The following is a 115,343-nucleotide window of genomic DNA, read 5'->3' as shown; positions in this document are numbered from 1 at the left end:
AGTGGTGGGGTCAGCTGCCTTATCGGTCGAGATATTCACAAAAGCTTCAACATCTACTAGAGATGCAGCCTTTAGGACGTTCGCGGTACCCAGCGTATTAGTCTTGTAGGCCTCCTTGGGGTAGGCCTCCAGCGCGGACACATGTTTGAGGGCAGCGGCATGAAATACAACCTGAGGTTTACGTTCAAGAAATACTGCCTCGATAGCTTCAGCATCACGCACATCAGCCAGAATAACGCTCGGGTCATCAAGGCTAGAAAGACCGGTCATAGAGTATCGAGTATCCATCAGCAGGGATTCGTCGCGGTCCAGCATCATCAGTTCTGCAGGTTCATACCCGCTTAGCAGCCGGCACAGCTCAGAACCGATTGAACCACCGGCGCCAGTCACCAGCACCCGACGACCCTGGACATAGCTCCGGATCAGGGCATGGTCAATCTTGTAATCGATTTTCCCTCGGATTCCCTCTAAGAGTTCACGCTCATTGCCCTCGTGAGTTCGACGGCTAGCCCCCGAAAAATCAGGAACAACTGAGTTGATGCGAATTGTTTCTACGCCCAAATCTTTCATGGTCTGGGCAACGTGAACCAGACGCCGCTCGGGGATTTCTTCACCAATAGCTATGAGAACCTTACGCGCACCGTGCTTTTTGACCAGTGCAGGCAGTTCAGCGCTCGTACCCTCCACCTTAACCGAGTGGATTCTAGCGTTCTTGACCGATCGGTCATCATCCACGATGGAGACAGGCAGGTACTTTGCCTTGGGGTCCGTCATCAAGGAAGAGACGAGGTTACGCCCCAAAAATCCTGCACCATAAATAATGACGCGTTCGGAGCCCTCCCCCGTGGGACGGTTGGTGGTTTCCTCGTAAATCCGCTTAAGGTAGCGAAAACCCATCATCAGCAAAATAGCAATGGGGAAAGCGATCATAACCACAGACCGAGGCACCCCAAAAGTACGGGAGTACATCATCAACAAAAACTGCATGATAACCAGGTTGATCAGGAGCAAGGGGTAAAGCTTGCTCCCCTCCTGCAAGGTGCCATAACTGTGGCGGCCACGATAGAGACCCAACATCAGCCCGCCACCCACCTGAAGGGTAACCATCACAAGGGCCACAAGGGTAAGTCCCTGCGGGTCGATCTGATCGGTATCCATGCCGTAACGCAGCATGAAAGCAACGGGTAGCGCAAGCAGCCATGCCAGGGAGTCAAGCAGAACTTGAATGTACTTCCACCAATTCTTGCGCTCAGACGTTGAGGTGAGAGCGGGAATCGAGGTGGTCTGCAAGGAGGGTTCCTTAGACAATGTCGCCCTTTCTCTCAATCACTTGCGGGGTCCGACCGGTCATCCAGCGGAATGCTTTGGTTCGTATCTTTTCGGGGGCTAGACGGTAGAGACCGCGAATACCCATATTCTTTGCAAAACGCGCGGAACTCACCACGTTTCCGCTGTAGAGCCGGCGCTGAACATCAATGTCTTTGCGCAGGGCGCTTATTCCACCTCTACGGGTGTAGGCCGTACTAACCCGATATTTAACTAAGGGATCGGGAAGGTTACCCAGAATAAAACCTGCCTTATCCATACGCGCCCACAGCCAGTAATCCTCGGCCCCCGGCAGCTCGATATAGCTACCCACAGCTTGGACAGCACTCCTACGGAATACGACGGTCGGGTGGAGCATGGGGTTGCGTCGGGGAATAACTTCGCTAATACGCCGCGACCCTGTAGCTACACGGCGCAGGGCATCGGGGGTACTCGGGTCTAGAGAGAACTCGTACATGGCACTTCCCAGCACGTCAAACCGTCCGTCTGCTAGCAGGGGTATCTGGTGTTCGAACCGTTCCGGTACTGAGATATCGTCGGCATCAGCACGGGCAACGATATCGTAAGCGCAGGCGCTTAGACCTTCGCGCAGGGCAGCAGCCAGCCCGTGGTTTTCTGCCAGCTCAATATGCTCGACTGGCATGGGTGCCGATATCTTAAAGTCAGCAATGACCTCGGCTACCTCCTGAGTTACAGGACCGTCCTGAACCAAAACTACCTGGGTGGGAGGGAGCGTCTGCTCAACAGTATTAGAGTTCAGTGCCGCCTTCAGGTTCTGGGGAGTATCACCCCGGTAGACACTCATCAACAAAGAAAAATCGCTGGCACCGCGGTATTGTGCGCGCACTATCTCGGCTAAATTTGGGGTCTCTAACTGGTAGATATCTTTGAGTACCTCAGAGTTAGAGCGGTAGCCGGCAAGAGCATCTTTAAGGCCGTTCAAGAAATACCCGCTATAGACTTTCTTATCATCGGATCCTAAGAGGGTGCTAGCCCACAGTCGGGCGGTAGAACCGCCATAGAGTAGCTTTTCGTGCGGGGCGAGAGTACGCCGAGCACAAAAAACCCAGAGCTTGTTGCGCACATCATGATAGAAACGTGGCCCCGGGGCAGTATCGGTTGTACCGAAAGTCTTAGTGTTGTGGACAGCAACAGAACGCTCAGTGGCAATCCCCTGGCTATGCTGAATCAGCCTGGTGGTGTACTCGAAATCATCGTTCCAGATGAAGAAGTCAGCAAGCGGTAACTCTGTAGCACGCATGGCCGCCCCGTCCATCAAAATCGAGACAAAAGAAGCAGAGCGGATAGGGCGCGCACCCACAGCCGCGGCCTGCGCGGTTCGTTCTGCACCAGCGGCGAACATGGTTCGCATAGTGTTCATGGGGTGATCTTCGCCATTAGTCCAGACCACCTTGGAGGCAACCACCGCAGGGCGTTCAGCCTTAACAGGTGAGTAATTAGCCCAAGCCCGGTAAGCCTCGCTCAAAGTTCCCTCGGTTGGCTCGGTATCATCGTCCATAACCCAGACCAAATCGGCCCGATGACGGACCAGGGCACGGTCAATACCGACGGTAAACCCGCCAGCCCCACCCACGTTCTCGGGCAGGTGAACAATATCTGCTTCAAGCTCATAGTCCAGGCTCTCAAGATAGTCCGGAGTGGAATCCGTTGAAGCGTTGTTGACGATAATAACGACATCAGGGGTGAGCAGACCGCCAGCTATACCAGCCAGAGTACGCTCCAAGAGGGCACGCCGGTTGTAGGTGACAACAACGGCGGCGATACACTCAGCCGGTCGCTGCTGGTTACTCTGGTCAGAAACCATAAAGAACAGGTCCTTTCGTGGGCTTAAGGCCACCTATACGCGGCCCCTGCCCGGAAGAAAGGGCAGAATCCACACAACTACATAAAGTTTACCTAACCCGGCTGAGTATTACCCCCATGAGCACGGGCATCAAGGCTACCCTTGTTTTTTATCAGCCCCTTACGTGCAATGAGGCCCCGGCTGTGACAACCTTAAAAGGACAGGGGTTCACTGGCTCCATTTAGCTCACAAGGGAGAAAAGGCATGGCTCACGCCACATGGAAAGTTATTGGTGCAAGCGGCTTTGTGGGGTCATCAATCCTTGCCCGGCTAGCCTCAGAAGGTGTCACGCTCGAGGCGGTTGAGGCTCCACGCCTACTCACCCGAACTAGTGACCCCGACAAACTCATTGCCGAGGCTCGCTCCCTGGAGGGCATTATCGATACCCTGGCTGATTCCTTTGCCGGGTGCGACCTTATTATTAATGCTTCAGGTCTGGCTGCCCCCGACCAAGAAGACTTGGCTCCTCTAATCGGGGCAAATGCTCTGCTCCCCATCATCATTGCCATTGCCGCCCAGCGAACAGGTGTGCGCCGAGTCATCCATATCTCATCAGCCGCTGTTCTAGGCGCGGCCAGTGTACTAACCCCCACCGAAGAAACTGACCCGTTCTCCGCATACTCATTTTCCAAGGCCCTGGGCGAAGAAGCCCTACTAAAGATTCGCTCCTTCGTAGAAGAAACTGCTGCTCAAGGCCGTGCCCCAGGATCTGAACAATCCGAGTTCCCTGCCGCTCCCTCGTACGCGCCGGTTCAGGTTGCAAAAGATCACGCGGTAGAAATCTGTATTATTCGGGCCACTAGCGTCCAGGGACGCGGTCGCCGCACCACCCAGGCTTTCGCCAAAATTGCATCCTCACCGCTGGCATCGGTTGCTGGTTCAGCAAGCCGCCGGACCCCCGTGTCATCTAACTACGCTCTGGCTGAATTCGTGCATATGATTGCTGCCTTTGAAGGTGAGCTGCCCGCCATCGTAGTTCAGCCCTGGGAAGGCGCAACCACCGAGTCTGTTCTCGTCGATGCAGGGCGCCGGCAACCAATCCACCTGCCTGAAGCGCTCTGCCGCGCCGCAGTTTCTGCCGGTTATAAGGTCTCCGAACTCCTGGGCGATAGGCTGACCGGGCCGGTGCGTCGCGTAGAAGTCATGTGGTTTGGCCAGGATATTGACGACTCCTGGGCTAGGGCTCACGGGCTAATCCCCCAGGCACGGGTGCAAGAGGTCTTACGCACTGCCCATAGCTCTTTGGGTTCAAAACGGGACCGTAAGTTCAGCGATTAGTTTTATGCAAAATCAAGGGGAGGGCCGGTTCATTACCAACCGGCCCCCCTGCTCACAGCGGCTATAGCCTGCTAGGAGCCTTAGGCCTCTGGTAGCTCCTCAAGCTCGTCCAGTTCCGCCTGCCCAGCCGTGCTTTCAAGCGTGATGCCCGCTGAGGTGCTCGAGCTAGCACCAAAAACTAAGGCTCGGGCCTCAGCCACGGTAAAGGGCTTAGTCTTATCTTCCACCGTGCGAATGGGTGCCACATAGGCAGTAGCTGTTCGCTTCTGGTCCACCGCCTTCAGCCCGCTATGAGAGACCAGGTGAGCCGCCAGGGAACCTGCAACCGGTGCGGCAGCCTTTGGTCCAACACCATCGATTTCTTGCTGATCTGAGTCGTTCTCCAGGGTAGTCATAGCCTGCTGGGTCTGGGCCAGAGCAACCTCGGCCTCCCGCCGGGCTTTCTCTTGCTCGTCAAACTCTGCTCGGGTCACTACTGAGGGCACAACCTCGCGCAGCCGCTCAACCGGGATAGCGCCTTCTCGCACCACAATCAGTCGATCCGAGGTGCAGTCCACAATGGTCGAGGGTTGGGCATGTACCGACTCAAAATCATCGGAACGCTCGGCGGGACGAGGGCCGCCATCAAGAATAAGCTCAACGTCTGCGCCCAGCTGCTCCATGGCTTCATCAGCGGTGGTTGCCGCTACACGCCCCGTTTTATTAGCTGAGGATACGGCAAGAGGGCCCAGCTTTTTGAGCAGCTCGATCGCTACAGGGTCATGTGGAACACGCAGTGCTACCGTTCCCTGAGTCTCCCCCAGGTCCCAGTTCAGAGAAGGCTGAGAGTAGAAAATCAGGGTCAGCGCTCCAGGCCAAAAAGCATCGGCAAGGGCCCGCGCATCAGCTGACACCTCATCAGCCAGCCCCGCCAGTACGGCCTTATCGTAAATCAAAACAGGCGGGGGCATCTGACGGCTTCGCCCCTTAGCTGCCAGCAAAGCAGTAACGCCCTCAACAGAAAAAGCGTCTGCGGCAATACCGTAGACGGTATCGGTCGGAATGACGATGGGCTTGTGGTCTTTAATGACCGACTCAGCAGTAGCTATAGCCTGGTCAAAGGCTTCTTGATCTGTGGCACTAACAATGGTTGCTTTCACACTCTTTATTCTTTCACATTCCTAGCTCTTGGACACCGGTTTGTAGCCGCTGGTGTGACGGGGTTTACCCGCCAGATCGTCAATAGATTCAGTACGCTCAAAACCTGCCTTTTCAAAGGCTTGGCGCATGAGCTCCCGCTGGGTTTCCGCGTGCTCCATAATCAGGTACCCTCCAGGAGCCAGCAAATCGTAGGCACGGTAAGCTATCGCGGAGGGCAACTCCATGCCGTCTTCTCCCCCACCGTAAAGGGCAAGTGCCGGATCGTGGTCTCTGACTTCGGGATCCTTTGGAACAGCACCCTGCGGAATATAAGGTGGGTTCGAGGCAACCAGTGTCACCTGTCCCTTGAGCTCTTCCAGTGCGGTGAGGGCATCACCCCTGACCAGTCGAGCACCCGTACCATCAAGATTACGCTCAGCCCAAGCGGCCGCATCCTTGGACAGCTCGACCGCTAGCACCTCAGCCCCAGCCAGCTCAGTAGCTAGCGAAGCAGCAATCGCCCCGGAACCCGTACAGAGGTCAAGGACCAGGGGGCGATGCGGCAGGGTGCCCTTGGCCACGCGACGCTGATACTCTACGACAGCGTGTTCAACCAGTAGCTCAGTCTCAGGACGCGGAACAAAGACCCCCGGGCCAACAGAAAGGGTCAGCCCCCGGAAATGGGCCTGCCCGGTCAGGTGCTGGAGCGGGATCCGCTGACCGCGCAGAGTCACCAGCCGATCAAAATCAGCAGGCACCGGGGTACCCAGCAGAGCAAGAGTTTGAACCCTCCCCCGGCTGACCGGCTCACCGGTCTGCTTCTCCAACAGATAGGCCGCAAGCAGCTGGCTATCAGCCTGGGAGGATTCCACCCCTGCCTCAGCCAGGTAGACCGAGGCCCGGCCAAGAGCTGAATCCAGATCCTCACCGGGCAAGGCAGAAAAGTCAGCCACGATTATTTGTTGTCCTGGCCTAGTTTCTCAAGACGGGCGGCTTCATCCATCTCAATAGCAGACTGGATAACAGCGCCCAGGTCACCGTTGAGGACAGCGTCCAGGTTGTAAGACTTGTAGCCGGTGCGGTGATCCGCAATACGGTTTTCGGGATAGTTGTAGGTACGGATACGCTCTGACCGGTCCATGGTGCGCACCTGGGAGTGACGCTTCTCGGCGTTCTCCGCATCGATCTGCTCCTGCTGCCAAGCCAAGAGACGGGCGCGGAGCACGCGCATAGCAGCTTCGCGGTTCTGAATCTGCGACTTTTCGTTCTGCATAGCTACCACGATGCCGGTTGGCAGGTGGGTAATACGCACAGCGGAGTCAGTGGTGTTCACTGACTGTCCACCGGGGCCAGATGAACGGTAAACATCGATCTTCAGATCGTTTTGGTTAATGTCGATTTCCTCGGGTTCATCGACCTCGGGGAAAACCAGCACGCCGGCGGCAGAGGTGTGGATACGCCCCTGGGACTCTGTTGCGGGTACACGCTGAACACGGTGAACACCGCCCTCGTACTTGAGGTGAGCCCAGACGCCCTCAGCCGGATCAGTAGAGTTGCCCTTGATAGCAATCTGGGCATCCTTGTAGCCGCCCACATCGGTGCTCTGGGAGGAAATCATCTCAGTCTTCCAGCCCTTGGTTTCCGCGTAGCGGGTGTACATGCGCAAGAGGTCAGCGGCAAAGAGGGAAGCCTCGTCACCACCTTCACCACCCTTGACCTCCAGAATGACGTTGCGGCCATCGTCCGGGTCGCGGGGAATCAGCAAGCGGCGCAGTTTTTCCTCTGCGGCAGGGAGCTTGGCTTCAATTTCTTTGACCTCAGCGGCGAACTCGGCGTCCTCGGCTGCCATTTCGCTAGCAGCCTGGAGGTCATCACGCAGGGCAGTGACCTTCTTATAGGCTTCAACGATGCCGTTGAGCTCTGCGTAACGGCGACCGAGTTTGCGTGCCTTACCCTGGGCGGCGTGCACAGCGGGGTCAGCCAGCTGTTTTTGGAGGTCTGCGTGTTCATCGAGCAGACCCTGGATTGAATCAATCACTGTATGTGCCTCTTCTTCGCGGTGCCCGCTACAGGCACCTCAATCTTTTGTTTAAGGGGTGAAGCACCGCCTGCCCCGTGTGGAGCAGGCGGTGTACCGAGCCTTTATTCGCCGTGGCCGAGCCCGCTCTTAGAAACGGTCAGCAGGAATTCGACGTTGGACTGAGTCTCGCGGAGCTTGCTGAGCAGAACCGAGAGTGACTGCTCCTGATCCATGCCAGCTAGGACGCGGCGCAGACGCCACATAATCTTGATTTCCTCGGGTGAGAGGAGTGCCTCTTCGCGGCGGGTGCTGGAAGCGTTGAGGTCGATAGCAGGGAAGATACGCTTATCGGCCAGGTGGCGGGAAAGGCGCAGTTCCATGTTGCCGGTACCCTTGAATTCCTCAAAGATAACCTCGTCCATCTTGGAGCCGGTCTCAACCAGGGCGGTAGCCAAAATGGTCAGTGAGCCACCCTCCTCAATATTGCGAGCCGCACCGAAGAACTTCTTGGGCGGGTAGAGCGCAGCGGCATCGACACCACCGGAGAGGATACGGCCCGATGCGGGGGCGGCCAGGTTGTAGGCACGGCCCAGACGAGTCATGGAATCCAGCAGAACGACAACGTCGCGGCCCTGCTCTACCAGCCGCTTAGCGCGTTCAATGGCGAGTTCAGCGACAATGGTGTGGTCATCGGCGGGGCGGTCAAATGTGGAGGCAATGACCTCACCGTTGACGGTGCGCTGCATGTCGGTTACTTCTTCGGGGCGCTCATCGACCAGAACCATCATGAGGTGAACCTCAGGATTGTTAGTGGTGATAGCGTTCGCGATGGACTGAAGCATCAGGGTCTTACCGGCCTTGGGGGGTGCAACAATAAGACCGCGCTGGCCCTTACCGATGGGGGCAACCAGGTCAATGACGCGGGGGCCAACCTTCTTGGCTTCGGTCTCCAGGCGCAGGCGCTCCTTGGGGTAAAGCGGGGTTAGCTTGTTGAAGTCGCGGCGGCCTTTGGACTCTTCGGGGGTCAGACCGTTGATGGTGGTGACCTGAACCAGAGCGTTGAACTTCTGGCGGTTGTTGTTATCGCCTTCTCGAGGGGCACGGATTGTGCCTACGATTGCGTCGCCCTTGCGCAGGCCGTGACGCTTGACCTGGGCCAGCGAAACATAGACATCGTTGCTACCGGGCAGGTAGCCGGAGGTACGAACAAAAGCGTAGTTATCTAGAACGTCAAGAACACCGGCGACGGGGATCAGAACATCGTCTTCACGGATCTCGGGCTCGAAGTCGTCCCTGCGATTGCTACGGCGTTCACGGCGCTCCTGCTGGCGGTCGCGGCGGTTCTTACGACCGTTGCGGCGGTCCTCGTCGGGGCCGTTGTTCTGCTGGCGCTCAGAGCGGTTATCGCGGTCGTTGTTCTTAGAACGGTTATCGCGGTCCTGCTTCTCGGAGCGATCCTGCTTGTCACCGCGGTTGTCGCGGTCCCGGCGGTTCTTGCGCTCGAAGCGTTCGGTCTTTTCGTTACCGTTGCTTTCGGTGCTATCAGCCGATTCGGCTGTCTCGGTTTCGGCCTTGCGACGGCGGTCGTTGCGGGTACGAGTTCGGGTAGCGCGGGGAGCTTCCTCGCCCTCAGCATTTTCACCGCGGCCGGCTTTCTTGGACTCGACTGCATCCAGGGCAGCTTCTACTGCTTCGAGGGGGTTAGCCTCAGCAGCGGTAGCCGATGCGCTGGTAGCACGGCGGTTGGTGCGACGCTTAGTTGCGGGCTTCTCTGCCTTTTCCTCAGCTGCATCCTGGTCGCTCTGCGCAGGGGCTTGGGCCTCTGCAGTTTTTTCGGCGGCTTTTTCTGCGGCAGTCTTACGGGTGCGGGTACGCTTAGGCTTTTCAGCGGGAGCGGCCTCAGGAGCGGGTGTCTCTTCACGGTCGGCGATAGCGCCGCCACGCTGGTGGGAGCTAATAGCTTCAACCAGGTCTGACTTACGCATACGACGAGCGCCGGTGATGCCCAGCTGGGAGGCTAGGGACTGGAGCTGAGCGAGCTTGAGAGTGCTCAGGCTTGGGGACTTGGTTTCTACCGCTTGTGCGGTTTCCGTACCTGCGGTGAGGTCGGTGTTTTCTGCCACGAAGATTCCTTCTCTCGAAATGTCGTTGATTTCGCGGGTGGTAGTGACGCAACAGATGCGTCATGCCCAGAACGGGCGAGTGTTCATAAATTAGCTAACTAGCTATCAGCATCGGCTGATGCGCGGACTAGGTAACGGATGTGCGAAAGCACAACTGCTGATGAGCACGGCTATGCCTGGGACAGCAGAAAGGCTAGTGCCATAAGGCAGAACCTTGGTAAACGGCCAAATACCTGAGGCTTCTACAGGTTTCGAAACCGTGAAACGGAGAACATAAGTTCGGGTCTAGGGGTATGGCCCCTAAGGAACTAAGCGTTTTCCTCATAGGTAAGCATAACACCTTGCGTGTCAATATCGATATTCAGCACGCGCCAGGTGACCGGTTGACCTTCATAGGTGCCGGCTTCGGGGTGGGTTACGAACTCAGCAATAGCAGAGCCGATATGTTCCCGTTGCTCCTGCCCCTGTGCCAGAACCATGACGGTGGGGCCAGCCCCGGAGATCACTGCCGCATAGCCCAAGCCACGTAAGTGCTGAACCAGTGCGGCACTGGGTTTCATGGCAGCAGCCCGGTAGGACTGGTGGAGTAGATCGCTGGTGCCGGGGAGCAGGTACTCTGGGTAGGAGGTCAGTGCCTGGGCTAGCAGGGCAGCGCGCCCTGCATTGGTGGCGGCTTCGCGGTGAGGAACGGTTTCGGGAATCAGACCGCGGGCAACCCTGGTTGGCACCTGGTAGTCGGGTACCGCAATCACGGGGAGGACCTCAGGGTGAGCGGGGACGGGCAGGGAATGCCAACCCGAATCATCACCGTAGGAGATCACCACCTGGCCGAACAGTGAGGGGGCGACATTGTCGGGGTGCCCCTCCATACCCGAACAAATCTGGAGTACAGTATCAGCATCAAGCTGGAGCTCAGCAGGTAGCAGTCCGTTTGCGGCACTTACCCCGGCAACAATGGCAGAGGCAGATGATCCCATACCGCGCGAATGCGGAATGCGGTTATGAGCCTGAATGTGCAAGCTGGGTAGCTCAAGAAGCCCTGCGGCTTTCCAGGCGGTCTGCATAGCCTTGACTACCAGGTGGCTGGCATCGCGGGGCACCTGGTCGGCACCCTCGCCGGACAGGTCGAAAGTCAGCTCTCCCTCCCCCGCTAGCCTGGTCACAACCAAATCGTCGTAGTAGGCCAGGGATAGGCCCAGGGAATCAAAGCCGGGGCCAAGGTTGGCTGAGGAGGCCGGTACCCGCACCGTCACGCGGGCACCCACCGGGATAGCATGAGGCTCAAGCAGGGATTCGTCTGAACCGTCAGTCATCGACAAAACCATCAGTTTCTAGCCCTCCACCCGAATCACGGAGCAGATTTCGCGGACCGTATCCAGGGAATCAACAACGGCCATGGTCTTGCCAAGGTTGGCATCGGTCGCGCGGTGGGTCACAATACGGATGGTCGCGCTGCTACCGTCGCCGGTTCCCTTAACCTGACGCATGGTTTCGATTGAGACACCGTGCTCAGCAAAGATACGAGCAATGTTTGACAGAACGCCCAGCTTATCCTCTACCACAATGCCCACAGAGTAACGAGAAATGACCTGGCTCATGCTGGTTGCCTTGAGCTGAGCAAAGGAAGAATCCGGGATGCCGGGGCCGCCCAGAACCAGGCGGCGGGCCAGGGAGACAAAGTCGCCCAGCACAGCCGAAGCGGTAGGAGCACCACCAGCACCGGGGCCGTAGAACATGAGCTCGCCGGCGTTTTCAGCCTGGACAAAGACCGCGTTATAGGCACCGCGAACACTGGCCAGCGGGTGGGTTCGGGGAACCAGAGTGGGATTAACACGAATGTTCACGCCTTCCCCGTCCTTCTCGCACACTGCCAGGAGTTTGATGACGTAGCCATCGGCGGCAGCGGCCTGAACCTCTTCGGCACTGACGGAGGTAATACCCTCACAGTGCACATCGTCAATGGTGAAATCTGAGTGAAAAGCAAGAGAGGCAACGATAGCGGCCTTGGACGCGGCGTCGTGGCCCTCTATATCGGCGGTGGGGTCAGCCTCGGCGTAACCCAGGCGCTGGGCCTCAGCCAGTGCATCAGCAAACTGGGCACCGGTGGTATCCATCTGATCCAGGATGTAGTTGGTGGTGCCGTTCATGATACCCAGTACCCGGCTAATCTGATCACCAGCCAGGGAGTCACGCAGGGGGCGCAGAATGGGGATAGCGCCGGCAACAGCGGCCTCGTAGGAGAGCTGGGCGCCGCTCTGAGCGGCGGCAGCGGTAAGTTCGACACCGTGCTTAGCTAGCAGAGCCTTGTTACCCGAGACAACCGACTTGCCAGCGGCCAGTGCACGCAGAATACGAGTGCGGGCTGGCTCAATACCACCGGTCAGCTCAATAACCACATCGGCGGCATCAATCAGGCCTTCTGCATCGGTGGTGTAAAGGGATGGGTCAGCCGTATAGTGCCGGGTAGCCTTCGTATCGCGCACAGCGATACCGATGAGCTGAACATCGGCACCGATTCTGTCCCGGAGGGCGGTGGCGTCCTCGGTGAGCATACGAGCTACCTGAGAGCCGACGTTACCGGCACCTAGTAGCGCTACTTTGATGGTGGTGGTCTTACCCAATGGCATCTCCTGACGGTTTTGGGGTAAAGGGGGGGGGCAGCGCACCATGCTATCCAAGGCGCACTGTATTTATGCGGCGGGTCCAGCTTCCATTCTTTCAGTATGACTGAGCCTGCCATACCGTGTCGTCCATATTACGATCAGTGGCACAGCATGGCAGGCTCCTGCTGAGGGCTTAGACCAGGCCCAGGTCGCGGGCCAACATATCCTCTTCGGTTTCCCGGCGAACGATGGCTCGGGCAGGCTTACCCTGGCTAGTTGCCACCACCGGCGGGCGGGTGAGGTAGTTGTAGTTCGAGCTCATCACGTGGTTGTAGGCACCTGTTGCGGGGACCGCTAGAACATCACCAGCGGTGAGGTCGGCAGGCAGGTAACAATAACGAATTACGATGTCACCGGATTCGCAGTGCTTACCCACCACGCGGCTTAGTAGCTGCTCCCCTGCCGGAGCACGGTTAGCCAGGGTCACTGCGTAGTCCGACTCGTAAAGAACCGGGCGGGGGTTATCGCTCATACCACCGTCAACCGAGACGTAGCGGCGCACGCGGGTGTCACCGTTTTCGTCCTCGATAGAAACGTTTTTGATGGTGCCCACCGTGTAGAGGGTGATACCGGAGGGGCCGGAGATAGAGCGTCCGGGTTCAAAGGAGAGATGCGGGATATCCATACCAACAGCCCGGCAGGTTGAGGCAACCATAGCGGCCAGCTCCCGCGCAATTTCTGCCGAACCGCGCGGGGTGTCCTGCTCGGTGTAGCCAATGCCGTAGCCACCGCCCAGGTCGATTTCGGGTAGCACCACATCAAAGCGCTCGTTGAGCTGGTGCATGTAGGTCAGCACCTTCTCGGCGGCCTTTCCAAAGCCCTCGGCTTCAAAAATCTGGGAACCGATGTGGCAGTGCAGACCGCGCAGGTCAATGCTCTCACTGGCTAGAGCTAGAGCCGCCGCAAGAGTGGCGTAAGCGTCATCAGCGGTGACACCCAGCTGATCCAATTCTGCCTGGCTCAGCCCAGCCAGGGCGGCGGTGCCGGGTACCAGTGACTGGCCGAATTTCTGGTCCTCGTGTGCTGTGGCAATGAAATCATGGGTGGAGGCGTGAACACCGGGGGTTACCCGGAGCATGACCGGCGCGGTAACACCCAGTTCAGTGGCAACCCGTGCAATAAGCTGAACCTCCGGTACCGAGTCTGCTACTAGGCGGCCCACACCGTAGGTCAGAGCGCGAGCAATCTCGGCTTCTGACTTGTTGTTCCCGTGCAGGGCAATCTTGCCCCCGGCAACACCGGCGCGCATAGCCAAAGCCAGTTCGCCGCCGCTGGCGGTATCCAGGCACAGGCCCTCTTCCTCAGCCCACTTGGCCACGGCGGTTGTCAGGAAGGACTTGCCAGCGTAGTAGACCGACACTTCAGCGCCGTGAGCTTCAAAGGCCTGCTCAAAGGCGGCACGGAATTCGGCGGCACGGGCACGGAAGGTGCTCTCCGAAAAGACGTACTGGGGAGTTCCAAACTCCTCCACCAATGACGAGACAGCGGTGCCGTCTACGGTCAGCTGCCCCTGTGCGTCACGGGCAAAAGAGGGCATCCAGATGACAGGGCTGAGCTCAGCCGGGTTCTGCGGGTAGGTTAGCCATTCAGGCTTATAAAGCGCTACTTGGTGAGCCATGGTTACATCTTCTCCGGAGCGCTCACGCCCAGCAGTCCCAGACCATTGGCCAGAACCTGGCCAGTTGCCTGGTTCAGGAGCAGGCGGGTGCGGTGCAGGTCGGTTATCTCTTCGTCGCCCTTGGGGGCCACGTGGGAGAGGCCATACCAGCGGTGGTAGGTGCCAGCTAGAGCTTCAAGGTAGCGGGCCAGGCGGTGGGGCTCGCGGAACTCCGCGGCCTCTTTGACAGTACCGGCATACTGGCCCAGGGCGGCCAGCAGGGCAGAGTCTGCTTCGGAGTCCAGCAGGGCCAAGTCCACTGAGTCGGTGCTCACCCCGGCGGCCTCGGCATTACGGGTAATAGCGCAGGTGCGGGCGTGGGCGTACTGAACGTAGAACACAGGGTTCTCGTTGGACTGCTTTGTCAGCAGGTCCAGGTCGATATCGATGTTGGAGTCCACCGAGTAGCGGGTCAGCGAGTAGCGGGCCGCATCCACGCCCACAATCTCGACTAAGTCCTCCATGGTCACCACGTTGCCTGCGCGCTTGGACATACGCACAGGCTTGCCGTCCTTGACCAGGTTTACCATCTGGCCAATCATGACCTCGACCATGTCCGGGTTATCGCCCAGCGCGGCGGCGGCGGCCTTGAGACGGGCAACGTAGCCGTGGTGGTCAGCGCCCAGCATGTAAATAGCTAGGTCAGCCGGGTCAACAGGGCGCTTGGTTTTGTCCTGGAAGTAGGCGATATCCCCGGCAATGTAGGCGGCGTTGCCGTCGGATTTGATGACCACACGGTCCTTGTCGTCGCCAAAATCGGTGGACTTGAGCCACCAGGCGCCGTCCTTGAAGTAGAGGTTCTCGGACTCCTTAAGCTTTTCAAGGAGTTCATCGACCTTTCCCTCTTCAAAGAGTGAGTTCTCGTGGAAGAAAACGTCAAAATCTACGTGGAACTCGTGCAGGGACTTCTTGATGTCCTCGAACATAAACTCAACGCCGGTAGCGCGGAAGACTTCCTGAGGGTCCGCAGAGGTCAAAGCATCGGGGCGGGCTTCGAGCACGCGGTTGGCAATATCGGTGATGTACTCGCCACCGTAGCCGTCCTCGGGTGCGGCCTCTCCCCTGGCGCGGGCCAGCAGAGAGCGTGCAAAGCGGTCAATCTGGTTACCGTGGTCGTTGAAGTAGTATTCACGCACGACCTTGGCGCCCTGGGACTGGAAGATACGGGCCAGAGAATCGCCCACAGCGGCCCAGCGGGTACCGCCCAGGTGGATGGGGCCGGTGGGGTTAGCCGAAACGAACTCAAGGTTAATGGTCTTACCGGCCAGGGTCTGGTTGGTTCCGTAGGCTTGCCCCTGCTGGAGAATAGTCTGCGCCAGTTCACCGGCGGCGGCGGCATCGAGAATGATGTTTAGGAAGCCGGGGCCTGCGATATCAACAGAGGCAACACCGGGAAGCTGGGTGATTCTGCCCGCAAGGACCTGGGCTACTTCGCGCGGGTTCTTGCCGACCTTCTTAGAGATTTGGAGGGCGATGTTGGTGGCCCAGTCACCGTGGTCACGGTTCTTGGGGCGTTCAATGCGCACAGCGGGTGCGGTTTCACCATCGGTCAGGGTCAGTTCACCGGCAGCTAAGGCTGCTGCGAGCGCGCCGTCAATAGCAAGGGAGAGTTCTTCGGGTGTCATAGGTTCAAGTCTACCCAAAGGCACCACCTAGCCAACCCAGCAAGCAGGTTCTTAGGGTGTGGCCTAGCTCTTATTGGTGTGCTGGGTCAGCCAGTCTATGATGTGTGCCCAGAGGCTGGCGCTGGCGTAGATAGCCGGGTCTGAGTGTTCAGCACCGCCAACCAGGGTGAGTTCGGTGGGGATACCCGCCCCTGCAAGGGCCCGGTGGGCGCGGATTGATTGGTTGGGGGGCACGCAGGTGTCTGAGGTTCCGTGCAGGTAGTAGACCGGTGCGTGGGTTCTTGGCCCGCTCGGGCTGGCGGCGAGGGCATAGTCGATGGGGTGAGCTTTTGCCCAGTTGATAGCGGCCTGGCTACCTGCGGGGGCCGGGTAGGTGGATCCCAAAAGCCGCCATTCTGCGCCGTCGTCTTCGGGGTGGTCCCGGTCAAAGCCCCAGGCCACGCGGTCGTCAAAGATACTGCGCAGGTCGCTGACCCCGTAGATGCTCAGGGCACAGCGAACCCTTGAGTCCGGTTGCCCCTGTGCTTGTGCGGCGGCTAGCGCCGTTGCTGGGATACCTTCAAGGTAGGGTTCTGCCAGGTGGCCGGTTGCGGCGGCTAGCTGAACCAGGTGTCCACCGGCTGAGCCACCGGCTAGGGCGATACGGTCGGGGTCGATGGAAAATTCTGCGGCCTTCTCTTTGAAGTAGCGGATCGAGGTTTTAAGGTCGTTGATTTGGGCGGGAAAGAGTGCTTGGTGGCTGAGCCGGTAGTTGATGGAGGCTGTAGCGAACCCGGCTTCTGCCAGCCCTTGGCGCACTGTGTGCAGGCCCTTATCGGCTTGGGCAAAGCTGGCTTTGTCGCCAAAGCGCCAGGCTCCCCCGTGAACATAGATGAGTAAAGGTGCTGGCTGCCTGTTGGCCCCGGTGCTTGCAGGCGGGTAGAAGTCGTAGGTTTGGGCGGGGTCGCTGGTGCCTGCGTAGTTGCCGCTGGTGACGTTCACGGGTGCCTTTCATCTGCCGGTACTTACCCTCAATACTGTAGCGTTTGCACCTGTCTGCGGGCGTTTAGCCCAGCCCAAGTGTTTCTGATATAGTGGGTGTGGCTTGATGGCCTAACCGCATAAAGGTTTTGGCTGAGAGTTTGTTACCCTGGTAGCTCATGGTGAATGAGGTTTTCCGCCTACAGGCGGATAAGAAATCCGAATGAATCAGCCGAGCTTGCTAGGCTGGTAAACATGGCTTGGTCAAAGAGTCATCATAAGCCCTCGTAGCTCAGTGGATAGAGCACCAGTTTCCGGAGCTGGGTGTCGAAGGTTCGAATCCTTTCGAGGGCACAAAAAGAGAAGGCATGCCAGAATGCGCGAAGCGCTGGCATGCCTTCTCTTTTTGTGCCTGGCGTCAAAATCGTCACCGATGTGGCGATTTTAGCCAGCAATCAGTTCTGCCAGAATGCGCGAAGCGCTGGCAGGCCTTCTCTTTTTGTGCCTGGCGTCAAAATCGTCACCGATGTGGCGATTTTAGCCAGCAATCAGTTCTGCCAGAATGCGCGAAGCGCTGGCATGCTTTCTCTTTTTTGTGGTGGGCATTTATTGTGGCTGGGGCGCTACGATTTCAAGTTCGAAGCCCTGGGTGTTTTCCAGGTAGAGGGCGTAATGTTGTGGCCCACCTGCATGCGGGTAGTTCGGGGCGAAGAGCTCAGACCAGCCGTGCTCAGCCGCCTGATCTCGCAGGCTGTCTAGCTTGTGGGCGCTAGGGCAGGTGAGGGCAAGGTGATTGAGCCCGGCGCGGGTGCGCTGGTGGGCACCAGAAACCTGAGGGGACTGTTCCAGGACAATGTAAGAACCGTCCTGGGCCTGCCAGGACTGCCCTCCCTGCCACTGCTGGTAGGAGCTGAAACCCAGTTGGGTCAGTGCCCAGTCCCAGGAACCGCGCACCTGTTCTAGGTTCTGCGTCCACAGTTCAATGTGGTGAACTGCTACCCCTGTGCTGAAGTCCGGTGCCGGTAGCTGGCGGAGCCGGGCGGCAAGAACAGCATCATAGGTTTGCCCCAGGTACAGGAACTTCTGGCGTTCAATGCCTTCCACGGTAAAGCCTGCATAGCGGGCCACCGCACCAGAAGCTGGGTTGTTGGTCCGGTAACCCAGTTCCAGGCGGCGTAGGTTGGGCGATTCTAAAGTACCCAGCAGTTCAGTAGCTAGCCTTGGGTGCTTTTCTTCTGGCGGATTGTACTGCCCCAGGGCCCAGTCGCAGACCGCCCGCACCGCGCTTTTAAGGATTCCTTTACCTCGAGCCCGGTCGGCAATCCAGTAGTAGACCCAGCCCCTATCCCAGGAACCGTCCTCTTGCTGTGCGCTGTAGGTGATACCGACCAACCCGACGGCCTGCCCATCGTCCAGGCAAAAGACAGCCCGCCCCTGCGCAGGGAGCCACTGCCCTTCAATCAGGTGCTGAGCCTCCTGGAGGGTGCCAGGTAGGGGCATCTGCCTCTCTAAGTCCGTGCTAGTTTCAACCAGCTCAAGAAGGGCGGACGCATCGGTGCTTTGCCACAGTCGAAGTTTCATAGTGCAAGTCTAAACAGTGAAGTTCCGGCCCCGGTGGACTGGGTAGACTAGGTGAGGAAAGATTCTCCCCGCTTATTACGAAAAGAGACCCTGTGACCGAGAACGTCAATACCCCCCATATCGCCCCTCACGGCGCTGAAATTGCTGAAACCATTCTGCTCCCCGGCGACCCCCTGCGCGCCAAGTTCATTGCCGACACCTACCTGCAGAACGTCGTACAGTTCAACACCGTCCGCAACATGTTCGGTTTCACCGGCGACTACAAGGGCTCACGTATCAGCGTCATGGGCACCGGCATGGGTATCCCCTCAGCCAGCCTCTACGCCCACGAACTCATTCACAGCTTCGGGGTCAAGAACCTGATTCGCATCGGCACCTGTGGTGGCCTATCCACCAACCTGGACCTCTTTGACATCGTGGTCGCTTCGGCAGCTTCCACCGACTCCAACTTCCTGCACCACTACAAGCTACCCGGCACCTACGCCCCCACCGCGTCATGGCCCCTGCTCTCAGCCGTAGCTAAGGAAGCTGAAACCCAGAACCTGGCCCTGAACGTGGGCAACGTGCTCTCCTCGGATGTCTTCTACCGCGCAGACCCCAGCGACGCCCAAAAGTGGGCCGACATGGGCGTACTGGCTGTTGAGATGGAAACCGCAGGTATCTACTCGGTCGCCGCCGCTGCCGGGGTGCAGGCCCTCTCGGTTTTCACTGTCTCTGACCACCTCTTCAAGGGTGTAGAGACAACCGCTGATGAACGCCAGACCGCCTTCACCGGAATGATGGAACTGGTCCTGCCGGTGGCCGCCAGCCTCTAAAGATCTCTGCTGATAGGTGCGCCCCGCTCCCCTGCCAAGAAGCAGGAGGGCGGGGCGCTGCGTCTTTCACAGGGCTTCAGCTCTCCTGGGTGCAAAGACAGGCAGCCCCTAACAGGTATCTCTGGCTATTTTGAGCCAGAGAACTAGCTGGCTTCACGCGTCTAGAGAAACCCGCCCACGGGCACAGCTTCTAGCCCTAAAATGGTAGGCAGTATGTCTACTTCATCGCCCTCACCCCGTCCCCCCGCCCAGCCGCTCTCAGCCATTGCCGCCGCTATGCACGCCGCAAAGACGCGCACCGCACAGCCAGAAGCCACCGGCAATCAGCACACCCGCGGGTCAGAACAGCCTGGCCAGCCCGCACAGGGTAGGAGCCGCAACCAAGGCCGCACCCGCCGCCCGCAAGCTACCGGACAGCGTAAGAAGTCACCCAGAAACAAGACCACCGAACCACAGCAAGAGGGCAACCAGAAACAGAACCCCAGAAGCTCACGCTCTGGCAACCGGGATAGAGCTCAAGGCACCCGCCGCCCCTATACCCCACTCATTCCTGACACCATCAGCTACCCTGAAGCTCTACCCGTCTCTGCCCGCAGGGACGACATCATGGCCGCTATCCGCGAGAACCAGGTCACTATCGTGGCCGGTGAAACCGGCTCCGGTAAGACCACCCAGCTACCCAAAATGCTTCTGGAACTTGGGCTAGCCCAAAAGGGCATGATTGGTCATACCCAGCCCCGCCGTCTTGCCGCCCGTTCGGTTGCTGAACGTATTGCCCAAGAGCTGGGTCAAAAAATCGGGCAGACCGTGGGCTACCAGGTGCGCTTCACCTCCGAGGTCGGTGAGAGCTCAGCCATTAAACTCATGACCGACGGTATTCTGCTGGCTGAGATTCAGAACGACCCGCTCCTGAAAAACTACTCGGCAATCATCATTGACGAGGCGCACGAGCGCAGTCTCAATATCGACTTCATTCTGGGCTACCTCAAACGGATTATGTCCCAACGCCCAGACCTCAAAATTGTTATTACCTCAGCGACCATTGACCCCGAGCGTTTTGCCCGCCACTTCTCCCCCAGCTTTGTGCCCGGTGTGGGAATCATCGATGATTCGCCAACCGATAAGGAAGGGGAAATCGCCGAGGCAGCCCTACCCGATGACGCCCCGCCCATTATCGAAGTCTCTGGCCGTACTTTCCCGGTGGAGATTCGTTACCGCCCGCTGAGTGAACCCCGCACCGGTGACGGCGGCGAGGACGCCGACGATGCAGGCGACGGCCTGGAGGACGAGGACCGCGACCCTCTGGACGGCGTACTCGATGCTATCCGTGAACTTTCGGAGGAAGCACCCGGAGATATCCTGATTTTCTTCTCGGGTGAGCGAGAGATTAGGGACGCGGCAGAGGCCATTACCGAGATGGTTCGCACCACCCGCCGTCTGGCTGACTATGAGGTTCTGCCTCTCTTTGCCCGTCTTTCGATGGCTGAACAGCACCGGGTCTTCAAACCCGGTGGTAGGCCCCGCATTGTGCTGGCAACCAACGTCGCTGAAACCTCTCTGACGGTGCCGGGTATCAAGTATGTGATTGATACGGGGACAGCCCGTATTTCCCGTTATTCATCCCGGACCAAGGTTCAGCGCCTACCCATTGAGCGTATTTCTCAGGCCAGCGCCAACCAGCGGTCAGGTCGCTGTGGCCGTGTGTCGGACGGTATCGCTATCCGCCTCTATTCGGAGGAGGATTTTGCCTCACGCGCTGAATTCACTGACCCCGAGATTCTCCGTACTAATCTAGCCGCTGTTATCCTACAGATGACCGCCATCGGTGTGGTGCGTTCCCCGTCCGATATTGAGAAGTTCCCCTTTGTTCAGCCCCCGGAGACCCGGGCTATTAACGACGGTCTGAACCTGCTGCGGGAGCTAGGGGCGCTGAGCGCAGCCAAGCACCAGCCGCGTCAGCTCCGCAAGCCCACCAGCCCGCTCACAGCAGCAGGCCGTGCAATGGCGGCGCTACCGGTAGACCCGCGTCTGGCCCGCATGATTGTTGAGGGCGCCAAGCGCGGTGTTGCCAAGGAAATTATGGTTCTGGCGGCGGCGCTGACCATTCAGGACCCCCGCGAACGCCCGGCTGAGCACCGGGGCGAGGCCGATGCCTTGCACGCCCGTTTCAAGGACGATAAGTCTGACTTCACCAGCTTCTTGCTCCTGTGGCAGTTCATCCATGAGAAGCAGTCCGAGCTGTCTTCAAGCCAGTTCAGGAAGATGTGCCACCGGGAGTACCTGAATTTCTTGCGGATTCGTGAGTGGCAGGATCTTTTTACTCAGCTCCGCGAGATTGGCCGGTCTGCCGGTATCACGGTTGAGGGTGGGCGCCATATTGACCCTGCGGCCCACGAAACTGAGGTGCACAAGTCGCTCTTGACCGGCCTGCTCTCCCACATTGGTATGCAGGACGAAACTAACCGGCACGAGTACCGTGGTGCACGCGGTAGCCGGTTCGCTATTTTTCCTGGCTCTGCTCTCTTTAAGAAGAACCCCGTCTGGCTGGTGTCTGCTGAACTGGTAGAAACCTCACGCCTATGGGCGCGGGTGAACGCTCAGATTGAGCCGGAGTGGGTGGAAGAGCTGGGTGGTCCCCTGCTCAAACGCCAGTATTCTGACCCTCATTGGTCTTCGCGCCAGGGGTCCGTGCTGGCCCATGAGAAGGTCACTTTGCTGGGTCTGCCGGTTATTGCTGATCGCCGGGTGCAGTACTGGCGGGTTGATCCGGAGGCAGCTCGTGAAATTTTTATCCGTTCTGCCCTGGTGGAAGGGGACTGGTCTACCCGGCACCGCTTCTTTGCGCGCAACCAGAAGGCCCTGGCTGAGGTTGAAGAGCTGGAAGCCCGCCTGCGCAGGCGTGATTTGCGGGTTGATGACCAGGTTCTCTTTGACTTCTACGATGCCCGTATTCCTGACCATGTTGTCTCCGAACGGCACTTTGACCGTTGGTGGTCCCAGGAGCGCAAGGTCAATGAGCACCTGCTGGATTTCAGCCCAGAGAACCTGATTGATGAGCAGGCAGGTGACTATGATGAGTCGCTCTTCCCCCGCACCTGGGTTGCCCGCACCTCTGGTGGGGAGCTTGATCTGGACTTACGCTATGAGTATGCCCCCACCGTGTCTATTGGCGGGGTACGTTCTTCTGCCGCCCAGACGGACGGTATTGCGGTTCAGGTTCCGGTGCTTTTCTTGGGGCAGCTAGATCCGGCTCCTTTTGAGTGGCTGATTCCTGGCCTGCGCCAGGAGCTGGTAACCGCCCTGATTAAGTCCCTACCCAAGCAGATTCGTAAGAATTTTGTGCCTGCCCCCGATGTCGCCCGCCAGGCGGTAGAGAAGCTGACTGCTGATTTTTCGCCGGCTGAGGATTCGCTGACCGATTCGCTGGCCCTGGTTCTGCGCCGTCTGCGCGGACATGTGGTGGACCCGGCTGAGTTTAGCTGGGAGTCTGTTCCGGAGCACCTGCGTTTTTCCTTCCAGGTGCGCGATCACCGCAACAAGATTCTGGGTGAGAGCAAGGATCTCGCCAGCCTGCAGGCCAGTCTGCACGCCGAGATCCGTTCGGCTCTGGCGGCTTCTTTGGGAGCTTCCCCGGAGGCCATGAATCGGATGCAGGCTATGGCTCAGGGTGCTGTAGCTTCGGGCTCTAAGGCTTCGGGCAGGAGCGGTGGCTCCTGCCCGGGCCAGCCATCCCAGCTTGGTAAGGGCCCAGTTCAGGGCGCTGCACCCGCTGGCGGGCAGGCCGCTACCGCTCCAGCTGCCGGTGCTGTACGTGAGGTATCGGGCCTGACGGACTGGCCTGCCCAGGATTTGCCCCGTAAGGTAGAGCGCGTCATCGCCACCCAAAAGGTTGCTGGCTACCCGGCTCTGGTCGATGAGGGTTCCTCTGTTGCTGTGCGTATTTTCCCCTCCGAGGCCGAGGCCGTCCGTGCCCAGCGTTCCGGTGTTATCCGCCTGCTCAAACTCAATACTCCCTCCCCTGAGCGGTATGTATCTGAGCACCTGAATAATCGGGAGAAGATGGTCTTTACCCAGAACCCGCACGGCTCTGTTGATTCACTCATTAGCGACTGCACCGTAGCGGCCATTGACCAACTCACCCCGGAGATCCCGCCCTTCACCCGGGCCGAGTACACCGAGCTTTTTAACAGTGTGCGCGCTGATTTGATTGATACGGTTTTTACCATCACCAAGCTGGTGGCCGATATTCTTACCCAGGCAACCGCTGTTCAGAAGCTCATGAAAAAGAGCACCTCGCTGGCTGTTATTCACGCTATAGGCGATATGAAAGCCCAGTTGGAGAACCTGATTTACCCGGGTTTTGTGGCCGCTACCGGCGCGGCTCAACTGCACCACCTACCGCGCTACCTCAAAGCCATGATTAAACGTATGGAGAAGCTGGGGCCAAACATCAACCGGGATAATCAGCTCATGCTGGCTGTTCAGGAGCTAGAGGATTCCTACGATAAGGCTCTTGAGTCTCTGCCTGCCGGGGTTTCCCCTAGCCCCGAGTTGGAGGCTGTGAGCTGGATGATTGAGGAACTGCGGGTCAGCTTCTTTGCCCAGGAGTTGGGGACCGCCTACACGGTCAGTGAGAAGCGCATTGGCAAGGCCCTGCGCCAGGCAATTGAAGCCATGAAAGCATCTTAGCCTGCCTGATCGGGGGTGAAAATATCCTCGATTTGACAGCTAAAGGCAGCGGCCAGCTGGAAGGCTAGGGGCAGGGAAGGGTCAAAACGGCCCTTTTCGATGCTGATAATGGTCTGCCGGGAAACTCCCAGCCGGTCCGCTAGCTCCTGCTGGGAGTAGCCGCGTTCTGCCCGCAGTTCTTTGAGACGGTTCTGCACGGGCTAGACACCCCTGCGCTTATAGACCAAGTAGTTTGCCAGGAAGATGAGCATTGCTAAGACTGTGGTGGCAGTGAGCACTAGGGAGGCGGGCGCGTCCCAGCCGAAGGTTGAAAAGGCTCCGACACCCAGGCCCATGATGGCAATCATCCAGTAAAAGGTGTTTTCTGCCGCCTTGGCATACCAGTGACTTTCAACGCTGGCTTCTGGGTTACGGACCGCCCCTTTGAGGGTTGAACGGTCTACCAGTAGAGCCTGGGCTCAACACCTTACGCAAACCCCGCCGTGACCTACCTGCCACAGCTCGTGCCCTTAGCTGGTGACAAACTCCCCGTAGCCCAGCTCGGTCAGGGCCGCGCGCAGTTTCTCAGCCGCCTCGTCCATAAGTGCGGGGTCAGGGTTACGGTTGGCCTGTTCAAAGGTAAACTCACTCTGATCAAGAGCTGGCCACACGTGCAGGTGGGTATGAGGTACGTCGAAACCGGCAATCATCATGCCGACCCTAGTCGGGTCAAAGGCCTTTACCAAGCCGCGAGAAACCTTATGAGCCACAGCGAAGAGGTGGGCGCTCAGTTGCTCGGGTAAGTCAACCCAGTGGTCAATCTCCAGGCGGGGAACCACCAGGGTATGCCCGTACTGGAAAGGCTCAATGGTAAAGAAAGCAAGGCAGTGCTCGTCTTCCCAGATGAGACGGCCGGGAATCTCGCGGTTAATAATCTTAGTAAAAATGGTGCTCATAGCCACTCCCCTAGTTATTCTCTAGATCAACGGTGGTACCCGGTGCCAGGTACTCAAACTCTGTACCGTACTTCTTACCAAAGTTGGTTGCGTGCCCCACAATCATGTTCCTTCCCGTCTCTGCCAGCAGGGAGTCATGAATCTGATAAGCCTTCCGCGCCCGCACCGCAATAATAAAGTCGATGACTTCCTGGATTTTGTTCCAAGGGGCGTGAATGGGTACCAGCAGGGTTTTGACCTCGATACCGTCAGGGACCACAAAGGAATCGCCAGGGTGGAAGAGGTTATCATCAATCAGGTAGCCCACGTTGTCGATAGTCGGCAGGAGCGGGTGAATAACCGCGTGATTACCGCCAAAGGTTTTGATGTTAAAACCGGAGAGGGTCAGCTGTCCATCTGCTTCTACGGCCAGAGCCTGAGCCTGGGGTAGCTCTTTGAGGACCGCCTGAACCACAGCGGCAGGGGCGTGCAGGGTAGTCTGCGGGTTCTCTTTTAAGAAAGTCAGTACCCTACCCTCATCGAAGTGGTCGGGGTGTATATGGGTGATCAGAACATGGTCAGCGCCATCTAGGGCCTGCTCAACTTCCGAGAAGTTGCCGGGATCCAGCACCAGCACGGCGCCGTCTTTTTCTAAACGAAGGCAGGAGTGGGTGTATTTAGTAAGTTTCATACCTCCAACCCTAGTATCTCGGTCTACCCGATACCAGTACCAGGGAGCACACCGAGCAAGCGGCGACCTAAGCCCTGCCGGTTCGCTCTATCGTGTACAGTAAGGCAAAGAAAAACAGACCTGGACCCCACGAGGATGCTTTCATGGCGACCCAACCGGCATCGGCTACTACCAAACCTATAGAAATTAGAAACACCAAACAGCGTCGCGCTGTAACCGCAACCCTTGAAACGCTTGAGGATTTCATCTCGGCGCAGGATCTGCACCAGCTCATGCTCTCACGCGGCGAGAAGGTTTCCCTGGCGACGATTTACCGTCTCTTGCAGTCCATGGTGAACGCCGGTGAGGTCGAAACCCTCAAAACCGAAGAGGGCGAGGCCATTTACCGCCAGTGCGGCCTTGAGCACCACCATCACCATATTCTCTGCCGGTCCTGCGGGGCGGCCCAGGAGTTTGAGATTCCTGAGCTTGAAGAGCTAGTTCACGCTATTGCCGGTCAGCACGGCTACACCCAGGTCAGCCACGTCATTGAGATTACGGGCCTCTGCGCTACCTGCGCAGCTGAGGGCCGGTAAGCGACCCAGCGGCCAGGCTACCAACTGGCTCGGGTCTGGCGTTCGGCGAGATTGGCAAGCGCATCCACAGCCCGGCTTAGCACCCGGTGTGCCAACTGGCTCGGGTCTGGCGTTCGGGGAGGTTGGCACACCGGGTGCTAAGCGAACGTAATGGCTTATACAGCTATTTCTCCAGCCCAGGCTCACTGCGCTTGCGGCCCGATGCTGAGTAGCGCTGGCGTACTGCCCGAATACCGCGGCACATGACAAAGATAAGAAAAGACAGCGTGGTGACGTAGGGGCTGATAGGGAGTGAGCCTGCTAGTGCCAGCAGGATTCCGCCTACCATGGCGACCTCAGCAAAGAGTACCGATAGGATGAGCGCCCGCAGGGGTGAAGCTGTAACCTGAAGGGCTGAGGCAGCCGGGGTGATAAGCAGGGCTAGCACCAGGAGCGACCCCACCACCTGAACCGATAGCGCAGTGGCGATACCGAGCACCACCATAAAAGCGACAGAGAGCAAGCGTAGCGGCAGGCCTTTAGCCTGCGCAACCACCGGGTCCAATGAGGCAAACATCAGAGGCCGCCACATGAGCGCTAGAGCCGTAATGATAACTGCCCCACCAACTACCATAGAGGTAAGCTGGGCCGAATCAACCGCCACAATCTGACCGGTCAGCAGAGAGAACTTGTTGGCCGAGCGTCCCGAGTAGAGGGATAAGAAGAGAATACCCAGACCCAGCCCAAAGGGCATGAGCGCCCCAATGATGGAGTCGTTCTCATGCACCTTGGCACCCATCAGGGCAATTATGAGGGCCGAGAAGATCGACCCTATCAGCGAGCCGGTGACCACGTTGTAGCCCAGGAGCAAAAAGAGCGCCGCACCAGCGAAAGACATCTCAGCAATAGCGTGAACGGCAAAGGCATGGCGGCGGAGCATGACGAAGAGTCCAACGAACCCACCAATAAGGCCCAAAACTGCACCGGCGATAATGGACTGGCTCAGGAGCTCTAGGAGCTCACCGTAGCGGTCAAAGACAAAAACTTTGCTCCAAAAGTCAGCTAGGCTCATCCTTGTTCTCCCCGGGTGGCAGGTAGGTGTAGAAGCGGATCATCTGTTTCTAGGGCGCAGTGGTCCTCGCGGTACTCCCCGCCCACCACCACATAGCGCCCCTTGGTGTGAATAACGGAGACGGGGGTTTGGTAGAGATCAGTGAGCACCTCTGAGCGCATGACCTGGGGTACTGTACCGACAGTAAAGCGTCCACCGGCTAGGTAGAGCACCCGATCCACATGATCGATGATGGGGTTGATTTCGTGGGTTACGAAGACCACGGTAGCCCCATTTTCACGGTTGTAACGGTGGATCAAATCCGAAACCGCATACTGGTGGTTAAGGTCAAGGGAGAGCAGGGCCTCATCTGCCAGGATAATAGCTGGGTCGTTGGCTAGGGCCTGGGCGATGCGTAGGCGCTGCTGTTCCCCGCCGGAGAGTAAACCCACCGGAACATTGGCGTAGTCTTGTGCGCCGACGGCTTCTAGCAGACTATCAACCTTGGCCCGGTAGTCCCGGTTTTTGAAGCGAAAGCCCCAGCGGTGTCCGTCCACCCCTAAACCTACAAAGTCCCGAGCGCGCAGAGGCAATTCGGTCCCCAAGGCTTTTTGTTGGGGGATGTAGCCTAGGGCCGGGTTCCCCAGACCCGCTGCAGCGCCCAAGACGGCAATCTTACCTTGGCTAAGCTGGGTCAGGCCCAGAATAACCTTGATAAAGGTTGATTTACCTGAGCCGTTGGGGCCGAGTACCGCAAAGTATTCGCCGCGTTCTACAGAGAGGCTAAGGTCCTTCCAGAGGGTGCGGTGCCCAAAGGACAGCCCACCCCCGGTAATCTCTATAGCGGGGGCGAGCTGGGGGGAAGAATCTGACATAGCTCCTATGCAACTGCCTTTTCGAGGTTGTCGATATTCTGGTTCATCCACTCAATGTAACCGGTGTTTTCGGGAAGGGTCTCGGTGAACGAGACGCTGGGTACATCTTTGTTTTGGGCGTAACTAAAGATTTCAGCAGTTTGTGCGGTCTGGGTTTGTTCGTTGAAGGCAAGCAGGTCAATCTTCCCGGCGCCGAGAAGATCTTTGGCTTCCTGCAGGGTCAGCGGGGCGATGTCGCTTTCACTGTCTACCGCCGCTGTTAGGTCTGCCGGGGTGGCATCCGTGAAACCTGCGTCTTGGAGTAAGTAGCCGGAGACGGGCTCAGTGGCAAGATAGGTGCGTTTCTTGCTGTCTACGGCTTTGAGGCGGGTGATGAGCTCATCCAGGCGGGTCGAGAAGTCACGCGCGGCGCTGCGGTAGGTATCGGCCTGGTCGGGATCGAGTTCCGCCAGGTCAGCTGCCACCTGGTCGGCAACCTTTTTCATGGTGTCCAGGTCATACCAGACATGCTCGTTGTAGGCGTGGTGGTCGTGGCCCTCATGATCGTGACCCTCATGGTGATGATCCGTATCTGCCTCCCCGTGGTGCTCTTCTTGCATATGAGCCAGGTCATCTGCGCTAAAGAGCCCAGAAACTTCAACGGCATTGACGATCTTCTGGCCGGGGTTATCGTTTCCAGCCAGATCGGTTAGAAAGGCATCGTAGCCTCCCCCGTTAACAACTACTATATCCGCGTCCTTGACAGCCAGACGATCCTGGCTGGTTGCCTCGTAAGAGTGGGGATCTACAGCCGTTGAGGCGATCAGCGGGGTGGCTTCCACTCGTTCACCACCGATTTCTTTAACCAGGTCAGCATAAACATCGGTGGTAGCCACTACTTTGATTGCGCCTTGATCAGGTGCGGCGCTGTTGGAGCTTTGCTGGCCGCAAGCCGAAAGGCCAAGCACCGAGAGCATCAACAAGGAGGTAGCGGGGAGGATTTTTTTCACGATATATCTTTCTAGCCAGGTTCAGGTTTTCGTTTTATTAGCCTACCCCCTTTTGCGAACCGTTCGCAAATAATATCAATGTGCTTCCTCCCACCGACCAAACAGAGAACCGCCGCCCCTCCCCTAGACGGGAGGGGCGGCGGTTGACTCAATAACCCTGTAGGATGTCGGGGCTTGCCTTAGGGCTCAGAGGTAAAGCGGGCTGCGGCCTCCTGGCGGCGCCGCACATGCTCCTGGGTGGTGTCCTTAATTTCACCCACCAGCTCCTCCAAAATATCTTCCAGGAAGAGCACGCCCACGCTCTGACCCTTACCATCGACCACGTGCGAAACGTGGGCGCGGTTGCGCTGCATGACTGCGAGCGCGTCATCAATCTCAGTTTCGGGTTTGACAACAGACATCTGGCGGAGCTTGCCCCAGGCAATGGGCTGGTCCATTCGCTCAGCCTCGTAGACCAGAGCGTCTTTAATGTGCAGGTAGCCCATGTAGGTCCCGCCTTCACGGTCTTCCATGACGAAGCGGGAGTAGCCGGTATGGGCCACCGCCTTTTCTAGTTCCGCCGGAGTGCAGGGAAAGACCATGGTGATGAGCTTGTCACCGGGCACCATAATGTCAGCTACCGTTTTTGTACTGAATTCCAGTGCCCCTGAGAGTACTCCTGAGCCGTCGTCGACGGTGCCTTCAGCCGTGGACTGGGCCACGATGTTCTGTAGCTCATCCAGGGTAAAGGTGGAGGCGACTTCGGCTTTAGGCTCCACTTTCATCAGCCGCAGCGTGTGGTCGGCAATCCAATTGAGCAGACTGACGATTGGTTTGAGCAGTCGGGAGATCGTAACCAGCGGCGGAGCGATCCACAGGGCTACGCCCCGAGCCGCCAGAGAGACTGCCATATTCTTGGGCACCATTTCACCTAGAATAACGTGTAGGTAGGTGACCAGGATCAGGGCGAAGGCAAAGCCCACGGCGCTGGCTACGGAGTAGGGAATGCCCCAGCTTTCCAGGGGTGCCGATACCAGGTGGTGCAGGGCAGGTTCCGATACGTTCAGAATCAGCAGAGAGCAGATAGTGATGCCCAGCTGGCAGGTAGCCAGCATAAGCGAAACGTTCTCCAGGGCGTACAAGACCGTGATAGCTCGCTTATTGCCGGTTTCGGCCAGAGGCTCCACCTGCGAACGGCGGGTAGACATAACCGCAAACTCACCGGCCACGAAGAAAGCATTACCGGCCAGCAAAACAAACAGAAGCGAGATAGCGACCCAGTCACTCATCGGCGGGCCTCCTTAGCGGTAGCGGGCTGAACCTCAGGGGTGGCGGGGGTATCGTGCACATAGCGGATTCGGTCCACGCGGCGCTGTTCCATCTTCTCTACCCGCAGGTATCCGCCCTCAAGGGGCACCACGTCCCCGGTCTCAGGAACCCTGCCCAGGCGGTCCATCATAAAGCCACCCATGGTTTCGTAGGCGGGGTCGTCCTCGATTTCAAGGACCTGGATGTAGTCGTTGACCTCATCGGGGCGCAGAAGGCCGGGGAAGATGTAATCGCCGTTGCCTACGCGCAGGGGGCGTTCGTCCGGGGAATGGACGTCATGCTCATCGGAAACTTCGCCCACAATTTCTTCGACCAGGTCTTCCAAGGTGGTGATACCGGCGGTTCCGCCGTATTCATCGAGCACCACGGCCAGTTGAAGAGCGCCTTCGCGAAGCTGAATCAGCAGGGAGTCGAGGTGCACGGTTTCGGGCACCTGAAGCACATCTTCCATGAGAATACCGGCCTCAAGGGTTTCTCGCTTATCTAGGGGTAGGCCGACGGCTTTCTTGACGTGGACAACACCCACGATGTTGTCCTGATCTTCACGGTAGAGGGGGAAACGGGAGTGCCCGGTGGTACGAGCTAGCTCGATAACGTCGCTGACCGGGGAGGTGTCTTCGAGCATGATGACCTTGCGGCGAGGGGTCATGACGTCGGCGGCGGTCAGCTCCGCAAAGGAAAGAGTGCGGTCAAGGAAGCGCGCGGTGTCTGAGTCCAGGGTACCCAGGTCAGCGGAGCGGCGGACCATAGAGGATAACTCCTCGGGCGAGCGCGCGGCAGACAGTTCTTCCTTGGCTTCCATGCCGAAGCGGTGCAGAATCCAGTTGGCGGATCCGTTGGCGGTTCGGACGATGGGGCCCATGACCTTGGTAAACAGCAGCTGGAGCGGTGCCAGGGAACGGGCGACTCGGTAGGGTTCAGCAATTGCCAGATTCTTAGGGACCAGCTCACCAATGATCATGGAGAGCAGGGTGGCTATACCCATAGAGAAAATGAGGGTCAGGGCTGAAGCGACGCCGGTGCTCAGCCCCCAGGAGGCAATGGTGTCACCAGCCAGAGCGTTAATACTGCTATCGAGTGTGTAGCCGGTAAGCAGGGTGGTGATAGTGATACCTAGCTGGCAGCTTGAGAGCTGGGTGGAGAGGGATTTGAGACAAGACATGACTTGCCTGCCCCGCTTGTCCCCTCGGTCAATCTCTTGCTGGACCTTGGACTGGTCGAGAGCTACCAGAGAGAACTCCACGGCCACGAAGAAGCCGGTCCCCAGAATAAGGAGGAAGCCAACTATGAGCAGGAGCCATTCCATTTAGCTATTCACCGCCCCGTTAGCAAAGGTTGGCACTAGGGCAAGTGCGGGAGCATCATGTCGATATGTTACGGGGCTCTTGCCCAGGTGTATGTTAGAAAGCTGCTGAGTGCAGCGACAACTAGAAGGGTCTTCCATAGTCGCCCATTCTAGCGAAAACTCAAGAGAGGCGCGCGGTTGCTTTCACCGGGTGCGAAATTGTAAGGGGCAGCTGTCTCATTCTTTAGAAAGAAGCATAGGGCACTGGCCCATCACATGAACCAACATAGTCCCACACAAGACCATCTATTGACGCATGTTCCCCGTGGCTTAATGTCGCTTTATCAGCTAAGTACACAGCCCTAGCCAGTGGGGTATGAGCTTTACCCCCACCAGAGGTTGACCCTTTACTGGCTCTTTGCCCGGTGGGGCGTGTTGGACGTATGCCCTGAACACTCCTAAACTAGACAAAGATATGCAATACATCACGCGCCCAAGGGTGTGCGCGATGAACCATTCAGCCCGGCGCCCAAGAACCTTGCGGTGCCCAATGACCATACGAGATGGAAGAGGCGTTAGACAGTGCCAAACCAGCCAGAACATACTGTGCCTGAAGAATTTGCGGGCAACGAGTGGCTCGTTGAAGAACTCTTTGAGAAGTTTGAGGCAGACCGCAGTGCGGTCGATCAGAAGTGGTGGCCCCTCTTCGAACAGTGGGTAGGCAAAGGTGCCCCCACAGCTAATGCAACTCCCGCCAAGGCACCGGTCACCCAGCAGGCAACTTCGCCCCAGCGCTCTACTCAACAACCTGCAGCTCCCCAGCCCGCCGCGACTAGTCCTGCGCCCGCTGTTTCATCACCCCAGGTAACCACCCCAGCTCCTCAGAAAGAAGAACCTGTGAGCACTGCACCCGAAGAAGACCAGATTGTCACCCTCCGTGGCCCTGCCAAAGCAGTTGCCACCAACATGGATCAGTCTCTGAGCGTTCCCACCGCCACCACCGTGCGCGCGGTACCCGCTAAGCTGCTTATCGATAACCGCACAGAGATTAACAGCTACCTGGCTCGCACTCGCGGCGGTAAGGTCTCCTTCACTCACATCATTGGCTACGCCATCATTCGCGCACTGGCAAACTTCCCCTCCATGAACGTGAGCTACGGTGAGGACGCCAAGGGTAAGCCCGCCGCTATTCAGCACGCCCACGTCAATTTTGGTCTGGCTATCGACCTACCTCGCCCTGACGGCTCCCGCAACCTGGTAGTGCCTAATATCAAGGGTGCAGAGTCGCTGTCGTTCTCCGAGTTCTGGCATGCCTACAACGACATCGTTCAGCGCGGCCGCGAAGGCAAGCTCGGTGTAGAGGATTTCCAGGGAACCACCGTCTCACTGACCAACCCCGGCGGCATCGGGACCGTTCACTCCGTGCCACGCCTCTCCAAGGGGCAGGCTGCTATTATCGGTGCCGGTGCCCTTGACTACCCGGCCGAGTACCGTGGCACCTCCGATAAGGTCATTGCCCGCAACGGTGTCTCCAAGATCCTGACCCTGACCTCCACCTATGACCACCGCGTTATCCAGGGTGCCGGTTCTGGTGAGTTCCTCAAGCTGGTGGAGCACTACCTGTTAGGTGGCGACAACTTCTACGACCAGATTTTTGAGGACCTGCGCATCCCCTTTGAGCCCGTCCGCTGGGCCCGCGATAACCAGGTTAACCCCGAGGCTGAGGTCTCCAAGGTCGCGCGCATTCAGCAGCTCATTCACGCTTTCCGTGTACGCGGTCATCTGATTGCCCAGACCAACCCCATCGGCTACCAGATGCTCTCCCACCCGGACCTGCGGCTGGAAAACTACGGGCTCACCCTCTGGGATCTTGACCGCCACTGGCCCACCGGCGGGTTTGGCGATAAGGAATCCTTGCCCCTGCGCACCATTCTGGAACTCCTGCGCGAAGCCTACACCCGTACCCTGGGCGTGGAATACATGCACATTGAGAACCCCCAAGAGCGCCAGTGGTTCCAGGACCGCCTCGAACACGGCTACACCAAGCCTTCCCGTGATGAACAGTTCCGCGTCCTGGGTACTCTGAACGCCGCTGAGGCTTTTGAAACCTTCTTGCAGACCAAGTACCTGGGCCAGAAGCGCTTCTCCCTAGAGGGCGGCGAGTCGCTTATTCCGCTCCTGGACTCGGTCATTTCCGAAGCTGCCGACGCCGGACTTTCGGGCGTTGGCATCGGCATGGCCCACCGTGGCCGCCTGAACGTACTGACCAACATTGCCGGCAAGTCCTACGCACAGATTTTCCGTGAATTTGAGGGCCAGCTTGACCCGCGCCTCACCGGCGGTTCTGGTGACGTTAAATACCACCTGGGTACCGAGGGTGTCTTCACTTCCCACAACGGCAACCAGACCCAGGTCTACCTGGCCGCTAACCCCTCTCACCTTGAAGCGGTCAACACCGTACTTGAGGGAATCGTCCGCGCTAAGCAGGATACCCTCGCTGACCAGGGCATCATCAACTACCCGGTTCTGCCCATTCTGGTTCACGGCGATGCCGCCTTTGCTGGCCAGGGCATCGTTATGGAAACCCTGCAGATGTCCAAGCTGGAGGGTTACACCACCGGCGGTACCGTTCACATTGTGGTCAATAATCAGGTTGGCTTCACCACTACTCCGCGCGATGGTCGTACCGCTACCTACTCCACCGACGTTGCCCGCATGATTCAGGCACCTATCCTGCATGTCAACGCCGATGACCCCGAGGCCGTTGTACGCGCGGGCTCTATCGCTTTTGCCTACCGCCAGGCCTTTAACAAGGATGTCGTTATCGACCTGGTCTGCTACCGCCGCCGCGGCCACAACGAGGCCGATGATCCCTCAATGACTCAGCCCAAGATGTACCAGCAGATTGAGGAGCTCCCCTCAACCCGCAAGATTTACACCGAGGCGCTGGTAGGTCGTGGCGACATCACCCAGGATGAAGCCGAGCGCGCGCTCAAGGACTATCAGAGCCGCCTGGAGCAGATCTTCACCGAAACTCACGAGGCTCAGTCATCCTCTGCTCCCCTGGTCACTGCCGATGCAGCAGCAGTTTCCAACATTGAGCGCCCTGCCGCCCAGCAGAATGAGGACTCCGTTCGTGTTGCCGGTGAAACCGCTATCTCGCCCGAGACCCTGGCCCGTATTGGCCAGGCCTTTGCAGAGGTTCCCCAAGGCTTCACCGTTCACAAGAAGCTCAAGAAGCTCCTGGATCAGCGTGTGAAAATGTCCACCGAGGGCGAGATTAACTGGGGCTTTGGCGAACTTGCTGCCTTTGCCTCCCTGCTCCTTGAAGGCCGCAATGTCCGCCTCACCGGCCAGGATGTCCAGCGTGGCACCTTCGTCCAGCGTCACTCGGTTCTACACGACTCAAGGACCGACCAAGAGTGGAACCCGCTGGCCCACCTCTCCGAGACCCAGGGCAAGTACGCTATCTACAACTCCCTGCTCTCTGAGTACGGTGTCATGGGCTTTGAATACGGCTACTCCGTGGAAAGCCCCGATTCCCTAGTGCTCTGGGAGGCCCAGTTCGGTGACTTCGCCAACGGCGCCCAGACCATTGTGGACGAGTTCATCTCTTCCGCTGAGCAGAAGTGGGCTCAGCGTTCCTCGCTGGTTCTGCTCCTGCCCCACGGCTTTGAGGGCCAGGGCCCGGACCACTCATCAGCCCGTATGGAGCGCTACCTGCAGCTGTGCGCTGAGAACAATATGACTGTTGCGGTTCCCTCTACCCCGGCATCCTACTTCCACCTGCTACGCCGCCAGGCGCACTCACGCCCCCACAAGCCGATGATTGTGATTACCCCCAAGCAGCTCCTGCGTCTGAAGGCCGCAGCTTCGTCGGTAGAGGACTTCACCACCGGTAGCTTCAAGCCCGTGATTGAGGATCAGGCCAATCTGAGCCCGGCCGAGGTCACCCGCCTGGTCTTTGTCTCCGGCCGCCTCTACTACGACCTCGAGGCTGAGCGAGCTAAGCGCAATGACAGGACCACCGCGCTGGTGCGGGTAGAGCAGCTCTACCCGCTCCCTGCCCAGGAGATCAAGGAACAGATTGCGGCCTACCCCAATGCCGAGGTCATCTGGGCTCAGGACGAACCTGCCAACCAGGGCCAGTGGCCCTTCATGGCGGTCAACCTGCTCCCCCAGATTGGCTACAAGATGGCTCTGGTCTCCCGCCCAGCCGCTGCCTCGCCCGCTGCGGGTACCGGCAAGCGCCACCAGCGTGAGCTCGATAACCTCATTTCCGAGGTGTTTGACCGCTAACTCTCTTAGCCCCTGGCTCACCAAGCAGGTGCTCCACCGTTTTTGACAGTGGAGCACCTGTTTTTAGTCCCGGCTGACTGAAAAACAGGCGCTACCGGCCTTGCGAGCGTGCGTTGGCTGGCTCCCAGGGTTTAGACTAAGAAAGAATAAGACAACCGTTGCTGTGGGGCACTTCCCCCACGGCCTAGAGAAAGAAGCACGTGGATCAGCGAAAAATTCGGCTTGTAGCCGTTGGCGATGAACTGCTCGCAGGCGTTGGGGACCCCCGCACCCTGGGGTGGTTTGGTCGCGTTATGGCACGCACCCCCCAGAACTCAGCCTCCATCTCGGCCTATAACTTGGCCGCCCCCGGTGAAGGCAGTGAACAGCTCAACTCACGCTGGTTTGAAGAAGCCAGCCGCCGTTTTGCCCAGGGTCACGATAACCGCCTGGTGATCGCACCCTCCACTTTTGACATTGACCTGGGTATCACCAGCGCACGTTCACGCCTGAACCTAGCGAACATGGTTGATATGGCTTCTCAGAACAATGTCAAGGTTCTTGTAGTTGGCCCTCCCCCCACCCTGGACTCCGAGCGCAACCGCAAGATTGCTGACCTCTCCGCAGCTTACGCCGATGTGGTTACCCGCCGTAACCACGTCTACGTTGATACCTTCAACCCGCTCCTTCACCACGAGCAGTGGCGCAACGACCTTGCCGCTAACGACGGCCGCCCGGGCCAGTCCGGATACGGCTTGATTGCCTGGCTGGTTCTTCACCGCGGCTGGTACAACTGGCTCCAGATTTCTGAGCCGGTCTAAGCCAACAAACTGGCGTGATATTCAAAGCAGTATTGTGCAATCAGGGCTAAGGTATGCCAAAATGGTGAGAAGTGCCTGTTAACGGGTGCTATCGACCATTTTGTGCTCCGTTATCCTGGCGGGCACTCCACCTTGATCAAGGAGGCTCATATGAGCAAGCGCGGTCGCAAGCGTAAGGATCGCCGTAAGGGTGGCGCTAACCACGGTAAGCGCCCCAATTCATAAGGCAATCATCAAGGGCCCTCACTCTTCACAGAGTGAGGGCCCTTTCGTATGTCTGACGCACCTAGGCCTCGGTATGGGCCTGGCTGTGCAGGGTGTCGATGCAGTCCCGGATACGGCTCTTGAGATCCTGGGGCGCCCTTTCGGTGCAGGTTCTTCGCACCGCCTGCCGGATAATACATTCGAGGTCGTATTCCTGAGCACAATATTTGCACTCGGCCAGGTGGGCTTGGAGCTCTTCGAGATCCTGGCAGCTCAGTGGGTCATCCAGGTAGTCGTAAATTCTGGTGAGTCGTTCCTGGCAGGGGTTGGGGGCGCCGTCTGCGCCGTGTGCCGTGGGCATGATGGCTCCTTTCTTAAACCGAGGTCTTGATGCCGCGTTCAGCTGCATAGTCTGTAAGTTTGTCACGTAAAAGTTTGCGCCCACGGTGCAGGCGGGACATGACGGTGCCGATAGGGGTATCCATAATCTCGGAGATTTCTTTGTAGGAAAAACCCTCAACATCTGAGTAGTAGACCGCCATGCGGAAGTCCTCCGGGATTGCTTGGAGGGCTTCTTTGACGTCGCTGTCGGGAAGACGGGCCAGGGCCTCTGATTCGGCGGAGGGCAGGCCACGTGAGTCGTGGGCACCTGCCTGCGCCAGTTGCCAGTCCTCTACCGTATCGGTGTTGGCCTGGTAGGGTTCCCGCTGACGCTTGCGGTAGACATTGATGTAGGTGTTGGTCAGAATCCGGTAAAGCCAGGCTTTGAGGTTGGTGCCGGGCTTGTACTGGTGGAATGCAGCAAAAGCTTTCATGTAGGCTTCCTGCACCAGGTCCTCGGCGTCCTGAGGGTTGCGGGCCATGCGCAGAGCCGCCGCGTAGAGCTGGTCCACGTACTGGAGGGCTTCGCCTTCAAACCTGGCTTTTTGCTCAGCATTCAGCTCGGGGCCTTCCTTCTGGCTTTGCCCGGTGTCTCCTGCGGTTTCCATGGAGCCTGTGGTGGTCATGTCCCTCCCGTATCTGGGGTCTTATCGTCCTACTCTACCTGCCAGTAGCGGGTAACAGTACCCTGGGCGACACAGGGTATAACACTATCTCCTGCCCCTTTTATTCCCGTGAATTTTTTGATTCTTGTCGCCTGCCTCAGGGTGTACCGGCCCCCTGAACCTGTTCGGCTCTGTATGCTGGGAACTGAAAGAATCTATCGCGCTGCGGTGGGACCCCCCTCAAAGGAGAAAATCATGTCTTTGGTTCGTAAAGTTGCTCGCCCCCTCTTGGCTTCTAGCTTTATTGTCTCGGGTGTTGACCGCCTGCGTACCCCAGGTTCATCCAAGCACCTGACCAAGCTAGTCGATGTGGCAGCTAGCATCAGCCCCCAGCTCAAGGCCCTCAAGGGGCAGGAAGAACTGGTCGGTAAGGTTCTGGCGGGTTCTCAGGTTGCCGCTGGTACGCTTTTTGCTCTGGGAAAGTTCCCCCGTTTGGCCGCCACACAGCTTTTCATCACCGGGGCCATCAACTCCTACGTTGAGTACCGTGCCGCTGAGGCCAACACTAAGAACGAAAAAACAGCCCGCCGCAATGTTGCCCTTGCCAACGGCTCCTTGCTGGGTGCTATCGCAATTTCAGCAGTAGACACCAATGGCAACCCTTCACTGGTTTGGCGTGCATCTAAGCTCAGCGACAAGGTGGCCCACAAGTCTTCACGGCTTGCCTCTGAGGTGCAGGATGTAGCCCACGATGCCCAAAAGAAGGTCAGCGATTTGCTGTCTGCCTAAGACTTTAAGGGCGGCCAAAAAACTAGAAAACCCTGCACCAAACGGTGCGGGGTTTTCTTCTACCCCTTCTAGCAACCTAAAATAGGTAGCAGTATGCCCTTATAAGAAAAGGTAGGTAGGTTTTTCGTGGTTGATGTGCCCAGCACAGTGTCAGTAGCAGATGGTGACTGGCACGCCCCCACCGTATCGGTGCAACCAGGCGCTCGAGCCCGCCTTGAGATCCCGGGCTCCAAGTCGCTCACCAACCGCTACCTTGTGCTAGCGGCCCTTGCCGATAGCCCCTCGATTATCCATGCACCCCTGCATTCCCGCGATTCAGCTCTGATGATTGCCGCCCTCAGTGAGCTGGGTGCCCGGTTCGATGAGATTCCAACAGGCAGTCCCTTTGGGCCGGATCTGCGAGTTACTCCCCTGAATTTTTCTCACCCACAGCCTAAGGCAGCCTCCATCGATGTGGGCCTAGCGGGTACGGTCATGCGTTTTGTTCCCCCGGTGGCAGCTCTGCTCCCCGGTAGGTTTTCTTTTGACGGTGACCCCCACGCTCGAATTCGACCTATGGGCCCGGTCATCGATGCCCTGCGCAGTCTAGGTGCCACCCTTGAGGAGGGCGGAGATAGGGCTCTGCCTTTTACCCTGATTTCAGACGGCAGGCACCAGGTTGCTGAGCTTACCATTGACGCTTCTGAGTCTTCGCAGTTTGTTTCTGCCCTGCTTCTAGCCGCCTGTCGGCTCCCTCAGGGGCTGATTCTGCACCATGAGGGCGGGGCGCTGCCCTCCATGCCTCATATTGAGATGACTGTTGAGACTATGCGGGAGCTCGGTATCGCAGTCGAGTTCGATGGAGCCAACACCTGGACGGTAGCACCCGGCGGCTTCCCCGGTTTCGAAGTCACAGTAGAACCCGACCTCTCTAACGCTGGGCCCTTTTTGGCCGCAGCAGTGGTCACCGGCGCGCAGGTCACTATTGCAGGCTGGCCCGAACACACTACCCAGGGCGGTAATCACTGGCTCACTATTTTGCCCCAGCTCGGTGCTCAGGTTGAGCTACATGACGGGAACCTGACTGTCACCGGCCCAGCTGGCGGTGCCGTAGCGGGCCTACCCGGTCTTGACCTTGACCTGTCAGAAGCCGGCGAGCTGGCACCTACAGTTGCCGCGCTGATCGCGCTCTCACCGGCCACCAGCGTTCTCAGAGGTATTGCTCACCTGCGGGGGCACGAAACTGACCGGCTGGCGGCCCTTACCGCTGAAATCAACCGTTTGGGAGGCCAAGCGGAAGAAACAGAGGACGGCATCAAAGTTACAGCTCCGGTTCAGCACGGCGGGTTCTTCCTGACCTACGCCGACCACCGCATGGCAACAGCCGCCGCCATTATCGGCCTGCACCTTCCCCAGGTCATCGTGCAGGAGGTTGAAACCACTGCTAAAACCCTGCCCGGTTTCACCGGTCTGTGGATGAACATGCTGGATCAGTTCAAGGCTGGTGACCGCTAATGCGCCGCACCTGGGATGAAAGCGACGTGCGGGTTCGCCCCAATAAGAAGGGTTCCCGCCCACGCACCAAGGACCGCCCCTCCTATGCTGATGCTCACATCGGTCGTATCGTTACTGTTGACCGTGGCCGCTACACAGCGGTACTCGATGAGGGTCTCTCAACAGAGCGCCGGGTAACAGCCGTCCGTGCCCGGGAACTGCGCCGCTGCCCCATTGTGGTGGGCGATCGGGTTGCGCTGGTGGGTGACACCAGCGGTAAGCCTGATACGCTAGCCCGCCTGGTCCGTATTGAAGAGCGCACGAACCTGTTGCGCCGTAGCGCCGATGACACCGACCCCATCGAGCGGGCCGTTGTTGCCAACGCCGACAAGCTGGTTATTGTGGTGGCCGCAGAAAACCCCGAGCCCCGCACCGGCTTCATTGACCGTTCCTTGGCCGCTGCCTTTGATGCCGGCCTTGACCCGGTTCTCTGTATTACCAAGACCGACCTGAAATACCCCCAACGTCTGCTGGACTACTATAAAGACGTTGAGCTCACCCTTGTGCTTTCTAAGGCCCGGGACGGTCGAGCCCCCAGCGAAGAGGGCTCCGAGGGCCTTGATCTGTCCCTGATCGACCAGCTCAGCGACCTTCTCACCGGGTCAGTCTCGGTCCTCCTTGGCCATTCCGGTGTCGGCAAGTCCACTTTGGTCAATGCGCTCACCGGCGCCGAGAGAGCCACCGGCCACGTCAACTCTGTCACCGGGCGCGGCAGGCACACCTCATCGTCCGCCCTGGCACTGCAACCCAAAGACAAGCAGGCCGGAACCTGGATTATTGACACCCCCGGCATCCGTTCCTTTGGCCTAGCCCATGTTGAGCCAGAAACCCTGGTTGCTTCTTTTAGCGACCTAGCCCCCGGCTCAGCCAACTGCCCCAAAGGGTGCACCCACGCTTCTGCAAGCCCCAACTGTGGAATCCAGGCCTACGTTGAAGCAGGCCTAGCCGGTGCCGCAGGTGCAGAGCGTTTAGAATCCCTCCGCAAACTTCTTCGCGTCGATGAAGAAACCGGTGACTCCGAAAAAGAACTTGGCGTCGTAGCCTCCTAGCGACCACACACTCAAGGGTAAAGACACATGACCAACTACAACGATGACCTCCGTCTAGCTCACATCATGGCTGACTCCGTTGACCGGCTCACGCTGGCTCGTTTCAACGCGCAGGATTTCACCGTAGAGACCAAACCCGATCTCACCCCTGTCACCGAGGTAGACCGCGAAGCTGAACAGCATATCCGCTCCCAGCTCTCCCGCGTCCGCACCCGCGACTCCGTTCTGGGCGAGGAATTCGGGGAGACAGGTTCTTCCCCACGCCAGTGGGTGATTGACCCCATCGACGGCACCAAGAACTATGTGCGTGGTGTACCGGTATGGGCCACCCTCATTGCCCTGCTCGATCACGGTCAGCCCGTTGTTGGCGTGGTTTCTGCCCCCGCCCTACAAAGGCGCTGGTGGGCAGCTCTAGGCACCGGTGCCTATACCGGACGTTCCTTGGCTAAAGCCACCCGCATATCGGTTTCATCGGTGAGGTCTCTGAACGATGCTTCACTTTCCTACTCATCTCTTAGTGGCTGGAAGGAACTGGGCATCCGAGATCAGTTCATTGATATGACCGATAGGGTCTGGCGAACCCGTGCCTACGGCGACTTCTGGTCCTACATGATGGTGGCAGAGGGTGCTGTCGATATAGCCGCCGAACCGGAGCTTGGCCTCTACGACATGGCGGCCCTGGTCCCAATCGTCACCGAAGCTGGCGGTAAGTTTACCTCCCTGGCCGGTGAGGACGGCCCCCACGGCGGCAACGCCCTGGCAACCAACGGGCATCTGCATCGATCCGCGCTGGAGTACCTGGGCACAGACAAGACGCTCTAGGTGCTGCCTGTCTGCGATATTTATAGACAAGGCCTAGGGGCTCACGCTTGCTGTGGGCCTGCGCCTTAACTGAATCTTATGGATTCCCTACTTAAAAAGCCGGCTCCCCGAATATTCGGGGAGCCGGCTTCTTCTAGGGGGGCAGGGTTTCTACTTCTTTTTCTTGAGAAGAGAAATCTGCTCGTTGGTCCTGTCCTTGACAGCCTCGGTATGAACCTCGGTCTGGCCGCTCTCGGACGGTGCCGAGTACTGCAAGAACTTAGGCTGAGCAGGAATCTTCAGCTGAATGTTAGTCTGCTGAGTACGTTGCTTGGAAAGATCAATCTGATAGAGCATGGTAACGGTTTCCTCGCGGATAGCGTCCATCATGCCCTGGTACAGGGCGTAGCCTTCACGCTGGTACTCCACCAGGGGGTCCCGCTGAGCCATAGCTCGCAGGCCGATGCCCTCCTTGAGATAGTCCATCTCGTAGAGGTGCTCAGGCCAGCGCTTACCGATAACAGAGAGCACAACACGGCGTTCAATTTCGCGCATGGCGTCTTGCCCCACTGACTCTTCGCGTTCCTTGTACTGGAGCTCAGCATCAGCCAAGATTTCCTTGACGATCTGATTACGGGTGACCTTGGTGCGGTCCCCCGCTTCTTCGTCTAGGTCCTCGGGTGTAATGGTCACGGGGAAGATAGAGCGCAGGGCCTCCCAGAGCTTATCAAAGTCCCAGTCTTCGGCGTGGCCCTCAGCTACCTGAGCGTCAATGGTTGAGGTAATAACCTCGGTACGGAACTTGCTCATCTGCTCTTGCAGATCATCGCCATCAAGAATTTGGGCGCGGTCGGTGTACATGGCCTCACGCTGGCGGTTGAGAACATCGTCGTACTTGAGCACGTTCTTGCGCTGCTCAGCGTTACGGGCCTCGACCTGGCCCTGAGCGTTGGCAATGACACGGGAAACAATTTTGGCTTCTAGCGCGGTGTCATCGGGGGCGCCGGCCATCAGGCGGGCGGCAGCCTGACCGTTGAACAGGCGCATCAGGTCATCGGAAAGTGACAGGTAGAAGCGTGACTCACCGGGATCACCCTGACGGCCAGAACGGCCTCGGAGCTGGTTATCGATACGGCGGGACTCGTGGCGCTCGGTGCCCAGGACGTACAGGCCGCCCAGCTCGGTGACCTCATCGTGTTCAGCGGCTGACGCTTCCTCAGCGGCCTTGAGGACCTCGGGCCACTTGGCCTCGTAGTCTTCGGGGTTATCGTTGGGATCCAGGCCCAGACGCTTCATGGTTTCTACGGCCTCGAACTCAGGGTTACCACCGAGCATGATGTCAGTACCACGGCCTGCCATGTTGGTTGCCACGGTCACGGCGCCCTTACGACCAGCCTGAGCCACAATTACCGCTTCACGGGCATTGTTCTTAGCGTTCAGAACCTCATGACGGATACCAGCCTTGGACAGGAGCTTGGAAAGGTACTCAGACTTCTCAACGCTGGTTGTACCGACCAGAACGGGCTGGCCGGACTCGTGGCGGGCCTCAATGTCCTTCACAACGGCGTTGAACTTAGCGATTTCGTTCTTGTAGACCTTATCGGGCTGGTCGATACGCTGAACGTCCTTGTTGGTGGGAATCGGCACAACACCCAGCTCGTAGGTGTTCATGAACTCAGCGGCCTCGGTTTCGGCGGTACCGGTCATGCCCGAGAGCTTATCGTACATGCGGAAGTAGTTCTGCAAGGTCACGGTTGCCATGGTCTGGTTCTCAGGCTTAACCTCAACCTCTTCCTTGGCTTCGATTGCCTGGTGAATACCGTCATTGTAGCGGCGGCCAGCAAGGATACGGCCGGTGTGCTCATCAACAATCAGCACCTCACCGTTCATCACAACGTAGTCTTTGTTGCCCTTAAAGAGTTCTTTGGCCTTAATAGCATTGTTGAGGAAGCCGATGAGCGGGGTGTTCTCGGGTTCGTAGAGGTTATCGATACCCAGGTGATCTTCCACCTTGTCGATACCGCTTTCCAGGACGCCCACAGTGCGCTTCTTCTCGTCAACCTCATAGTCCTTGCCGGGTACCAGGGTGCGAGCGATCCGGGCGAACTCGCCGTACCAGCGGTTGGCCTCCCCCATTGCGGGGCCGGAGATAATCAGCGGGGTACGGGCCTCGTCAATCAGGATGGAGTCAACCTCATCGACAATGGCAAAGTTATGTCCACGCTGTACCTGCTCGTCCTTGGTCCAGGCCATATTATCGCGCAGGTAGTCAAAGCCGAACTCATTGTTTGTGCCGTAGGTGATGTCAGCTTCGTATTGCTTACGGCGGACCTCGGGGGTCTGGTTAGCCAAAATGACGCCGCATTCCATGCCCAAGAAACGGAAAACACGGCCCATGAGGTTAGCCTGGTACTCCGCCAGATAGTCATTCACCGTAACAATGTGCACACCCTTGCCAGAGAGGGCGTTCAGGTAGGCCGGTGCAGTAGCGACCAGGGTCTTACCTTCACCGGTCTTCATTTCGGCGATATTGCCCAGGTGCAGGGCGGCGCCGCCCATGAGCTGAACGTCGTAGTGCCGCTTGCCCAGCGTGCGCTTTGAGGCTTCACGGACTACTGCGAAGGCCTCGGGCAGCAAGAGATCCAGGGATTCGCCGTCTTCAACACGTTTGCGGAAGGAGTCGGTCTCAGCGCGAAGTTCAGCATCCGTCATAGAGACAAAGCTGTCTTCGAGTGTGTTCACTGCATCGGTGTAAGCACGCAGCTGTTTGAGGACTTTCTTGTCTCCGCTGCGGAGTAGCTTTTCCAAGAGAGATGCCACTGAAGTTTGCTCCTTGTAGATTTGAAATAGTCGTAAGGTGGGTAGGCCCACCATGCTCACTCTATTGTAGTTTAGTCCTTTAGCCCCTCAGACTCTTTCACCTGTGGGCGTGATACAAGCTTTTCTTAAGGTCATTGGGCGCTCCCAGGTAGCCCTGAGAGTAACCAGGGCCCCATACAATGGCTCCCTCCCCGTCATTGGGGAGGGAGCCATCATGGGGCGATTCAGAAGAGCTTAGCTCTCGGTATCTTCAAGCAGGATGACACCGTAGGACCAACCCTTACGCCGGTAGACGGCTGCCGGTGCACCTGTTTCGCGGTCAACGAAGAGGAAGAAATCGTGGCCAACCAGCTCCATACGGTCAACAGCTTCTTCTGCTGTCAGATGATCTGCGGGGAAGCTCTTCTTTCTGATTTCGATGGGGGAAGAAACCTCATCGTGCAGGTCATACTCACCAGCGAATGCGGCTTCTTCAACCGGTAGTTCATCGGTGCGAATCTCAGTGAGCGCAACCTCTTCGGTAATGATAGGCATTGAGCCGGTTGCCTCGGCTACAGAAACGGGGTGCTTGCCACCGGCGCGACGGGTCTTGCGACGATCTCGTGCGCGACGCAGGCGCTCAAGGAGCTTGCCGTAGGTTTCGTCAAAGACAGCGAACTTGTCCTGGCCAGTTGATTCTGCACGCAGGATAGGACCACGACCAATAACGGTTATTTCCGCTCGGATTGAGGCCGGGCCGCTTTCGCTTTCCCTGGTGAATTTGACCTCAATATCGGTGACATTATCACCCAAAACTTCAAACTTGGTGATTCTGCTTTCAATGTATTCCTGCAAACGCTGGCCCACTTTGACGTTGCGACCGACGATCTTGAATTCCACAATTCCCTCCATTCTCAGGGGGTGAATACGGGGCCTTGTGACTGCCTCGTATTGGGGAATCTGCCTTGTGGATTCCTTACTGCAACTTTACGCCTATTTGTGTTTCAAGTCATTGCCTTGGGAGCTTGTCGGGCAAATTCAGTCGTATTTTACGGGGCTAAAGTGCTCTAAACCTATCATGTGTTAGCAAGGTCTACACGAGGGACCCGAGCCACGGCGATCGCCCCTTCCACCAGCACCCCGGCCTGGCGCAAGAGACGCTGGGCTTCTGCTAACGATGCGCCCGTAGTGACCACATCATCGACCAGTATGCAGCGGGCACCAGCTAGCTTATATGAACGCCCCAGGCTGTGGAAGAGCGGCTGCCCTAAGCGTAGCTTTCCGTTCATCGCCCGCTGGCGGTCGTACTTGCTCAGGGTCTTTTGCGCACCGGTACGATGCCCCACCCCTGGCCTGCACCAGGTAGGGACCGGCTCAAGGACAGGCAGGACCCGTACATCCACTTGCCCTCGCACAGCACGCACCAGAGCCGAGGCAAGAAGAGGTGCAGGGGCATAACCCCGACGGCGGGTTGCGGCTCTACTGGACGGCAGCGGAACCAGGTGCAGAGGGCGGCCGCTAGACCGGCTTCCAGTTCCCGCAAGTAGCGCAAGCAGAGAACGGTTGAGCGCACTCACAAGGTAAGGGGCTAGATCGGTTCTGCCACCGTCTTTGAAAGCCAGAATACAGCGTGCCAGCTCGTACTCATACCGGCCAGCCGTATAAATCGGTAAGCGCGCATAGGCAACAGCGGTGGGCTCAACCGCCAGTGTTGCCAGGCGCAACAATCGGTCACAGAGCGGGCAAAGCGCCCCAGAGCCTTGCATAGTACTGCCAAAAGCCCAGCAACTAGCGCAGACCCTGGGGAAAAAGAGCTCAGCAGTCTGGCTCAGGTGCCCCAGAAGGCCTTTATCAGCAGGTCTCGTCTCATGTCTTTGGAAGAGGTAATGCACACCCTGAAGTATTCCTGGGTCTATGAAAACCAGCCAGGGGTGTGTACACCGGGAACACCTTTAGCCAGAGTAATTCACTTCACTCAAGCTAGTCTCGATCCTGGTCCAGCTCCTACCGGCAACAATATACAGACCGTTTTCATCAGTCATCGCTACAGCCTGATCAAGCCCGTTACCCGTCACAATACGCACAATTCCCTGAAGCGGATCGTACTGGGTACTATGCCCAGAAAGCGAAACAATTTCGGTTTGAGTGGTTTCGGTATTCCACAGGAAAACCTCTTCATCGGTATGCCATTCAGCGCCCCTTGGATTAATATCCGAGCCAATACGTACCGGGGCCATGAGCTCCTGCGGTGTACCATCAGATGCCCGGCGGATAGCAGAAACCCAAGCGGCGTAGTCATTCCCCCCAACGGAGGTCACCACAAGGGCACGGCTACCGTCACGAGCTATCGCAAGGCTGTGCACGGTTTCCTCCGTTAGCCATGTCTTGACCGTCAGAAGCTCACCATTTTCCTGGCCAGCCGGGTAAGCCCTCACCCTTCCACCTTGCTCACCCAGCCAGAGCCAATTCAGGTGATCAAAACTTGGTTGCAAGATGCCATTCCCCCGGTAAATAGAACCAGACCGGTTTGAATTGGCCAGCCATATCTCGTTGCGACCAGCATTTGTGTAGGCATAAAAGTTGCGGGTGTAGTTCATTGCTGGCTGTGTAATAGCGCCGTAGGCTACGCCCTCGACAATAGTCTGCTGGCTAGCTGTATCGACCAAAGCGCTCCGGCTTACCAGCCGATTGTTCTCAATCCCCACCACGGCTCCTGACACCACAGCATTAATGGTGGGTTCTTTATAGTTCTCGAGGTTCTGGGCAGCTACCACCTGATTATTGATACTCATCTGAACCGAGGCAACCGTAGCCAGGTTCGACAGAGCCTGAGTGAGCTGAGTCCTTAACCGCTCAGTCTCCAAAGCACTTGCCGTGACCAGGGCATTACCACCAGCCAGCTGAATATCAGCTACCCCGTTTTCCACAGGAACCGAGTTGATGGCCAGGCGAGTTTCCTGCGGCACAGCAGTCACCACCGCGCCCTCAAGGTAGGGAGCCGGTCCCTCTAACAAAACCCGAATGAGCGATGTAGCGATCGTCGAGCGTTCAGCAAACCATCGGATATCGGGCACCGCGTAGGTGAAAGTCGGGTCGTAAAAGTAGAGAGTAAAAGGATTGAACACCTCACCAAATTCAGTGCGGCTCAGAACCGTTCCGTCAGGCACCGCAGAAATTCGCCATTCCTGCTGCACTTTCTCCAAAGAGAACTCGATTTCGGTATCGGTAAAGGTCGTGTATGAGGTAGCCAGCCCCCTGTTATCAATCTCAGTGCTGGTGGGCACCGCAACCACATAGCTATTATCCCCGGTCGCCCTGGTTGTAAAGGATGAGTTATAGACCAGGGTCCTGCCATCGGGTCGCCACGACTGTGCCAGGTCTTTAGTCAGATACTGGCGGGCAACACTGTAATCGTCTTTAACACCGGTTCCAGCGTGTAAGAACCCCTCAATAATCTCTGAAGGACTGGCCCCCGGCTGAGGGCCTTGCGGACCGGCAGAGGCACCAGCAGTTGAGCCCGTCGCCTGCGGGTCAGCGTAATGGTTGACCTCACCGTCAGTTGGAATCGTAGCGCAGGCGCTTACAGATGCAACTAAGGAACTCAAAGTCATGCTAAGGGCGGTGCGGCGTGAGATCTTAGCCATCGGTGGCCTCCGGTCGGTCGTATTCGTCGATGCTTCCTTCTAGCGGTCGGGCCTCCAGAGCCAAAGGCTCAGGAGCAAGAGGCTCACCGCTCAGCAAGACAGGCGATGGACCCATCGGTAGGTCCTGGTCAACAGGAATGGTCATGCGGAAGCAGGCGCCCTCCCCCTTGATACCCCAGGCTTCTAGCAGGCCCTGGTGAAGACGTACATCTTCTGCCGCAATGGACAGCCCCAGCCCGGTACCTCCCAGGGTGCGCTTGCGCGAAGTATCAGCACGCCAAAAACGGTTAAAGACTTGCTCGGTTTCCTCGGGGCTCAAACCGATACCGTGGTCACGGACAGCAAGGCCCAGGGTGGTTTCGGTGGCATCCACATACACATCAATAGGTCTACCCTCTGAGTGCTCTACCGCGTTAAAGAGCAGATTCCGCAGAACACGCTCAATCCGTCGGTGGTCCATATCAACCATGATCTCGGTGTGGTCAGTATGAACTGTGAGTTCGGTATTGGTGCGCATCAGATGCGGTTCAACCGCTTTGAGCACCTCATCAAGCACAGCCATAAAATCCACCGACACGATTTCTAGGGTCTGGGATCCAGCGTCAAAACGCGAAATTTCAAGGAGATCTGCCAGCAGGGAATCGAAGCGGTCCACCTGGTTATAGAGCAACTCGGTAGAACGTTTGTAGAGTGGCTCCATATTCTCACGGTTATCGTGCAACATATCCGCTGCCATGCGAACCGTTGTCAATGGGGTCCGCAGCTCATGGGAAACATCCGAAACAAAACGTTGCTGCATGGTCGAAAGCTTTTCCAACCGGGAAATCTGATCCTGCAGGGAGTCAGCCATTCGGTTGAAGGAAAGCCCCAAACGGGCAGTCTCGTTCTGCCCCCGGACCAGAACACGCTGGTCGAGATCCCCCGCAGCCAGTTTCTCCGCTGTAATAGCGGTAGAACTAATGGGTCGAATAACCAAACGGGCAATCATCCACACGATAGTCAAAACTACTACCAGCAAGATACTGAACCCGACCCAGACCACCAAATTGATGTACTGCACGGTAGCCTGAGAAGCCGACAGGTCATAGACCAAGTAGATAGCGTAATCAGGGTTCTGCGGTATAGAGACCTTTGTGCCTACCACCAGCACCGGCGCTGTATGTCCATCATCCCAGGTGGCCTGTGAGGACTGCCAGTAGATACCTGACCCCTCACTCACACTCGTAGCCAGGTCAGCCGGAATGTCTTCCCCCGTCACCTCCTTGCTCTGCGACTGTTCGGTAATAAAACCATCTGTAGGAGCCTTAGGGTCTTTGAGAAGAACCCAATGGCGGTTACTATCAGCGCTGCTGGTCTCCAAGACCGTGATAAAGCGCCTCACATCTCGCTGGATCTCGGTACGGCCGGTTGCATCAGAACCGTTCATGAGGGTCTGCACACTACTGAAACCCGCAGCTGACTCTTCAAGAGCCTGGGCCAGATTTCCCCGGAAAAGTGAGTTCGCTATTTGGTGAGAAATAAACGAACCCACAAAGATGAAGGCCACCAGCAGGAGCGAGGCTGAAGCCACCACTGCACGGAACTGTAGCGACTGCTGCCACAACCTGCGAACAGTATGGAGAAGCCTCAAACGGTGTGAACGAGCGGGAGGCTCTACTGACTGCGGTTCAGAGGTAACAGACAAGGAAAGTCACTGCCTAGCGGTGCCCGTCGGAGGCAGCCTTATAGCCCACCCCACGCACAGTAAGAACAATTTCGGGATTCTCCGGGTCACGCTCAATCTTGGCTCGAAGACGCTGAATATGAACGTTCACCAGACGGGAGTCCACAGTCTTTTCGTAGCCCCATACATTGCCCAATAGGGCCTCACGGGTCATAACCTGGCCTGGCTGGCGGGCCAGGTTAGCCAGAAGCTCAAATTCCAGCGGTGTCAGCGGAATACCCTGCCCATCACGGGTCACTGTATGCCCTGCTAGGTCGATGACCAGGTTGCCAATACGCAAGGGTTCATTATGACGCTCCTCGCGGGGGCGCAGGCGGGCACGCACACGCGCCAGCAGTTCAGCTGGCTTAAAAGGCTTAGTCATGTAGTCATCGGCACCAGCCTCAAGACCCTTGACGACGTCCTCGGTGTCGCCCTTGGCGGTCAGCATAATGATAGGAACCTCAGACTCACTACGAATCTGGGTGCACACCTCGATACCGTCCATACCGGGGAGCATAAAATCGAGCAAAATCAGGTCGGGGTGATTGTTGACGAAAGCCTCAAAAGCCCGGTCACCGGAATCGCAGAAGACCGTCTCGTAGCCTTCTTGAGCAAGCACAATACCGACCATCTCTGAGAGGGCGTCATCGTCATCGACTACAAGGATGGTTTCTTTCACGGGTGTTCTCCTGGATAGAGGGGGTGTGATGCAGGCCTTTCCCTAGTGTAACCGGTTTGTCCCCCGGTGAGTGTGAGCTCAGGTTCAGGGGGAGGCTTAGGCTTCCTGGGCAATTTCGGAGAGAGCGCGGGCGGTATCGGTCAGATGCCCCAAAACGGTAGTGGCACGAGCAGGGTCGGTGGTCGCTAAATCACCGCGTTCAGTCAAAATCATCTGATTCAGAAGCGCCTTGTGAAGACCCAAATCACGCCAGGTTTTCCACAGGCTACGGGCCAGATCCCCACTGGCAGTGCGAGTGATTGGATCAGCGGTTTCAAGGTAAAGACCGCCACCGGCTTCAAGCCGCGCGGCAAGCGGCTCCCAGTCAGCTGTCTTACTCCCTGTCATATCGACGACAGGGGTGGCAATAACCCTTTGGACTTCGGGGTCAAGTGCCAACAGATCAGTACGTACAAGGGGCTGAGCTTCCAAGGCCGCTGTAGCCCCGTGAAGCTCGTTCAGAGTAGCAACCAGCTCATGCCGGGGCACCGACCGCAAGGTACGGTAGCCACTCGAGGTAGGGATAGTTCCAGCTGCCACAGGGGTGAGAAGCGGCTCATCAAACTGAATCACTAGCGGCGCGCCAGGAACAGCCTGCCGCAGTTGGCGGGTGAGATGATCCAGCCCCGCCATCAGCGACTGCGCTAGATCGGTGCGCGCACCTGGATCCGAGATCAGTCGCTCGCCATTGGTGAGGTAGGTGCTAGCGGCCAGGCTCAGTGGCCCCAACAAGCCTATCTTGAGCGGTGAGACCGACAGCCCAGATTCCCTTCCGACCACATCGGCAAGCACATTAATATCCGACTCCAGCAGGCTCCGGGCTGAGCTCCCCTCAGCGGCAAAACCGCTGGTTATCCGCCAGCCACTGGCTGTAGCATCGGCGCTCAACCCCTCAAGTACCGCGATGGTTCTGGCCAGCAGGCTGGCCCGGTAGCCCCTACCGGGTAGGTCAGGCAGATAGCTAATGTGAGGCTCTCCCAGCTCCCCTCGGATCCTGGTGACTGCGTCAAAGATGTTCTCCCCTGCCCAGCTACCCAGACCGCTCGCTCTGACCGTGAGATGTTTCTCGAAAGTGAGGGGTTTTTCGCTGTCCTTACGGATTGCGAGCATTTCTGCATCGGTTGGCAGGTAGAGGGCTGGTGCGGCACGATGCACGGACGGTTGACCTTTCTAGGGGTGAGTGGGGTGCTGAATTTCAGTCTCAGCCGCTATCTTTTCATGGTGGCGGATAACTTCGGAGATGATGAAGTTTAGGAACTTTTCTGCAAATTCCGGGTCCAGATCAGCAGCCTCGGCCAGGCCGCGCAAGCGCCTAATCTGGGCTTCTTCCCTCCCAGGGTCCCCTGCCGGCAGGCTATGGGCGGCTTTAAGGTGCCCTACTCGCTGGGTGGCGCGGAAACGCTCTGCCAGGATATGGACCAGGGCAGCATCCATATTGTCGATAGTCTGGCGCATAGTCAAAAGCTTGTCCAAGACGGCAGGATCAACCCCCTCCATGGATGTTGCTCGGGGATTAAAATCTGCGTGGGCTTGCACGTCATCAGAAGTTTCTCTTGGGCTCATGTCTTTAGTCTAGGGCGCGGGTGGGCCTTGGGTGCAGGAGTGAATCCCATCATTTCACGGTATGGAACGTGAATTTAGGGAGCAGTGATGTCCGCGCGGTCCAGGGAGTAGGCCCGAGCGATAGTGGACTGGCCCAATACCCGGGTGCCCTGGTAGAGCACCATGGTCTGCCCGGGGGCAACGCCGCGAAGCTTATCGTGCAGGCGCACCACGGTCTCTAGGCGCAGGGCACCAGGCTCAGCGGCTTCATCATCGGCAACCCATTCTAGGTGGGCGGTGGAGGGCACCGGATCTGCGTGTGCCCGCACCTGGGCGGTCACTTCAAAAGACCCACTCTGTGCGCCCTCCACAGGGTCAAGGGCCAAAAAGTGTGCGGCTTGTTGGACGGGTAGGCCTGCCCAGGTTTCGCGGATACCGCGAATCTCGTCAATTTCAAGCAGGTCCTTGCCCCCCACGATAACCTCATTAGTTTTGGGGCGGATTTCAAGCACGAAGCGGGGCTTACCGTCTGCAGCAGGGTGACCAATAGCCAGGCCCTTGCGCTGGCCCACGGTAAAGGCCTGAGCACCTCGGTGGGTGCCCAGTACTCGCCCCTCGGTGTCCTTAATAGCGCCCTCGGTCATTTCAATGTGCTCTTCGAGCCACTCGCGAGTATCGCCCTCGGGGATAAAACAAATATCGTAGGAGTCCGGCTTCTTGGCCACGGAGAACCCGCGTTCGGCGGCCTCAGCACGCACCAGATCCTTGGAGGGAGTATCGGCTAAGGGGAACCAGGCATGCTTGAGCTGTTCGTGGGTCAGCACACCCAGAACATAGGACTGGTCCTTGGCCCAGGTCGCAGCACGGTGCAGTTCGCGGTTGCCGCCCTCGGTAGTAATGACCTTGGCGTAGTGGCCGGTCACAACGGCATCAAAGCCCAGGGCCACAGCCTTCTCGAGCAGGGCAGCAAACTTAATCTTCTCGTTGCACCGCATGCAGGGGTTGGGGGTCCGCCCCTGTTCATATTCGCTGATGAAGTCATCGACAACATCTTCTTTGAAGCGCTCGGAGAAGTCCCAGACATAGAAGGGGATGCCGAGCTGGTCGCAGACCCGGCGGGCATCCATAGAGTCTTCAATAGTGCAGCAGCCGCGTGAGCCGGTGCGGAGGGTTCCGGGCATACGAGAAAGCGCCAGGTGTACGCCTACCACATCGTGGCCCGCTTCAACAGCGCGCGCGGCGGCTACGGCTGAGTCTACGCCGCCACTCATAGCAGCAAGTATTTTCATGGGGTCATTCCTTATAGGTTGTCAAAAAGTCTTTAGTTCCAGCGCTGGGAGTCAGGGGCCTGGGCGGCCATGCCTGCTTTTTTAGCCTGTTCCCAAGCCGCGGGCAGAGCCCCAAGCAGGGCTTGCACGTCGGCTTCTGAGCTGGTGTGCCCTAAGGTAAACCGCTGGGCCCCCCGTGCAATTCCCTCATCCACTCCCATAGCCAAAAGAACGTGGGAGGGTCGAGGCACACCGGCGTTACAGGCGGAACCTGTCGATGATTCAATACCGGCCATATCGAGCAAGAAGAGCAGAGAGTCGCCCTCACACCCGGGGAAAGTAAAGTGTGCATTTCCCGGGAGCCGGCGGAAAGCACCGTCAGCGATTTGCTCAGAATTTTCGGGTTCGGGGCCGTTGAGGGTGGCTTCGGGGATAGCATGACGCACACCCTCAATAAGCAGGTTCCGCAGATTCGCCAGTCGGCGGCTTTCTTCTGCGCGGTGGTTAGTCACAGACTGAGCGGCCACACCAAAACCTGCGATAGCGGGGGCATCGATGGTACCGGAGCGCACAGAGCGCTCCTGCCCGCCACCGTGAAGCAGAGGAGCCAGGGGCGCAGTGCGGGTAGCAATCAGGGCACCCACACCCATGGGGCCACCAATCTTGTGCCCGGAAATAGCCAGGGTCGTGGCACCGCAAGCCCGGAAGTCAATATCTAGGGCACCAAAAGCCTGGACCGCATCGGTATGGAAAGGAATACCGTGGCTTTCGGCCAGCTGGGCGATCTCAGCAATAGGCTGGACTGCTCCCATCTCGTTGTTAGCCCACATGACTGTGATCAGCGCAACCGTATCGGGGCTCTCCCCCACAGCCTGGGCAACAGCCTCGGGGGTAATGATGCCCTCTGAGTTGGGAGAAATCCACACGGGTTCAGCACCTTCGTGGGTCTCTAGCCACTCCACAGCATCACCTACCGCGTGATGTTCAATCGCCGAGACAATAATCCTGCAGGCGGCTCGGTTAGCCTTGGTCCTCGACCAGTAGAGGCCCTTGACCGCTAGGTTATCGGCTTCGGTCCCGCCCGAGGTAAAAATAACCTCCGCAGAGTCACAGTTGAGGGCACGGGCAACACGATCACGAGCCTGTTCCACTGCCGCACGGGCACGGCGGCCAGCTGAGTGGAGAGATGACGGATTACCGCCTGTGAACATTTGTTCGGTCACCGCTTGTACGGTTTCGGGAAGAACGGTGGTAGTGGCGGCGTGGTCCATGTAGACCCGGGGCATAGGCCTGCCTCTCAAAGCGTGGGCGAAAAGTATCAGCCCTCCATCATACTCCCCGCCGGGCTCTGACCTCTATGGGGTGGTTCACGGTGGAAGGTATTGGGGGCACGTACACTGGTGGGGTGTTTAAAATTCTTTTTTATGCCCCCGAAATTCCCGGCAATACCGGTAACGCTATCCGACTAGCTGCCATCACAGGCGCCGAACTGCACCTGGTCAAGCCCCTAGGCTTTAACTTTGAGGATGCCCATCTGCGCCGCGCGGGCCTGGACTACCACGATCTAGCGGTCATGACCGTCCACGAAACCCTTGAAGACGCCTGGGAAGTGCTGGCCCCCGCCCGAGTTTTTGCATTCACCACAACGGCATCAACAAACTACGCCGAGATAGACTATAAGCCCGGTGACGTGCTCATGTTCGGCCCTGAATCTGTGGGTCTCCCCCAGTATGTTCAGGACGATGAGCACATCACCGAGCGTGTCAAAATCCCTATGGTCCCGGGCCGCCGTTCACTGAACCTGGCTAACAGCGCATCTATCGCGGTGTTTGAGGCCTGGCGCCAGCACGGCTACGCCGGAGGAACCCTCTAGGAGGTAGCCTGCCCCAGGGTCACCTCAACCTGCTGGGAAGACCCCTTACGCTCAACGGTGAGGGTAACAGTCTGACCGGCAGCGGCCTCACGGACTGCGGCTGTCAGCTCGGTTGCTTCGCTAATGGTTCGTCCATCAACTGCAGTAACTACATCGCCCTTTTCCAGCCCGGCTTTCTCAGCGGCACCTCCGCTGGTAACCTCCTTGATCAGGGCACCATCGCCAAAGGACTCTGAAGCGTCCTTATTGGCCGGTGATGTAGTGACAGAAGCCCCCAGCATGCCGTGGCTAGCTGAGCCACTCTCAATAATTTCGTTGGCTACACGCTTGGCATAGTTAATAGGGATTGCGAAACCCACACCAATATTGCCGCTGCTAGAAGTAGTGCTGGTATCGGTTGAAGCGATAGCCACATTCACGCCAATAACCTCACCGGCAGAGTTAACCAGCGCACCACCAGAGTTGCCGGGATTAACTGCGGCATCGGTCTGGATGACATTAAGCGAGATACTGGAGGTATTTGAGCTGGAATAGCGTTGCTGGCCTGGCATTTCAAATTGGAAAGGGGATCCGCCAAAGGGGTCGCTACTGCCCGAGTCACTGTTGGAGTCTTTAGCGGCTGAGGATGCCACCTCGATGGTTCGCACCATGTTGGACACAATACCGGTGGTCACCGTGTTTGAAAGCCCTAGGGGCGCACCGATAGCAACGGTCGTATCACCCACGTTCAGTGCCCCCGAGTCCCCGAGGCTTGCAGGTGTCAGGTTCAGCCCGCTAGTATCACTTATCTTGATGACCGCTAGGTCACTGGTCGGGTCAGTTCCTACCACCGTGGCCGCACGAACGTTACCATCTGAGAGCTGGACTTCTAGGTTTGCCTTAGAAGTTGCCCCGTCCAGTGTGACCACGTGGGTGTTGGTGAGAATATGCCCCTGGTCATCCAGGATGATCCCGGAGCCTGATCCCGCTTCGCTCCTAGTGTTTGCGGAAATAGTCACCACCGAGGGGATAGCCTTTGCGGCAGCAGCGGTTACGGCGTTCACCGAGTCGGTGTTATTGACGATAGTGGTTCCGGCGCTGGTCCTGGTGATGCTTGCCGAACCCAGTGCTCCCAGAGTAGCCGCTACCCCGCCGCCCACGCCACCGCCAATCAGAGCCGCAATAGCGGCCGCAGAAATGAGAGCCGTAGTGGAGTGTTTCTTAGCAGGGGCCACCTGCGCATAGTAGTTCTGCGGGTAGGCCTGCGCGGAAGGGGGCTGTCCCTGCACTGCATGTGCATAGTTATAACTTCCGGCTGTTGATGCACCCTGATGATTATGTGCAGGTTGTGCGCCCCTAGCCGGTGCCGGCTGCTGGTAGGAAGCTCCCGAGCTCGGATCTACCTGGCCTTGAATCGGGTTCTGCGCATTATGGGGCTGTGCTTGCTGCGCACCCACCGCTTGAATGTGCTCGCTGTTAAGTGGCACAGTACGGTCATCAGCAGACTGCAAGTTTTCCTGTTCCCAAGGGTTATTCGACATGGCAGTTAACAACTTTCTTTAGTGCGAATTACTTACTCGCATATTTTTCAACTGCTTCTACTATGCTTCACAGTTCTGGGATAGAGATGTAACTAAGCTGTATGTTGACTGCAGGGTTCCATAGAGAAAACCCAAGAGCGGGGCCCTGTACCATCTGTGAGCCTCAGCCAGAACTCTGCCCAAGATGGCAGCCCCAAGGATAGAATATAGTCCATACCGTTTGCCTGTTCCCCGGAAAAGAGTTCCCATGCCCCGCAAGCACCTTGCCACAGCCCTGCTGGTTTCTTCCCTTGGGTTAGGTATTATGCCCGCCGCTTTCGCAGCCGCCCCCTACGATTTGGATGCGGGGGTAAGAGTCAGCGACACCACCTCATCCCTGGGGGACACCTCCGCCCTCAAAGAATCTATCCAGCAACTTGCCACCGATGACCAGGTCAACCTTTTCGTCGTAACAATTGATGCTTTTGAAAGCCCAACCTCATCGGGCCAGTGGGTTGAAAAATTTGCATCTCTCAACAACATGGGAACCAACGATGTTGTCCTGGTCATCGCTACTGAGGACCGCCAAGCCTACTTCCTAGCAGGCTCAACTTCGCTACTCTCCGCCAAAGAGCAAGAAAAAATTTATCAGGACTACATCTACCCTGAGCTAGCAAAATCTGATTACAAGGCCGCCGCCCAGGCCGCAGTCACCGGGATAAAGTCCCAGCTTGGATCCGGGGCCGCAGGCACCTCCACCGGGGCTGTAGCGGTGGGAGCAACCACACTGATTAGCGTTGGTGTTCTGGGCGGTGCAGGAGCACTGCTGTGGAGCAGAAAACGTTCGTCTAAAACCCCTCATGCAGGTCAGCCAAGTGGCACCGCGGCACCGCAGGCCCCCCTGCCCTCCCTAGCAGAGCTACGAACCCAGGCCGGTCAGCAACTTGTGAGCACCGATGACGCTATTGCCCACTCCTTACAAGAAGTTGAATTCGCGCGCCTCCAGTACGGGGAGGAGGAAGTAGCGCCCTTCCTGAACGCTATTAAGGCCGCCAAAGAGCATATGCAGCAGTCTTTCCAGCTCCAGAAACAGCTTGAAGACGATATCCCCGATACCGAGGCCGACCAGCGAGCCTGGTTGACAGAGATTATCAGCAGAACCCAGCAAGCCCAGGCCTCTCTCAACGAGCAGGTCGAGAACTTTACCAAGCTGCGAAAGCTCGAAGAAAATGCGCCCCAGGTGCTTACCACTCTCAAGGAGCAGATCAGGGCAGCTGACCCGCTCTTCGCCCCCGCTCAAGCAGCTCTGGGCAGGCTCAAAGGCCTCTACGCCCCCAGCGCTTACGGGGCTATAGCCGACAACATCGAAGAAGCACAGTCACGCCTTGAGTTTGCCCGTAGCTCAGCTCAGAAGGCCCAGGAGCTTTTGGCAACCGATAGGAGCCAAGCGATCTTGGAGCTCCGTGCTGGCGAAGAGGCCCTGGGCCAGGCCAAGGGGCTCCTTGAATCTGTGCACCACGCCGAAACTGACCTAGCTAAGATGGCAGCCTCCCTCGACGATGCCCTCATTCTGGCTGAGCGCGACGTTGCTCAGGCTCAAGAGTTAGCTCGTACAGGCGCGGGAAGCAGTAGCCAACTATCGGGTGCCGCCGCAGGTGTGCAGGCTGTGCTCGGTCAGATTCGTGCTGAGCGCGCGGGTGGCCTGATCGACCCCTACCTGCTCAATCAGCGCCTGCACGAGGTACGCTCAGAACTTGATGCGGCCCTAGCAGGTGTCCGTCAGGTTCACGAGCAGGAGCAAAACGCCCGTGAGAAGCTAGCTCATACGCTTCTCTCCGCCCAGGCTCGGGTATCTTCAGCCGGTGAATACGTGTGGGCTCGCCGGGGCGGGGTCAAGGCAGAAGCCCGGACCCGTCTACGGGAAGCTGAACGTCACCTGGCTGAAGCCCAAGAACTTCAGTCCTCAGACCCTGTCACAGCCCTCTCCCATGCCAATGATGCGATCCGCCTGGCAACAGATGCCCAGCGTATTGCTGAAAACGACGTTAATGTCTTTAGCCAAAACAATAGGGGCTACAGGGGCAACACGTCCAACTCAGCAATGCTGGGCGGTATTCTTCTGGGAACTCTGCTAGGCGGTGGAAGTAGCCAGGGTAGCTCCGGCAGTAGCTGGGGTGGCGGGTCATTCGGCGGCGGCTTCGGCGGCGGCGGCTTTAGCAGTGGCGGTGGCTTCGGTAGCGGTGGCGGTGCTGGCGGTAATTTCTAGCTCTCCTGCCACCGCCGGGCTCAGCCCGTTTTCGCTCAGGACGTAGCAAAACCCACACCCACCAGGGCCCAAATAGGCACCGTTATTGACACAATAGAAACTAGAGCGTAGCAAGCCTGCTCTCGCTTACCCCTCCACCGAAAGGTAGATACTCCATGGCCAAGCAAACCATTTTTAGCCGTATCGCCCAGCTCACCAAAGCAAACATCAACTCCCTCATTGATGCGGCTGAAGATCCCCAGAAGATGCTGGACCAGATGGTTCGTGACTACAGCAACAATATCGCTGAAGCCGAGCAGGCTGTCGCTCAGACCATCGGCAACCTGCGCCTGCTGGAAGAGGACCACGCCGAAGACCTCCGTGAAGCAGCCGAATGGGGCTCAAAGGCTCTGGCCGCTTCCAACAAGGCCGATGAGTTCCGCGCCGCAGGCGACACCGTTAACGCCGATAAGTTCGATAATCTGGCCAAGATGGCTCTGGGCCGCCAGCTCCAGGCAGAGAACACGGCCTCTTCTATCAAGCCGCAGATTGACTCTCAGACCCAGGTCGTGGAGCAGCTCAAGACCGGTCTGACCCAGATGAAGGAAAAGCTTAGCGAGATCACCCGTAAGCGTGATGAGCTCGCTGCCCGTCAGAAGTCTGCAGCCGCTCAAACCCAGGTCAATGACGCGCTCAAGTCTTTCAGCGTCATGGATCCTACCAGCGAGATTTCCCGCTTTGAAGAGAAAGTTCGCCGCGAAGAAGCTCGTGTACGCGGTGAGCAGGAACTGGCGGCTTCCTCACTTGATGCCCAGTTCAATGACCTTGAAGATTTGGGTAAGCAGACCGAACTAGAGGCTCGTCTGGCTGCCCTCAAGGCAGGCAAGTAGGCCTAAACAATAACAAGCTGTGAAGAGGGGCCCGGTGGGTTCGCGTGTGTGCGAGCCGCCGGGCCCCTCGGTGTTCGGGGCGGGTCAGGTACTGGGTTGCTCCTCCCCCGCTGGTTCTAGGGTGCAGATTCGATCTGGCCGGTAATCCGGTGGTAGAGCATATCGAGCGCTACCATGTTCACGCCCTCTGGAATGATCATGTCCACATGCTTCTTGGACGGCTCCACGTAGAGCTCATGCATAGGCTTGACCGTGGTGAGGTACTGGCTCTCGACCGATTCGATGGTGCGGCCACGCTCGATGACATCTCGGCGAAGCCTGCGCAGAATGCGAACATCGGCATCGGTGTCCACAAAAATCTTGATATCGCACAGTTCCCTGATTTCGGGCTCCACAAAAATCAGGATCCCTTCGAGAATAAGGATAGGCTGGGGAGCCACTTCCATGGTCTCATCGGAGCGGTTGTGGGTAGCAAAGTCATAGACCGGCGTCTCAATCCTCTGACCGGTCAGCAGTGTTTTGAGGTGCTGCACCAGCAGGTCGTTATCGAAAGCCTCCGGTGCATCGTAGTTCAGCAGGCATCGTTCATCGTAGGTGAGGTGGTCATTCCTCTTGTAGTAGTTATCGTGGTAGATTACCCCTACTTGGCCGTCAAAACGCTCTAGTAAGGAGTTGGTGAGGGTTGTTTTACCCGAACCGGTGCCACCAGCAATACCGATAATCAGTGGTTTCATGAATCTGCCCAGCCCTAGAAGTGAGAGGTTGCCATCGCCTTCTATTGTGGCATGGTTCCGCCTCTATCTACACACCGTACAGTCAAGCGCTTGATCATATTTTTACGCGACCTTTCATCAGGCCAAGAAGAGACATTTGCCGCTGGTTTAGCTGAATCTGACCAAGAATTCTGAATATATATCTCCTTGTCAGTAGCCACCCCCACCCTAAAACATATGGCACCCACCCCGGCTACCTACCCCACAAAATAACCCAGGACCTAGACCAAACTCTCGCTTTTGGGGACAAAAAATAAGAAAAACCCACCTTTTAGGGGACATAATGTGTGTATAGTGTCTAGAGGACTAACAACACGTACACCTCAGACAAGGAAGCCCGCTATGCATTTTGAAAGTTGGGTTACCGACAGGTACTCAAACGTCTCGCTCAGCTCCGCTGTCAAGCGTCATTCATCTCACGGTGGGCTCAAGAAATTCCACAAGGCCCTCCACATGGCGGACAGTATGGTTCGCGGTGAGACTGTTGTGGACTTTGTTGTCGGCAAATACAGTGGCTTGGGCGATACGCTGATGGTGATTACCAACGAACGTGTACTTCTGCTCCGCAACACTTTCCAGACCGGGCAGAGCCTTTCGTTTGATCTTCAAACGCTGGATCAGGCCAAGCTCAGCTATTTCCCGTTGCTAGGTCATACTCTCACCCTTAATGGTCACCGGCTCAGCCGTATCCCAGCACCCTTTGTCGCTGTTCTGCGCAACCTGCTGACTGCAAAGCTCTCAGAACACTGGGCAGTAGCTGCCTAACCAGGCTTCCCCACAGCAATTTTCAAACCGGCCCCGCCCTTTACCTGCGGGGCCGGTTGTGTGCCTACCGCATGTTTAGGTGATTTTGGCAGGGACTAACTCACCCCAGTGAGTTGTCCCGCGCGGTGAGAGCATGTCGCGCTTCATTTCCCAGCCTGCGGGTGCGGAAAATCCAGCTAGGCCCAGACCCACGGCAGCCTGGCCGCACCGCTCTCGTATGCGATTCATTAAGCCGGCGATATCCTGGGCCTCATGCTGATAGGCCAGCCCTTCAAGCGGCAGGTTAAGGCTCGCTGGCACGAGGTCACTGAGTACAATTCCCGCCCGGACATAGGAGGCATACCCTGTATCTACCTGTTCCAACAGGCGGAGGGCGGCGCGGGTAAGAACCAGCGGGTCAGCGGTTTTTCCCGGGAGCTTGACCTGCACTGAGGGGTAGTGAGCCTGACCCACCCTAAAGGGGCTTGTACCGCAGTAGGCCGTGAGTAGGCCTGCTAACTGGCTGTGGCCAACCAGGCGTTCAGCACCCCGCTGAGCGTAAATACTGAGTACCTGGTGCATCTGGTCACGGGTTGTTATGGGGGTGGAAAAGGAACGCGAATAAATCAGTTGCTCTTTGAAGGCTCGTTCCGGCTCAAGCTCGATAGCCTTGACCCCATTCAGTTCCAGGACCGTACGCATGAGCACCACACTAAACCGTTTGCGGATGAGTTCTGGGGGCGACTGTGCAAGATCTGCGATGGAAGCAACCCCCATCTTCTCGAGCCGCACCGTTGTGCGCCTACCCACCCCCCATACTTCGGAGACCGGCAGAGCAGCCAGAAGGGCCTGCCTGCGCGCAGCAGGCAGCAGACCCCAGACGCACACACCGTTGAGGGCAGGCACCTTTTTAGCGGTCTTATTGGCCAGCTTAGCCAGCGTTTTGGAGGGGGCTACCCCAACACACACGGGGACGCCCACCCGGCGGGTTAAATCCGCTTTGATAGCGTGTGCCAGATGGTGCGCCTGGTCTTGGGTCACGGGCGCGGTCAGGAAGGCCTCGTCAATGGAGTACTGCTCAAAGTCGGCTGCGTGCTCTTGGAGGACGGACATAACCCGTTGGGAGATATCGCCATAAAGCTCATAGTTTGAGGAGCGCACAGCGACCCCTTGGCTTTCTGCGCGTTCTTGCACCTGATACCAGGGAGTTCCCATAAGATAGCCCAGCGCCTTGGCCTCAGCCGAAAGAGAGATGACACAGCCGTCATTGTTGGAGAGCACCAGTACCGGCCGCCCCACCAAGGAAGGGTCGAGCAGGCGTTCGCAGGAGACGTAGCAGGTATTGATATCTATATGAAAGATCAGGTTAGACATGGTGCAGGCAGCGGGTCACAACCCCAAAAATCAGGAAGTCAGATTCTTGCGGGATAGGGATGGGTGGGTAGGCGGGGTTCTCGGGCAGCAACCAGCCGCGACCTGCCCGGTCGGTGTGGAAACGTTTGATGGTGAACTCACCATCGATAGCGGCTACGACGATGGAGCCTTCTGCCGGTTCGAGGGAGCGATCCACGATAATTTCGTCACCGTCTGCGATCCCCGCATCGACCATAGAGGAGCCGGTGACGCGCAAAATATAGGTGGCCGCGCGGTCCCTAATTAGGATGTCGTTGAGGTCGATGCTGGTGGCCCGGTAGTCCTGGGCGGGTGAGGGAAAGCCGGCTGGCACAGCGACATCGGGGCTGGGAACCAGCAGGGGGCTACTCGCGTAAAGCCGAGCAAGGAGGGTAACTTTCATACCCCTAGAATAGTACATATATTCTATATTTGTAGAATATATGTACTAATTATTGAGGTTGGGCTGGGTTGTTCAGGGAGCATTAAATAAGCCCTACAGGAACAGATCATTCCTGGAAGGTGGGTCGAGAGAGCATAACCAAACGGAGAGACAGCTAGAGAGAATATTCCAAGATTTACCTACCCTGTGTCATGCTGGGTGTGCGCTTACCTTTAGTCCGCCCCCAGCGCCCCCGGAGACACATCATGGCATCACTTGATCAAGTTACTTTCGACTACTCAATGAGAGCAAAAGAGTATGCTAAAGCCCTTGGAGACATGAGGGCTACCCAGGAGCCAGACAGGGACCTCATCACGGAATGGTGTGGATCTTTCTCAGGGAAAATTCTTGATTTAGGGTGCGACCCAGGACATTGGACGCACTATATTGCAGCTCAGGGTAAAACTGTACTAGGGGTAGACCCTACTCCCCTGTTTATAGAACTCGCTTCGGCAAAATATCCTCACGATAATTTTGAAGTAGGAACCATTGCCGACACTTGTTCAGGGGACTACCAGGGAATTCTCGCTTGGTACTCGTTGATTCATTGTTCCCCTGATGACCTCAAGAAGGAACTCAAGCTGATTCACTGGGCCCTCCCCAAGAAGGGTAGCTTACTCATTGGCTATTTCCGAGGAGAAGCCTTGGAGCCATTCGATCACGCAGTAACTCAAGCCTGGTACTGGCCGGATAGCTTCATCACCAACCTACTGACAGAAACCGAGTTCAGCACCCTCAAACAAGAGCACCGGGTAGACCCAGGCACAAGGGCGCACGGGGCAGTTATTGCAACTAAAGAATAACTGCATAGGGAGGGTGTTCATAACCCAAAAGGCCCTCTCCCGCTGGATTCCTGCGATAAAGGACAAAAAGAAAAGCGCCTCACTTCCGTGAGACGCTTTTCGTCTTGGTTGCGGGGACAGGATTTGAACCTGTGACCTCCGGGTTATGAGCCCGGCGAGCTACCGAACTGCTCCACCCCGCGGCGACTCATATAACTATACGCACCCCTACTCCTCAGTGCAAGTTGAAAAGACTATTTGTGAGTGAGAGTACATTTGTAGTTCCGCAAAAACTTAACTCACCTGCCCCTGGCTCTCTGATCTGCCCAGTCATACTGCTGGGCAACCAGCCCCCAGAAACCTAGCCAGCACAAAAGGCGCGGTGCCCTCCCCCGCAGGGGAGAGTACCGCGCCCTCAGGTGAAGCCAGGCTAGCTAGCCCAAGAAACCGGGCAGCTAGAGCGAGCTAGTTACCAGCTGATGTTGAGGGGCTAGCCGAAGGACTAGCGCCAGAAACCTGACCTTCGATACCCTCAGCCTCAATCGCGCGCTGGAGGGCATCGTTCAAACGTTTCTGAGCTTCACCGTAGGCAGTCCAGTCACCGGCCTTCATAGCGGCATCCGAATCCTGCATAGCCTTACGGGCATCCTGTAGCGCGCCCTGCAGGGTGCCACTGTCACCACTTGCGGTGCCGCCGGTGGCCTGAGTGGCCTCGGACTCATCGACACCGGCGTCGGCGGCTGTCTGAGCACCTGAGGAGCCACTAAAGAGCTCGTTCAGGGCCTCCTCCAGGGTGGGGGCAAAGCCAACCTGCTCACCAAAGCCCACCAGCACGCGGCGTAGCGACGGATAGGCCGCATCACCGGAGGACTGAACATAGACCGGCTGGACATAGAGAATACCGCCGCCCACGGGCAGGGTCAGCAGGTTGCCGTTGATAACGTCCGAAGCGCCCTGGCGGAGCAGGTTCAGCTCGGTCGAAACCGCAGTATCAGAGTTAAAGACGTTCTGCGCCTGGCCGGGGCCAGGAACCACCGATGAACGCGGCAGTTCCAGCAGGGTCAGTTTGCCGTAGCCTGCGGCCTTCTCGCCGTCCTTACCGGTCCCCGCGTCACCGTTAGCAGAGAGGAAGCCGTACATGACGTTACGGGTGTTGCTATCCGACTGCTGAGGGATAAAGGAGGTGGTCAGCGAGAACTTAGCGGAATCCTCGCCGGGCATCTGCAGGGACAGGTAATAGGGCGGGAGCGGCTTACCGCTATTGTTGGTGGGGTCGTTCGGGATTGACCACATATCATCCCGCGCGTACAGGCTTGAGGCATCGGTCACATGGTAGGCGTTGAGCACCTCACGCTGAACCTTGAAGAGGTCCTGCGGGTAGCGCACATGCCCAATCAGTGATGCGCTCATCTCGCTGTAGGGGCGCACCGTCCCGGGGTAGACCTTCTGCCAGGTCTTCAGAACCGGGTCCTGGTCATCCCAGGCGTAAAGGGTCACCGAACCGTCGTAGGCATTCACAGTAGCCTTGACGGAGTTACGAATGTAGTTGACCTGCTTGTTGGGCAGAGCCTGCGCGACACCGGTAGCTGTCTCTGAGTCAGCGGTAGCGCTCTCAAGGCTAGCTGCCTGCGAGTAGGGGTACTGATTACTGGTGGTATAGGCATCCACGACCCACTGGACCTGACCATCGATAATCGCCGGGTAGGGGTTCCCATCCACCGTCAGGTAGGGGGCGACCTTCTTAACCCGGGCTGACGGGTCACGGTCGTAGAGGATCTGGGACTCAGAACGTACCGCATCTGAAAGCAGAATGTCAGAAGACTGGAACTTAATAGCGTAGGACAGACGGTTAAAAGCGTTACCGATATTGGGGCCGCCCTTGCCAGTAAAGGTGTACTTGGCGTCATTCCCGCTGGCGTCGTCGGTGGTCTGTGGGCGGTCCAGTTCCAGTGGCTCGTCCTCAGCGCTACCTCCCACAATAGAGTATTCCGGGGAGCTCTGACCAAAGTAAATGCGCGGCTCATAGTCCTCGCTAATAGCACCGGTCGCGCGGATACCGGACTGAATAAACTTGGGCTTACCGTCAGCCTCAACCTGGTTGCCGTAGGCGGCAATCACACCGTAGCCGTGCGTGTAGACAACGTGCTGGTTCACCCAGGATGAGTTGGCGTTCTGCGCTGGGTTCAGCTCACGGGCCGCAATCACGGTATCGGTTTCTACCCCGTTAATGGAGTAGCGGTCCACCGAAAGATTCTTGCCGAACTGGTAGTAGGGGCGGAACTGCTGAAGCTGGGCGAAGGCACCCGAGACCACGTTGGGGTCAAGCAGGCGAATGTTAGAAATCGTTTCGCTCTCCCCCCGCAGGGCACCTGCGGCAGTGGAGGTCGTAGCATCGTAGTTCTTGACCTCGATAGCGTCAAGGCCATAGGCGGCGCGAGTGGCATCAATATTGCGCTGAATGTAAGGGGCCTCAGTCGCCTGCTCGTTGGGCACAACCTGGAAACGCTGAATAACCCAAGGGTAAATACTGCCTGCCACCAGAGAGGTCACAACCAGCACCACGGTGCCAATAAGGGGCAGGCGGAAATTGCCCTTAAGAATTGCCACGGCAAAGAGCGCAGCCACCAGAAGTGAGGCAACAGCCAAAATGGCGTTAACCGGGATGATTGCGTTCACGTCGGTGTACATGGCACCGGCCCACGAACCGCTCTGATCCTGGGTAGCGTTATAGCGGGCCAGCCACAGGCTCGCCGCCCGCACCAGAATGAAGACGGCACCCAGCAGAGCCAGATGACGGCGGAAGAAGACTGTGGTGGTGATGCCCTTTTCACCCACGATGATTCCACCGTAGAAGTAATGCACCACCAGGCCAGCCATGGCCGAGAACAGGATAAAGGTGCTCAACAGACCGGTCCCAAAATTAAGGAAAGGCAGAGTAAAAAGGAAGAACCCCAGATCAAGACCGAACTCGGGGTCGGTCTGGCCGAAGCTCTCACCGTTCATAAACAGGAGCACAGACTCCCACTGGCTGGTAGCACCCGCGCCCACAAAGGCACCCAGCACCAGGGGAACCACCAGGAGCATGAGCTTACGCATCTTATCGATGCTCTTACGGTAGCGCTCCATGTTCTGGTTGAACACTTCCTGGATATCTGCGTAAGGATCAGGAACAGGGTCACCGTTAGCGTCAATGCGCGGAGCCGATGCCCGCCGGGGGGCGGGGGTCTGCGGTACACCGTGTTTGTAGGCGTAGCGCATACTAGCCCAGATAGCCAGACCGGCAAGTAAGGTTGAGCCTAGGAAGACAGCACCCTTAGTCAGGTTCTGGGTAATGAACACCTGCAGGTAGCCCAACTGGTCATACCAGAGGACGTCGGTGTAAATCTGGGTGGCCCCAACAAAAGCAATGACGAGAACCGCCACGATTGCAACGGTCATGCCCAGGGGCTTGTTCTTACCTTGGGGCCTGCGTGATGGAGAACGGGGAGGGGTGTTTCCGGTACTCACGGATGTCCTTTAGTTGTCTTGTGTGTCTGCCGCGCGAACGGCTCGGTCCCACAGCGCCACAATCAATACGGGGACGCTGTGTAATAAGAAACCATTTTGCCAAAGAACAGGGTGACTTACGAGAGCTGGCTTACCTTTTCAGCTCTCAGCACCGACTTTAGGGGCAGTGCAGGTCGGGAAGCTAGCGGGGTCTTGGCCCTGACCAATACGCGTCACCGCCTCGACCGCTTCATCCAGAGTCTCCACCTTAACCACCGACAGGCGGCTGGGGACCTTGCCCACCACCTCATCGCAGTTACTGGCGGGGGCCAGGAAGACGGTGGCACCGGCATCGGCGGCACCCTTCATCTTCTGCTCAATGCCGCCGATAGGGCCTACCGTGCCGTCAGATTCAATGGTGCCGGTGCCAGCAAAGTGCTCGCCACCGGTCATATCGCCCTCGGTCAACTCGTCAATAATACCTAGCGCGAACATCATGCCCGCCGAGGGCCCGCCCACTTCTTCTAGTCCGTACTTGACGGTCAGCGGGAAATTAAAAGTGCGGGAAAGATAGAGGCCAAGAACATAGCGACCGCTCTTATCGTTATATACGGGGGTGACCGTTACCTGCTGGGTCTGAGCATCACGCTTCAGGGTTACGGTGACAGGTTGGCCGCCGGAGGCATTAACCCGGTCAGTCAAGTCGGAATATTTGGTGAGGGGTTCATCGTTGATGTCCGTGATGATATCGCCCTCCTGAACCAGGCCTTCACTCGGGCCACCCTCCACCGCGCCAGAAACATTCAGTGTCTCGGTGTAGTCGATACCCAGCTGAGTCAGAGCCGCTGCCTGAGCAACCTCCTGGGAGTTGGTCATATCGGCGCTATTGCGAGCGCTGACCTCTTCACTGGTGACGGTGGGGTCATAGACCAGGTCGCTGGGGAGCACCGTGGTTGATTCCTCCAGCCAGGTCGACAAGGCACCCAGGGAACCGAGGGTTGAGTTGGGTCCACCGGCTACTTGCACGGTGGTCATGTCCAGGTAGCCGGTTACAGGGTAGGTCTCTGCGCCCTCAATCTCAATCAGCGGCTTCTTATTGAATTCGCCGATGGTGTTGAAGGTAGGCCCCGGGGACTCCGTGACAAAGTTCACGGGGATAACTAAAGATAGTAGGGAGAGGCCCGTAAGGCCTGTTGCGCTCACCGTGTATAGATTTATGCGGGGCTTGCGCGCAAGGCGGCCCATCTGTTCCCTCGATAAAAAACCCATAGGAACAAGATTACAAGTAAAAAATTCGCTTCGTCCCTCAACCCAGCAAACTCCCACTTGGCTGTGGGCTAAAAGCCACTTTTTGCGGCAGGTAGACCAGTAGGCTAGAGGGAAAGCGGGGCGGCGCTCCTGTTGCCCCACCGCGTGTTCTGGAAATGAGGCAAGCAGTGTCGAATCACCCCTTTGATTCTTCAGGTCATGACCCCCTAGAAGAGTTCCTGAAAAAACTCCGTGAGCAGGGTTTTGACCCCAATGCCATGAACGGTGCCCAGGCTTTTGATGCCGATGCCCTGCGCAAGATGGGTCTTCCCCTTGACCCCGCCATGTTCTCGGGTATTTTTGCCCAGGTGAATTCTATGATGAACGCTCAGAGCAGTGATGAGCCGGTCAACTGGGATCTTGCCCAGCAGAACGCCCGCCAGGTACTGGCCCTGGGCAAGGACCCTTCGATAACTTCTAGCCAGACCGGTGCGGTACGAGATGCCGCAGCTCTGGCTGACTTGTGGCTTGACCCTGTCACCATTTTTGAGCGTCCGGCCTTTAGCGTCGAAGCCTGGTCTAAGGCTGAATGGGTGGAGAACTCGTTTGCTACTTGGAAAGAAATTGCTGGCCCGGTAGCTACTGAGGTCACTTCGGCTATGAACGCTTCGATACAGCAGCAGCTGCCCGAAGAACTTTCCGGCATGCTCGGTGGCGGCAATATTTTTGCGGGCCTGGGCGGCATGATGTTCGGTATGCAAATGGGGCAGGCTATCGGCAAGCTTGCTGAAGAGATTGTCTCGTCCACCGACATCGGGATCCCCCTGGCTCAAGGGCGTTCTGCTCTGCTCCCCGGCGGTGTTGCCGCTTTTAGTGAGGGCCTTGAAATCCCGGCCCAGGAGGTTATCCTCTACCTGGCAGTGCGTGAGGCCACTCTGATTCGCCTGCACAAGGCTAACCCCTGGTTACGCGAGGACATCATCGGCCTGATTCAGCGCTTCTCACGCGGTATTCGCGTTGATATTGAGCGTATGCAGGCATCAGCCCAAGAGATTGATTTTGATCCAGCTAACCCCGAGGCCATGATGGAGGTCTTTGCCGGGGACATGTTCGCTCCCCAGCACACCGAGGACCAGCAGCTGGCCCTGGACCGTTTGGAAACCCTGCTTGCTCTCATTGAGGGCTGGGTATCTCTCATTACCGAGCAGGCCACCAAGAATCTGCCGATGGCGCCCCAGCTTTCTGAGTCTATGGCCCGCCGTCGTGCAACCGGTGGCCCAGCCGAACACGCTTTCGCCCAGCTCGTCGGCCTGGAGCTGCGCCCCCGCAAGATGCGCGAAGCCCTGGCTTTCTGGCGGCATTACGAAGAGCAGCATGGCTTTGAAGCCCGTGATCAGCTCTGGCAGGGCCCTGAGACTCTGCCCACCAGTGAAGACCTCGATGATCCCGAAGGCTTTGCCTCCCGCCGTGCTCTGCTGACAGCTAGCCAAGATGAGTTCGATGCGGCTCTCGAAAAGCTCCTGGCCGGTGGCTACGACCAGCCCGATGAAGAACCCGGTGAAAGCTCAGAAGGTGGTGGCTCCCCCAAGGCTTAGGCCCTCAACCTTGGGGTTTATTTGATCCGAGGTAGGTAAGGCAGGCTCATAGCGAATTTGCTGGCCGGGGCTGGCCTACCTTATGAATAATCCTCCTTATTTATTCCTCTGATGGGGGTGGGGTGCCAGGCACGCGCTGACCGAAGGTCACTCCTTCCAGAAAGGCACGCGCCTTCTCCTGTTCCGGGTAGAGGGCTTCTAGTTCCCTAAATTGCGGGCTGTGGTTGGGTTCTAGAAAGTGGCAAAGCTCGTGAAAAATCACGGAATCAAGCACGTAGCCAGGAGCACCTTGCAAGGTGTGGGAGATGCGGATAGTGCGCTCAGCCGGTGTTGCTGACCCCCAGCGGTGCTGCTGGTTGGTGACCCAGCGGATAGATGAGGCAGACGGTGCCTGCGGGAGGTAGGCCCGGCGAAGTTTCTCAGCTCTTTGAGCCAAAAGCTCATCGGAAATAGCTCTGCGGTGGCTCTGTTTCTTTCGAGCCACGCGGCGCTGTATTTTGGGGAGCAGGTTCTCTATGTAAATCTCAAGGTCCTCTGGTGTGCTGGATGCAGGAACCATCAGGCGAATCCGCCCGCCCTCAAGTGGCTGAGCCTGGACGGTGCGCCTGCGGCGGGTGGAGCGCACCACCTCAATCTCCGGGCGGTGCGCGGTGGCCGGCAGTACCTCTCGGATGCTAGCCATTTAAACTCCCTGAGGGGCGATGTCGTCCAAGAATCGTGAGCGCTTACGCCCAGCCCTACCGCCGGGGGTACGCGAGCGCGACCAGGTGAGGGTTAGGTAGGAGCGGGCGCGGGTGATGCCCACATAGAGTAGGCGGCGTTCTTCGTCCACTTCGTCACTGCTCTGGGCAAAGGAGATAGGCATGAGACCCTCATTGAGGCCACAGAGGAAAACAGCCTCCCATTCCAAGCCCTTGGCTGAGTGCAGAGAGGCCAGGGTGACACCGTTGAGGGAGGGCGCGTCGCGGTGCTGGGAGCGTTGAATGAGGACAGCTACTAGCTCGTAGAGGGTGAGCTCCGGGGGCAGTTCGCCTGCACCGTTGACTTGGGCCTGTTCACGCGCCAAGGTGCGCTCAGCAACCAGCCGGTCGGCCAGGGAAACCAGTGTTTCCAAGGACTCCCAGCGGGCGCGTTCCTGGCCTGAGCGCTGGGGCGCTTTGGGTGACCAGCCTAAGTTTTTGAGGTTATCGCGTACCAGCTGGGGTATAGAGTCGGTCTCTTCTGCGCCCTTGGCGGCGCCCTGAAGCATGCTGATAGCGGCGCGCACCTCAGCCCGGTCAAAGAACTGTTCAGCACCGCGCAACTGGTAGTTGATGCCAAGGTCGTTAAGGGCCTGTTCCAGGGCGGCTGACTGGGAGTTGGTGCGGTAGAGCACAGCAATGTCAGCGGCGGGAATGCCGTCCTTTTCTATCAGGTCTTTAATGTCTTCGGCTATACCGATCGCTTCTTGCTCATCGTCAGCGTACTCGAACCACTGGGGCGCCGGCCCTTCCGCACGCTGGGAAATAAGTTGAAGGGGGGGCGCCCAGGAGTAGCGGGTGGAGTCAGGGCGCTGTTTGCGGGCGGCCAGCAGGCGGTTGGCTAGGCTGACCACCTGCGGGCTGGAACGGTAGTCGCGCACCAGTTTGACCACGGTGGCCTGCTCAAAACGGCTGCGGAATTCCAGCAGGTGGCGGCTGGTTGCACCAGCAAAGGAGTAGATGGTCTGGGAGGCATCGCCCACCACGCACAGGTCGTCGCGGGCACCCAGCCAGGCATCCAGAAGCCGCTGTTGGAGGGGCGAGACGTCCTGGTATTCATCAACCACAAAGTGCCGGTACTGCTGGTGAATCTGGGCGGCGATTTCGGGGTTCTCTTCGATAATTGCCACGGTCAGCAGAAGGATATCTTCAAAGTCGATGACGTTGCGTTCGTCTTTGAGTTCCTCGTAGGTGCGCAGCAGGCGGACCATGTCGATAGGGCTGATATCGGCGGGTAGTTCCCGGTGGGCCAGATGGGGCATGAGGGTCTCTGCGGTCAGCATGGAGACTTTGGCCCACTCAATTTCACTGGCAAGGTCGCGGACGATAGCGCGGTCAGTTGCCAGGCCCAGCCTGCGGGCCGACTCAATAATGTACTGGGCCTTGTTTTTGATGATTTCGGGCAGGCTCCCCCCAATGGCCTGGGGCCAGAAGTAGCGGAGCTGGCTTAGGGCGGCAGAGTGGAAGGTACGGGCCACCACTCCGGTAGCACCGAGCTGGCGCAGGCGCACCTTCATCTCTTCGGCGGCCCGGTTAGTAAAGGTTAGGGCCAGTACCGCGCGTGGGTTGTAGCGACCAATAGCGATGCCGTAGGCAATGCGGTGGGTAATAGCCCGGGTCTTACCAGTGCCAGCACCGGCCATAACGCACATGGGGCCAGACAACTCGGTCGCCACCCGGCGCTGTTCGGGGTCAAGGCCCTCCAGAATACTGTCAGCGGCGGGGGCGGTCAGGCTAATGGGGTGTGCCCGTAGTTTGTCCTGGTTCATGGTGCTACTCCCCTTGCCCTCGCTGTGTATCATTGGGCCCCGAGCAGGGCCGGTTATCTAGTCTACCGCTCTCCTTTAACCGGGAGCGGAGCGCCCAGCCAGTATTCTATGAGGTGGCGGGAGATTGAACCGGTGCCCGGGAGCTGAACCTCGCCCGAGCTATAGGCCCGGACCAGCTCCTGGCGGGTAAACCAGCGGATTCTTTCGATTTCCAGACCGTCGGGTTTGACTGCCTGCGGGTTAGAAATCTCAGCCATAAAACCGCACATGAGCGAGCGCGGAAAAGGCCAGGGCTGTGACCCCAGGTAGCGCATGGCGCTTACCTGACCGCCGCACTCTTCGTAGACTTCCCGCAGGACCGCGCTTTCGAGGGCTTCCCCGCCCTCCACAAACCCAGCGAAGGTTGAGTAGCGCCCCGGCCCCCAGGCGCGGGCCTGGCCCAGCAGAATTTTCTCTGCTCCCTCCCAGCGAGCGGTCACTGCGCTAATCACCGCCGGATCGGTGCGGGGGAAAATCTCGCGGCCCGATTCACTGACCCGCACCCAGCCGGCCCGGGTAGCGAATGTAGCCTGCCCGGTAGCCGGGTCAAAACCTGCCCAAGCGTGCCAGGCGGTCAAGGAGGCAGCCGAAGCTAGCACCCGACCCCAGGCATAGGCCAGGCTCGACCCGCCGTAACCGTAAGCCGCATAGTCACGGATGCCCACCCAGCGACCACCGGCACGGGCCGCAAGCACCTGGGCGATGCCTGCTTCTTGGTTCTCAAAGCCCTGGGCCACTATCGGGCCAAGGCACAAGAAATCTTCAAACCGATCAGTCAGCGCAAGAACGGGGGCCTGCCCTAGCTGGGGTTGACCCGGCCCCTGTGATGCGCTCGTGTTCTGCGCGCGGGAGCATAGACTGCCGGCGTAGAGCAGACTAACCTGCCGGTGCCTATCCACTGCCGTGTAATCCAGCAGGGCAGCAGTATTCAGCTCAAAAATCTCTGCTAGATTCAGGGGCACCGGACGTTCACCCTCCCCCACCAAAACGCGACCAGAATCCACGGCAACCAGGTAGGGCCGTTGCGCCCAGGGGTAAAGCTCCCGCCAGCAGGTAGGTAAAGCCGGGTCAAGCTCACCGGCCAGTGCCCGCCCCAAACCTGCGAAAAAGCCCTCGACCTCCCGCGCCCCTGCACAGGCAGACACCCCATCAGCCACCAGCGGTAGCGGCCCCAAAGGCCTCAGCACACCGGGAGCAAGGCCCCTACCCGCCCCATCGGCTAAGAGATTGGTCAAATTCTCAGCGTTCATCTCCAATTCATCCCGTCTTCTCTTGTACCCTTGGAAGTGTGACTTCAACTCCCCTTCAACTTGCCGCCATCGTATCAGCAGGCGTACCCGGGCTCTACCCCGTAGCCGCACTGCCCTCAGCCGACGATGCCCTCGACTTCGACTCAGCTATCATCATCGACTCAGCCGACAAACGCTGGCGCGTGCGTGCACCCAAACACCCCGAAGCCAGCGTGCGCCTTGAAGCCGAACACGTTATCCTCCAGTCTTTCTCGCCCGGTATCCGCGCCCGTCTGCCCTTTTTGGTACCCACCATCGTAGGAACCGTACCGCTCGATGGCCGCCAAGCCTTCATCTACACCCATATCCCGGGTAAGCACTGCGACATCGACGAGCTAGCCGATATCTCCTACTCCACCCGCGAGGGCAAAACCAACATTGCCGATGAGATCGCCCACTACATCGCCACCATTCACGTCTTCCCCACCACCATCGTTGAAGAAGCCGACCTGCCGGTCTACACCGGCGAACAGATCCGGGAACGCCGCCTAGCCGAGCTTGACCGCGCCGTAGCTACCGGCAAAGTCCCCTCAGGTCTGCTCACCCGCTGGGAACAGCAACTCAATAACTCCGCCATGTGGCAATTCCGCCCCCGCGTGATTCACGGCGACCTCAACGAAGACAACCTAGTACTCGACCAGAAAAAGGTCGTCGAAATTACCGGCTGGTCCGAGGTCTGTGTAGGCGACCCTGCCCAAGACTTTGCCTGGCTCTACGCCTGCGAAGACCCCCTCTTTAGGGAGCGGATCTTTGAAACCTACCGCAAAGAAATGCCCCAGGAGCCCGACCGCAACCTAGAAGCCCGCGCCAGCCTCTACGCAGAGTTCGGCCTGGCTCAGTGGCTTATTCGGGGCACCGAGCTTGAAGACCGCGTCATGATCTCTGAGGCGGTCTCCATGCTCAATCACCTTGAAGCCGAACTGCTTGCTGTCAAGGCGCTTGCCCCGGACCTGGACGAGGAAAAACCCCAGCCCCTGGACTAGCTCTAGCCTTCCCGCCCCAGCTTCTCGGCCCGGGCTAGGGCCTTCTCCAGCTCTTGCAGACTACTAAAACGGGTAATTTCTTTAGTTTGGCCCGTTGAGGCATAGAAGAAGTAGGCCCGGACCTGCTCCGGTGCAATCCCCTGCAGGCGAGCAAAACCCAGCCGGTAAAGCGAAAGCTGAACCGACCGCTTTTTAAGTTCCTTCTCCGTACGCGGGGGCCGACCGGTCTTCCAGTCCACCAGTTCCCAGACAGTCTGCCCCTGCTCATCGACGGTGGTAAAGACCGCGTCAATACGGCCACGCACCGTCACAGCACCCAGTGGAGTTTCTAGGGGATACTCCAGCGCCCAAGGGGTTCGGTCCGCCCACTCACTGCCCAAGAAGTTCTCTTGAAGCTGGGGCAGGTTCAGCTCTTGGTCAGCGGCATCATCGTCAAAATCTTCATCCACATCCAGCATGCCGGTCTGCCCAAAATGCTCCTCCACCCAGCTATGGAAGAGGGTACCCTGGCGGGCGGCAATACCCGGCCTCTGCGGCATGGGCCTGCGAATCTGGGCCAGCACCTGCTCGGGTGAAGCCACCAGGTTCACCAGCAGGGAGGCAGAAAGATGCCCCGGTAGTTCAAAGTCACTCTCGGCAGGTGGTGCAGCAAGCAGAGCCAGCAGAAGCTCGGTTTCCTCCTGCCAGTCCTCGAGGGTTTTAAGGGTCTGCGCTCTCTGCTCCGCACTCAGCTCAGCAAGGGCCTGCTCGGGACTGGGCCCCTCCTGCGGGTCAAGACCGCCACGCAGCACGTTCCGGGCCGCCCGCTCCACCACCTGCCGGGGGGTTAGCCCCGTAGCAGACCCGACTGCTACCGGCTCCACCTGCAGGGGAGCATCGGTGGCGGATTCAAGTTCTTCCAGGCTCTGCCAGGTGTGCACCTGCGGCCCGTCAAAGGGGTCAAAAGGCCAGGCGGCGGTGGTGATGCTAGCCGACTGCGGGTTGGCAACACCCACCTGGTCCTCATCCACCCTGGCGGTTACCTCCACCAGCGGGGTGGGGGCCTGGATAAGTTCTTCCACAAACTCCGAGAATGCACGGGGCTTAGTTGCGGTACCCTTCCAGGCCGAACTGGTCAGGGTAAGCAGGGAACGCGCACGGGTAAAACCCACATAGGCTAAACGGCGCTCTTCACCGATGCGGTGCTCCACAGCCTGCTCCGAGAGCAGGGCGGTAAACTCGCCCAGGTCACGCAGGTTTTCAAAGTCCTCGCGCCAACCGGGCAGATAGTTTGCGTCCCCGCGCAGGGGCCAGGGCAGGGTACTACTCTTCTTAGTCCACCGCTCATCCTTAGCATCGGGGAACTCTCCGACCGCCAAACCGGGCACATAGACATGATCCCATTCCAGGCCCTTAGAAGCGTGGACGGTCAGAAGCTGGACGGCATCGTGCCGGGGAGCCTCAGCGGCCATATCCAGCCCGGACTCTTCCTGAGCAGCGGCATCCAACCAAGCCAAAAAACCGCTGATGCCTGAGGCTGACGAAGCGCTAGAACTCAGCGAGAAGCGCACGGTGTTTTCGCCCTCCTCCGCCTCCAGACCCTTAGCTGCGGCCAGAAGCAGGGCGTTCACGCGGGGGGCGCTGGCCTCATAGGAGGCCGCGACCTCCTGGAAAGCGTCCAGGTGGCGGCGGGCAAGGGCCGAACGGGTGCCGGGGCGGGCGGCCAACTCAATATCAAGCAGCAGGGTGCGCTCAATTTCAGTCAGCAGGGTGCCCAGGTCATCGGCAGTGAACTGGCGCAGGTGCTCTAACTCCTGGGCAAGCAGGTGCAGGCGGTGCAGGCCCTCATCGGTGATACTCCGCCCGGTGCGCGGTGATACCCACCCCGGCTCGGGCAGATTCTCCAGGGCCTCAACCAGGGAGGAGCCATCGGTGACATCGGGGGCCGCCGCCTGCAGGAGCCTGCGGTAGGCCTCTTCCGGTGCTAGTTCTTCCTCCTTCCCCTGGGTAGCAGGGCTTGGGGCCCTATCCAGGCCGTCCAGGATTTCCTGTTCAGCCCGCACCTGGGCATACTCAGCGGCCATACCGTAGCGGATTTCCAGCTCACGCTGGCGTTTGAGAACCCCCGACCACTCAGCAAAAGCCAGCAGGTCAGAAACACCCAGTCGCCAGCGGGCACCGGCCAGTAGGCGCATGAGCGCATCCGACCGTCCCGGGTCACTGAGCACGCGCAGGACGGCTACCGTATCGACGATCTCGGGGGTATCGAGCAGACCGCCCAGGCCCACCACCTGGTAGGGAAGGCCCAGCTCGTCCAGGGCCTCACGGATAGGCTCCATCATGGCCCGCTTCTTGCAGAGCACCGCCATGGTGGGCATCTGGCTCAGCGGTTCATGGGCCCAGCGAGCACGTTCTGAGGCGATCTGCTGAGCCAGGGCACGAGCCTCGTGCTGGTCGGTCAGATAGTTGCCCACCAGCACACGGCCAGCGTCGGCCTGCTCACGGGGCTTTAGAGCGGGCACCTCGATGCGGTGGGCCGAACGTACCCACTCCGGCTGAGAACTCAGCGGGGCGGCGCTGTAGTTGGCTACATCCAAAATCGCCCGGTCGTTACGCCAAGCCACCGTCAGGTAGCTGGCGCTGCAGTCCTGGGCAGGGAAATAATCGTAGAAGCTAAAGAGCTGACCGTCCGATGCCCCACGGAAACCATAAATAGACTGTTTGGGGTCGCCCACCGCCATGACCGGGTGGGCCTCACGCCCCTTAGAAGCACTAAAAAGGTCAGAGAACAACTGCATCTGAGCGTGGGAGGTGTCCTGGAACTCATCAAGCAGAACCACCCGGTAGCGCTCGCGCTCAGTCTCAGCGGCCAGGGGAACCTCGCGGGCAATCCTGGCGGCGTAGGCAATGAGATCACCGTAGTCCATGACCTGCATACCTGCCTTGATGGCAGAGTAGCGTTTGACCAGGTCTGCGTAGAATATTCGCAGGTCAAGGTTCTGGACGATTTCTCTCTGCTCACCGGTAGCCCCTTTGACTGTGGGCTTGCCCAGGGGCGCAATGGAGGCCCGAGTCTTCAGGCACCACTCAATGACTTGGTCGGGGCTGACCAGGTGCTCGGCGCACTCGCCCGAAAGCTCAATGACAGCCTTCACCATAGTGGATTTAGCCACCTCTTTTTCGGGGAGCTTACCGTCATAGTGCTCCACAATTTGAGCCACTAGCTGCCAGGTCTGCGCCCCGCCGAGCATCTGGGCATCGTCCTCAATGCCCAGGCGCAAACCGTACTGGGAAACCAGCGTATTGGCGTAGGAATGGTAGGTGGAAATGGTGGGGTCGGAGGTCATGTTCTCGCCCCGCTCCCCCGGCACCTGGCGAACCAGCCCCTGTCTGCGCAGTTCTTCAAGGCGGGAGCGCATACGCTCGCGTAGCTCGCCGGCAGCCTTGCGGGTAAAGGTCACGCCCAGCACCTGGTCAGCCCGCACCAGGCCGTTGGCTACCAACCAGACCACGCGGTCTACCATGGTGGCCGTTTTGCCGGACCCGGCACCGGCCACCACTAGGCGGGGCACCAGCGGAGAAGAAATGATAGCGGATTGTTCAGGTGTGGGTTCTGGCCGCCCCAGGGCTTGGGCTATCTGCTCAGGGGTCAGGAAGGGCTGGGCAGCGGTGGGGTCGTAGCTGGTCATGATTCTCCTGAAACTTACTGGGCAGGGCGGTGGGTAATGGTGCGTCCCCGTGAACACAGCGGGCAGATATCGGGCAGGGCACAGCCGATGCCGAAGGGGCCACCGGCGGTATGGCGAGCTTGGAGCTCCCGACCCGCAATCAGGACGGCGGCCCGGTTGATGAGCTCTACGGCCCAGGTGCTCTCTGCGGTGAGAGGTGCCTGCTCCTGTTCGCTGTAGCTGGCGGTTGAGCCACCTAGCTGTAGCAGCAGGGCACCGCCGGAGAGCTCCTGCAGGCCGGTTAGCACCGGTACCTGGCGGCCCCCAACCTCCTGAGTGGGAAGATCCAAGCTAGCGGACTGGGCTTGTTCCCGGTCGGGGGCAAGGGCCTGGCGCATGAGGGCACCGGCACCGGCTTCGAGGGCGACCTGGTAGGCCGCCAGTTGAGGGTGGCGTTCCAGCTCGGCCCGGGTGGGCTTCTGCTTGCCGGTCTTTATATCAAGAATCAGGAAACGCCCCAGCTGGTCCACCTCAATACGGTCCACGCGGCCCGAGAGCAGGGCGTCCCGGGCAGGTCCGGGCACCAGCACGCTGAAGGAGCCTTCTACACCCACCAGGGAACGGCCCTTGGATTTGAGTTCACGCACGTAGTCGGCAAAGCGCTGAATCATTTTCTCTGCCCGCTCCACCAGTTTCTGACTCTCCCAGGTGTCGGGCAGGCCCAGCTGGGGTAGGCGGCGGTGCAGTTCATCGCGCAAATCGGTGCCGTTGGCATCGGGCATCTCTTCGCAGATGGCATGAATCAGGGTACCCAGGGAGCGGGATGTGTCGGTGGCCGCTTCAGCGCGGGAGGCGGCCACAAACCAGTCCAGGGGCGACCGGTGAATCTTCTCAATCTGTGAGGGCGACACTGGGACCGGCCCTGAACCATCAAAAGCCGGGCTGGTCGAGGACAGCGGGAGCATGCCCCACCAGGAGGCCGGTGAAGCACCGGGTAGGGTGAAGCCAGCGGTCTGGTCGGGGTCAGCCAGCCGGTGCAGGAGCCGGGCGGCGGCCTCAGCCTTGGCCGGTGAAAGATGCTGGGCCTCAGCCCACTGGCGGAGCTCAGCAATCAGCGAGCGCAGGGTCATGGGCCTGCGAACCTCGGTGAGTTCCCGTTCACCGCCGGGGGCCGGGGCGAAGATATCGAGCAGTTCGCTGGGTGCCTGGTCCGGGGACGAGACGGCGGTGCACACCACCCGGTCGCTGGCGCGGGAGATGGCGGTGGAGAACATGCGGATTTCGTCATAGCGGGTGGCGCGCAGGCGTTCGGTCAGGAGCTGGCCACGGCTGACGCCCTGCGCTGGCTGGGGGCCGCCGCTCTGCTGGTTACCTGCCAGGGAGCCGATGGCCGCATCGACCAGGTCAAGACTGCCCAGTAGTGAGCCGCGCACGGTGGTGTTGGGCCAGGTGCCGTCTTGGAGCCCAGCTACATAGACGGTGTCCCACTGGCGGCCAGCGGCCAGGGCGGGTGTCATGATTTCCAGTGCGTCCCGGTAGCTGGTGCGCTCGGCCAGGGTATCCATGGGCAGGTCTTGGGCATCGATGTAGGCCAGGAACTGTTCGGCGGTAGCGCCGGGCATCTGGTCGGTGTAGCGTTCGGCGGCTTCGAAGAGGCCGATCATGGCGTCGATGTCGCGGCTGGCTCGGTCGGCACCACTGCCCCCGGTGGTGGACTGCTCTTGCCACAGGGGCCCCAGCCCCGATGCCTCCCAGAGTGCCCACAGCACGGTCTCGGCGGTAGCACCGGCCTGGTCAAGAGCGCGGTCACCAGCGGTCAGCACGGCGGCCAGTCTGCGGGCGGCCGGCCCGGCCCCTGTGCTAGGAAGCAGGTGCGGATTGACCAGGGCTTCTACCAGTAGGGCATCGCTATCGCGGTTGCCACCGGCTCGCAGTTCATCGGCACGAAGCCGCTGGCGGAGCCTACGGATTTCCATGGTGGATGCCCCGCCCAGGCGGGAGGTCAGCAGGGCAACAGCAGTGTCAGCCCCCAGGCCCCAGCGGGCAAGAACATCTGTGGTCCCGGCTCCGGTGGGTTGTGCACCAGCCGGTAGGCCATCAGCCTGCGGTCTCTCGGTGTCAGAGTTTTCTGTGCTGGGAGTTTCCATGCTATCTGGGCTCTGCGGTTCGGTGCCCCCGCTGTTTTCCGCTTCGGCTTCTCGCAGGGAGCGGGTATGCAAAATCAGGCTCAGCGCGTCCAGGAAGGGGCGTACCGCCGGTTCGTCACGCACGGGAGTCAGCGAAGCGGCGGTCGCCACGGGAATACCAAGATTACTCAAAGCTCGTTTGAGGCGGGTGACGTCGGAGCCCTTACGCACAATAATGGCGCTCCGCTTGAAGGCTCTGCCCCTGAACAGGTGGTCTTCCAGAATCATTTGGGCAATCAGCTGGTTTTCCTGCTGCGGGTTCTCCACCACCAGGCCCATGACCGATGGACGGCTATCGCCCGCCTTTTCGGGGTTGAGCAGGGAGCCGTCATCGCCCAGGGGTAGCAGGGCCTGCTCACTGGGTGCTTGCGGTGCCGGGTCAAGCTGGCGGGTGTGGGCGGCATGAGCCAGCAGGGGAAGGCGCTGAGCCACGGCCTGCCAGCGCTGGGCAAGCTCGGGGGCCATGCGCCAGCTGGTGCTGAGGTGACAGGTTTCAAGCCGACCGGCAAAGACCCCTGGCAGGGTGCTGGCTAAGTGGGGGCTGGCCCCACGGAAGCCCTGCACCACGGTGTCCGTGCAAGAGGTGAGGGTGACGGCTGGTCGGTGGGCAAAGGCAGCGGTTATGTCGTCTGCCTGTTGGCGGGCTAGCTCAGCCGTGGCACCGGCGCTCTCTGCTAGGAAACCGGCGGCATCGTGCCCCACCAGCACCGTGAGCAGGCGGTAAATTGAGGGGGTCAGCTCCTGGATATCGTCGATGAGCACCAGGTCAAACCTCGCCCGCTCAGCGGTCAGCAGGGCCGGGTTGGCGACCAGGGCTTTGACTGCCTCGTGGATCAGCCCGGCAGGGTCGTAGGCGTGGGGTGCGCGCAGGGCACGGACCTGGCGGTATTCGGTGTAGAGAGCGGCAAGCGCCACCCATTCGGGCCGGTTCAGGCTCTCCCCGAGTTCCCGCACCCGCTCAGCGGTGAGGTCATATTCGGCCATGCGGTCAAAGAAGTCACGGATCTCGTGGCGGAAGCCCCGAGTATCCAGAGCCTCACGCAGGTCATGGGGCCAGGTGAGGGCGCTCCCCTGCCCCTGGCGGTGCCCCTCCAAAAGTTCTTTGAACAAGACATCTTGTTCCGGCCCGCTCAGGAGCTTGGGAGAAAACTCAACCCCGGGCAGGTAGCCCTGGATGTGGGCGCGGCGGAGTAGGTCAAAAGCGTAGGCCTGCCAGGCGCGTACCGGAGCACTGGAAACGGTGGCGGTGATACGGGCGGAAAGAGCCTCACGGAAGCGGGTTGCGCTCACACGGGTTGGGGTGAGAACGAGCAGGCGGGCGGGGTCAGCCCCCGACTCAATATGTTCAACAGCCTGGGCGAGCAAGCTATGGGTTTTGCCGGTGCCCGGGGCACCCAAAATCAGGGTCGCGGAGCCTGACGGGGGGAGGTTCTCACTCATAGGGGTCTTTCTGGGGCCGGGCGGGTTCTTGCTCTGTGAATATTCTTCTTCCATACCATCATAGGTGGCTGACACTTTAAGCATGCCGTCTATTGTGCCCTCCAATATTTAGCCGGAGCGGGCTGAGCGGCTACTATCGGTAGTATGACTTCTTGGACCGAGCTTCCCCGCGCCACCTTTGACCTTGAAACCACGGGCGTTGACCCGCAGACTGCCCGCATCGTCACCGCTTCCTTGGTGCTGGTTGACCCGGAGGGCGAGGTTCTGCACGCCGGTGAGTGGCTAGCTGACCCCGGGGTTGAGATCCCAGAGCAGGCGGCGGCGGTCCACGGCATCACCACCGAGTACGCCCGTGAGCACGGCCAACCCGCCCAAAAAGTAGCCTACGAGGTGGCTATGGCACTTGGTGGTCTCTTTGCCGATGGTGTCCCCGTGATTGCTTTTAACGCCTCCTACGATTTTTCGGTCCTTAACCAGGAGCTGGCCCGCTACGGCTACCCAGCTCTGACCTGCTACCCGGTTCTTGATCCCCTGGTTATTAATAAACGGGTTCACAAGTTTAAGAAGGGTAAGCGCACCCTGGAGGTGCTGGCCGGTGAGTACGGGGTGGACCTGGAAAACGCGCATACATCTAAGGACGACGCATTGGCTGCCGAGCGTCTCCTGACCGCTATGAGCCTTGAGTACCCGGAGATTGAGCAAGCCGCAACCGCCTTGCACGAGCTCCAGGTGACCTGGGCTGCTGAGCAGGCCGCTGAGCTTCAGGACTACTTCAACCGCATCGGCAAGCAGGCCGAGGTTTCCGGCCAATGGCCGGTGCGCACCTACGCCTAGCCCAAGTCCTCGTAGCGCCCCAGCCACAGGGTCAGTAGGCTCTGGAGTTGTTCCCGTTCCTCGTTTGAGAAATGAGATACCAGTCGTTTCTCATTCTCCATATGCGCTTCGAAGGCGCGATTAATTGTCTCAAGGCCACGCATGGTAAGACGGACCAGCTTTGACCTTCCATCAAGCTCCGGGCTACTAGTACGTTCTACGAGTCCTGCTTTTTCCAGCCGGTCTAATCGTTTACTGGTCCCCCCGGTAGTGACCATAGTTCCGTAGGCTATATCAGCTGGCCGCATTTCGTAGGGAGCTCCCTGTCGCCTGAGTGTACAGAGAATATCGAATTCCCCTTCGTTGAGCCCGTATTCTCGGTAGACAGCAGTGATGTCTTCGGTTAGGTAACGAGCTAGCCGGTGAAGTCGCCCGATGATGCTCTGCGGTGCTAAATCTATTTCTGGGCGTTCACGCCGCCATTGCTCTTGGATGTAATCTACCCGGTCCATATTTACCCTCCCATTGACAGATAGCTTCCATGGAAGTAAATTTTGCTTCCATGGAAGTTAATTCTAGGTCAAAGATTCTCATCACCGCTATTGCCCCGCTTATCTGGGGTTCCACCTACTATGTGACCCGGCATTTCCTGCCTATGGACTATCCGCTCACCGGCTCAGCAATTCGCGCCCTACCAGCAGGCCTGCTTCTCCTCCTTTTCACGCGTCAGCTCCCCCAAGGTATCTGGTGGGTCAAAACCCTGGTTATTAGCTCCCTCACCATCTCCGGTTTCTTCGTGCTGGTTTATCTTGCCGGTAGCCGCCTGCCCAGCAGTATCGCCGCACTCATTATGGCGCTCTCTCCCATCGCCACTATCCTCATGGCCCGACTCCTCCTCAATGAGCGCATCACCACCCCTAAGCTGATGGGTGGAATCTTGGGCATAATTGGTGTAGCTCTCCTCCTGGGTGGGTTCAGCGGGACACTCGATGTTCTGGGCCTAGTTGCATCGGCCTGTGCCATGCTGACCTCAGCGCTAGGCTTTGTGCTCACCCGCCGCTGGCAACCACCCGTAGGACCAGCCACTTTCACCGCCTGGCAACTCACTGCGGGCGGCTTGGTTTTGTTCCCGCTAGCTCTAGTACTAGAAGGGCCACTACCCCCACAGGAGCCCGTCACCTACGCCGGTTATGCCTACATCATCATCTTCGCAAGCGTGGTGGCCTACCTCTGCTGGTTCAGTGGCCTGGCACATCTACAGGCTTCAACGGTCAGCATCATTGGGCTACTCAACCCGCTCACCGGGCTCCTGCTAGGTATCCTGCTAGCGGGCGAATCACTCACCCTCTTCCAGGGGCTAGGTTGCCTGCTCATCCTTACCGGGATCATGTGGGGCACCGGCACCCTCCGTCTATCCCGCACAAGGGCATAAAATAAGCACCGTCACGCTGTTCGAGAGGCCACTTAGGGGGACGACTCAACTAGATTAGATAGAGGAGAAATACCCCACATAAAACTAGCCCAAAGGACGACCGTGAACGAGCCAGCACCCACCGGCGGCATCTATATGGGGGCTAACCCTACCGCCCACCAGCGCCTTGTTGCCCAATCGGCGGTAGTCATGCAGCTAGGTCTTCTCTTGATGAAATCGGGCGCTAGCGCTTACCGGGTTAAGGCCTCAATGGCCCGCCTGGCCAAAGCGGTGGGGCTGGATGAGCACCACGCCCACATCACCTTCACCGAAATCTCCACCACCGCCTACGCCGGTGAGCACTTCCGCACCGAAATCGCCGAAACCCGCACCAAGGGCATCAACGCCTACAAGATTGACCTACTCGGGGATTTTGTGTCCTCCCTACCCGAGCAGATTGACCCCGCCGTAGCCGCAGCCACACTGACCCGTATTGAGAAGAAAAAGCCCCTCTACGCGCCCTGGCTTCTCGCCCTGGCCGCTGGCCTGGCCTGTGCCGGCTTCGCCTTCCTTAACCGGGGTGGGCCCATTGAGTGCGCGGTGGTCTTACTTTCAGCCTTCGCGGGGCAGTTGCTACGCTCCAAACTCGTGCACAAGGGTATGAACCATATGGCGGTCTGGCTCCTGTGCGGCCTGCTCTCGGCTGGTCTGTATGTGGCAACCATGAACGCCCTGATTCTGCCGGGGCTGATAGCCGATAACCACCTGGTCGGCTTTATCTCCTCGGTCCTCTACCTGGTTCCGGGCTTCCCCCTGGTCACGGGCCTCTTGGATATAGCCCGCATGGATTTCGCCTCGGGCATCTCTAGGCTCACCTATGTCACTCTGCTACTCACCAGTGCCTCGGGTGCAGTCTGGCTGGTGGCTCTACTCTTTAGTCTGCCCCTGGAACAGGCTCCGCCGCCTCATCTGCCCCTGCCTGGGCTTATCATTTTGCAGGTACTGGCCAGTTTCACCGCCGCCTACGGCTTCGCCATGCTTTTCTCTGCCACTCCCCTGGCCTGTACTTGGGCGGGGCTGATAGCGGCCCTGGTGAACCCCGGCAGGATCTGGCTCACCGAGGCAGGCTGGGCACCGCACCTGGCTATTGCCCTGGCTGTCTTTACGGCGGGTGTGCTATCTGAGGTTATTACCCCGCTTTACCAGCGGCGATTCTCCCGTATCTCTCTGTCTGTCCCGGCGGCTGTCACCATGGTCCCGGGGGTCATGTTCTACATGTCCATGGCCCATTTCTCCAACGGAGATGTGGCTCAGGCTCTCAACAGTCTGGTGCGGGTTCTACTGATTTTCCTTGCCCTGGGAATGGGGCTGGCTTTCTCCCGCCTGCTCATGGACCGTGACTGGCTCTACGACCGGGACACCCAGAACCTGGGGGCGCTCTCCAAGGAGCACATGCGTTAAAACCCTGTACACATCTTTGAGAAACGAAGCCCCGCCCCGGTCTTTTACCGGTGCGGGGCTTCTAGGCTCTACGGCGGGGCCCTCTGGCCCCGTCCTGAGCTGGTCTAGCTAGTTCTTAGCCTTTAGGCCACAGCCTGTGCAGCGGCTTCCGCTGCAGCAGGCAGGGCCGAGATAATCCGATCCATGGCCGCATCGTCATGCGCGGCAGAGAGGAACCAGGCCTCATAGGCACTCGGGGGCAGGTAAACACCGGACTTGAGCATGGAATGGAAGAAAGCATTGTAACGGTAGGTCTGCGAGTTCTTAATATCCTCGTAGTTGTGCACACCGGTCTCAGCGGTACCAAAAGCAACCGAGAACAGGTTGCCCGCCCGCTGGAGCGAGTGGTTTACACCGGCGGCATTCAGAGCCTCGGTCAGGGCCTGCTGAAGCTGGGCCGAACGGGCATCAATGGTGGCGTAGACCGAGTCATCGGCGGCCCTAAGCGTTGCCAGGCCAGCGGCCATAGCAATCGGGTTACCCGAGAGAGTGCCCGCCTGGTAGACCGGGCCGGTCGGTGCCAGATACTCCATCACCTGGCGCTTACCGCCCAGAGCCGCAGTGGGCATGCCTCCACCAATAACCTTGCCAAAGGTGAAAATATCGGGGGCCCAGTTACCCTCGGAAGGAGCGGAGTAGCCCCAGTAGCCAGCAGAGGAGACGCGGAAACCGGTCAGCACCTCATCAAAAATCAGCAGAGCGCCGTTCTCGCTGGTGACCTGGCGCAGAAAAGCGTTAAATCCCTCGCCGGGAGTCACCACACCCATGTTGCAGGGGGCGGCCTCGGTGATGATGGCGGCAATCTGGCCGGGGTGGGCGGCAAAGGCCGCGCGCACAGCCTCTTCGTCGTTGTAGGGCAGGACGATAGTCTCAGCGGCGGTTGCGGCGGTAACACCTGCGGAGCCGGGCAGGGAGAGGGTGGCAACACCCGAGCCTGCCTCGGAGAGCAGAGCGTCCACGTGGCCGTGGTAGCAGCCAGCAAACTTGATGATCTTGTCGCGGCCGGTGTAGCCGCGTGCCAGGCGGATAGCGGTCATGGTGGCTTCGGTGCCGGTGGAAACCATGCGCACCTGGTCTATAGTGCCCGGTGCAACAGCGTTAATACGGTTGACCACCAGCTCGGCCAGTTCGGTTTCGGCGGCGGTCGAAGCGCCAAAAGATAGGCCGTGTTCCACAGCGGCGTGCACCGCCTCGATAACGGCGGAGTGTTTGTGCCCCAGCAGGGCTGGGCCCCAGGAGCAGACCAAATCGACATAGTTGTGGCCATCGGCATCGGTCAGGTAGGGGCCGGATGCCTCCACCATAAAAGCGGGGGTGCCACCCACCGAGTTAAAGGCACGAACCGGGGAGTTCACGCCACCGGGAATAACCTGGGTGGAGCGGGCAAAAAGTTCTTCAGAGACGGTCATTGACCGGGCTTCCTTTCGTGGGGACGGCGCGCTCGGTATGGCACGAGCGCCCCGGTGAGTCTGAGTCTAAGCTAACCCGCTAGGCCTTCTGGCGCAACCAGGTAGCGGCTTCTGTGGCGTAGTAGGTGAGGATAATGGAGGCACCGGCCCGGCGAATCCCCATAAGGGCTTCTAGGGCTACGGCCTTGCGGTCAATCCAGCCAGCGGCGGCGGCGGCCTCAATCATGGCGTACTCCCCCGAGACCTGGTAGGCGGCCACCGGCACGGGTGAGAAGTCAGCAACCTCCCGCACGATATCCAGGTAGGCGGTGGCCGGTTTAATCATGACCATATCGGCGCCCTGCTCAATATCAAGCTGAACCTCGTAGAGGGATTCGCGGCGGTTGGCGGGATCCTGCTGGTAGGTCTTGCGGTCCCCGGTGAAGGTGGAACCTACCGCCTCGCGGAAGGGACCAAAGAAGGCAGAGGCGTACTTGGCGGAGTAGGCCAGGATAGAGACATCGGTGAAGCCGGCCTGGTCTAGGGCGGTACGCATGGCGGCGATTTGGCCGTCCATCATGCCCGAGGGGCTGACCGTGTGAGCACCGGCTTGTGCCTGGGAAACAGCCATCTTGCAGTAGGCCTCTACCGCCGCATCGTTATCAACCACGGTATTACCCTGGGAGTCGGTGGTCAGCGGGCCGCAGTGGCCGTGGTCGGTGAACTCGTCCAGGCAGGTGTCGGCCATGACAACCACGGAGTCCCCGAAGTGCTGGCGCACAGTGGCGATAGCGCGGTTGAGAATGCCGTCCGGTGCCCAGGCGGCAGAGCCGATAGCGTCCTTATCTTGGTCGCGGGGAACACCAAAGAGGTCGATACAGCGCACACCGGCATCCACGGCCTTTTGGACCTCACCAATGACGGTGTCTAGAGTGTGCTGGTACTGACCGGGCATGGATTCAATCGCGACCGGGGCGTCGATGCCGTCGCGTACAAAGAGAACCTGGACCAGGTTGGCAGGGGTCAGGGCGGTTTCTGCGGTCAGCGCCCGCATGGGGGCAGTGGTGCGCAGGCGGCGGGGGCGGACGGGTAAGGATGAAGGCTGGAACACTGTTTTGTACTCTCTAGGATGCGGACTGGGAGGCTAAGAAGGCGGCTGTTGCCAGGTCTGCCGGGGCGGGGCTGGTGGCTACCGAAATCTTATGCGGGCGGGCAGGCTGGGTCAGGGCCTCCGCCGCAGCCCGGGTGCTGGCACCAATAGCGACGGTGGGCGGTAGGGCAAAACTAACCGACCGGGCTAGGGTTTTCAGGAGCAGGGGTGAAGTCGCTACCAGAACGTCCACTTCTGCCAGGGCTTCACGGGCCTGCTCCAGCGTGAGGGCCACAGCATCGTCCTGGGCCTGAGAATCCTGGGTATCTTCGGGTTCGGCTAGGGGCAGGTCAGCCGGGTAGGGCACCATGTCGTAGACGGCCAGCGGAGCAACAGTGTAGCCGTAATCGGTCAGGCCATCTTCAAGGACGGGGCTGGCGGTAGTACCCTGCACGGCCAGGACCTTTTCGGTGGTGGGGTCTTCCCACTCTTCGTCAATTAGCCATTCTTCAATCATGCCGGCGGCAGACTGGGTGTGGGGAACAAAATCAACCAGCAGGCCGCGTTCGGTCAGGGCGGCTTCGGTAGCCCGGCCTACCGCCGCGATCTGGGCTGCTCCCAGGAGCTGAACCAGGGGCTGACCAATCTCTTGGGCCAGTTTTTCAAGGCCCAGCACCCCGTTGGCAGAGGTGAAAGTGACCCAGGAAAACTCACCGCGCACCAGGGCAAAGGCGATTTCTTCCCAGTCCTCAGGTTGGCGGGCAACCGCCTGGAGGACGGGTGCGCACAGCACCCGAGCGGCGGGGTCGTGGGCCTGGACTTGACGGGTAAAAGCGGCGGCCTGGTGAGAGGTTCTGGTAATCAGGTAGGTGCTCATTTTTGTTCTCCTAACCCTGCCAGCTCAGCAGCGCCATCTGCCAGTAATTCCTCAGCCGCACGCACCCCCAGCTCGTAGGCGGTTTCTGGGCTGAGCGTGGCGGTAGCTACCCTATGTCGCATGACTTGGGTTCCTGCGGGGTTGGCAACGGCCACCGAAAGTTCGAGCTGACCGCTCTTGACCTGAGCGTAGGCCCCAATAGGCGCGGCGCACCCGGCTTCAAGACGACGGAGCAGAGCACGCTCAGCAGTCACAGCAAGCTGGGTCTTAGTGTGGTTAACCGCCAGCACAGCGGTACCCAAGGCAGTTTTTTCCGCCCCCTCAAGTTCCTTAGAACGAATTTCCAGGGCGAGGGCGCCCTGCCCGGGGGCCGGGAGCACCCGGTCGGTATCGAGGTACTCGGTAATGGTCTTTTCCAGGCCCAGTCGGCGCAGGCCAGCGGCGGCCAGTACCACAGCGTCGCAGTCACCGGTGATAGCGCCCAGTTTCTTCTCGCCGTGCAGGCCGTGAGCGCCCACCCCATAGGCTTCATTCCCGGCCACCCGGGCCAGGCGGGTGCCCACATTGCCGCGAATATCGACGATGGTTAGGTCGGGGCGCAGGGCCAAGAGCTGAGCGGCACGGCGCGGTGAGCCGGTCCCCACCCGGGCCCCGGCTGGCAGAGTATCTAGGGTCAGTCCGTCACGAGCGCACAGGGCATCCCGAGGGTCTTCACGCAGGGGTGTTGCGGCTACGGTTAGCCCTGGGCAGGGAGCACTCGGTAAATCTTTGAGGGAGTGCACGGCAAGATCAACCTCCCCCTCCAGCAGGCGGCAACGCAGGGTCGCGGCGAAGACACCGGTGCCACCCAGTTGCGATAGGGGGCCGGTCAAGACGTCCCCTTCCGTTTTCACCGTAACGGTGTCCAAAACTAGGCCGGTTGCTGAGCGTATCTGCTCCACGGCCCAGGCTGTCTGGGTGGTTGCCAGGGCTGAGCCTCGTGTGCCCACCCTGTAGTGCTGAGCTACCATCGCTGAATCCTCGTTGTTTTTTGGGTCCTCTAGACTACCCTGCCCCGGTCCCCTAGACGGGAACCGGGGCCAGTAGGGTAAGGAGCCAATCGGTGCCTGTGCTTTCTTAGCGGGTTCCGCCGGTGATGTCGCCGGTGTAGTTGGCAATCACGGGCTTCTCAGAGCCTGGGCGGGTAGATTTGCAACAGTTGGGATTGCAGAAGTCAAACCAACCCTTGCCACCGCAGACACTGTCTCTGGCTTCTTGCACGCCTTGGGCATCCTGAGCCGGAGCGGTGGAGGCAACACGCTCAGCAATCAGCTGGCGCAGGCCTTCCACATAGGCGGGGTGAGTGCCGGGGGTCGGGGTGCGCGTGGCTACAAATCCGAGGCGTTCGCAGGTATCCAAAGCCTCAGTATCAAGATCCCACATGACCTCCATATGGTCTGAGACGAATCCCAAGGGAACTAGAACCACGCCATCCACTGCACCTTCGAGAGCCTCAAGGGCATCGTTGACATCCGGTTCAAGCCAGGGCATGGTGGGCGGGCCAGAACGGGACTGGTAGACCAGCTCCCAATCCACCTTATCCAGCAGATCGGGGTCAATCTGCTGAACGCCGGACAAAACCGCGCGGGCGGCCTGCAGATGCTTTTCTACATAGGCACTACCGCCTTCATAGTCCACCCCGCGTGGGCCTGCTTCGTTTGCGGCGCTGGTAGGGACCGAGTGGGTACAGAACATCACACGAATTTTACCGTTACCGGCGGCAGGCTTCTGGGTCTGAGTCAGGCGAGCGCGTACGTCTTTGAGGCCCTCAACTAGTCCCTCAACAAAGGGTGTGATAAAGCCGGGGGTGTCAAAGAACTGCCTGACCTTGTCAATCTGTAACTTGCCTTCTAAGCCCAATTTTTCTAGGGCAAGGCCGTAGTCCTCCCGGTATTGGCGGCAGGATGAGTAGCCGGGGTAAGCACTGGTTGCTAAGACCAAGATTTTGCGTTTACCGCGCCGGTAGGCATCTTCAACGACATCTGGCACGTAGGGATCCCAGTTGCGGTTAGCCCAGGTAATTTCAATATCTGGGCCTTTTTCGGCCAGAGCTTCTTGGAGGGCCCCAAGCAGGGCACGGTTCTGGGCGTTGATGGGTGAGACTCCCCCATTGGCACGGTAGTGGGTTGCTACCTCTTCCAGACGTTCGTCAGGGATACCGCGCCCGGCGGTAACATTACGCAGGAAGGGAATCACATCCTCCTGGCCTTCGGGGCCGCCGAAGGAGGAAAGGATGACCAGGTCGTAGTCAACAGGGACCGAAGCGCGAGGGCGGGTCAGATTCTCTTCGCCGTGGTAAGAACCCAAAGTAGTCTGATCTAGTGTGGCGGGGCCGTTAGATGCAGTGTTGTTAGGGTCGGTCAGGTTGGGAATAATATCTTGAGGAATTTGAGTAGTCATTTAGGCAAGTACCTGCACAATCTCTGCCGCCGGGATACGGCGACCGGTGTAAAAGGGGGTCTCTTCGCGGACGTAGAGGCGGGCCTCGGTATTTCGGAAGTGACGCATCATATCGACCAAATCTACCAGTTCTGGGGCTTCAAGAGCCAGGACCCATTCGTAGTCGTTCAGGCCGAAAGTGGCGATAGTGTTGGCCAGGACCTGGGGGAAGTCCCGCCCCTTCATACCGTGGTTCTTAAGCATTTCGGCACGACGTTCGGCGTTCATGTAGTACCAGTCCCAGGAACGTACGAAGGGGTAGACGCAGACCCAGGCTTCGGGAGCGATCCCCTTGGCAAAGCAGGGGGCGTGCTGGCGGGTGAACTCGGCATCGCGGTGAACACCCATGGTGGACCAGACAATTTTGGTGCCGGAGAAAGCGGCGGTGCGGCGGATTTTACGGACAGCGGCTTGCAGGGCTTCTGGCTTCTCGCCGTGAATCCAGACCATGATGTCTGCGTTATCGCGCATAGCCGAGACATCGTAGAAGCCTCGCAGGGTTACGCCCTCTGCTTTAAGGGCTTCTTCGAGCTGTTCGAGTTCGGCGGTGGCGGCAGCACCGGTTACATCAGCTACAGGTGCGGTGTCGCGGGCGAAAACGGTGTAGAGGGCATAGTAGAGCTGGGAATCGCCCTCGGCGGGTGCACCGGGAACCTGCCCCTGAACCTTCTGGGGCTGGCCGGGGTGTGATCCGTGGCCTGTAGTGCCGTAGCCGTGGCCCTGCTGTGCGGTGGGGTGTGACATTGAGGGGACCTTTCTGTCCTGGGGTGTGATGGTTAGTCCTTGTGGGATGCAGTGGGCTTCTTGCGTTCTGCAAAGCTGCGGATATGAGCTTGTGTGTCTGCAGTCACGGCAGCTAAACCGGTGCCGGCGATCCAGGCTCCCACTGCGGTAGCTCCCGGTAGGTCTTCGAGAGCCGAGCGGAATCCGGCGACCCGTTGGCGGTGCCCGGGTGCGGTAGCCGGTAGGGCGCTTGGCCAGCGCACTACGTCGGCGGCTACCAGCTGGCTCTTACTGATGGGAACGCCCAGGAGCTGACCGGCATCGTGCAGGGCCAGGGTAACGAGTTGATCATCGTGCAAGGCTAGCTCTGAGAGGGGTGAGGTGTCGTGTTCCTTACCGCGCCCGTAGGAGAGACGGACCAGGTGGCGGCCCTCCCCCGCTTTTTCTGCGACCCAGTCCCATTTGGCGGTGGCGTGGGTCAGAGCCTTGGCACGGACCGTTGTGACGGCTTCGCTGACCAGCAGTCCGGTTCCGCGGGGGGCTGAGTCCAGTGCTGGTTGGTCAAGGACCAGGGAAACCAGTGCGACCTCGGGGCCGGGTGTGATGGGAGGTAAGGACGAGGCAGGCAGGTGAGGCCCAAGCAGGCGAATGCTGGTTTGGGCATCGGTTGCTACCACCAGGAGTTCACCGTGAATCATGGCCGATTTCTCGCCGTATTCGGGCTGGCGCTGGATAGCAGTCCAGGCGCCGGTGACGGGGTCACGGTCAACGGCGATGGTGTCAAAGCCGGTCACAATACGTACCCGGTGCCGTAGCAGTTCATCGACCAGTGCCTCGGAGAGCTGGTTCATGCCGCCCTCGATGCCTGCGATCTGGGATCCTGCCGGTGAGGCTGCCCGCATACGGGCCGACGCGGCAGCTAGGGATCCCAGTTCTTTAAGACCCTCAAGCAGGCCGGGGGCGATGGTTGCAATTTCTAGCTGATCAGGGTGCACAGCGTGAACGCCCGAAACGACGGGAGCAACGAGTCGGTCCAGAACCTGCTGGCCCATGCGGATACGGACCAGGTCGCCCAGCGTTTTGGCGTGGGTACCTGCGGAGCGGGGCAGAACCATGTCCAGTTTGGCTCGCCGGTAGCCGGATCGGTCCAGAATCTTTTTGAAGGCTGGGTCATCAAAGCTACCGGGGATACCCAGCACACCGGTGGACGGTGAGGGAAAAGCTCCCTGGGGCAGGTAGAGCCAGGAACCGCGTGGCTGAGGGGTGACGATACGGTCAGCTAGGCCCAGCTCGGTCAGCAAATCTTTGACCGCTGTGGTGCGAGTTGCAAAGGATTCAGCACCGGAGTCCAGCACCAGCCCTGCAAGCTGGTGGGCACCGACAGCGCCACCCAGGTGGCTTTCGCGTTCCACCAGAGTCACTTTTTTACCGGCTTGGGCGAGTTGGCGGGCGGCTAAGAGGCCCGAGACTCCACCGCCAATCACCAGGGCGGTGTTCTGCGGTCTGGTGCCGTGTAATTCCTGTGCCATTGCCTGCCTCAGCTAGCCTTGCGGGTCTGGGTGTGGATGTATTCGACGAGTCTGGTTAGTACGGTGGGATCGGTGGTGGGCGGTACGCCGTGTCCCAGGTTGACCACGTGGGCCGGTGCGCAACGACCTTCTTCAAGAACGCTGTCGGTGTGTGCGGCCAAGGCATCCCAACCTGAGGCTAGCAGGGCGGGGTCGATATTACCCTGCAGGACAATGCCGCCGCCGAGTCTGCGCTGGGCTTCAGACAGGGGAAGACGGTAGTCCACGCCGATAACGTCTGCGCCGGCCTCGAGCATGGCCGGTAGCAGTTCGGCGGTGCCGGTACCAAAGTGAATGCGGGGCACACCGTAGTGCTCAATGGCGGTCAGGGTGGCAGCTGAGTGGGGCTGGACGAAGCGGCGGTAGTCAGCTTGGCCTAGGGAGCCGGCCCAGGAGTCAAAGAGCTGGACGGCCGATGCGCCAGCCTCGATCTGGGCGGCAAGGAACTGGGCTGAGGTGCGGGCGGCCCACTGACCCAGAGCTTCCCAGGCTTCTGGGTTTGCATGCATCATGGTGCGCGGGCGCAGGTGATCGCGCGAGGGCCCGCCTTCGACCATGTAGGCGGCCACGGTGAAAGGGGCACCGGCAAACCCGATGAGCGGGGTGGACCCCAGCTGTTCAACGGTTAGGGCTACTGCTTGACGGATGGGATCAAGTGCTGAGTCTTCAAGCTCGGGCAGATTTTTGATGTCTTCAAGGGTGCGCACGGGGGCATCGAGGACGGGGCCGCGCCCGGGCACGATATCTACGCCGACACCCGCAAGCTTCATGGGGATAACGATGTCAGAGAAGAAGATAGCGGCATCGACACCGTGGCGGCGAACCGGCTGGAGAGTAATCTCAGCGGCTAACTCAGGGTTGAGGCAGGAATCAAGCATGGGGATTCCCTCGCGTATCTGGCGGTATTCGGGCAGGGAGCGCCCTGCCTGGCGCATGAACCAGACCGGTGAGTGATCTGCGGAGCGGCCGGTGAGGGTGCGAATCATGGCGGACTCACCGGTATGTGCGGTTTTGAGAGGGTGATGGGTGGGTAGATGGGCGAGCTGCTCATCGGTAAGTAGGGCGCGCTGACGCAGGGGGGCGGTATTGGTCTGACTCATATCTTCCATTCTGCCAAGTTTATGCCAAAACTTTAGAGACAAACTGTCGTTGAGTCGCCGGTGCAGGGGTGGATGCTTCTTTTCACAGGGGCTAGCCGAGGGAAACGCATAAATAATTGACAACTTTCGAAGAACCTTTTGCCCCATATTTGCACACTTCAGGCCACTTTTGAGAACCTTAGTGACAGACTGTCAGCGATAAAGCTCATTTACCCCCTTATGATAGAGACGTTGTGACCATTTTTAGCCTTGTAGCATCGCATCGCTCTGTTGACCTCACCACCGTGGCTTTTCTCAGCGAAGGAGTTGAGAAAATTCAGCGAAACCTTGAGAAAACCGGTGTTCGTGGTGAGGTTATTTTGTCTACCTGCAATCGGCTCGAACTCTACGCAGAAATCCCCAGCAAACCGGGCGCTACCGAGCAAAACATCAGCAACGATGTCATCACAGTTGCTGAGCGTATCTTTGAGCTGATTGCTAGAGGTTCCGGCCTCTCCTACGACATCGTTGAGAATAGCTTCGACATTCTGGTCAATGCCGATGCCGCCCACCACCTTTTCACTGTGGCTTCTGGCCTTGAGTCCGCTGTGGTTGGCGAGCGCGAAATTACCGGCCAGGTTCGCAGGGCCCTTACCTTAGCGCAAGATAAGGGGCGGGCTACAGGCAACCTGGTCAGGCTTTTTGACCACGGCGCGCAGACTGCTCGTAAGGTTGGCCAGCGCACATTACTGGGTTCGCGCGGTCGTTCTATTGTTTCTGTTGCCCTTGATATGGCAGATGAGGTGGCCGAGAAGTCCTGGCAGGATCGTCGGGTGCTGGTTTTTGGCACCGGAGCCTACGCTGGCGCGACTGTAGCGGCCTTGCACAGCAGGGGAACCAGCGATATCTGGATTTATTCGCGTTCTCATCGTGCAGCTACTTTTGCCGACAAACGAGGCGTTTTTGCCGTCCCCCACGGCCAGCTCCATGAGCAGATGCGAAAGGCAGACATCATTATTGGGTGCTCTGGTGGCGCTTCACCCATGCTTCCCATTGAGATTCCCGAAGGAAAGCGCGTTATCCTCGACCTGGCCCTGACCAGGGACTTTGCGCCGGAGGTAGCTGATCTTCCCCAGGTCGAGCTCATCACGCTGGAGTCGGTGCGCCTGGCCGCCCCCGAAGAAACCGTGGAGTCGGTTAATACTGCCCGCACAATTGTGGACGAAGAAGCTGCCGAGTTTTCCGTCAAAGAGAAGGCTCGCAGTGTAGACGCTGCTATTGTTGCTCTGAGGCAACACACCATGAGTGTGCTTGATGCCGAGGTAGCGAAGGTACATAACCAGTACGGTTGCACTGCCGCTACCGAGCAGCTTGAGCTGGCCATGCGTCGCATGGTCAAGTCGCTGTTACATACACCCACCGTTCGAGCCCGTGAGTTGGCACGTGACGGTAGGACCGATGAATATGTGGCAGCGCTAGAAGCTCTTTACGGCATCGAAGTTCAAGAGAACTCCGCTGACGAGGTATCGCCTCAAACCGATGCCTCCTAGCGAGCGGCCACGCCAAGGGCCGCTTTAGCCTTGTCCACATCCACCGTTCCAGAGGTCCGGCCACACACAATGTCCGCATACTTTCCCGACCAGCCAGCTCAGGGCGATTCTAACGGGATTAGTCGCCTACCCAAAGATTTACGTCGCCAACAGCTGATTAGCAATGCGGCCCGCGTTTTTGCTTCCCAGGGCTACCACTGCACCACCATGGATCATATTGCTTCGGCATCGCAGGTCACTAAGCCTGTGCTCTATCAGCATTTCACTGGTAAGAGGGATCTTTACCTAGCTGTTCTCGATGAACAGATTGAACTGCTCCTTACAAACCTTGTTAGCCCCTTGCACGGAACCAACGTCAATAAGGAACGCGTCAAAGGCGTTATCGAGGCTTTCTTTAATTTCGCGCGCACCAATGTGGTGGGTTACCGCATTATTTTTGAGTCTGATATCCAGACGGATTTTGCTGTTCAAGAACGTATCGAGAGCATGCACACCCGGATCGCTGAGCACATCGCACATGTTCTGGCACCCAATGCAGGCATGGACTTTAGCGAAGCTATGATGACTGCTCGCATGCTCACCGGCATGACGCAGGCCGCCGCTCACATGGTGGTAGGCACCGAAACTTCTGCTGAGCAGCTAGCGCTTGCCGAGAGAGCTGTTTTCCGGCTTGCCTGGGGTGGCATCTCAATTATTGACGAAGATTGGGAGTAGGCGGGCCTACCCCGCGTGCTTGTCAGCTCAGACCGAAACCTGCCACGAGCTGCCGCTCCCCTGCCGTAGACTGAGGAACACTGCCAGAGCCCGCGCCAGGTGGGCCCAAACCGAAGGAAGTATCCCGTGGAAATCAAAATTGGTGTACTGAACGTTCCCACCCAGGTCGTTATCGAATCTGATGAAAGCGCCGAGCAGGTTCGCGCTAAGGTGGCAGAAGCTCTGCAGACCGGAGGCCTGCTGGAACTGACCGACTCCAAGGGCGCCACAACCCTAGTTCCCGGGGCTCAAATTGGCTTTGTGGAGCTGGGTATTGAGTCCAAGCACCGGGTAGGTTTTGGCATCGGCTAAACACCCATGTTTCGGCATAGAGGGCCGGCCGCTGGTGACCAGCGGCCGGCCCTCTCTTCTTTTTTATGCCGGAGACGGTAGAATGGTGCATGTTATTGGTTGCCCGGTCGTACAATATAACTTTTCATTTGGCTTATTAGCTCTCCCACCGGTTCTCTTACGGGGTTCCTCATGTGGTCGATAGGGCTCACACCTGCACGATAAATCCGCGATCGGCTCCCCCGTTTGCCCATGACTGGGCCACATCAAAGGACAACGATTCGTGACAGACCACCAAACCCCATCAACATTTGCCGACTACGGTGTTCGTCAGGACATCTCCGATGCGCTCGCGGCCCAAGGCATCACCAGCCCCTTCCCCATTCAGGCCCTGACCCTGCCTATCGCATTGGCAGGCCAGGATATTATCGGCCAGGCTAAGACCGGTACCGGTAAGACCCTGGGCTTTGGGTTGCCCGCTCTACAGACCGTTATTGGCCCCAAGTCTGATGAGTGGGGGCAAGTCAAGGTGCCCGGCGCACCCCAGGCCCTGATTATTGTTCCCACCCGTGAACTCGCTATCCAGGTAGGTAGTGACCTGTCGGTAGCCGCCGATAAAACCGGTGTGCGAGTAGCGACCCTCTACGGCGGCCGCCCCTACGAATCCCAGATTAAGGAACTCACCGACGGCGTTGAGCTGGTCGTGGGCACACCCGGCCGTCTCATCGACTTGCACCGCCAGCACCACCTGAATCTGAGCCAGGTCAAGATAGTTGTGCTCGATGAGGCTGATGAGATGCTGGACTTAGGATTCCTGCCCGATGTGGAGCGCCTGCTCTCTGCTGTACCAGAGGTCCGCCAGACCATGCTCTTCTCGGCAACCATGCCCGGTCCCGTGCTGACTATGGCCCGGCGCTACATGCGCCAGCCCATGCACATTCGCGCCGAGTCCGGCGAAGAAGAGACCATGACCAAGGCATCTATCCGCCAGGTCATCTACCGTGCCCACCCTCTCGATAAGGACGAGCTGGTCAGCCGGGTCCTGCGCGCGGAAGGCCGTGGCCGTACCGTTATTTTCACCAAGACCAAGCGTTCTGCTGCCAAGCTCTCCGATGAGCTTCAGTCACGCGGTTTTGCCGCTGGAGCTATCCACGGTGACCTCAACCAGGGTGCCCGCGAGCAGGCTCTGCGTGCTTTTCGCAACGGTAAGGTCGATATCCTGGTCGCTACCGATGTTGCCGCCCGAGGTATCGACGTTGAAGATGTCACCCACGTCATTAACTACCAGTGCCCCGAGGACGAGAAGACCTACCTGCACCGTGTAGGCCGCACCGGTCGCGCAGAGAAGCTGGGTACCGCTATCACCCTGGTGGATTGGGAAGATATTCCCCGCTGGAAGCTTATTAACAAGGCTTTGGAGCTGGGTGTTGATGAGCCGGTAGAAACCTATTCTTCCTCTCCCCACCTCTTTGCAGATCTTGGTATCCCCAAAGGCACCAAGGGCCGTCTGCCCAAGGAAGAGCGCACCGCTGCCGGTCTTGAGGCTGAGGCGGCCGAGGATTTTGGTGGGCAGGAGCCAGGTCGTCGCCAGTCCGCTGGCTCACGCCCTGCTAGGGGCGGGCAGGACCGCCGTGGCCGCGGTGAGAACCGCAATGGGTCACGCTCGGCAGAGCGCCGGGGTGGCCGTAACGGTGAGCGCCGTTCATCCTCTCAGGGCGATAGCAAGCCTGCCTCTAGCCGTCGCCCTAGTTCTGAGGGTGGGCAGCCCGCTGAGGGCGCTAATGCGGCGACTAGGCCCCGTCGCCGCCGCCGTACCCGCCGGGTAGAGGGCGGCGAAGGCTAAGGTCGCGCTGGTTTACCCCTAGCGCTCCTCACAGGCAGAATGACCCCCTCCCTTGTGGAGGGGGTCATTCTTGTTGTTGGGCACCGGGCTTCAACTTGGGCAGGGGTTCATGACCTCCCGGTGGCTGTGCTTAGCGGGTAGAGCGGGCTTGACCCTCTGCGTAGCCTGCGGCTGACTGAATACCTACCACGGCCCGTTCGCTGAACTCTTCAATGCTGGAAGCCCCGGCGTAGGTGAAAGCTGAGCGCACACCGGAGATAATTGAATCAATCTGGTCCTCCACCCCGCCCCTGCCCTCAGGCAGGTAGATGCGAGCGGTAGAGATGCCCTCTTCGAACATTTCGCGGCGGGCTTTTTCAAAGGCTTCGGTCTTTGAGTTACGGTTGATGACCGCTCGGCGAGAGGCCATACCGAAGCTTTCCTTGTAGAGGCAGCCCTCGGAGTCCTGGAGGACATCCCCGGGCGATTCGTGGGTACCGGCAAACCAGGAGCCAATCATTACATTGGATGCGCCGGCAGCTAGGGCAAGGGCAACGTCACGGGGGTCTTTGATACCACCGTCGGCCCAGACATGCACACCCAGCTTCCTAGCCTCTTGGGCACACTCAAGCACGGCAGAGAATTGGGGTCGGCCCACGCCGGTTTGCATGCGGGTGGTGCACATGGCACCGGGGCCAACACCGACCTTGATAATATCTGCACCGGCTTCAGCCAGGTCACGCACCCCCTGCGCCGTGACCACGTTACCGGCGGCGATTGGGATAGAGGGGTTGAGGGAACGAACCTTTTTGAGGGCCTCAATCATGGTGTCCTGGTGGCCGTGGGCGGTATCAATCACCAGCACATCAGCACCGGCTTGAATCAGGCTTTCCGCGCGACCGGCGATGTCACCGTTAATACCGATAGCCACCCCAATACGCAGGCAGCCAGCTTGGTCGGTGGCCGGTGTGTAGAGGCTAGCACGCAGAGCCGCTGACCGGGTCAGCACACCAACCAGTAGACCGGCTTCATCAACCACGGGCGCGATCTTGCGGGAGTGCTCGTAGAGAATGTCAAAAGCTTCGCGGGGTGTGACGCTGTGGTTCAGGGTCAGTAGCTCGGTGCTCATCAGGTCTTGGACCTGGTCAAAATTATCGGCTCCGCGCATATCTTTAGGAGTAATGATGCCGACGGGTCGGTCATCCTCGACCACAATTGCAGCACCGTGAGCACGCTTGGGAATCAGGTGACGAACGTAACCTGCGGTGTGGTGGGGTTTGACTGTGATAGGAGTATCGAACACCAGGTGGGAGCTTTTGACCCGCCTGATGGTTTCGGCAACGATATCGGTCGGAACATCCTGCGGAATAATGGCGATACCCCCGCGCCGGGCAACAGTCTCAGCCATACGGCGGCCCGATACGGCGGTCATATTGGCGATGACCAGAGGGATGGTAGTGCCCGTTCCATCTGCTGTTCGCAGGTCAACTCCCATGCGGGAGCCAACCGAGGAAGGCGAGGGAACCATGAATACGTCGTTGTAGGTGAGGTCTGTGGTGGGCTTGGTGTCGTTGAGGAACTTCATGGTTCTAGTCTATGTGGTTGAGCACACAGACCGGCGGGAATTAGCTGGGGGCTTAGACCTGCTCCCCCAATTTCTGGTGAGAGCCAGCCTGGGCGCGCAGGGCGGCTACGGTTTGCGGGTCCGTGGTGTTTTCGCCCAAAAGGTTGGGTTTACCGGCACCGTGATAGTCCGATGAGCCGGTCACCAGCAGGTCGTGGCGGGAGGCTAGATCCAGTAGCCACTGACGACCTTCGGGTGGGTTGTCCCGGTGGTAGACCTCAACACCAGCTAAGCCAGCATCAATCATGGCGTAGATAGTCTCATCACTGGCTAAGCGGCCCCGTGAAGGTGCCCTGGGGTGGGCCATAACGGGGACCCCACCGGCCTGGCGTACCAGTTGGACGGCCTCTACCGGGTCTACCGCGTAGTGGGGAATGTAGTAGGGGGAACTTGGGGTGAGCACCCGCTGGAAGGCTTCGGTTCGTGTGGTGACCGCGCCGATAGCTACCAGCGCATCGGCAATATGGGGGCGGCCTACGGTAGCCCCCTGATGCACGTGTTCCTGTACGGTATCCCAGGTCAGCGGGTAGTCTTCGCTCAGGCGCTCCACCATGCGCTGAGCCCTGCTCCGGCGGGCGACCCTGGATCGTTCCATCTCCGCGCACAGGCCTTCGTGGTGGGGGTCGTGCAGGTAGCACAGCAGGTGGACGCTCACGCCCTGCGCTGAACAGGAGATTTCCATACCGGGCACAAAATCTAGGCCCCATTTGTCCGCTTCCGCCTGCGCCAGGCTCCACCCAGCGGTGGTGTCGTGGTCGGTCAGGGCAAAGCCGGTCAGACCGAGCGCGGCTACTTCAGCAACCAGCTCGGCTACGGGCTGGGTGCCATCGGAAGTGCAGGAATGGGTGTGCAGGTCATACATACCCCTAGATTACAGGGCCAACAGCTTGGTCAGGGTATGAGCTTGGCTAAGTCTGCAGGGAGCAGCGGGTTGCTACCTTTGTGTGCGGCCCCGCCCTGCTAGACGGTACTTGACCGCCCTCACTACACTGGTGTGTATGACAACACAGGATAAGACCCCCACCCCCGGTGATGACCAGCCCATCGAAGAGCGCGTCACCAACCGGTCAGCCGCTCCCCGTTCAAGAGCTTTTACCGAATTTATGGCCGCTCACTGGGCTCCGACCAACGGCGACCTGCCTGCTCGCGCCCGCGCTGCTGATTTTGCCGCTACCCGCCGCGCCGCTCTGTCCAAGCTCTTCCCCGGCGAGCGCCTGGTAATCCCCGCTGGCCCTCTTAAGGTCCGTTCAAACGACACCGACTACCGCTTCCGTCCGCACTCCGCTTTTGCCCACCAGACCGGCCTGGGTGTGGACCATGAGCCCGATGCTGTGCTGGTCTACGAGCCAGTTGAGGAAGGCAGCGGCGATCAGGGGTCGAATCACGAGGTTACCCTGTATTTTCGCCCCTTAGCTGGTCGGGACACCGAGATGTTTTACCGCGACCCCCGCTACGGTGAGTTCTGGATTGGCCCCCGCCCTACCCTGGAGTCTCTGGGCGCCGAGTACGGTATCCGCACCGCTGATCTGTCCGAGCTTGAAGTCGCTATTACCAAGAACGCCGGGCCGCAGGCTCTGGGCGGTATCAGGATCCGCCTAGTACGCGATGTTGACCTGAATGTTGATGCCCTGGTCGATACCTCCCGTTACAACACCGCCGTTGATTTAGAAGAGTCCGACAAGCTCGATGCGGCGCTGGCTGAGGCTCTCTCCCAGGCACGCCTGGTCAAGGATGAGCTTGAGGTAGAGAACCTGCGCCGTTCGGTCGATTTGACCATCGATGGTTTTGCTGAGGTTATCCGTTCGTTGCCTGCCGCTCTTGCCCACCGGCGCGGTGAACGGGTGGTTGAGACCGCCTTTTTCTCCCAGGCCAGGATTGAGGGCAATGACCTGGGCTATGACACTATCGCGGCCTGCGGTAACAATGCCACCATTTTGCACTGGATTTCTAACAACGGGCCGGTGGAAGAGGGCAAGCTCATGCTGGTCGATGCCGGGGTGGAAGACGATACCCTCTATACCGCCGACATCACCCGTACTTTCCCGGTCAACGGCAAGTTCAGTGAGGTACAGGCTAGGGCCTACAGGATTGTTCTTGAAGCCGCCGATGCGGCCTTTAAGGCGGCTGTTCCGGGCCGTAAGTTCCATGAAGTTCACGATGCCGCCATGCAGGTTCTGGCAACCCGCCTGCACGAATGGGGCCTGCTCCCGGTTTCTGCTGAGGTTTCTCTGTCTGATCAGGGTGGGCATCACCGCCGCTGGATGCCCCACGGTACCAGCCACCACCTCGGCCTTGACGTGCATGACTGTGCTCAGGCCAAGATGGAGCTCTACATGGATGGTGTGATTGAGCCGGGCATGGTCTTCACCATTGAGCCGGGCCTTTACTTCAAGGAAGAGGATCTGCTGATTCCCGAGGAACTACGCGGTATCGGTATCCGTATTGAGGATGATGTGCTCATTACCGAAGACGGTAACGAAAACCTCTCTGCCGCCCTGCCCCGCACCGTTGAGGGCATTGAGGCCTGGATGGCTGAGATTTCCCGCTAGGCACCCTCCGGGCTGCTTCTAAGAGTCCGCCAGGGCAAAAGCCCCTGCTAGCTCCATCTTGAGGATCTAGCAGGGGCTTTATTCTTTGCCTTCCGGTAGCAGACTCGGGGCTACTTAGTCTTGTGACGCCTTGCTGTCCTGCTCCGGTTCCCGGCGGATGGCGGCTTCGAACTCTTCGGGAGTTTCAACCCGCAGTCCGTAGCGCTGTTCACTCTGCTCGGCACGAATCTGCTCGATACGCTCGTTAACAGAGGTGTCTGCGGTGGGTGTCTTGCGGATAGCTGCCTCGAATTCTTCGGGGGTTTCAACCCGCAGGCCATACTTGCTGGCGGCTTTGGTGCCGTCCGACTTGGTCTGGGCCGGGGGTGTGAAGACCGGCTGAGCGGGTTGCTCGGGGGTAGCGGAGCCCTGCTGTGCCTGATCTGTAGGGTTGAAACCGGGCAAGAAAGGCTGGGGTTCTGTCTGGTGGGGTGGAAGAGGCTGGTGAGGATCAAACCATTGGGGGCCGGGCTGGTGCTGAGGCGCAGATGGTGCAGGGCTGGCGCTCTGCTGGGGGCTGGGGCCTTGCACAGGCTGGGAGGGCGGTAAGTTCTGTCCGGGTTGGTTCTGGTTCTGTCCGGGGGCCTCTGTGCGCGGCGCCTGGGGCTGGCCAGCAGACTGGGGGGCGGGCTGAACGGACACGCGAAGCAGGTTCCGGGCAGCCTGGGCTGTGGCCGGGATAGCCATCAGGTCAAGGCGGGCCGGTAGCATCTGAGTGCGGGTACGGATCCCGCGCCCCTTGGCTCGAGCCGCCACGACAACGGAGTAAATCATGCAAAAGGCAATAGCCAGAGGCACGATGCTGAGCAGGTTCGCCAGGATCGAGGTGTTGGTAACAAAAGCGTTGAAGAAGCCCACCAGCGCGCCCAGGCCCACGCCCTGAACGGCGCCGCCTAGAGCGGCACGGGGATAGGTAGCCTGCCCTGTAATGTAATCAACCTGACGGACCTCATGCCCCACCACGTAGAGAGAGTGAACGGGGAACTTCTGGCTGGCCAGGAATTCGAGAGCGCGGTTGAGTTCCTTGCGGTTATTGAAAGTGGCGACCAGTTCACCGGGAGGTAGGGAAGCGCCATCGGACAAAGCCAGTGCAGGAGGTACGTTGAGTTGATCCATAACCCCTATTTTTGACTAGTTTGTCGAGAGTTAGCTGGGAGAGCGCCCTGTTATCGCCACAGGTGAACTAGCTAGCCGGCCCAGGAACCTTGGGCAGTGTAAGTTTGCGCCTATTTTCCGGGTATATCCGCAGATAAGCATGGCAGCGCTCCTGCAAGGCGAGTACTCTGGAAAGAGTGAGTAGCGTACCAAACAAAATTTTTATTGCCCGCCTACTAGGTCTCGATGTCTTTGACCCCCACGGTGACCGGCTTGGCCGTTTGCGCGATGTTGTCGTGCTCAAAAGCGGCTTCACCCAGTTTTCAGCGGTTGCTTCACTTGCCAAGCTCAAGGAACCCGTTGTGGTGGGTATCGTCATTGAGATTCTGGGTAAGAAACGCATTTTTGTGCCTATGACCCGCGTAACCAGCATTGACTCCACTCAGATTATTCTGACGGGCCTGGTTAACCTGCGCCGTTTTGAACAGCGCGGCTCAGAGGCCCTGGTTGTGGGCGAAATTTTTGACCGTAAGGTTCAGTTGCGTGACGGCTCCGGCATGGCTCAGATTGAAGACGTTGCCATGGAACAGCGCCGCAATGGAGACTGGTTCATTTCCGAGCTTTTTATCTCACGCGGCAACAGCGGTCTGATGCGCCGCCGTAAAGAAACCCTGATTATTGACTGGCACGAGGCTATCCTCTCCACTGACTTTGAGCCCCAGGCGGCCACAGCCTTTGTGGCCAGCCACGAAGATTCTAACCCCGCTGACCTGGCAGACGCTATCCACGAAATGCCCGACAAACGCATGGTGGAGGTCGCCCAGGAACTCCAGGATGAGCGCCTGGCGGATGTCCTCCAGGAGCTCCCCGAAGAGGATCAGGTTCAGATTCTCTCGAACCTGGAAGTTGAGCGCGCCGTCAATGTGCTCGAAGAGATGGAGCCCGATGACGCGGCTGACCTGCTAGGAGAGCTCTCAGACACCCAGCGCGAAGAGCTCCTGACACTTATGGACCCCGATGATTCCGATGACGTGCGTCGCCTACTCGAATATGACGAAGGTACCGCCGGCTCACTCATGAACCCGGTCCCCATCATTCTCTCCCCCGAAGCGACCGTGGCCGAGGCTCTGGCTCATATCCGGCAGGAGGAGATCTCACCTGCTATGGCCGCTGCTGTTATGGTCGCTCGCCCACCCCTTGAAACCCCCACCGGTCGCTACCTGGGGATTGTGCACATGCAACGTTTACTGCGCCACTCTCCCAGCGAACAGGTGGGTAACATTATAGATACCTCTATTGAACCGGTTACCGATGCTGCCAGTATCGAAGAGGTAACCCGTATTCTTGCCACCTACGACCTCACCATCGTCCCAGTCATCAACGACCATGACCGGCTGGTGGGCGCTGTCACCGTCGATGACGTTCTCGATGAGATCTTGCCCGATGATTGGCGCACCTATGATGATGGCACCCCGATTAGAAAGGTAGGTCGCCGATTTGAGTGATGCCCGCGAACGCGATGAAAGAGCCCAGGCACTAGGAACCCCTCAGGACAAGAAACGCCGTCCGCTCTTTCAGTTCAACCCTGACCCCGATGCCTTTGGGCAGATGACAGAGAAAATTGCACGCTTTATGGGGACTCCGCAGTTTCTGCTGTGGATGACTGTATTCTGTGCCATCTGGTTAGGCTGGAACACCCTAGCTCCCGAAGAGATGCAGTTTGACCCACGTTCGCTTAACTTCACTCTCTTGACCCTTATGCTGTCCTTGCAGGCCTCCTACGCCGCTCCCCTGCTTCTGCTGGCACAGAACCGGCAGGATGACCGTGACCGCGTGGTAGCCCGCCAGGACCGCCAGCGTGATCAGCGCAACCTTGAAGAGACCGAGTACCTGACCCGCGAAATCGCTTCTTTGCGTATTACTCTGCGTGAGGTAGCCACCCGTGACTTTGTCCGCGGCGAAATACGCGACATCATGGAGGAGTTGCAGGAGGTTCAGCGCCGGCAGGAGGAACTCTTTACTCGGGCAGAGCATCTTGCCTCTCTCAGCAGCACCAGGGCAGATGACCCTCATAGCTCCAGCTTCACAACCTCCCCAGCCGGAGGCAGTGTGCTTGCGGTAGAAAGTGAAGATGACCCTAAGGTCCGAAAAAAGAAGATGGTAAAGGATATCGACCGTACCTTTGAGTAGGCGGTCTTCTCTCTCATGCAAAAAACTCCTGAAAATGAGCGGCTCGAAGCTGTCCTTGCCACCGTTATTGATCCCGAGTTACGGCTACCCATCACAGAGCTGGGTATGGTGGAGCGGGCGGAACTGGTAGGTTCGACCGCAAGCATCTCTATCCTGCTCACTATCGAGGGGTGCCCGCTGCGCGGCACCATTGAAAAGGACGTGCGAACAGCCGTCAGCGCCCTCGACGAGGTCCAAGATATTGACCTGACCGTTGGCTATATGACCCCAGAACAGCGGGCTGAACTGCGGCAGAAGCTGGGGCATACCCGGCAGAACCCTTTCACTCAGCCAGGTTCCCTCACCCGGGTCTACGCGATTGCCAGTGGTAAGGGCGGGGTGGGTAAGTCCTCGGTTACGGCCAACCTGGCCGCTGCCTGCGCGTCTGCCGGTATGACTGTAGGAATCATTGATGCCGATGTGCACGGCTTCTCTATACCCGGTTTGCTGGGGATTACCGAAGGCCCTACCCGTATGGACGATATGATTCTGCCACCCGTAGTGGAGGCCCCCAAGGGCAAGGGTGCCATAAAGGTCATCTCCATTGGTATGTTTGTGAAGCCTGACCAGCCGGTTGCCTGGCGTGGCCCCATGCTCCACCGCGCTCTTGAACAGTTTTTGACAGACGTGCATTTTGGGCAGATTGATGTGCTCTTGCTCGATTTGCCTCCCGGCACGGGCGACATTGCTATTTCCATGGCCCAGCTCCTGCCCCAGGCAGAGATTCTACTCGTTTCTACTCCCCAGCTAGCCGCCGTGGACGTTGCCCAGCGGGCAGGAACTTTGAGCATCCAAACCGAGCAGAAGCTGGTGGGTGTGCTTGAAAACATGGCGGCCATGCAGCTTCCGGACGGTACTACCCTGCCCCTCTTCGGTGAGGGTGGCGGTGCTCAGCTGACCCAGTCGCTCAGCCAGGCGCTGGGCTATGAAGTTCCCCTGCTGGGTTCTGTTCCTCTTGAGCTAGCCCTGCGCCAGGGTGGCGACGCTGGCACCCCCCTTGTCTGGGGCGCTCCCGAGACCTCAGCGGCACAGGTATTGACCCAGGTAGCTCACCATATTACCCACCGCCCACGCGGCCTAGCTGGGCAGTCTCTTCCCGTGAACCTCTAAAAGTTGCCCATCTGTCCTTACGCCCTTTAAAGGAATAGAGGGAACTGGCCCTATTGGCCGGTTCCCTCTACTTGTTTGCCCGCTCCCAGCTGCTCGCTAAGGCGCCTCTTTTTAGGTGGCTTCGGTATCAAAAGGTGCCCATGCCCCCCGTGGTAAGCGAGAGGTCACAGAAAGCGCGGGAGCCGCCTGAGCTTTTTCCTCTAGTTGCTGGCGGCGTTCTTCCTCATCTTCTGCGAAAGCCTCACGCACAATCACGCGAGGGTCATACTGGCGGGGGTCGTACTGACGCCAGTTGATGTCATCTAGGCCAGGGCCCAGGGTCTCTTTGAGGTCGTCTTTAGCCTCGAAGGCCATACGGCGCACGTACTTAATGAAATCTTTGAGCTGCTGGGCATATTCGGGCATGCGTTCTGGCCCGATGACAAAAAACACCAGGACTGCAAGAAAAATAAATTCAAGACCACTAATTCCAAACACACCTAGAGATTACCAGCTTAGGCTGGTCGAACGCCCATAAAACAGCTTCTATTGAATAAGATGTTCCCAGGATCATTATTGTTTTTGCAGGTCGAAGGCGGGTAGTTGTTTTTTATGAAGTCACATGATCTGGCCCGGAATTGGGTCTATACCGAAGAGTTCCCGCGTGAGGTGCCGGTCCTTGAGCTTGCCCGAGAGCAGGCCGAGCGGCTTGATGCTGCCCCCGTCGCGCCCTCTGTGGCGGCCCTCTTGACCATCCTGGCCGCTACGGGTAAAGCCCAGCACACCGTAGAAATTGGGTGCGGGGCTGGAGTTTCTACCGCAGCGCTCCTGAGCGGGTTACCCGCTGGGACTTCGCTGACCACTATCGATATTGATGCAACCCGCTCCCAGGCCGTCCGATCGTTACTTTCCGCGACTGGGCTGGAGCAGAGCCACCGTGTGCGGGTTATTACCGGTGATGCCCTCCAAGTACTCCCCAGGCTCTCCCCCGGCTCCTACGACCTGGCTCTGGTCGATGCCGGTCCTGAACTGGCAGATCAGCTGGTGCTCAACGCTCTAGCCCTCTTAGCGTCCGGTGGCCTGCTGATCTTGCACGACCCTTTGGCCGGGGGTGCTGTAGCTAGCCCCACTGACCGCGACGGGGTGACCGTTACCCTACGATCTGTCCTTCACGATATAGCGGCCTGCACCGAGGACGTCTTTGTCTCTTTACTGTATGTGGGCTCAGGCCTCTACTTGATCTACAAGAAATAGGGTAAAAGAAACCTCGGCTGATGGGGCCGAGGTATTCAAATTTTCAGGAAGTCTAGAAATTCTCTACGCACACCCGGAGAGCCTCTACCTCTTCTTCAGTGATATCAAGGACCAGGCGCCCGCCGCCTTCAACGGGGATGCGCATTACGATGCTACGGCCCTCACGTACGATTTCGAGCGGACCGTCTCCGGTGCGTGGTTTTTGAGCTGCCATGGGAGTCTTCTCCTTGGGGAAGGTTAGTCTATGAGTGGATGGCACCGGTGCAACCGGGCTCACTTTCTTTTAATAGTAGTGCTTACCGGAGCATTTAAGGTGGTTTTGCGAAGCAAACTTACAGGTTTAGGGTGGGTAGTCCCCTCCACCGGGTAGTTGCTTCCAGTGCCAGAGCCAGCCCACCCACCCAAATTGCAGGGTCGCCCCTGCACACATGAGCAACCAGCGGTAGGCCCGAGAGGCTGAAAGTGCCACCACAGGGAGCAGGAGCGGGAAAAGCGGTAGAAGCAGGCGGAAGGTCGAGGACTGCGGATTAAAGAAGGCCAGCATGTAGACCGCGTAGCAGGCACACCAGAGCACAAGCGCTGGGTGGAGCACCTTTCGGGTACTAGGAGCAATCAGGCACAGGGTAAAGCCCGCTATCAGCACCAAGAGAATAAGCGGCCCCAGAATACTGCCAAGGTAGAGCTGGCTTTGGGTCAGCCAGGGCAAGAACGGTAGCACGTCCTCACCCCCGGCCCGCCAGGCGGCCTCGGTTGCGGTGTAGGCATCTATGCGCCCGGTGACAGCCCAGGCGTAGGCAGGGTGGATAAAGGCAAAGGCACAGACTGCAAGGGCACACACAAGTTGTGTGGCTGTCTCTCGGAGTGTAGGCCACACCCTCTGACCGCTTCTGAGGCGGTGCAGGAAGGCCATAAGCCACCATAGGCCCACAGCTGCCCCCAAGGGTAGGCCGATGGGGCGGGCCAGGGCAGCGCAGAGCGCTGGAATCAGCATCAGGCGGTAGCGGCTTTCCACCAGGAGGTAGAGAGCCCAGGCTAAGAAGAGCAGACCCATAGCTTCGGCATAGCCTGTTTGCAGGATCGGTGCAACCGCGCTGAAATTTACCGCTGTGCTTGCCCACAGCGCGGTGCTGTGTTGGGTATCCAGGTTACTATGCTCAGCGGCGCTCTGCCCGTTGCCCAGGGAGACCATGCACAGTCGGTAGATAAACCAGGATGCGCCCAGACCGCAGATTAATGACAGGGTCGGAGCCACTAGAGCGTAGTCCAAGCCCGTCAGCCAGGTAAGAGTACCTGCGGTGAGGGGGTATAGCGGGTAGAAGGCCCACTCATTTTGAGCTACATGCCCGGTAGCATCAAGGGGTAGCTGTGAGGGGTAGCCGGTCGCGGCAATAGAGGAATACCAGTCAGCATCCCATATATTGACATACTCTAGGTAGGTCATGGCTGAGTTCTTCCAGGGGCTCACCGTCTGGTGTAAACCAACACGACTGAAAACAAACCAGCCCCACACCCGGCTAACAGCATAGAGCAAAGCCACCTGAGCCATAGCAGGTAACCGCACGAACCGGCTAACTGCCACAAACCATAGCTGGCTTATGCCAAGGCTGACCCTAGCCCCTATATCACGGTGAAGGGAACCATTAGTCATCGGCATCAACCGGGGCGCTCTCACCGTTCAGCTGAGCGAGCCGATCACGAAGCCGCCTGTTCTCCTCAATAGTTTTGGCCAGCACACCGTCCACCTCTTCACGGTTATAACCCAGGATGGAGGTCGCAAAACCTACACGCTCCAATTCAGCACTATCGGGTCGGTCCGAGAGAATGATCGGCGGCTCAGAGGCGGGAACAATATCAATTCCGTCTTGGCTGATGTGGTTAAGGGTTTTGCGGGCCGGAATCAGGCGGTCGCTACCCATCGCCGCACACCCGGCTAAGACAGCCATGATCACCACAAACGTTATTGCCACCAACAGATAATTCAAGATTTCCCCCGTCATTAGGCTGCCCCATACACCCCGCTCATGGGCAACTAGCGATACAGGGGCGACACAAAGTAGCCCAAAGTGTAACAAGCTGTTTACCTGCCAACGGGTAAGGTAAGGCACATACACCTATTTTGGTTGTGCTTTAGCACCTCAATGCTACCGGCACGCACACATATCCACCACAAGGGAGGAACCTCTGTGACTACTGATGCACTGGTTCAGCTCACCGGCGTTAATAAGTATTACGGTGAGAACCACGTCCTCAAGGACATTAATCTTTCTGTTGGAGCGGGTGAGGTGGTCATTCTTCTGGGCCCCTCAGGTTCGGGTAAATCAACCCTCTGCCGTACCATCAACCGCCTCGAAACCATTTCAAGCGGTACCATCACCATCGACGGCAAGAAACTACCTGAAGAAGGCAAAGAACTGGCTAACCTGCGGGCCGAGGTCGGCATGGTCTTCCAGTCCTTTAACCTCTTCGCCCACAAGACCATTCTTGAAAACGTCACCTTGGGCCCCCGCAAGGTTCGCGGCATGAGCAAGGCAGAAGCCGAAGAACTTGCCATGAGCCTGCTCAAAAAGGTAGGCGTCGATAACCAGGCCTCCAAGATGCCGGCCCAGCTCTCCGGCGGCCAGCAGCAGCGCGTCGCCATTGCCCGTGCATTGGCCATGCAACCCAAGGTCATGCTCTTTGACGAGCCCACCAGCGCACTCGACCCCGAAATGGTCAACGAAGTTCTTGACACCATGGTCTCCCTGGCCCGAGAAGGTATGACCATGATCGTGGTAACCCACGAAATGGGCTTTGCCCGCAAGGCCGCCGACCGAATCGTTTTCCTGGCCGACGGTGAAATCCTCGAAGAGGCAAGGCCTGACCAGTTCTTCACCAATCCCCAGACCGATCGTGCCAAGGACTTCCTGGGTAAGATCCTGGGCCACTAAGGAGAGCACCCATGAAGCTATCCACCCTCAAAGCCAAAGCAGTAGCCTGCGCGGCAGTCCTAGCTAGCGCAACCCTGGCTTTCTCCGGTTGCGGCTCAAGTAGTGCCAAGGACACCATCCGTATCGGCATTAAGTACGACCAGCCCGGCCTGGGCTACCAGGACGGCCGCGACTACACCGGCTTCGATACCGACGTAGCCCGCTACGTGGCCAAGGAGCTCGGCTACTCAGAGGACCAGATTGAGTGGGTTGAAGCCCCCTCGGCCAACCGCGAGAACATGCTCTCTAACAACCAGGTAGACATGATTTTTGCGACCTACTCCATCACCGAAAAGCGTATCAAGACCGTTGATTTCGCTGGACCCTACTTCGTAGCAGGCCAGGACCTGCTCGTGCAGGCCGATAGCACCGATATCACCGGGCCTGAGTCGCTCTCGGGCAAGAATCTTTGCTCTGTCACCGGGTCAACCTCGGCCAAGAAGATTCAGGACAAGTACTCCTCGGACGTTCAGCTGGTGCAGCAGAACTCCTACTCGGACTGCGTGGTAGCGCTCAACGCGGGTATGGTCGATGCGGTCACCACCGACGACATCATTCTGGCAGGTCTGGCCTCCACCAAGGCTAACCAGGGCGAACTCAAGCTGGTCGGCAACACTTTCTCCACCGAAAAGTACGGCGTTGGTCTGCCCAAGGGCTCAGATAAGTGCTCCGCAATCAATGCAGCCATCAACAAGATGGTCGAAACCGGTGCCTGGGAAGAAGCCCTCGAGAAGAATGTCGGCGCATCAGGCTACGCTTACGATACCGAGCTGAACCCTCCGGTTCTGGGCGACTCCTGCGCCACCGTTGAACCTAAGTAACCCACCGCTTATTCCATCTTTTACACACTAAACTTTCTTTATTTGGAGGCTTTCATGTCGTTCTCTGAACAGCTCTCCACGCTCTTTGCCACCTACGATGTCATCGGAGCTTTCTGGACCAACCTACAGCTGACCTTCTGGGCAGCGATCGGTTCGTTTGTCCTTGGATCGCTCCTGGCACTTATGCGTATCTCCCCAGTGCCTTCTTTGCGCTGGGCAGGTACCGCCTATGTGCACCTGGTCCGCAATACCCCGCTGACCATTCTGATGACCCTGGCAATCTTGGGCGTGTGGACTCAGTTCCAGCTCTCACTGGCAACATCGTTTGAGCTGAACTTCTTTATCTATGCCGTTATTGTGCTGGCAATCTACCATGCGGCTTTCGTCTGCGAGGCTATCCGCTCCGGCGTCAACACCGTACCAGTGGGGCAGGCAGAAGCCGCCCGCGCTATTGGCCTGGGTTTCTTGCCCACAGCCCGCTACATCATCTTCCCCCAGGCTCTTCGCGGGTCGATTACCCCTCTAGGTAACACCCTGATTGCTCTGGCTAAGAACACCACCGTGGCCACCGTGGCTTCGGTGGCTGAAGCCTCCGGCATGATGAAATCCATGATCGAGTTCAACTCTGACCTCATCTTCATGATCTTCTTTGTCTTTGCTATGGGCTTTGTGATTATTGTTGTCCCCATCGGCCTTCTCACCACCTGGGCCTCTCGTAGATTGGCGGTGAAGCGATGAGCAGTAAGCGTATGACCTCAACCTCGGTGCTCTTTGACGTACCCGGCCCCAAGGCCCGAGCCCGCACCAAGATTTTCAACCTTGTAGCCCTGCTCCTGCTGGCTGCAGGTTTGGCCTACGTCCTGGTTGTCATGAACCGCCAGGGCCAGTTGGAAGCCGACAAGTGGACTTCGCTCTTCTCAGGCAACCTCTGGGCCAACTACATTCTGCCCGCGCTCGGCAAAACCCTAGCCGCAGCCCTGCTCTCAGTGATCACTTCGGTGCTGTTCGGTCTTTTCTTCGGTCTGGCCCGCCTATCACCCAATAAACTGATTCGTGGCTTTGGCACCGTAGTGGTCGAGTTCTTCCGCGCGGTCCCGGTCCTGATGATGATGATTTTCTTCTGGCTCTTCCTGGGCAAGCTCAACATCCTAGCGCCTTCCCAGCTCCCCTTCGTTGCTGTTGTTCTGGGGCTTACCCTCTACAACGGCTCGGTGATTGCGGAGCTCCTGCGCTCGGGTGTGCACCAGCTCCCCAAGGGCCAGGGCGAAGCGGGGCTAGCTATCGGTATGACCCCCTGGAAGGTGCTAACCCTGATTCTAGTGCCCCAGGCACTGACCGCTATGATGCCCTCGCTGCTCTCGCAGTTCGTGGTCATTCTGAAAGATACCGCTCTGGGTTACATCATTTCCTACCCCGAGCTTCTAGCGGCTGCCCGCCGCTTCGGCTCTGGTGAGGGCAATATCCTGCAAATGCTGCTGCTGGCCGCCCTCATCTTCGTGGTCATCAACTTCGCCCTGACTCTGCTAGCTGAGTGGCTCTCAGGGTTCCTGAGTTCCCATTCGGATGTAGATATTAAGCATGCGGACGGTGTCCCGGGTGAGGTCGATGATCCTCGCCCCAAGACCGAGATGATGTTCAAGATCCCCAAGGCCTAGTCTTCTGCTAGCCCTAGGGCATTGAAGAGGCGGGGCGGCCCCGGGGCCTCCCCGCCTAGGCCCCCCCCCTTCCTCTTGGTCTGCTCGTTGGGG

94 protein-coding genes and 2 tRNA genes (1 of these 96 running past the window's edge) are annotated in these 115,343 nt (G+C 58.7%); 35 read left to right on the top strand and 61 right to left on the bottom strand.

The window, feature by feature from the left end:
- Positions 1–1,308, bottom strand: the 5' portion of a protein-coding gene (locus ACN08Y_RS05910) for a polysaccharide biosynthesis protein (protein WP_419112108.1). Its footprint begins 555 nt before the window's first position; the window shows 1,308 of its 1,863 coding nt (coding positions 1–1,308); the start codon lies at positions 1,306–1,308; its stop codon lies beyond the left edge, outside the window.
- Positions 1,301–3,151 carry a glycosyltransferase gene (locus ACN08Y_RS05905; RefSeq protein WP_419112107.1) on the bottom strand — a complete coding sequence of 617 codons (1,851 nt, stop codon included), beginning with the start codon at positions 3,149–3,151 and terminating at the stop codon, positions 1,301–1,303. The genes ACN08Y_RS05910 and ACN08Y_RS05905 overlap by 8 nt, the downstream gene beginning before the upstream one ends.
- 243 nt (positions 3,152–3,394) lie before the next feature.
- Between ACN08Y_RS05905 and ACN08Y_RS05900 the strand changes: the two genes are divergently transcribed.
- Complete coding sequence (locus tag ACN08Y_RS05900) at positions 3,395–4,468, top strand: NAD-dependent epimerase/dehydratase family protein (protein WP_419112106.1); 1,074 nt, start codon at positions 3,395–3,397, stop codon at positions 4,466–4,468.
- Positions 4,469–4,548: 80 nt separating this feature from the next.
- On the opposite strand, the gene ACN08Y_RS05895 is transcribed toward ACN08Y_RS05900, so the two are convergent.
- The 9 genes from ACN08Y_RS05895 to ACN08Y_RS05855 all read right to left on the bottom strand — a co-directional run bounded on the left by ACN08Y_RS05895 (position 4,549) and on the right by ACN08Y_RS05855 (position 16,656).
- Complete coding sequence (locus ACN08Y_RS05895; protein ID WP_419112105.1) at positions 4,549–5,607, bottom strand: L-threonylcarbamoyladenylate synthase; 1,059 nt, start codon at positions 5,605–5,607, stop codon at positions 4,549–4,551.
- Between the two features lie 21 nt (positions 5,608–5,628).
- Positions 5,629–6,540, bottom strand: coding sequence for a peptide chain release factor N(5)-glutamine methyltransferase (prmC, locus tag ACN08Y_RS05890; RefSeq protein WP_419112104.1), 912 nt, complete (start codon positions 6,538–6,540; stop codon positions 5,629–5,631).
- A gap of 2 nt (positions 6,541–6,542) precedes the next feature.
- Positions 6,543–7,625 carry a peptide chain release factor 1 gene (prfA, locus tag ACN08Y_RS05885; protein WP_419100642.1) on the bottom strand — a complete coding sequence of 361 codons (1,083 nt, stop codon included), beginning with the start codon at positions 7,623–7,625 and terminating at the stop codon, positions 6,543–6,545.
- Between the two features lie 104 nt (positions 7,626–7,729).
- Positions 7,730–9,730 carry a transcription termination factor Rho gene (gene rho, locus ACN08Y_RS05880; RefSeq protein ID WP_419112103.1) on the bottom strand — a complete coding sequence of 667 codons (2,001 nt, stop codon included), beginning with the start codon at positions 9,728–9,730 and terminating at the stop codon, positions 7,730–7,732.
- 308 nt (positions 9,731–10,038) lie between these two features.
- Positions 10,039–11,043 carry a homoserine kinase gene (gene thrB, locus ACN08Y_RS05875; RefSeq protein ID WP_419112102.1) on the bottom strand — a complete coding sequence of 335 codons (1,005 nt, stop codon included), beginning with the start codon at positions 11,041–11,043 and terminating at the stop codon, positions 10,039–10,041.
- Positions 11,044–11,061: 18 nt separating this feature from the next.
- Positions 11,062–12,357 carry a homoserine dehydrogenase gene (locus ACN08Y_RS05870; RefSeq protein ID WP_419104581.1) on the bottom strand — a complete coding sequence of 432 codons (1,296 nt, stop codon included), beginning with the start codon at positions 12,355–12,357 and terminating at the stop codon, positions 11,062–11,064.
- Between the two features lie 169 nt (positions 12,358–12,526).
- Positions 12,527–14,011, bottom strand: a complete 1,485-nt coding sequence (lysA, locus tag ACN08Y_RS05865) for a diaminopimelate decarboxylase (protein ID WP_419112101.1) — start codon at positions 14,009–14,011, stop codon at positions 12,527–12,529.
- Between the two features lie 2 nt (positions 14,012–14,013).
- On the bottom strand, positions 14,014–15,675 hold the full coding sequence (gene argS, locus ACN08Y_RS05860) for an arginine--tRNA ligase (protein WP_419112100.1): 1,662 nt from the start codon (positions 15,673–15,675) through the stop codon (positions 14,014–14,016).
- 63 nt (positions 15,676–15,738) lie between these two features.
- Positions 15,739–16,656 (bottom strand): alpha/beta hydrolase fold domain-containing protein, encoded by a 918-nt coding sequence (locus tag ACN08Y_RS05855; RefSeq protein ID WP_419112099.1) that lies wholly within the window; start codon positions 16,654–16,656, stop codon positions 15,739–15,741.
- 260 nt (positions 16,657–16,916) lie between these two features.
- On the opposite strand from ACN08Y_RS05855, the gene ACN08Y_RS05850 reads away from it, so the two are divergent.
- A tRNA-Arg gene (locus tag ACN08Y_RS05850) sits at positions 16,917–16,989 on the top strand.
- Positions 16,990–17,241: 252 nt separating this feature from the next.
- On the opposite strand, the gene ACN08Y_RS05845 is transcribed toward ACN08Y_RS05850, so the two are convergent.
- On the bottom strand, positions 17,242–18,216 hold the full coding sequence (locus ACN08Y_RS05845) for a GNAT family N-acetyltransferase (protein ID WP_419112098.1): 975 nt from the start codon (positions 18,214–18,216) through the stop codon (positions 17,242–17,244).
- Between the two features lie 92 nt (positions 18,217–18,308).
- Here ACN08Y_RS05845 and deoD point away from each other — a divergent pair, with 92 nt between their 5' ends.
- Together deoD and hrpA are read left to right on the top strand one after the other, a co-directional pair.
- Positions 18,309–19,031, top strand: a complete 723-nt coding sequence (deoD, locus tag ACN08Y_RS05840) for a purine-nucleoside phosphorylase (protein WP_419112097.1) — start codon at positions 18,309–18,311, stop codon at positions 19,029–19,031.
- A gap of 213 nt (positions 19,032–19,244) precedes the next feature.
- On the top strand, positions 19,245–23,720 hold the full coding sequence (hrpA, locus tag ACN08Y_RS05835) for an ATP-dependent RNA helicase HrpA (RefSeq protein WP_419112096.1): 4,476 nt from the start codon (positions 19,245–19,247) through the stop codon (positions 23,718–23,720).
- Here the strand turns inward: hrpA and ACN08Y_RS05830 are convergent.
- The 4 genes from ACN08Y_RS05830 to ACN08Y_RS05815 form a co-directional block, all read right to left on the bottom strand.
- Positions 23,717–23,917: a helix-turn-helix transcriptional regulator gene (locus ACN08Y_RS05830; protein WP_419110251.1), complete on the bottom strand. Its 201-nt coding sequence runs from the start codon at positions 23,915–23,917 to the stop codon at positions 23,717–23,719. The two genes, hrpA and ACN08Y_RS05830, sit on opposite strands and share 4 nt — an antisense overlap.
- 3 nt (positions 23,918–23,920) lie before the next feature.
- Positions 23,921–24,067, bottom strand: a complete 147-nt coding sequence (locus tag ACN08Y_RS05825) for a hypothetical protein (protein ID WP_419110250.1) — start codon at positions 24,065–24,067, stop codon at positions 23,921–23,923.
- A gap of 162 nt (positions 24,068–24,229) precedes the next feature.
- Entirely contained in the window at positions 24,230–24,655 is a 426-nt protein-coding gene (locus ACN08Y_RS05820) for an HIT family protein (protein ID WP_419112095.1), read from the bottom strand.
- A gap of 10 nt (positions 24,656–24,665) precedes the next feature.
- On the bottom strand, positions 24,666–25,325 hold the full coding sequence (locus ACN08Y_RS05815) for an MBL fold metallo-hydrolase (RefSeq protein ID WP_419112094.1): 660 nt from the start codon (positions 25,323–25,325) through the stop codon (positions 24,666–24,668).
- A 143-nt stretch (positions 25,326–25,468) separates the two neighbouring features.
- Between ACN08Y_RS05815 and ACN08Y_RS05810 the strand changes: the two genes are divergently transcribed.
- On the top strand, positions 25,469–25,900 hold the full coding sequence (locus tag ACN08Y_RS05810) for a Fur family transcriptional regulator (protein WP_419104597.1): 432 nt from the start codon (positions 25,469–25,471) through the stop codon (positions 25,898–25,900).
- Positions 25,901–26,063: 163 nt separating this feature from the next.
- Here the strand turns inward: ACN08Y_RS05810 and ACN08Y_RS05805 are convergent, their stop codons facing one another.
- From ACN08Y_RS05805 to ACN08Y_RS05785, 5 genes are all read right to left on the bottom strand, one after another.
- Positions 26,064–26,951 (bottom strand): metal ABC transporter permease, encoded by an 888-nt coding sequence (locus tag ACN08Y_RS05805; protein WP_419100532.1) that lies wholly within the window; start codon positions 26,949–26,951, stop codon positions 26,064–26,066.
- A complete protein-coding gene (locus tag ACN08Y_RS05800; protein ID WP_419110247.1) occupies positions 26,948–27,805 on the bottom strand; it encodes a metal ABC transporter ATP-binding protein in 858 nt (285 codons plus the stop codon). The genes ACN08Y_RS05805 and ACN08Y_RS05800 overlap by 4 nt, the downstream gene beginning before the upstream one ends.
- A 5-nt stretch (positions 27,806–27,810) precedes the next feature.
- Positions 27,811–28,794: a metal ABC transporter solute-binding protein, Zn/Mn family gene (locus ACN08Y_RS05795; RefSeq protein WP_419112093.1), complete on the bottom strand. Its 984-nt coding sequence runs from the start codon at positions 28,792–28,794 to the stop codon at positions 27,811–27,813.
- Between the two features lie 179 nt (positions 28,795–28,973).
- On the bottom strand, positions 28,974–30,062 hold the full coding sequence (locus ACN08Y_RS05790; protein ID WP_419100535.1) for a hemolysin family protein: 1,089 nt from the start codon (positions 30,060–30,062) through the stop codon (positions 28,974–28,976).
- On the bottom strand, positions 30,059–31,408 hold the full coding sequence (locus ACN08Y_RS05785) for a hemolysin family protein (protein WP_419100536.1): 1,350 nt from the start codon (positions 31,406–31,408) through the stop codon (positions 30,059–30,061). The genes ACN08Y_RS05790 and ACN08Y_RS05785 overlap by 4 nt, the downstream gene beginning before the upstream one ends.
- A gap of 561 nt (positions 31,409–31,969) precedes the next feature.
- Between ACN08Y_RS05785 and ACN08Y_RS05780 the strand changes: the two genes are divergently transcribed.
- From ACN08Y_RS05780 to ACN08Y_RS05770, 3 genes are all read left to right on the top strand, one after another.
- Positions 31,970–35,686: a multifunctional oxoglutarate decarboxylase/oxoglutarate dehydrogenase thiamine pyrophosphate-binding subunit/dihydrolipoyllysine-residue succinyltransferase subunit gene (locus tag ACN08Y_RS05780; RefSeq protein WP_419110244.1), complete on the top strand. Its 3,717-nt coding sequence runs from the start codon at positions 31,970–31,972 to the stop codon at positions 35,684–35,686.
- A gap of 200 nt (positions 35,687–35,886) precedes the next feature.
- Positions 35,887–36,486 (top strand): GDSL-type esterase/lipase family protein, encoded by a 600-nt coding sequence (locus ACN08Y_RS05775; protein ID WP_419100538.1) that lies wholly within the window; start codon positions 35,887–35,889, stop codon positions 36,484–36,486.
- Between the two features lie 150 nt (positions 36,487–36,636).
- Positions 36,637–36,711: a 50S ribosomal protein bL37 gene (locus ACN08Y_RS05770; RefSeq protein ID WP_377129465.1), complete on the top strand. Its 75-nt coding sequence runs from the start codon at positions 36,637–36,639 to the stop codon at positions 36,709–36,711.
- Between the two features lie 61 nt (positions 36,712–36,772).
- Here ACN08Y_RS05770 and rsrA read toward each other — a convergent pair whose 3' ends face one another.
- Positions 36,773–37,051 (bottom strand): mycothiol system anti-sigma-R factor, encoded by a 279-nt coding sequence (gene rsrA, locus ACN08Y_RS05765; protein WP_419112092.1) that lies wholly within the window; start codon positions 37,049–37,051, stop codon positions 36,773–36,775.
- A 13-nt stretch (positions 37,052–37,064) separates the two neighbouring features.
- Entirely contained in the window at positions 37,065–37,679 is a 615-nt protein-coding gene (locus ACN08Y_RS05760; RefSeq protein ID WP_419100591.1) for a sigma-70 family RNA polymerase sigma factor, read from the bottom strand.
- 252 nt (positions 37,680–37,931) lie between these two features.
- On the opposite strand from ACN08Y_RS05760, the gene ACN08Y_RS05755 reads away from it, so the two are divergent.
- From ACN08Y_RS05755 to hisN, 4 genes are all read left to right on the top strand, one after another.
- On the top strand, positions 37,932–38,465 hold the full coding sequence (locus ACN08Y_RS05755; RefSeq protein ID WP_419104601.1) for a DoxX family protein: 534 nt from the start codon (positions 37,932–37,934) through the stop codon (positions 38,463–38,465).
- A 126-nt stretch (positions 38,466–38,591) separates the two neighbouring features.
- Positions 38,592–39,959 (top strand): 3-phosphoshikimate 1-carboxyvinyltransferase, encoded by a 1,368-nt coding sequence (gene aroA, locus ACN08Y_RS05750; protein ID WP_419112091.1) that lies wholly within the window; start codon positions 38,592–38,594, stop codon positions 39,957–39,959.
- Positions 39,959–41,047, top strand: coding sequence for a ribosome small subunit-dependent GTPase A (rsgA, locus tag ACN08Y_RS05745; RefSeq protein ID WP_419100542.1), 1,089 nt, complete (start codon positions 39,959–39,961; stop codon positions 41,045–41,047). The genes aroA and rsgA overlap by 1 nt, the downstream gene beginning before the upstream one ends.
- A 27-nt stretch (positions 41,048–41,074) precedes the next feature.
- On the top strand, positions 41,075–41,869 hold the full coding sequence (hisN, locus tag ACN08Y_RS05740) for a histidinol-phosphatase (RefSeq protein WP_419112089.1): 795 nt from the start codon (positions 41,075–41,077) through the stop codon (positions 41,867–41,869).
- 150 nt (positions 41,870–42,019) lie between these two features.
- Here the strand turns inward: hisN and secA are convergent, their stop codons facing one another.
- From secA to ACN08Y_RS05690, 10 genes are all read right to left on the bottom strand, one after another.
- The gene (gene secA / locus ACN08Y_RS05735) at positions 42,020–44,668 is read right to left on the bottom strand and encodes a preprotein translocase subunit SecA (RefSeq protein WP_419104604.1); all 2,649 of its coding nucleotides are present in this window, start codon (positions 44,666–44,668) and stop codon (positions 42,020–42,022) included.
- A gap of 234 nt (positions 44,669–44,902) precedes the next feature.
- Positions 44,903–45,547 (bottom strand): ribosome hibernation-promoting factor, HPF/YfiA family, encoded by a 645-nt coding sequence (gene hpf / locus ACN08Y_RS05730; RefSeq protein ID WP_419100545.1) that lies wholly within the window; start codon positions 45,545–45,547, stop codon positions 44,903–44,905.
- A 176-nt stretch (positions 45,548–45,723) separates the two neighbouring features.
- A complete protein-coding gene (locus ACN08Y_RS05725) occupies positions 45,724–46,413 on the bottom strand; it encodes a ComF family protein (RefSeq protein ID WP_419112088.1) in 690 nt (229 codons plus the stop codon).
- 186 nt (positions 46,414–46,599) lie between these two features.
- Positions 46,600–48,291, bottom strand: a complete 1,692-nt coding sequence (locus ACN08Y_RS05720) for an LpqB family beta-propeller domain-containing protein (RefSeq protein ID WP_419112087.1) — start codon at positions 48,289–48,291, stop codon at positions 46,600–46,602.
- Positions 48,284–49,975 (bottom strand): MtrAB system histidine kinase MtrB, encoded by a 1,692-nt coding sequence (mtrB, locus tag ACN08Y_RS05715; RefSeq protein ID WP_419100548.1) that lies wholly within the window; start codon positions 49,973–49,975, stop codon positions 48,284–48,286. The genes ACN08Y_RS05720 and mtrB overlap by 8 nt, the downstream gene beginning before the upstream one ends.
- Before the next feature lie 13 nt (positions 49,976–49,988).
- Positions 49,989–50,675 carry an MtrAB system response regulator MtrA gene (gene mtrA, locus ACN08Y_RS05710; RefSeq protein WP_419100549.1) on the bottom strand — a complete coding sequence of 229 codons (687 nt, stop codon included), beginning with the start codon at positions 50,673–50,675 and terminating at the stop codon, positions 49,989–49,991.
- 96 nt (positions 50,676–50,771) lie between these two features.
- Positions 50,772–51,869 carry a hypothetical protein gene (locus tag ACN08Y_RS05705; RefSeq protein WP_419100550.1) on the bottom strand — a complete coding sequence of 366 codons (1,098 nt, stop codon included), beginning with the start codon at positions 51,867–51,869 and terminating at the stop codon, positions 50,772–50,774.
- A gap of 15 nt (positions 51,870–51,884) precedes the next feature.
- Positions 51,885–52,277: a chorismate mutase gene (locus ACN08Y_RS05700; RefSeq protein WP_419112086.1), complete on the bottom strand. Its 393-nt coding sequence runs from the start codon at positions 52,275–52,277 to the stop codon at positions 51,885–51,887.
- A gap of 74 nt (positions 52,278–52,351) precedes the next feature.
- Positions 52,352–53,545: a tRNA 2-thiouridine(34) synthase MnmA gene (gene mnmA, locus ACN08Y_RS05695; RefSeq protein WP_419100552.1), complete on the bottom strand. Its 1,194-nt coding sequence runs from the start codon at positions 53,543–53,545 to the stop codon at positions 52,352–52,354.
- 32 nt (positions 53,546–53,577) lie between these two features.
- On the bottom strand, positions 53,578–54,810 hold the full coding sequence (locus ACN08Y_RS05690; RefSeq protein ID WP_419112085.1) for a cysteine desulfurase family protein: 1,233 nt from the start codon (positions 54,808–54,810) through the stop codon (positions 53,578–53,580).
- Positions 54,811–54,929: 119 nt separating this feature from the next.
- Here ACN08Y_RS05690 and ACN08Y_RS05685 point away from each other — a divergent pair, with 119 nt between their 5' ends.
- Positions 54,930–55,397, top strand: coding sequence for a tRNA (cytidine(34)-2'-O)-methyltransferase (locus ACN08Y_RS05685; protein ID WP_419100554.1), 468 nt, complete (start codon positions 54,930–54,932; stop codon positions 55,395–55,397).
- Here ACN08Y_RS05685 and ACN08Y_RS05680 read toward each other — a convergent pair.
- A complete protein-coding gene (locus tag ACN08Y_RS05680) occupies positions 55,394–56,917 on the bottom strand; it encodes a S1C family serine protease (RefSeq protein ID WP_419100555.1) in 1,524 nt (507 codons plus the stop codon). The genes ACN08Y_RS05685 and ACN08Y_RS05680 overlap by 4 nt on opposite strands.
- A gap of 247 nt (positions 56,918–57,164) precedes the next feature.
- Between ACN08Y_RS05680 and ACN08Y_RS05675 the strand changes: the two genes are divergently transcribed.
- Both ACN08Y_RS05675 and ACN08Y_RS05670 read left to right on the top strand, forming a co-directional pair.
- On the top strand, positions 57,165–59,162 hold the full coding sequence (locus ACN08Y_RS05675) for a TPM domain-containing protein (RefSeq protein ID WP_419110235.1): 1,998 nt from the start codon (positions 57,165–57,167) through the stop codon (positions 59,160–59,162).
- Between the two features lie 155 nt (positions 59,163–59,317).
- On the top strand, positions 59,318–60,031 hold the full coding sequence (locus ACN08Y_RS05670; RefSeq protein ID WP_419104612.1) for a PspA/IM30 family protein: 714 nt from the start codon (positions 59,318–59,320) through the stop codon (positions 60,029–60,031).
- Positions 60,032–60,147: 116 nt separating this feature from the next.
- Here ACN08Y_RS05670 and udk read toward each other — a convergent pair whose 3' ends face one another.
- The gene (gene udk / locus ACN08Y_RS05665; RefSeq protein WP_419100558.1) at positions 60,148–60,765 is read right to left on the bottom strand and encodes a uridine kinase; all 618 of its coding nucleotides are present in this window, start codon (positions 60,763–60,765) and stop codon (positions 60,148–60,150) included.
- Between the two features lie 381 nt (positions 60,766–61,146).
- Here udk and ACN08Y_RS05660 point away from each other — a divergent pair, with 381 nt between their 5' ends.
- Positions 61,147–61,569, top strand: coding sequence for a hypothetical protein (locus tag ACN08Y_RS05660; protein ID WP_419104613.1), 423 nt, complete (start codon positions 61,147–61,149; stop codon positions 61,567–61,569).
- A gap of 75 nt (positions 61,570–61,644) precedes the next feature.
- On the opposite strand, the gene ACN08Y_RS05655 is transcribed toward ACN08Y_RS05660, so the two are convergent.
- The gene (locus ACN08Y_RS05655; protein WP_419112084.1) at positions 61,645–62,922 is read right to left on the bottom strand and encodes a Y-family DNA polymerase; all 1,278 of its coding nucleotides are present in this window, start codon (positions 62,920–62,922) and stop codon (positions 61,645–61,647) included.
- Entirely contained in the window at positions 62,915–63,343 is a 429-nt protein-coding gene (locus tag ACN08Y_RS05650) for a LexA family protein (RefSeq protein ID WP_419112083.1), read from the bottom strand. The genes ACN08Y_RS05655 and ACN08Y_RS05650 overlap by 8 nt, the downstream gene beginning before the upstream one ends.
- Before the next feature lie 245 nt (positions 63,344–63,588).
- Between ACN08Y_RS05650 and ACN08Y_RS05645 the strand changes: the two genes are divergently transcribed.
- Positions 63,589–64,185, top strand: a complete 597-nt coding sequence (locus ACN08Y_RS05645; protein WP_419112082.1) for a class I SAM-dependent methyltransferase — start codon at positions 63,589–63,591, stop codon at positions 64,183–64,185.
- Between the two features lie 105 nt (positions 64,186–64,290).
- Here the strand turns inward: ACN08Y_RS05645 and ACN08Y_RS05640 are convergent.
- From ACN08Y_RS05640 to ACN08Y_RS05630, 3 genes are all read right to left on the bottom strand, one after another.
- Positions 64,291–64,367: transfer RNA gene (locus ACN08Y_RS05640), tRNA-Met, on the bottom strand.
- A gap of 262 nt (positions 64,368–64,629) precedes the next feature.
- Entirely contained in the window at positions 64,630–67,671 is a 3,042-nt protein-coding gene (locus tag ACN08Y_RS05635; RefSeq protein WP_419112081.1) for a UPF0182 family protein, read from the bottom strand.
- A gap of 138 nt (positions 67,672–67,809) precedes the next feature.
- Positions 67,810–68,895 carry a PDZ domain-containing protein gene (locus ACN08Y_RS05630; RefSeq protein WP_419112080.1) on the bottom strand — a complete coding sequence of 362 codons (1,086 nt, stop codon included), beginning with the start codon at positions 68,893–68,895 and terminating at the stop codon, positions 67,810–67,812.
- Between the two features lie 191 nt (positions 68,896–69,086).
- On the opposite strand from ACN08Y_RS05630, the gene ACN08Y_RS05625 reads away from it, so the two are divergent.
- A complete protein-coding gene (locus tag ACN08Y_RS05625) occupies positions 69,087–70,493 on the top strand; it encodes a zinc-dependent metalloprotease (RefSeq protein WP_419112079.1) in 1,407 nt (468 codons plus the stop codon).
- A gap of 100 nt (positions 70,494–70,593) precedes the next feature.
- On the opposite strand, the gene ACN08Y_RS05620 is transcribed toward ACN08Y_RS05625, so the two are convergent.
- From ACN08Y_RS05620 to nudC, 3 genes are all read right to left on the bottom strand, one after another.
- Entirely contained in the window at positions 70,594–71,175 is a 582-nt protein-coding gene (locus ACN08Y_RS05620; protein ID WP_419112078.1) for a M48 family metallopeptidase, read from the bottom strand.
- Positions 71,176–73,002, bottom strand: coding sequence for an ATP-dependent helicase (locus ACN08Y_RS05615; RefSeq protein WP_419112077.1), 1,827 nt, complete (start codon positions 73,000–73,002; stop codon positions 71,176–71,178).
- A 62-nt stretch (positions 73,003–73,064) separates the two neighbouring features.
- On the bottom strand, positions 73,065–74,291 hold the full coding sequence (gene nudC, locus ACN08Y_RS05610; RefSeq protein ID WP_419112076.1) for an NAD(+) diphosphatase: 1,227 nt from the start codon (positions 74,289–74,291) through the stop codon (positions 73,065–73,067).
- A 38-nt stretch (positions 74,292–74,329) separates the two neighbouring features.
- On the opposite strand from nudC, the gene ACN08Y_RS05605 reads away from it, so the two are divergent.
- Positions 74,330–75,313 carry a phosphotransferase gene (locus ACN08Y_RS05605; RefSeq protein ID WP_419112075.1) on the top strand — a complete coding sequence of 328 codons (984 nt, stop codon included), beginning with the start codon at positions 74,330–74,332 and terminating at the stop codon, positions 75,311–75,313.
- A gap of 2 nt (positions 75,314–75,315) precedes the next feature.
- On the opposite strand, the gene ACN08Y_RS05600 is transcribed toward ACN08Y_RS05605, so the two are convergent.
- Positions 75,316–78,981 (bottom strand): UvrD-helicase domain-containing protein, encoded by a 3,666-nt coding sequence (locus ACN08Y_RS05600; RefSeq protein WP_419112074.1) that lies wholly within the window; start codon positions 78,979–78,981, stop codon positions 75,316–75,318.
- Positions 78,982–78,995: 14 nt separating this feature from the next.
- A complete protein-coding gene (locus tag ACN08Y_RS05595; RefSeq protein WP_419112073.1) occupies positions 78,996–82,586 on the bottom strand; it encodes a PD-(D/E)XK nuclease family protein in 3,591 nt (1,196 codons plus the stop codon).
- A 144-nt stretch (positions 82,587–82,730) separates the two neighbouring features.
- On the opposite strand from ACN08Y_RS05595, the gene ACN08Y_RS05590 reads away from it, so the two are divergent.
- Positions 82,731–83,420 carry a 3'-5' exonuclease gene (locus ACN08Y_RS05590; protein ID WP_419112072.1) on the top strand — a complete coding sequence of 230 codons (690 nt, stop codon included), beginning with the start codon at positions 82,731–82,733 and terminating at the stop codon, positions 83,418–83,420.
- Here ACN08Y_RS05590 and ACN08Y_RS05585 read toward each other — a convergent pair.
- On the bottom strand, positions 83,417–83,911 hold the full coding sequence (locus ACN08Y_RS05585; RefSeq protein WP_419100573.1) for a MarR family winged helix-turn-helix transcriptional regulator: 495 nt from the start codon (positions 83,909–83,911) through the stop codon (positions 83,417–83,419). The genes ACN08Y_RS05590 and ACN08Y_RS05585 overlap by 4 nt on opposite strands.
- Positions 83,912–83,940: 29 nt before the next feature.
- Here ACN08Y_RS05585 and ACN08Y_RS05580 point away from each other — a divergent pair, with 29 nt between their 5' ends.
- The gene (locus tag ACN08Y_RS05580; protein WP_419112071.1) at positions 83,941–84,831 is read left to right on the top strand and encodes a DMT family transporter; all 891 of its coding nucleotides are present in this window, start codon (positions 83,941–83,943) and stop codon (positions 84,829–84,831) included.
- A gap of 102 nt (positions 84,832–84,933) precedes the next feature.
- The gene (locus ACN08Y_RS05575; protein WP_419110190.1) at positions 84,934–86,271 is read left to right on the top strand and encodes a threonine/serine ThrE exporter family protein; all 1,338 of its coding nucleotides are present in this window, start codon (positions 84,934–84,936) and stop codon (positions 86,269–86,271) included.
- A gap of 122 nt (positions 86,272–86,393) precedes the next feature.
- Here the strand turns inward: ACN08Y_RS05575 and hemL are convergent, their stop codons facing one another.
- The 8 genes from hemL to hemE all read right to left on the bottom strand — a co-directional run bounded on the left by hemL (position 86,394) and on the right by hemE (position 95,534).
- On the bottom strand, positions 86,394–87,719 hold the full coding sequence (gene hemL, locus ACN08Y_RS05570; RefSeq protein WP_419104628.1) for a glutamate-1-semialdehyde 2,1-aminomutase: 1,326 nt from the start codon (positions 87,717–87,719) through the stop codon (positions 86,394–86,396).
- Between the two features lie 79 nt (positions 87,720–87,798).
- Positions 87,799–88,809, bottom strand: a complete 1,011-nt coding sequence (hemB, locus tag ACN08Y_RS05565) for a porphobilinogen synthase (protein WP_419112070.1) — start codon at positions 88,807–88,809, stop codon at positions 87,799–87,801.
- 13 nt (positions 88,810–88,822) lie between these two features.
- Positions 88,823–89,665, bottom strand: coding sequence for a uroporphyrinogen-III synthase (locus ACN08Y_RS05560; RefSeq protein WP_419112069.1), 843 nt, complete (start codon positions 89,663–89,665; stop codon positions 88,823–88,825).
- Positions 89,662–90,675, bottom strand: a complete 1,014-nt coding sequence (gene hemC / locus ACN08Y_RS05555) for a hydroxymethylbilane synthase (RefSeq protein ID WP_419112068.1) — start codon at positions 90,673–90,675, stop codon at positions 89,662–89,664. The genes ACN08Y_RS05560 and hemC overlap by 4 nt, the downstream gene beginning before the upstream one ends.
- A 106-nt stretch (positions 90,676–90,781) precedes the next feature.
- On the bottom strand, positions 90,782–92,104 hold the full coding sequence (locus ACN08Y_RS05550; RefSeq protein ID WP_419100584.1) for a ferrochelatase: 1,323 nt from the start codon (positions 92,102–92,104) through the stop codon (positions 90,782–90,784).
- A complete protein-coding gene (hemQ, locus tag ACN08Y_RS05545) occupies positions 92,105–92,887 on the bottom strand; it encodes a hydrogen peroxide-dependent heme synthase (RefSeq protein WP_419112067.1) in 783 nt (260 codons plus the stop codon).
- Positions 92,888–92,919: 32 nt separating this feature from the next.
- Entirely contained in the window at positions 92,920–94,395 is a 1,476-nt protein-coding gene (gene hemG, locus ACN08Y_RS05540; RefSeq protein WP_419104634.1) for a protoporphyrinogen oxidase, read from the bottom strand.
- Between the two features lie 8 nt (positions 94,396–94,403).
- Positions 94,404–95,534, bottom strand: a complete 1,131-nt coding sequence (gene hemE, locus ACN08Y_RS05535; protein WP_419100587.1) for a uroporphyrinogen decarboxylase — start codon at positions 95,532–95,534, stop codon at positions 94,404–94,406.
- Between the two features lie 233 nt (positions 95,535–95,767).
- Between hemE and ACN08Y_RS05530 the strand changes: the two genes are divergently transcribed.
- The 4 genes from ACN08Y_RS05530 to ACN08Y_RS05515 all read left to right on the top strand — a co-directional run bounded on the left by ACN08Y_RS05530 (position 95,768) and on the right by ACN08Y_RS05515 (position 99,950).
- Positions 95,768–97,063: a glutamyl-tRNA reductase gene (locus ACN08Y_RS05530; protein WP_419100588.1), complete on the top strand. Its 1,296-nt coding sequence runs from the start codon at positions 95,768–95,770 to the stop codon at positions 97,061–97,063.
- Positions 97,064–97,132: 69 nt separating this feature from the next.
- Positions 97,133–97,777 carry a TetR/AcrR family transcriptional regulator gene (locus tag ACN08Y_RS05525; protein ID WP_419112066.1) on the top strand — a complete coding sequence of 215 codons (645 nt, stop codon included), beginning with the start codon at positions 97,133–97,135 and terminating at the stop codon, positions 97,775–97,777.
- A 126-nt stretch (positions 97,778–97,903) separates the two neighbouring features.
- Positions 97,904–98,128, top strand: a complete 225-nt coding sequence (locus ACN08Y_RS05520; RefSeq protein WP_419104637.1) for a DUF3107 domain-containing protein — start codon at positions 97,904–97,906, stop codon at positions 98,126–98,128.
- Between the two features lie 262 nt (positions 98,129–98,390).
- Positions 98,391–99,950 carry a DEAD/DEAH box helicase gene (locus ACN08Y_RS05515; protein ID WP_419112065.1) on the top strand — a complete coding sequence of 520 codons (1,560 nt, stop codon included), beginning with the start codon at positions 98,391–98,393 and terminating at the stop codon, positions 99,948–99,950.
- A gap of 130 nt (positions 99,951–100,080) precedes the next feature.
- On the opposite strand, the gene ACN08Y_RS05510 is transcribed toward ACN08Y_RS05515, so the two are convergent.
- Positions 100,081–101,514: a GuaB1 family IMP dehydrogenase-related protein gene (locus tag ACN08Y_RS05510; protein ID WP_419112063.1), complete on the bottom strand. Its 1,434-nt coding sequence runs from the start codon at positions 101,512–101,514 to the stop codon at positions 100,081–100,083.
- Positions 101,515–101,566: 52 nt separating this feature from the next.
- On the bottom strand, positions 101,567–102,415 hold the full coding sequence (locus ACN08Y_RS05505; protein WP_419099431.1) for a PHP domain-containing protein: 849 nt from the start codon (positions 102,413–102,415) through the stop codon (positions 101,567–101,569).
- A gap of 136 nt (positions 102,416–102,551) precedes the next feature.
- Here ACN08Y_RS05505 and ACN08Y_RS05500 point away from each other — a divergent pair, with 136 nt between their 5' ends.
- A complete protein-coding gene (locus ACN08Y_RS05500; RefSeq protein WP_419112062.1) occupies positions 102,552–104,102 on the top strand; it encodes an aminopeptidase P family protein in 1,551 nt (516 codons plus the stop codon).
- 114 nt (positions 104,103–104,216) lie between these two features.
- On the opposite strand, the gene ACN08Y_RS05495 is transcribed toward ACN08Y_RS05500, so the two are convergent.
- Positions 104,217–105,257, bottom strand: coding sequence for a general stress protein (locus ACN08Y_RS05495; protein ID WP_419112061.1), 1,041 nt, complete (start codon positions 105,255–105,257; stop codon positions 104,217–104,219).
- A gap of 176 nt (positions 105,258–105,433) precedes the next feature.
- Between ACN08Y_RS05495 and ACN08Y_RS05490 the strand changes: the two genes are divergently transcribed.
- Genes ACN08Y_RS05490 through ACN08Y_RS05480 form a run of 3 tightly spaced genes read left to right on the top strand, consistent with a single transcriptional unit; the run spans position 105,434 to position 108,575 of the window.
- Positions 105,434–106,741, top strand: a complete 1,308-nt coding sequence (locus ACN08Y_RS05490; protein ID WP_419104642.1) for a magnesium transporter MgtE N-terminal domain-containing protein — start codon at positions 105,434–105,436, stop codon at positions 106,739–106,741.
- On the top strand, positions 106,734–107,426 hold the full coding sequence (locus ACN08Y_RS05485; protein WP_419112060.1) for a DUF1003 domain-containing protein: 693 nt from the start codon (positions 106,734–106,736) through the stop codon (positions 107,424–107,426). The genes ACN08Y_RS05490 and ACN08Y_RS05485 overlap by 8 nt, the downstream gene beginning before the upstream one ends.
- Before the next feature lie 15 nt (positions 107,427–107,441).
- Positions 107,442–108,575, top strand: a complete 1,134-nt coding sequence (locus ACN08Y_RS05480) for a P-loop NTPase (RefSeq protein ID WP_419099426.1) — start codon at positions 107,442–107,444, stop codon at positions 108,573–108,575.
- 111 nt (positions 108,576–108,686) lie between these two features.
- Here ACN08Y_RS05480 and ACN08Y_RS05475 read toward each other — a convergent pair whose 3' ends face one another.
- Positions 108,687–109,052 carry a Sec-independent protein translocase TatB gene (locus tag ACN08Y_RS05475; RefSeq protein ID WP_419099425.1) on the bottom strand — a complete coding sequence of 122 codons (366 nt, stop codon included), beginning with the start codon at positions 109,050–109,052 and terminating at the stop codon, positions 108,687–108,689.
- A 114-nt stretch (positions 109,053–109,166) separates the two neighbouring features.
- Between ACN08Y_RS05475 and ACN08Y_RS05470 the strand changes: the two genes are divergently transcribed.
- Entirely contained in the window at positions 109,167–109,808 is a 642-nt protein-coding gene (locus ACN08Y_RS05470) for an O-methyltransferase (RefSeq protein WP_419112059.1), read from the top strand.
- A 52-nt stretch (positions 109,809–109,860) separates the two neighbouring features.
- Here ACN08Y_RS05470 and ACN08Y_RS05465 read toward each other — a convergent pair whose 3' ends face one another.
- The 3 genes from ACN08Y_RS05465 to ACN08Y_RS05455 all read right to left on the bottom strand — a co-directional run bounded on the left by ACN08Y_RS05465 (position 109,861) and on the right by ACN08Y_RS05455 (position 111,805).
- A complete protein-coding gene (locus tag ACN08Y_RS05465) occupies positions 109,861–110,022 on the bottom strand; it encodes a DUF3117 domain-containing protein (protein WP_419099423.1) in 162 nt (53 codons plus the stop codon).
- Positions 110,023–110,148: 126 nt separating this feature from the next.
- A complete protein-coding gene (locus ACN08Y_RS05460) occupies positions 110,149–111,369 on the bottom strand; it encodes a hypothetical protein (RefSeq protein WP_419112058.1) in 1,221 nt (406 codons plus the stop codon).
- A 79-nt stretch (positions 111,370–111,448) separates the two neighbouring features.
- Positions 111,449–111,805, bottom strand: coding sequence for a hypothetical protein (locus ACN08Y_RS05455; protein ID WP_419099421.1), 357 nt, complete (start codon positions 111,803–111,805; stop codon positions 111,449–111,451).
- A 201-nt stretch (positions 111,806–112,006) separates the two neighbouring features.
- On the opposite strand from ACN08Y_RS05455, the gene ACN08Y_RS05450 reads away from it, so the two are divergent.
- The 4 genes from ACN08Y_RS05450 to ACN08Y_RS05435 are packed head-to-tail and all read left to right on the top strand — an operon-like array spanning position 112,007 to position 115,250.
- Positions 112,007–112,735, top strand: coding sequence for an amino acid ABC transporter ATP-binding protein (locus ACN08Y_RS05450; protein ID WP_419099454.1), 729 nt, complete (start codon positions 112,007–112,009; stop codon positions 112,733–112,735).
- Positions 112,736–112,746: 11 nt separating this feature from the next.
- The gene (locus ACN08Y_RS05445) at positions 112,747–113,595 is read left to right on the top strand and encodes a glutamate ABC transporter substrate-binding protein (protein ID WP_419112057.1); all 849 of its coding nucleotides are present in this window, start codon (positions 112,747–112,749) and stop codon (positions 113,593–113,595) included.
- Positions 113,596–113,649: 54 nt separating this feature from the next.
- Positions 113,650–114,333 (top strand): amino acid ABC transporter permease, encoded by a 684-nt coding sequence (locus ACN08Y_RS05440; RefSeq protein WP_419099419.1) that lies wholly within the window; start codon positions 113,650–113,652, stop codon positions 114,331–114,333.
- Entirely contained in the window at positions 114,330–115,250 is a 921-nt protein-coding gene (locus ACN08Y_RS05435; protein WP_419104645.1) for an amino acid ABC transporter permease, read from the top strand. The genes ACN08Y_RS05440 and ACN08Y_RS05435 overlap by 4 nt, the downstream gene beginning before the upstream one ends.
- Positions 115,251–115,343 lie beyond the last annotated feature (93 nt).

Source organism: Rothia sp. P5764, assembly GCF_048512965.1.
GTDB lineage: Bacteria > Actinomycetota > Actinomycetes > Actinomycetales > Micrococcaceae > Rothia.
This window is presented reverse-complemented; position numbering and strand designations above follow the sequence as displayed.

Excerpts from the sequence above, each read along its gene's own strand:
- ACN08Y_RS05820 (WP_419112095.1), bottom strand. The coding sequence starts at position 24,655 with ATGAGCACCATTTTTACTAAGATTATTAACCGCGAGATTCCCGGCCGT.
- hemC (WP_419112068.1), bottom strand. The coding sequence starts at position 90,675 with ATGGTAGCTCAGCACTACAGGGTGGGCACACGAGGCTCAGCCCTGGCA.
- ACN08Y_RS05800 (WP_419110247.1), bottom strand. The coding sequence starts at position 27,805 with ATGTCAGATTCTTCCCCCCAGCTCGCCCCCGCTATAGAGATTACCGGG.
- ACN08Y_RS05580 (WP_419112071.1), top strand. The coding sequence starts at position 83,941 with ATGGAAGTAAATTTTGCTTCCATGGAAGTTAATTCTAGGTCAAAGATT.
- ACN08Y_RS05700 (WP_419112086.1), bottom strand. The coding sequence starts at position 52,277 with ATGAGCCCAAGAGAAACTTCTGATGACGTGCAAGCCCACGCAGATTTT.
- ACN08Y_RS05725 (WP_419112088.1), bottom strand. The coding sequence starts at position 46,413 with ATGCAAGGCTCTGGGGCGCTTTGCCCGCTCTGTGACCGATTGTTGCGC.
- ACN08Y_RS05560 (WP_419112069.1), bottom strand. The coding sequence starts at position 89,665 with ATGAGCACCTACCTGATTACCAGAACCTCTCACCAGGCCGCCGCTTTT.
- ACN08Y_RS05455 (WP_419099421.1), bottom strand. The coding sequence starts at position 111,805 with ATGACGGGGGAAATCTTGAATTATCTGTTGGTGGCAATAACGTTTGTG.
- ACN08Y_RS05590 (WP_419112072.1), top strand. The coding sequence starts at position 82,731 with ATGACTTCTTGGACCGAGCTTCCCCGCGCCACCTTTGACCTTGAAACC.
- ACN08Y_RS05655 (WP_419112084.1), bottom strand. The coding sequence starts at position 62,922 with ATGTCTAACCTGATCTTTCATATAGATATCAATACCTGCTACGTCTCC.
- ACN08Y_RS05660 (WP_419104613.1), top strand. The coding sequence starts at position 61,147 with ATGCATTTTGAAAGTTGGGTTACCGACAGGTACTCAAACGTCTCGCTC.
- ACN08Y_RS05440 (WP_419099419.1), top strand. The coding sequence starts at position 113,650 with ATGTCGTTCTCTGAACAGCTCTCCACGCTCTTTGCCACCTACGATGTC.
- ACN08Y_RS05905 (WP_419112107.1), bottom strand. The coding sequence starts at position 3,151 with ATGGTTTCTGACCAGAGTAACCAGCAGCGACCGGCTGAGTGTATCGCC.
- ACN08Y_RS05615 (WP_419112077.1), bottom strand. The coding sequence starts at position 73,002 with ATGAACCAGGACAAACTACGGGCACACCCCATTAGCCTGACCGCCCCC.
- ACN08Y_RS05550 (WP_419100584.1), bottom strand. The coding sequence starts at position 92,104 with ATGACTACTCAAATTCCTCAAGATATTATTCCCAACCTGACCGACCCT.
- ACN08Y_RS05810 (WP_419104597.1), top strand. The coding sequence starts at position 25,469 with ATGGCGACCCAACCGGCATCGGCTACTACCAAACCTATAGAAATTAGA.
- ACN08Y_RS05755 (WP_419104601.1), top strand. The coding sequence starts at position 37,932 with ATGTCTTTGGTTCGTAAAGTTGCTCGCCCCCTCTTGGCTTCTAGCTTT.
- ACN08Y_RS05645 (WP_419112082.1), top strand. The coding sequence starts at position 63,589 with ATGGCATCACTTGATCAAGTTACTTTCGACTACTCAATGAGAGCAAAA.
- ACN08Y_RS05620 (WP_419112078.1), bottom strand. The coding sequence starts at position 71,175 with ATGGCTAGCATCCGAGAGGTACTGCCGGCCACCGCGCACCGCCCGGAG.
- ACN08Y_RS05595 (WP_419112073.1), bottom strand. The coding sequence starts at position 82,586 with ATGAGTGAGAACCTCCCCCCGTCAGGCTCCGCGACCCTGATTTTGGGT.
- ACN08Y_RS05600 (WP_419112074.1), bottom strand. The coding sequence starts at position 78,981 with ATGACCAGCTACGACCCCACCGCTGCCCAGCCCTTCCTGACCCCTGAG.
- ACN08Y_RS05480 (WP_419099426.1), top strand. The coding sequence starts at position 107,442 with ATGCAAAAAACTCCTGAAAATGAGCGGCTCGAAGCTGTCCTTGCCACC.
- ACN08Y_RS05435 (WP_419104645.1), top strand. The coding sequence starts at position 114,330 with ATGAGCAGTAAGCGTATGACCTCAACCTCGGTGCTCTTTGACGTACCC.
- ACN08Y_RS05495 (WP_419112061.1), bottom strand. The coding sequence starts at position 105,257 with ATGGATCAACTCAACGTACCTCCTGCACTGGCTTTGTCCGATGGCGCT.
- nudC (WP_419112076.1), bottom strand. The coding sequence starts at position 74,291 with ATGAACGCTGAGAATTTGACCAATCTCTTAGCCGATGGGGCGGGTAGG.
- ACN08Y_RS05465 (WP_419099423.1), bottom strand. The coding sequence starts at position 110,022 with ATGGCAGCTCAAAAACCACGCACCGGAGACGGTCCGCTCGAAATCGTA.
- ACN08Y_RS05630 (WP_419112080.1), bottom strand. The coding sequence starts at position 68,895 with ATGGGCCGCCTTGCGCGCAAGCCCCGCATAAATCTATACACGGTGAGC.
- ACN08Y_RS05675 (WP_419110235.1), top strand. The coding sequence starts at position 57,165 with ATGCCCCGCAAGCACCTTGCCACAGCCCTGCTGGTTTCTTCCCTTGGG.
- udk (WP_419100558.1), bottom strand. The coding sequence starts at position 60,765 with ATGAAACCACTGATTATCGGTATTGCTGGTGGCACCGGTTCGGGTAAA.
- ACN08Y_RS05650 (WP_419112083.1), bottom strand. The coding sequence starts at position 63,343 with ATGAAAGTTACCCTCCTTGCTCGGCTTTACGCGAGTAGCCCCCTGCTG.
- ACN08Y_RS05510 (WP_419112063.1), bottom strand. The coding sequence starts at position 101,514 with ATGAAGTTCCTCAACGACACCAAGCCCACCACAGACCTCACCTACAAC.
- ACN08Y_RS05500 (WP_419112062.1), top strand. The coding sequence starts at position 102,552 with ATGACAACACAGGATAAGACCCCCACCCCCGGTGATGACCAGCCCATC.
- ACN08Y_RS05470 (WP_419112059.1), top strand. The coding sequence starts at position 109,167 with ATGAAGTCACATGATCTGGCCCGGAATTGGGTCTATACCGAAGAGTTC.
- thrB (WP_419112102.1), bottom strand. The coding sequence starts at position 11,043 with ATGACTGACGGTTCAGACGAATCCCTGCTTGAGCCTCATGCTATCCCG.
- ACN08Y_RS05805 (WP_419100532.1), bottom strand. The coding sequence starts at position 26,951 with ATGAGCCTAGCTGACTTTTGGAGCAAAGTTTTTGTCTTTGACCGCTAC.
- hemQ (WP_419112067.1), bottom strand. The coding sequence starts at position 92,887 with ATGTCACACCCCACCGCACAGCAGGGCCACGGCTACGGCACTACAGGC.
- ACN08Y_RS05680 (WP_419100555.1), bottom strand. The coding sequence starts at position 56,917 with ATGTCGAATAACCCTTGGGAACAGGAAAACTTGCAGTCTGCTGATGAC.
- ACN08Y_RS05760 (WP_419100591.1), bottom strand. The coding sequence starts at position 37,679 with ATGGAAACCGCAGGAGACACCGGGCAAAGCCAGAAGGAAGGCCCCGAG.
- ACN08Y_RS05720 (WP_419112087.1), bottom strand. The coding sequence starts at position 48,291 with ATGGCTAAGATCTCACGCCGCACCGCCCTTAGCATGACTTTGAGTTCC.
- ACN08Y_RS05825 (WP_419110250.1), bottom strand. The coding sequence starts at position 24,067 with ATGATTGCCATCATGGGCCTGGGTGTCGGAGCCTTTTCAACCTTCGGC.
- ACN08Y_RS05815 (WP_419112094.1), bottom strand. The coding sequence starts at position 25,325 with ATGAAACTTACTAAATACACCCACTCCTGCCTTCGTTTAGAAAAAGAC.
- lysA (WP_419112101.1), bottom strand. The coding sequence starts at position 14,011 with ATGGCTCACCAAGTAGCGCTTTATAAGCCTGAATGGCTAACCTACCCG.
- hrpA (WP_419112096.1), top strand. The coding sequence starts at position 19,245 with ATGTCTACTTCATCGCCCTCACCCCGTCCCCCCGCCCAGCCGCTCTCA.
- hemG (WP_419104634.1), bottom strand. The coding sequence starts at position 94,395 with ATGGCACAGGAATTACACGGCACCAGACCGCAGAACACCGCCCTGGTG.
- mnmA (WP_419100552.1), bottom strand. The coding sequence starts at position 53,545 with ATGAAAATACTTGCTGCTATGAGTGGCGGCGTAGACTCAGCCGTAGCC.
- hemL (WP_419104628.1), bottom strand. The coding sequence starts at position 87,719 with ATGACCGTCTCTGAAGAACTTTTTGCCCGCTCCACCCAGGTTATTCCC.
- hisN (WP_419112089.1), top strand. The coding sequence starts at position 41,075 with ATGACCAACTACAACGATGACCTCCGTCTAGCTCACATCATGGCTGAC.
- ACN08Y_RS05790 (WP_419100535.1), bottom strand. The coding sequence starts at position 30,062 with ATGAGTGACTGGGTCGCTATCTCGCTTCTGTTTGTTTTGCTGGCCGGT.
- rsrA (WP_419112092.1), bottom strand. The coding sequence starts at position 37,051 with ATGCCCACGGCACACGGCGCAGACGGCGCCCCCAACCCCTGCCAGGAA.
- ACN08Y_RS05525 (WP_419112066.1), top strand. The coding sequence starts at position 97,133 with ATGTCCGCATACTTTCCCGACCAGCCAGCTCAGGGCGATTCTAACGGG.
- ACN08Y_RS05870 (WP_419104581.1), bottom strand. The coding sequence starts at position 12,357 with ATGCCATTGGGTAAGACCACCACCATCAAAGTAGCGCTACTAGGTGCC.
- rsgA (WP_419100542.1), top strand. The coding sequence starts at position 39,959 with ATGCGCCGCACCTGGGATGAAAGCGACGTGCGGGTTCGCCCCAATAAG.
- ACN08Y_RS05785 (WP_419100536.1), bottom strand. The coding sequence starts at position 31,408 with ATGGAATGGCTCCTGCTCATAGTTGGCTTCCTCCTTATTCTGGGGACC.
- hemE (WP_419100587.1), bottom strand. The coding sequence starts at position 95,534 with ATGAGTCAGACCAATACCGCCCCCCTGCGTCAGCGCGCCCTACTTACC.
- argS (WP_419112100.1), bottom strand. The coding sequence starts at position 15,675 with ATGACACCCGAAGAACTCTCCCTTGCTATTGACGGCGCGCTCGCAGCA.
- ACN08Y_RS05690 (WP_419112085.1), bottom strand. The coding sequence starts at position 54,810 with ATGCCCCGGGTCTACATGGACCACGCCGCCACTACCACCGTTCTTCCC.
- ACN08Y_RS05505 (WP_419099431.1), bottom strand. The coding sequence starts at position 102,415 with ATGTATGACCTGCACACCCATTCCTGCACTTCCGATGGCACCCAGCCC.
- ACN08Y_RS05585 (WP_419100573.1), bottom strand. The coding sequence starts at position 83,911 with ATGGACCGGGTAGATTACATCCAAGAGCAATGGCGGCGTGAACGCCCA.
- ACN08Y_RS05845 (WP_419112098.1), bottom strand. The coding sequence starts at position 18,216 with ATGAAACTTCGACTGTGGCAAAGCACCGATGCGTCCGCCCTTCTTGAG.
- ACN08Y_RS05900 (WP_419112106.1), top strand. The coding sequence starts at position 3,395 with ATGGCTCACGCCACATGGAAAGTTATTGGTGCAAGCGGCTTTGTGGGG.
- ACN08Y_RS05445 (WP_419112057.1), top strand. The coding sequence starts at position 112,747 with ATGAAGCTATCCACCCTCAAAGCCAAAGCAGTAGCCTGCGCGGCAGTC.
- ACN08Y_RS05670 (WP_419104612.1), top strand. The coding sequence starts at position 59,318 with ATGGCCAAGCAAACCATTTTTAGCCGTATCGCCCAGCTCACCAAAGCA.